The organism is Streptosporangium sp. NPDC002607 (genome assembly GCF_053592655.1).
The window spans coordinates 1-92,331 of the sequence record NZ_JBSFWD010000040.1 but is presented as its reverse complement, the minus strand read 5'-3'; the positions used below and the strand labels follow the sequence as shown (position 1 = coordinate 92,331).

76 protein-coding genes and 2 tRNA genes are annotated in these 92,331 nt (G+C 70.3%); 42 read left to right on the top strand and 36 right to left on the bottom strand.

The window, feature by feature from the left end; genetic code table 11:
* Positions 1-117: 117 nt before the first annotated feature.
* Entirely contained in the window at positions 118-600 is a 483-nt protein-coding gene (locus tag ACWD3H_RS34645; protein WP_451957984.1) for a MarR family winged helix-turn-helix transcriptional regulator, read from the bottom strand.
* Between the two features lie 267 nt (positions 601-867).
* Here ACWD3H_RS34645 and ACWD3H_RS34640 point away from each other — a divergent pair, with 267 nt between their 5' ends.
* The 3 genes from ACWD3H_RS34640 (at position 868) to ACWD3H_RS34630 (ending at position 2,933) form a co-directional block, all read left to right on the top strand.
* Complete coding sequence (locus ACWD3H_RS34640) at positions 868-1,353, top strand: STAS domain-containing protein (protein WP_451957983.1); 486 nt, start codon at positions 868-870, stop codon at positions 1,351-1,353.
* Between the two features lie 179 nt (positions 1,354-1,532).
* Complete coding sequence (locus ACWD3H_RS34635) at positions 1,533-2,228, top strand: hypothetical protein (RefSeq protein WP_355567203.1); 696 nt, start codon at positions 1,533-1,535, stop codon at positions 2,226-2,228.
* A 51-nt stretch (positions 2,229-2,279) separates the two neighbouring features.
* On the top strand, positions 2,280-2,933 hold the full coding sequence (locus tag ACWD3H_RS34630) for a hypothetical protein (RefSeq protein WP_451957982.1): 654 nt from the start codon (positions 2,280-2,282) through the stop codon (positions 2,931-2,933).
* Between the two features lie 4 nt (positions 2,934-2,937).
* On the opposite strand, the gene ACWD3H_RS34625 is transcribed toward ACWD3H_RS34630, so the two are convergent.
* Complete coding sequence (locus ACWD3H_RS34625; protein WP_451957987.1) at positions 2,938-5,163, bottom strand: heavy metal translocating P-type ATPase; 2,226 nt, start codon at positions 5,161-5,163, stop codon at positions 2,938-2,940.
* Between the two features lie 168 nt (positions 5,164-5,331).
* The gene (locus tag ACWD3H_RS34620) at positions 5,332-6,321 is read right to left on the bottom strand and encodes a hypothetical protein (RefSeq protein WP_451957981.1); all 990 of its coding nucleotides are present in this window, start codon (positions 6,319-6,321) and stop codon (positions 5,332-5,334) included.
* A 218-nt stretch (positions 6,322-6,539) separates the two neighbouring features.
* Between ACWD3H_RS34620 and ACWD3H_RS34615 the strand changes: the two genes are divergently transcribed.
* The gene (locus ACWD3H_RS34615; protein WP_350963692.1) at positions 6,540-7,058 is read left to right on the top strand and encodes a SigE family RNA polymerase sigma factor; all 519 of its coding nucleotides are present in this window, start codon (positions 6,540-6,542) and stop codon (positions 7,056-7,058) included.
* A complete protein-coding gene (locus ACWD3H_RS34610; protein ID WP_451957980.1) occupies positions 7,051-7,830 on the top strand; it encodes a hypothetical protein in 780 nt (259 codons plus the stop codon). Before ACWD3H_RS34615 ends, ACWD3H_RS34610 begins: the two co-directional genes overlap by 8 nt.
* Before the next feature lie 98 nt (positions 7,831-7,928).
* Here the strand turns inward: ACWD3H_RS34610 and ACWD3H_RS34605 are convergent, their stop codons facing one another.
* Positions 7,929-10,484, bottom strand: coding sequence for a GcvT family protein (locus tag ACWD3H_RS34605; RefSeq protein WP_451957986.1), 2,556 nt, complete (start codon positions 10,482-10,484; stop codon positions 7,929-7,931).
* Between the two features lie 105 nt (positions 10,485-10,589).
* Here ACWD3H_RS34605 and ACWD3H_RS34600 point away from each other — a divergent pair, with 105 nt between their 5' ends.
* Both ACWD3H_RS34600 and ACWD3H_RS34595 read left to right on the top strand, forming a co-directional pair.
* A complete protein-coding gene (locus tag ACWD3H_RS34600) occupies positions 10,590-11,528 on the top strand; it encodes a phosphotransferase (RefSeq protein ID WP_451957979.1) in 939 nt (312 codons plus the stop codon).
* Positions 11,529-11,537: 9 nt separating this feature from the next.
* Positions 11,538-13,097: an amino acid permease gene (locus ACWD3H_RS34595; RefSeq protein WP_451957978.1), complete on the top strand. Its 1,560-nt coding sequence runs from the start codon at positions 11,538-11,540 to the stop codon at positions 13,095-13,097.
* A 93-nt stretch (positions 13,098-13,190) separates the two neighbouring features.
* Here ACWD3H_RS34595 and lipB read toward each other — a convergent pair whose 3' ends face one another.
* Both lipB and ACWD3H_RS34585 read right to left on the bottom strand, forming a co-directional pair.
* Complete coding sequence (gene lipB / locus ACWD3H_RS34590) at positions 13,191-13,829, bottom strand: lipoyl(octanoyl) transferase LipB (RefSeq protein ID WP_451957977.1); 639 nt, start codon at positions 13,827-13,829, stop codon at positions 13,191-13,193.
* 15 nt (positions 13,830-13,844) lie between these two features.
* On the bottom strand, positions 13,845-14,030 hold the full coding sequence (locus ACWD3H_RS34585) for a PspC domain-containing protein (RefSeq protein ID WP_343964802.1): 186 nt from the start codon (positions 14,028-14,030) through the stop codon (positions 13,845-13,847).
* A gap of 243 nt (positions 14,031-14,273) precedes the next feature.
* Here ACWD3H_RS34585 and ACWD3H_RS34580 point away from each other — a divergent pair, with 243 nt between their 5' ends.
* Positions 14,274-15,806, top strand: coding sequence for a M28 family metallopeptidase (locus tag ACWD3H_RS34580; RefSeq protein WP_451957976.1), 1,533 nt, complete (start codon positions 14,274-14,276; stop codon positions 15,804-15,806).
* Between the two features lie 99 nt (positions 15,807-15,905).
* Positions 15,906-17,411: a M28 family peptidase gene (locus tag ACWD3H_RS34575; protein WP_451957975.1), complete on the top strand. Its 1,506-nt coding sequence runs from the start codon at positions 15,906-15,908 to the stop codon at positions 17,409-17,411.
* A gap of 181 nt (positions 17,412-17,592) precedes the next feature.
* On the opposite strand, the gene ACWD3H_RS34570 is transcribed toward ACWD3H_RS34575, so the two are convergent.
* From ACWD3H_RS34570 to ACWD3H_RS34560, 3 genes are read right to left on the bottom strand one after another with little or no spacing between them, the layout of a single operon-like run.
* Complete coding sequence (locus ACWD3H_RS34570) at positions 17,593-17,784, bottom strand: MbtH family protein (protein ID WP_451957974.1); 192 nt, start codon at positions 17,782-17,784, stop codon at positions 17,593-17,595.
* Positions 17,781-29,393, bottom strand: coding sequence for an amino acid adenylation domain-containing protein (locus ACWD3H_RS34565; protein ID WP_451957973.1), 11,613 nt, complete (start codon positions 29,391-29,393; stop codon positions 17,781-17,783). Before ACWD3H_RS34565 ends, ACWD3H_RS34570 begins: the two co-directional genes overlap by 4 nt.
* Positions 29,390-32,980, bottom strand: a complete 3,591-nt coding sequence (locus ACWD3H_RS34560) for an amino acid adenylation domain-containing protein (RefSeq protein ID WP_451957972.1) — start codon at positions 32,978-32,980, stop codon at positions 29,390-29,392. Before ACWD3H_RS34560 ends, ACWD3H_RS34565 begins: the two co-directional genes overlap by 4 nt.
* 279 nt (positions 32,981-33,259) lie before the next feature.
* Between ACWD3H_RS34560 and ACWD3H_RS34555 the strand changes: the two genes are divergently transcribed.
* The gene (locus ACWD3H_RS34555; RefSeq protein WP_350917956.1) at positions 33,260-34,090 is read left to right on the top strand and encodes an undecaprenyl-diphosphate phosphatase; all 831 of its coding nucleotides are present in this window, start codon (positions 33,260-33,262) and stop codon (positions 34,088-34,090) included.
* Positions 34,091-34,132: 42 nt separating this feature from the next.
* Here the strand turns inward: ACWD3H_RS34555 and ACWD3H_RS34550 are convergent, their stop codons facing one another.
* Positions 34,133-35,968, bottom strand: a complete 1,836-nt coding sequence (locus ACWD3H_RS34550; RefSeq protein WP_451957971.1) for a helix-turn-helix domain-containing protein — start codon at positions 35,966-35,968, stop codon at positions 34,133-34,135.
* A 207-nt stretch (positions 35,969-36,175) separates the two neighbouring features.
* Here ACWD3H_RS34550 and ACWD3H_RS34545 point away from each other — a divergent pair, with 207 nt between their 5' ends.
* The 7 genes from ACWD3H_RS34545 to ACWD3H_RS34515 are packed head-to-tail and all read left to right on the top strand — an operon-like array spanning position 36,176 to position 42,310.
* Positions 36,176-37,171 carry an ABC transporter substrate-binding protein gene (locus ACWD3H_RS34545; protein WP_451957970.1) on the top strand — a complete coding sequence of 332 codons (996 nt, stop codon included), beginning with the start codon at positions 36,176-36,178 and terminating at the stop codon, positions 37,169-37,171.
* Positions 37,168-38,022 (top strand): ABC transporter permease, encoded by an 855-nt coding sequence (locus ACWD3H_RS34540; RefSeq protein ID WP_355549595.1) that lies wholly within the window; start codon positions 37,168-37,170, stop codon positions 38,020-38,022. Before ACWD3H_RS34545 ends, ACWD3H_RS34540 begins: the two co-directional genes overlap by 4 nt.
* Complete coding sequence (locus ACWD3H_RS34535) at positions 38,019-38,846, top strand: ABC transporter permease (RefSeq protein WP_355549593.1); 828 nt, start codon at positions 38,019-38,021, stop codon at positions 38,844-38,846. Before ACWD3H_RS34540 ends, ACWD3H_RS34535 begins: the two co-directional genes overlap by 4 nt.
* A 29-nt stretch (positions 38,847-38,875) precedes the next feature.
* Complete coding sequence (locus ACWD3H_RS34530) at positions 38,876-39,613, top strand: ABC transporter ATP-binding protein (protein ID WP_355549591.1); 738 nt, start codon at positions 38,876-38,878, stop codon at positions 39,611-39,613.
* Positions 39,610-40,641, top strand: coding sequence for an amidohydrolase family protein (locus ACWD3H_RS34525; RefSeq protein ID WP_451957969.1), 1,032 nt, complete (start codon positions 39,610-39,612; stop codon positions 40,639-40,641). The genes ACWD3H_RS34530 and ACWD3H_RS34525 overlap by 4 nt, the downstream gene beginning before the upstream one ends.
* Positions 40,634-41,845 carry an FAD binding domain-containing protein gene (locus ACWD3H_RS34520; RefSeq protein WP_451957968.1) on the top strand — a complete coding sequence of 404 codons (1,212 nt, stop codon included), beginning with the start codon at positions 40,634-40,636 and terminating at the stop codon, positions 41,843-41,845. The genes ACWD3H_RS34525 and ACWD3H_RS34520 overlap by 8 nt, the downstream gene beginning before the upstream one ends.
* Before the next feature lie 24 nt (positions 41,846-41,869).
* Entirely contained in the window at positions 41,870-42,310 is a 441-nt protein-coding gene (locus tag ACWD3H_RS34515) for a hypothetical protein (protein WP_451957967.1), read from the top strand.
* 289 nt (positions 42,311-42,599) lie between these two features.
* Here ACWD3H_RS34515 and ACWD3H_RS34510 read toward each other — a convergent pair whose 3' ends face one another.
* Together ACWD3H_RS34510 and ACWD3H_RS34505 are read right to left on the bottom strand one after the other, a co-directional pair.
* Positions 42,600-43,562, bottom strand: a complete 963-nt coding sequence (locus tag ACWD3H_RS34510; RefSeq protein ID WP_451957966.1) for a hypothetical protein — start codon at positions 43,560-43,562, stop codon at positions 42,600-42,602.
* A 1-nt stretch (position 43,563) separates the two neighbouring features.
* Positions 43,564-44,172: a TetR family transcriptional regulator gene (locus ACWD3H_RS34505; RefSeq protein WP_451957965.1), complete on the bottom strand. Its 609-nt coding sequence runs from the start codon at positions 44,170-44,172 to the stop codon at positions 43,564-43,566.
* A gap of 166 nt (positions 44,173-44,338) precedes the next feature.
* On the opposite strand from ACWD3H_RS34505, the gene ACWD3H_RS34500 reads away from it, so the two are divergent.
* From ACWD3H_RS34500 to ACWD3H_RS34480, 5 genes are all read left to right on the top strand, one after another.
* The gene (locus ACWD3H_RS34500) at positions 44,339-44,968 is read left to right on the top strand and encodes a DsbA family protein (protein WP_451957964.1); all 630 of its coding nucleotides are present in this window, start codon (positions 44,339-44,341) and stop codon (positions 44,966-44,968) included.
* Positions 44,969-45,150: 182 nt separating this feature from the next.
* Positions 45,151-47,748 carry an ATP-dependent helicase HrpB gene (gene hrpB / locus ACWD3H_RS34495; protein ID WP_451957963.1) on the top strand — a complete coding sequence of 866 codons (2,598 nt, stop codon included), beginning with the start codon at positions 45,151-45,153 and terminating at the stop codon, positions 47,746-47,748.
* Between the two features lie 230 nt (positions 47,749-47,978).
* A complete protein-coding gene (locus ACWD3H_RS34490; RefSeq protein ID WP_355549576.1) occupies positions 47,979-48,830 on the top strand; it encodes an SPFH domain-containing protein in 852 nt (283 codons plus the stop codon).
* Complete coding sequence (locus tag ACWD3H_RS34485; RefSeq protein ID WP_326635151.1) at positions 48,823-49,020, top strand: hypothetical protein; 198 nt, start codon at positions 48,823-48,825, stop codon at positions 49,018-49,020. Before ACWD3H_RS34490 ends, ACWD3H_RS34485 begins: the two co-directional genes overlap by 8 nt.
* A gap of 47 nt (positions 49,021-49,067) precedes the next feature.
* Complete coding sequence (locus ACWD3H_RS34480) at positions 49,068-50,474, top strand: amidase (RefSeq protein WP_451957962.1); 1,407 nt, start codon at positions 49,068-49,070, stop codon at positions 50,472-50,474.
* A 104-nt stretch (positions 50,475-50,578) separates the two neighbouring features.
* On the opposite strand, the gene ACWD3H_RS34475 is transcribed toward ACWD3H_RS34480, so the two are convergent.
* The 4 genes from ACWD3H_RS34475 to deoC are packed head-to-tail and all read right to left on the bottom strand — an operon-like array spanning position 50,579 to position 54,093.
* Positions 50,579-51,535, bottom strand: a complete 957-nt coding sequence (locus tag ACWD3H_RS34475; RefSeq protein WP_355549571.1) for an aldehyde dehydrogenase family protein — start codon at positions 51,533-51,535, stop codon at positions 50,579-50,581.
* Positions 51,528-51,725: a hypothetical protein gene (locus ACWD3H_RS34470; RefSeq protein ID WP_355549569.1), complete on the bottom strand. Its 198-nt coding sequence runs from the start codon at positions 51,723-51,725 to the stop codon at positions 51,528-51,530. Before ACWD3H_RS34470 ends, ACWD3H_RS34475 begins: the two co-directional genes overlap by 8 nt.
* Positions 51,718-53,145 (bottom strand): aldehyde dehydrogenase family protein, encoded by a 1,428-nt coding sequence (locus ACWD3H_RS34465; protein WP_355549567.1) that lies wholly within the window; start codon positions 53,143-53,145, stop codon positions 51,718-51,720. Before ACWD3H_RS34465 ends, ACWD3H_RS34470 begins: the two co-directional genes overlap by 8 nt.
* A 9-nt stretch (positions 53,146-53,154) precedes the next feature.
* On the bottom strand, positions 53,155-54,093 hold the full coding sequence (deoC, locus tag ACWD3H_RS34460) for a deoxyribose-phosphate aldolase (RefSeq protein WP_451957961.1): 939 nt from the start codon (positions 54,091-54,093) through the stop codon (positions 53,155-53,157).
* A 488-nt stretch (positions 54,094-54,581) separates the two neighbouring features.
* Here deoC and ACWD3H_RS34455 point away from each other — a divergent pair, with 488 nt between their 5' ends.
* From ACWD3H_RS34455 to ACWD3H_RS34445, 3 genes are all read left to right on the top strand, one after another.
* Entirely contained in the window at positions 54,582-54,743 is a 162-nt protein-coding gene (locus tag ACWD3H_RS34455; RefSeq protein ID WP_451957960.1) for a hypothetical protein, read from the top strand.
* A 122-nt stretch (positions 54,744-54,865) separates the two neighbouring features.
* On the top strand, positions 54,866-57,724 hold the full coding sequence (locus ACWD3H_RS34450; protein ID WP_451957959.1) for a helix-turn-helix transcriptional regulator: 2,859 nt from the start codon (positions 54,866-54,868) through the stop codon (positions 57,722-57,724).
* A gap of 46 nt (positions 57,725-57,770) precedes the next feature.
* Positions 57,771-58,370 (top strand): helix-turn-helix domain-containing protein, encoded by a 600-nt coding sequence (locus ACWD3H_RS34445; RefSeq protein WP_355549559.1) that lies wholly within the window; start codon positions 57,771-57,773, stop codon positions 58,368-58,370.
* A gap of 20 nt (positions 58,371-58,390) precedes the next feature.
* On the opposite strand, the gene ACWD3H_RS34440 is transcribed toward ACWD3H_RS34445, so the two are convergent.
* The 5 genes from ACWD3H_RS34440 to ACWD3H_RS34420 are packed head-to-tail and all read right to left on the bottom strand — an operon-like array spanning position 58,391 to position 65,680.
* Entirely contained in the window at positions 58,391-60,199 is a 1,809-nt protein-coding gene (locus ACWD3H_RS34440; RefSeq protein WP_451957958.1) for an ABC transporter ATP-binding protein, read from the bottom strand.
* Position 60,200: 1 nt separating this feature from the next.
* Entirely contained in the window at positions 60,201-61,040 is an 840-nt protein-coding gene (locus tag ACWD3H_RS34435) for an ABC transporter permease (RefSeq protein ID WP_451957957.1), read from the bottom strand.
* Positions 61,041-61,095: 55 nt separating this feature from the next.
* Entirely contained in the window at positions 61,096-62,058 is a 963-nt protein-coding gene (locus tag ACWD3H_RS34430) for an ABC transporter permease (RefSeq protein ID WP_451957956.1), read from the bottom strand.
* Complete coding sequence (locus ACWD3H_RS34425; protein WP_451957955.1) at positions 62,058-64,043, bottom strand: alpha/beta hydrolase family protein; 1,986 nt, start codon at positions 64,041-64,043, stop codon at positions 62,058-62,060. The genes ACWD3H_RS34430 and ACWD3H_RS34425 overlap by 1 nt, the downstream gene beginning before the upstream one ends.
* Positions 64,040-65,680: an ABC transporter substrate-binding protein gene (locus ACWD3H_RS34420; RefSeq protein ID WP_451957954.1), complete on the bottom strand. Its 1,641-nt coding sequence runs from the start codon at positions 65,678-65,680 to the stop codon at positions 64,040-64,042. Before ACWD3H_RS34420 ends, ACWD3H_RS34425 begins: the two co-directional genes overlap by 4 nt.
* Positions 65,681-65,807: 127 nt before the next feature.
* On the opposite strand from ACWD3H_RS34420, the gene ACWD3H_RS34415 reads away from it, so the two are divergent.
* A complete protein-coding gene (locus ACWD3H_RS34415; RefSeq protein WP_355549547.1) occupies positions 65,808-66,044 on the top strand; it encodes a glutaredoxin family protein in 237 nt (78 codons plus the stop codon).
* Positions 66,045-66,075: 31 nt separating this feature from the next.
* On the opposite strand, the gene ACWD3H_RS34410 is transcribed toward ACWD3H_RS34415, so the two are convergent.
* From ACWD3H_RS34410 to ACWD3H_RS34375, 8 genes are all read right to left on the bottom strand, one after another.
* Complete coding sequence (locus ACWD3H_RS34410; protein ID WP_355549545.1) at positions 66,076-66,645, bottom strand: TMEM165/GDT1 family protein; 570 nt, start codon at positions 66,643-66,645, stop codon at positions 66,076-66,078.
* Positions 66,646-66,976: 331 nt separating this feature from the next.
* Positions 66,977-68,014 (bottom strand): UDP-N-acetylmuramate dehydrogenase, encoded by a 1,038-nt coding sequence (locus ACWD3H_RS34405; protein WP_451957953.1) that lies wholly within the window; start codon positions 68,012-68,014, stop codon positions 66,977-66,979.
* Positions 68,015-68,050: 36 nt separating this feature from the next.
* Positions 68,051-69,340 (bottom strand): hypothetical protein, encoded by a 1,290-nt coding sequence (locus ACWD3H_RS34400; RefSeq protein WP_451957952.1) that lies wholly within the window; start codon positions 69,338-69,340, stop codon positions 68,051-68,053.
* A 72-nt stretch (positions 69,341-69,412) separates the two neighbouring features.
* On the bottom strand, positions 69,413-69,841 hold the full coding sequence (locus ACWD3H_RS34395; protein ID WP_355549539.1) for a MaoC family dehydratase: 429 nt from the start codon (positions 69,839-69,841) through the stop codon (positions 69,413-69,415).
* Position 69,842: 1 nt separating this feature from the next.
* Positions 69,843-70,289 carry a MaoC family dehydratase N-terminal domain-containing protein gene (locus tag ACWD3H_RS34390; RefSeq protein WP_350918025.1) on the bottom strand — a complete coding sequence of 149 codons (447 nt, stop codon included), beginning with the start codon at positions 70,287-70,289 and terminating at the stop codon, positions 69,843-69,845.
* A 270-nt stretch (positions 70,290-70,559) separates the two neighbouring features.
* Positions 70,560-70,724 carry a 50S ribosomal protein L33 gene (gene rpmG / locus ACWD3H_RS34385; protein ID WP_030921771.1) on the bottom strand — a complete coding sequence of 55 codons (165 nt, stop codon included), beginning with the start codon at positions 70,722-70,724 and terminating at the stop codon, positions 70,560-70,562.
* 79 nt (positions 70,725-70,803) lie between these two features.
* Positions 70,804-70,877 (bottom strand) — tRNA-Met (locus ACWD3H_RS34380).
* Between the two features lie 201 nt (positions 70,878-71,078).
* Positions 71,079-71,151, bottom strand: a tRNA-Thr gene (locus ACWD3H_RS34375).
* A gap of 323 nt (positions 71,152-71,474) precedes the next feature.
* Here ACWD3H_RS34375 and ACWD3H_RS34370 point away from each other — a divergent pair.
* Positions 71,475-72,116, top strand: a complete 642-nt coding sequence (locus tag ACWD3H_RS34370; protein ID WP_451957951.1) for a hemerythrin domain-containing protein — start codon at positions 71,475-71,477, stop codon at positions 72,114-72,116.
* A 127-nt stretch (positions 72,117-72,243) separates the two neighbouring features.
* On the opposite strand, the gene ACWD3H_RS34365 is transcribed toward ACWD3H_RS34370, so the two are convergent.
* A complete protein-coding gene (locus tag ACWD3H_RS34365) occupies positions 72,244-75,564 on the bottom strand; it encodes a BTAD domain-containing putative transcriptional regulator (protein ID WP_451957950.1) in 3,321 nt (1,106 codons plus the stop codon).
* Positions 75,565-75,619: 55 nt separating this feature from the next.
* On the opposite strand from ACWD3H_RS34365, the gene ACWD3H_RS34360 reads away from it, so the two are divergent.
* The 5 genes from ACWD3H_RS34360 (at position 75,620) to ACWD3H_RS34340 (ending at position 78,937) form a co-directional block, all read left to right on the top strand.
* Positions 75,620-75,934 carry a hypothetical protein gene (locus tag ACWD3H_RS34360; RefSeq protein ID WP_343964889.1) on the top strand — a complete coding sequence of 105 codons (315 nt, stop codon included), beginning with the start codon at positions 75,620-75,622 and terminating at the stop codon, positions 75,932-75,934.
* A gap of 295 nt (positions 75,935-76,229) precedes the next feature.
* Positions 76,230-76,478: a hypothetical protein gene (locus tag ACWD3H_RS34355; protein WP_350918036.1), complete on the top strand. Its 249-nt coding sequence runs from the start codon at positions 76,230-76,232 to the stop codon at positions 76,476-76,478.
* A gap of 204 nt (positions 76,479-76,682) precedes the next feature.
* Entirely contained in the window at positions 76,683-77,105 is a 423-nt protein-coding gene (locus ACWD3H_RS34350) for a YciI family protein (RefSeq protein WP_451957949.1), read from the top strand.
* A gap of 3 nt (positions 77,106-77,108) precedes the next feature.
* Entirely contained in the window at positions 77,109-78,368 is a 1,260-nt protein-coding gene (locus ACWD3H_RS34345; protein ID WP_451957985.1) for an RNA polymerase sigma factor, read from the top strand.
* 146 nt (positions 78,369-78,514) lie between these two features.
* Positions 78,515-78,937 (top strand): YchJ family protein, encoded by a 423-nt coding sequence (locus ACWD3H_RS34340; RefSeq protein ID WP_451957948.1) that lies wholly within the window; start codon positions 78,515-78,517, stop codon positions 78,935-78,937.
* Between the two features lie 114 nt (positions 78,938-79,051).
* Here ACWD3H_RS34340 and ACWD3H_RS34335 read toward each other — a convergent pair whose 3' ends face one another.
* The gene (locus ACWD3H_RS34335; RefSeq protein WP_451957947.1) at positions 79,052-79,648 is read right to left on the bottom strand and encodes an RDD family protein; all 597 of its coding nucleotides are present in this window, start codon (positions 79,646-79,648) and stop codon (positions 79,052-79,054) included.
* A 129-nt stretch (positions 79,649-79,777) separates the two neighbouring features.
* Between ACWD3H_RS34335 and ACWD3H_RS34330 the strand changes: the two genes are divergently transcribed.
* From ACWD3H_RS34330 to ACWD3H_RS34305, 6 genes are all read left to right on the top strand, one after another.
* Complete coding sequence (locus ACWD3H_RS34330) at positions 79,778-80,146, top strand: hypothetical protein (RefSeq protein WP_451957946.1); 369 nt, start codon at positions 79,778-79,780, stop codon at positions 80,144-80,146.
* 134 nt (positions 80,147-80,280) lie between these two features.
* Positions 80,281-81,363, top strand: coding sequence for a DUF6745 domain-containing protein (locus ACWD3H_RS34325; RefSeq protein ID WP_451957945.1), 1,083 nt, complete (start codon positions 80,281-80,283; stop codon positions 81,361-81,363).
* Between the two features lie 10 nt (positions 81,364-81,373).
* Entirely contained in the window at positions 81,374-81,811 is a 438-nt protein-coding gene (locus ACWD3H_RS34320) for a hypothetical protein (protein WP_451957944.1), read from the top strand.
* Between the two features lie 109 nt (positions 81,812-81,920).
* Positions 81,921-82,769 carry a hypothetical protein gene (locus ACWD3H_RS34315; RefSeq protein ID WP_451957943.1) on the top strand — a complete coding sequence of 283 codons (849 nt, stop codon included), beginning with the start codon at positions 81,921-81,923 and terminating at the stop codon, positions 82,767-82,769.
* Positions 82,770-82,886: 117 nt separating this feature from the next.
* Positions 82,887-83,519, top strand: a complete 633-nt coding sequence (locus tag ACWD3H_RS34310; protein ID WP_451957942.1) for a hypothetical protein — start codon at positions 82,887-82,889, stop codon at positions 83,517-83,519.
* A 67-nt stretch (positions 83,520-83,586) separates the two neighbouring features.
* The gene (locus ACWD3H_RS34305) at positions 83,587-84,126 is read left to right on the top strand and encodes a hypothetical protein (protein WP_451957941.1); all 540 of its coding nucleotides are present in this window, start codon (positions 83,587-83,589) and stop codon (positions 84,124-84,126) included.
* A 52-nt stretch (positions 84,127-84,178) separates the two neighbouring features.
* Here the strand turns inward: ACWD3H_RS34305 and ACWD3H_RS34300 are convergent, their stop codons facing one another.
* From ACWD3H_RS34300 to ACWD3H_RS34290, 3 genes are all read right to left on the bottom strand, one after another.
* Entirely contained in the window at positions 84,179-84,463 is a 285-nt protein-coding gene (locus ACWD3H_RS34300; protein ID WP_451957940.1) for a MoaD/ThiS family protein, read from the bottom strand.
* Between the two features lie 8 nt (positions 84,464-84,471).
* Positions 84,472-85,431, bottom strand: a complete 960-nt coding sequence (locus ACWD3H_RS34295; RefSeq protein ID WP_451957939.1) for a WD40/YVTN/BNR-like repeat-containing protein — start codon at positions 85,429-85,431, stop codon at positions 84,472-84,474.
* Between the two features lie 396 nt (positions 85,432-85,827).
* Positions 85,828-86,790, bottom strand: coding sequence for a LysR family transcriptional regulator (locus ACWD3H_RS34290; protein ID WP_451957938.1), 963 nt, complete (start codon positions 86,788-86,790; stop codon positions 85,828-85,830).
* A 69-nt stretch (positions 86,791-86,859) separates the two neighbouring features.
* Between ACWD3H_RS34290 and ACWD3H_RS34285 the strand changes: the two genes are divergently transcribed.
* The 3 genes from ACWD3H_RS34285 (at position 86,860) to ACWD3H_RS34275 (ending at position 89,528) form a co-directional block, all read left to right on the top strand.
* Positions 86,860-88,152: an MFS transporter gene (locus ACWD3H_RS34285; RefSeq protein ID WP_451957937.1), complete on the top strand. Its 1,293-nt coding sequence runs from the start codon at positions 86,860-86,862 to the stop codon at positions 88,150-88,152.
* Entirely contained in the window at positions 88,149-88,745 is a 597-nt protein-coding gene (locus tag ACWD3H_RS34280) for a cysteine hydrolase family protein (protein WP_355549491.1), read from the top strand. The genes ACWD3H_RS34285 and ACWD3H_RS34280 overlap by 4 nt, the downstream gene beginning before the upstream one ends.
* Before the next feature lie 195 nt (positions 88,746-88,940).
* On the top strand, positions 88,941-89,528 hold the full coding sequence (locus ACWD3H_RS34275) for an SMI1/KNR4 family protein (protein ID WP_451957936.1): 588 nt from the start codon (positions 88,941-88,943) through the stop codon (positions 89,526-89,528).
* Positions 89,529-89,603: 75 nt separating this feature from the next.
* Here ACWD3H_RS34275 and ACWD3H_RS34270 read toward each other — a convergent pair whose 3' ends face one another.
* Both ACWD3H_RS34270 and ACWD3H_RS34265 read right to left on the bottom strand, forming a co-directional pair.
* Complete coding sequence (locus ACWD3H_RS34270; RefSeq protein WP_355549487.1) at positions 89,604-89,888, bottom strand: DUF6204 family protein; 285 nt, start codon at positions 89,886-89,888, stop codon at positions 89,604-89,606.
* Positions 89,888-90,541, bottom strand: a complete 654-nt coding sequence (locus ACWD3H_RS34265; protein WP_451957935.1) for a TetR/AcrR family transcriptional regulator — start codon at positions 90,539-90,541, stop codon at positions 89,888-89,890. Before ACWD3H_RS34265 ends, ACWD3H_RS34270 begins: the two co-directional genes overlap by 1 nt.
* A 275-nt stretch (positions 90,542-90,816) precedes the next feature.
* On the opposite strand from ACWD3H_RS34265, the gene ACWD3H_RS34260 reads away from it, so the two are divergent.
* Positions 90,817-92,247 carry an Ig-like domain-containing protein gene (locus tag ACWD3H_RS34260; protein ID WP_451957934.1) on the top strand — a complete coding sequence of 477 codons (1,431 nt, stop codon included), beginning with the start codon at positions 90,817-90,819 and terminating at the stop codon, positions 92,245-92,247.
* The last annotated feature ends 84 nt before the right edge of the window (positions 92,248-92,331 follow it).

Sequence of the window (92,331 nt, the reverse complement as noted above, 5' to 3'; positions counted from 1 at the left end):
TCAGGCGGCGCCTCGCCGCGTTGTCGTCGGTCACCGCAGCACGCTGCGGCTCCCTCCTCCGCCTTGCGAGACACCACCTGACCGATCCTCGCCACAGCAAGATCCGCAGGACAGGGCCTAGGGCGCCGGAGACTCGCGGATCTCGGCCAGCGAGATCCGCATGGCGTCGGCGGCGCGGGTGAACCAGTCGGAGATGGCGGCCAGCTCGTCCGGGCCGTAGCTCTCGAAGAGCTCGACGAGCCGCCGGTAGGTGGGTTCGTACGCCACCGCGATGCGGGCGGCCGGGTCCCCCTCGGGGACGATCCGGATGCGACGGCGGTCGTGGGGGTCGGGGACGCGCCGGGCGTAGCCCGCGCTCTCCAGGCGGTTGACCACCCCGGTGACGGCCCCGGTGGTGAGACCCGCCAGTTCGGCGAGGCGCCCCGCGGTGAGCGCCTCCCCTTTCGCGCCGAGGATGAAGCCGAGACACGTCAGGTCCGTGACGTTGATGCCAAGGCGCTCGGCGAGCGTGTGCTGCCCGACCATGCTCAACGCGATCAGCTGGTCCATCCGGCTCAGGACATCCAGCGGCGAGGCCCCGGGGCCGGACTTGCCTTCCATCGCGAATTCTCCTTACTCTCTAAGAGATTTAGCTCGTGAGCTAAATGATACGGGCGGATCCAACTTAGCCGCCCGCCGTCCGGTGCCACACCGCGGCCCGCGGCAGGCGGCGATACGGACGGAGGAGAGCACATGGGGATAAGAAAAGACCTCGCAGAGCCGGCGGAGACAGGTGATTCCGCCCTCCGGTGGGGCAGCCGGCTCCACATACCTGGTAAGACGGAGGGAACGCCCGCCCTGTGAACCGCGGGCTTAAGGAGTCTTTCCATGCCACCCGAAGGTGTGAACGCGCTCTCCGTCTCGACCGGCGCGCACGAGGGCGCCATCGTGGTCCGGGCGATCGGCGAACTCGACTACGACTACGCACCGGTCTTCCGGAGGGAACTCGCCCGCTTCTGGAGCACGAGCACCGCCGGCTCTCCGCTCTCTCCCCCGCCGCTCCTCCCGGAGAACCCGCCCTCCCCGTCCCCACTGGTCCCGCCCCCCTTCGAGACGGCTCCGGGTACCCGGGCCGAGGCCACCCCCCTGCTCATCCTCGATCTGGCGGGGCTCACCTTCTGCGACTCCACCGGGCTCGCGGAGCTGCTCTGGATCCTGCGCCGGAGCCAGGAGACGCGGACCCGCCTGGTGGTGACCGGGGCGAGCCGGACACTGCGCCACATGCTCGCCACCACCGGGCTGCTGAGCTACTTCACGATGGCCGCCTCCGTGGAGGAGGCACTGCTCGGTGAGACCGGGACGGCGGAAGGCTGAAGGGCACCGGCGGGCCCTGCCCGGCCGCCGTGAACGGCCGGCCGCGCCCCGTGGGTGACGTGCCCGCAGAAGTCCTGAGATATATGTCGTCAAAACACACTCATTAGCCTGACAAGTGAGTCAATATCTTCCTACGGGAAAATCCACTCTTCGTCGAAAGTGGGGTCCCGATGCGGAAGATGTCACCGCGGGCGACCGCGGAAGCACTGCCCGAGACCCTGGACGGGCTGCCAGTGGCACCCAGGGAATTCCTTGCCCTCGTGTCCGTGGACTTCACCGGGACGTACCAGGTCTACCTGGCCGCCAAGGACGAGCGCATCAAGATGACCAGGCTCTCCATGAGCCTGCTCTCCGCCCCGTTCGCCGCCGCGATCGCGCTGACCGGCGCGAAAGTGATCAGCCCGAACATGCTGACCTCATGGCAGGGCGTGCCCTGGTACCTGTTCGCGACGGTCGCCGCGTTCGGGCTGCTCAGCGTACTGCCCTTCCTGCGGCTGATCGAGGCGGTGAACGCGCACATGAGAACCGCGCGGGCGCTCAACAATTTCCGTCTGCTCTACGTCGTCCACCTCAAGGACCAGTTCTCGGCCCTCGGCTGGACTCCCAACCTGCCGGTGGACCCCCGCTATCCGGAGACGTACGCGCCGTTGGCCTGGCCGGGGATCAACGTGATGATGCTGGCCCTGGTCAACAGTTCCTACATCGCGGTCGGCGTGCTCGGGATGATCGGAGCCGTGCCCACCACAGCCCTGCTCCTGGTGATCATCGGGCTGCTCGCAATGATCCACTACTTCGTCTACTACGTCCGCGCCAACGTTTCCCGGCAACGCCGGCTCCCACACAATCCCTTCCATTTCCCCAACGTGGAGACCTGAATGCCCGACCTCCTCAGATTCGCGTCTTGTGGGGAGACGTGGATCTGGCTGATGCGACACGTGACGAACAACGGCCGGCCCGCCCTGGACGACCGCGGCCCGATCATCGAGGCACCGGCGGTACTGTTCGAGATCACCACTCTGGCCTGGGACGATCCGGTCCTGAAATGCTACGGCGACGCGGGGAAGATCCCGCTGTACGCCAGCAAGTTCAGCGAGCGGTCGATAGTGCCACCCTTCAAGTACAGTTACGGAGGGCGGCTCCGCCAGTTGCTCGGTGTCGACCAGCTCGGCTGGATCGTCGACGTGCTCCGTTCCAAGCCGTACACCAAGAGCGGTTGGATCTCGCTGACCGTTCCCGGCGAGCAGCCCGACGCGGTGCCCTGCCTGACCAGCCTCGCCTTCAGGCTCCGTGCCGGGCAGCTGGCCATGACCGCCGCCTTCCGGTCCCAGAACGCGTTCACCAGCTACCTGAACTACGTGCCGCTGCGCGGTGTCCAGAGCGAGGTGGCGGACGGCCTCACGGTGGGCTGCGGGTCGATGAGGATCTTCGTCGACGTGCCGCACATCTACGCCGCGGACTCAGTGACGGTCGGCAGGATCCTCCGGCTGTCGGAACGCGACGGGCTCGGCGCGGGAGACCCCGCACCGAGCCCTGACGTCGAACCCGCACCCTCCGCCGACCTGGCGGTGCCGGTACGGTGACCGGTCACCTGAAGCGGCGCAGCCGGAGGCTGTTGCTGACCACGAAGACCGAGGAGAGCGCCATCGCGCCTCCGGCGATCATCGGGGTGAGCAGCCCGAACGCGGCCAGCGGGAGGGCGGCCACGTTGTAGGCGAAGGCCCAGAACAGGTTGCCCTTGATGGTGCGCAGCGTGCGGCGGGACAACCGGATCGCGTCCGCGGCCACCCGCAGGTCGCCGCGGACCAGGGTGAGGTCGGAGGCCTCGATCGCGACGTCGGTGCCGGTGCCCATCGCCATGCCGAGGTCGGCCTGGGCGAGCGCGGCGGCGTCGTTGACCCCGTCGCCGATCATGGCCACGGTACGGCCCTCGGTCTGGAGACGCTTGACGACCTCCACCTTGTCCGCGGGCAGCACGTCGGCGATGACGTCGTCGACGGCGTCGATGCCGACGGCCTCGGCGACCGTACGGGCCACCGTCTCGTTGTCGCCGGTCAGCAGGATCGGGCGCAGGCCGAGCGCGCGCAGCGCGGCGATCGCCTCGGCCGAGGTGGGCTTGATCGCGTCGGCGACGGTGAGCACCGCGCGGGCCTTGCCGTCCCAGCCGACCGCGATGGCGGTCTCCCCACGCGCCCACGCCCGGTCCAGCTCCTCCGAAAGGTCGGCCGGCAGGTGCTGCGACCATTCGGCGAGCAGTTGGGGGCGCCCGACGAGAACGGCGTGCCCGTCGACGACACCCTGGACGCCCAGGCCCTCGATGTTCGCGAAGTCCTCGACCTTGGCGGTGGAGTCCGCGGCGCGGGCGACGGCGCGGGCGATGGGGTGCTCGGAGGCCGCCTCCAGCGCCCCGGCCAGCCGGAGCACCTCGTCGCGATCCTGCCCCTCCGCGGTGAAGACGTCCTTGAGGGTCATCGTGCCCGACGTCACGGTGCCGGTCTTGTCCAGGACGACGGTGTCGATGCCGTGGGTCGACTCCAGTGCCTCGGGCCCCTTGATCAGGATGCCCAGCTGGGCGCCACGGCCGGTGCCGACCATCAGCGCGGTCGGCGTGGCGAGGCCCAGGGCGCAGGGGCAGGCGATGATGAGCACCGCCACGGCGGCTGTGAAGGCCGCGGCGGCTCCGGAACCGGTGCCGAGCCAGAAGCCCAGGGTGACCACGGACAGGGCGATCACGATCGGCACGAACACCGCGGAGATCCGGTCGGCCAGCCGCTGTACGGCGGCCTTGCCGTTCTGCGCGTCCTCCACCAGCCTGGCCATCTGGGCGAGCTGGGTGTCCGACCCGACCCGGGTGGCCCTGACCACGAGCCGTCCCCCGGCGTTCACGGTGGCGCCGACCACGGTGTCACCCGGCCGCACCTCAACGGGAACCGACTCACCGGTCAGCATGGAGGTGTCCACGGCCGAGGAACCCTCCTCGACCACGCCATCGGTCGCGATCTTCTCCCCCGGCCGTACCAGGAAGAGGTCTCCCACCTTGAGACTGTCGACGGGAACGAGTTCCCCGGAGGCCAGCGTGACCTCCTTGGCGCCCATCGACAGCAGCGCGCGGAGCGCGGCACCGGCGCGGCGCTTGGAACGGGCCTCGAAGTAGCGGCCCGCGAGGATGAAGGTGATCACTCCGGCGGCGGCCTCGAAGTAGATGTTCCCCGAGCCGTCGCCCCTGGAGAGGGTGAACTCGAAGCCGTGCCGCATGCCCGGCATCCCGGCCGTACCGAAGAACAGGGCCCAGAGGGACCAGGCGAATGCGGCGATCGTCCCCATCGAGACCAGCGTGTCCATGGTCGCGGCGCCGTGCCGCAGGTTGGTCCAGGCCGCCCGGTGGAAGGGCCAGCCGCCGTAGACCACGACGGGTCCCGCCAGGGCCAGGGAGAGCCACTGCCAGTTGTCGAACTGCAGCGCCGGGATCATCGCCATCGCGACGACCGGCACCGACAGCACGATGGAGATGATCAGGCGCTGCCTGAGCGGCGTGAGCACGTTCGGCTCGACCGGCTCCGCCATCCCCTCGGGGGACGGCGCGGCGGGCAGCTCGGCGGTGTATCCGGCCTTCTCGACCTCCGCGACCAGGTCCTCGGGGGTGACGTCACCGGGGTAGGCGACCTTCGCCTTCTCGGTGGCGTAGTTGACGGTCGCGGTCACCCCGTCCAGCTTGTTGAGCTTGCGCTCGATGCGTGCCGCGCAGGAGGCACAGGTCATGCCACCGATGGCGAACTCGATCTCGCCGCCGGCGGGCGGCCTACCGGTGGTCATGGACGTCATGTCCTCTCCTTGTGTCTCGTCTGTCGTCGTACTCGGCCGTGCGCCTCGTCGGGGGCTGGGCACCGGCCCGTTCGGGCGGTCGCCCCCGCCACGGGTGGGGGCGGACATGCTCTGCCCTCTCACCCTGGGAACACATAACCCCCTCGGGGTATTTCACGGCTACCGTCCGTGCTCGTGGGAGCCGTGACCGTCCCCGGCCGGCGCCGTGGCCCCACCGGCCTCGGGATCCGGGCTGGTGGCGGCGGTGAAGGCGGCGGTGCGCACGGTGCCGGCGTGCTTGAAGTCCAGGTAGAGCCCGTAGGTCCCCGCGCTCGGCACCTCGGCGTAGAAGGTGATGTCCGGGCCGGGTGCGGTGCGCCCGTCATCGGGCGCGCCGTCGGGGTGCACGTGCAGGTAGGCCAGGTCACCGTCACGGAGCGCGACCAGGTGACCGTACGCGGCCAGGTAGGGCTCCAGGTCGGTGACCGGTTTCCCGTCCTTGGAGATCGACAGCGTGAGCATGCTGGTACGGCCGGGCACCAGGTCGCCGGCCAGGGTGACGGTGTAGTCGCCCACCTTCGCGGTCTCCGCCGGGACGGCCGGCGGCTCGGGCCGGTAGTCACCCGCCACCGACAGGTCCATGCCGAGCGTCATGGCCTCCGCCCCCTCCGGGGCGAAGTCGGCGAACGCCCGGTACTCCCCGGCGGCGGGAAGCTCCAGCGGGACCGACCAGACCCCGCCCTTCTGGGTGGGGTGCAGGTGCTGGAAGCCGGTCAGGTCGCGGCGGACCACGATGAGGTGCAGCTTCTTGTCATGCTGGGTGGTGAACCCGGTGACCGGATGGCCGCCGGGACCGATCACCGAGAAGCGGAAGTCGGTCCGCTTGCCCGCCTTGACCTCGTCGGTCTCCGGCAGGAGCGTGTATCCCCCCTGGGAGACCTGGAGCCCGCCGGGAACGGCCGGTGCCCGCACCGCCCCCGGCCCCTCGTCGTGCCCCGCGCCCGCCCCGGCGGCATGGCCGGCGCCCGGCTCGGCACCGTGGCCCGCATCGCGAGTGGCCTCGGCCACCGCGCCTCCAACGGGCCCGACCACCCGGCCGACCCCCAGCGCGCCGCCGAACACCGCCGCCAGCCCGACCACGTACGCGCCCACCTTGATCGCGCCGTTCATCACTCCTCCTCAATACCCCTATGGGGTATCTATCGACTCCACCACAGTGCCACACCACCACCCTTTCCAGCAACCCCCTGGGGGTATACCTGGAGCTGGTCTCCAGAGCCCAGGATCGCCGATGCGCAGGTCGGTGACGGGTTTTACCGAAAATCGGCGGCGGGCAACCCTTCTCTCCGCTCAGGCGTATGGAGAGGTATGAGATCGGATGAACTGAGGTGATCGGCCGAGATGATGCTGGATTCTCAGCTTTCGTCGCCGCACGCGGCACGAGCCTGCTGAGGATCGCCCATCTCGCCTGCGACGCCACCGAGGACGCCGAGGACCTGCTGCAGACGGCCCTGGAGCGGGCGTACCGCAACTGGGGCCGGGTCCGGAGCGACAGCGATCCAGAACCCTACGTCCGCCGCATCATCGTGAACACCGCCATCAGCCGTGCCCGGCGCAGGGCGGTCCTGAGGATCATCCCGACCGGCACCCCGCCGGAACGGCCGTCGCGGGAGACCGACATCCCGCTCCGCCACGCGCTCATGGACGCGCTGCGCGAGCTGCCGCCCCGGCAGCGCGCGGTGGTCGTCCTGCGCTACTGGGAGGACCTCAGCGAGGCGCAGACCGCGGAGATCCTCGGTTGCTCGACGGGAACGGTCAAGAGCCAGGCGTCCAAGGCGCTCGCCAAGCTGCGGCCGGCGATCGGCGGGGAGCCGTTGGAGGAGGCGATCAGGAGTGCCCATGCTTGAACAGGAGATCCGCCAGATCATGGCGGACGAGACCGCGCGGCTGCGCGCGGCCCCCGGCCTGGCCGAGCGGGTGATCCGGTCCTCGCGGCGCAGGAGCGCCAGGCGGATCAGGATCACCGCCGTGGTCGCCGCGGCGGCCGTCGCGGGGATCGCGGCCCCCGTCCAGCTGGCGCTGAACCCGGCTCCCGCACCGCACGACCAGGTCGCGACCTCCGGGACGCCGGAGCCTGACACCGGCGACCGGAACGCGCCGCAGCCCCTGTTCACCGAACCCCCGATGCCCACGCCGACGCCCACGGCCACTCCACGCGTCTTCCGTACGCCCGTCGGCATCGGCACCGGGAACACCCTGGGGCGCGTCCACGTGGGATACATGACCGGCGGCCTGGTACGGAACGCCTGGGCGGTGAACCGAGGCGACGAGTACTCCACGACGTGGAGCTATCCGGACGACGGCGAGGGCTCCTACCGTGTCCAGATCTTCGTCTTCGAGGGTCTGGCCGCCGCACGCGCCGACGAGCAGTGGCAGAGCTACCGCGTTGCGAACAAGGGGAGACAGGTGCCCCTCGGCGATGGCCGGACCGGTTATGTCGTCGACCAGTGGGTCGGCGAGGACGGCGGGAAGGGGACCCCGAGCATCTTCCTGCAGGTGGGCGAGGAACGGGCGGTCGAGGTGATGATCAGTCCTGATTACGCGAAGGATCTCGGCGGCAGACGGGCGGTCGAGCGCGAGCTGACCGCGGTCGCCGCCGGTCTCACATCGGACGATTGAACCGGCGAGGGGACGGGCCCCGGACGGCGCGCTCCCCGGAGCCCTGGCGGTGCGCGCCGTCCGGGCTCCGGTACGGCACCGCCCCCTCGGCCGGACGGTCAGGGCGGCAGGCGACGGACGCGTTCTGAGGACGGGTCGTAGAGGGGTTCGGCGGCGACGGCGGCGCCCACCCAGGTGCCGGTCACGCCGACCTCGACGCGGTCACCCGGGGCGGTGCCCTCGGGCAGGTAGGCGTAGGCGATCGAGCGGTCGACCCGGTGGCCGTACCCGCCGCTGGTCACCCGCGAGGCGGGCAGGCCGCCGGAGCGGACCGGCTCGCCACCGAGACAGACCTGACGCGGGTCGTCCAGGACCAGGCAGAACAGGCTCCGCGCGGGCACCGGGGCCGTTGGACTCGCGGCCGAGGAGGCCGAGGAGGCCGGTGCGGGACCGTCGCCGGCGGGGCGGTAGGCGGCGTCCAGGGCGGCGCGGCCGAGGAAGTCCTTGTCCCCGGCGACCGCGAAGCCCAGGCCCGCCTCGTACGGGGTGGTCTCCGGGGTGACGTCCAGGCCCCAGACGCGGTAGCCCTTCTCCAGGCGCATCGAGTCGATCGCGCGGTACCCGGCCGGGCGCATGCCATGCGGCGTTCCCGCCTCCATGAGCGTGTCCCAGAGCGTCAGGCCGTACTCCGAGGGGCAGTACAGCTCCCAGCCGAACTCGCCCACGAACGTCACCCGCTGGGCCAGCACCGGGACTCCTCCGACACTGATCTCCCTGGCCCTCAGGTAGCCGAAGGTCAGGTCGTCGCCGGAGACGGAGCCGAGGATGTCGAGCGCTCGCGGGCCCCACAGGCAGTAGCAGGCATGGGCCGAGGTGACGTCACGGACGTCGAGTCCCCGGCCACGGAGCCAGGCGGCGTCGTGGACGCCGAAGGCGGTGCCGGTGACCAGCCGGAAGCGGTCGTCGGCCAGGCGGGTGACGGTCAGGTCGGCCTCGACGCCGCCGCGCGCGTTGAGGAGCTGGGTGTAGACGATCGAGCCCACCGGCCTGTCGAGCTGCCCGGCGCACGCCCGCTGCAGCCCTTCCAGTGCTCCTGCTCCCGCCACCTCCAGCTTGGCGAACGAGGTCTGGTCGAACAGGCCCGCGGCGTCGCGGGTGGTCAGGCACTCCTCTCGGACGGCCGGCGACCAGATCCGGCCGGCCCATCCGTCCGGGCGGAGGCCCCGGCCGTTCTCCCGGACATCCCGGCCGCCCCTCCGGAGGCCCTGGCCTTCCGAGCGGACATCCCCGTCGCCCAGGGGAGGGTCCCGGTCGGGCTCCGCGGCCGGGCGGGCGTTGGACTCGAACCAGTTCACCCGCTCCCAGCCGGCCTTCTCGCCGAACGCCGCCCCGAGCTCCGCGTGCCGGACCCAGGCGGGAGAGCGGCGGAGCGGCCGGGCGGCGGTCCGTTCCTCACCCGGGTAGACGATGTCGTAGTACTTCGAGTAGGAGTCCAGGGCCTTGGCGCGGCTCCACGCCGCGGAACGGGCGTGCAGCCCGAAGCGTCGCAGATCCATGCCGAACACGTCGTACTCGGGCGAGCCATCCACGATCCACTCGGCCATGACCTTGCCCACGCCGCCGGCCGCGGCCAGGCCGTGGACGCAGAAGCCCGCCGCCGCCCACAACCCGCGGACCGAGGTCTCGCCGAGAAGGAACTCCCCGTCGGGGGTGAACGCCTCGGGGCCGTGGACGACCTTCGTGATCTCGGTACCTGCCAGGGCGGGTACCCGCCGCACCGCAGACTCCCACGATTCCTGGAATTTCGGCATATCAGGGGGAAAGACGGTCCGAGGCTCCTCAAGCGGGGCAGTCGTGGACCAGATCTCCGGGTTTCGGATATACCCACCGACCAGAATCCCGCCATTTTCTTCCCGGAAATAGACAATGTTGTCCGGATCCCGCACCGTGGGCGTGGAGGAAGGAACCCCGAAAGGCTCGGTGACCACATATTGGTGTTTGATCGGCACAACCGGAATGTCCACCCCGGCCAGCCGCCCGACCCGCCCGCTGGCCGCACCCGCCGCGACGACCACGGTCTCCGTCTGAACCGACCACTCCTCGAAGTCCTCGGCTCCCTCGGTGCCCGAAGCGAGCCGTACGCCGGTGATCGCCCCGCCCGCCACGTCGAGCCCCACCGCGCGAGTCCCGGTGAGGATCCGCACGCCCAGCTTCCGCGCCCCGGCCGCCAGCGCCCTGGCCAGCAGCGCCGGATCCAGCCAGCCGTCCCCGGGCAGCCAGAGCGCGGCCCGCACGTCGTCGGTGTACAGCAGCGGGGACATCTCCCCGGCCTCGGCGCCGGAGAGCACCTCAAGACCCAGCCCGTAGGTCTCCCCGGCCCCGGCCAGGCGCAGGGACTCCTCCACCCGCTCGGGCGTGGTCGCCAGGCGGAGTCCACCGACCCCGTGCCACCCCGGGTCCAGGCCGGTGAGCTCGGCCAGCTCGGGATAGAGACCGGCCGAATACATAATCATCTTGGTCTGGGTGACCGTGGAGCGGAGCTGGCCCACGAACCCGGCCGAATGCCAGGTGGTCCCCTCGGTGAGTTCGTGTCGCTCGACGAGTATCACCTCGGTCCAGCCGAGCCTTGCCAGATGATAGGCCACGCTGCACCCGGCCACCCCGCCACCGATCACGACGGCCCGTGCAGAGCCGGGAAGTTTCAAAGTCCGCAACCCCTCTGTAACACCTCGTCCGCAGAATCGGATCAATGGTCTGAAGGTAGGCCAAAGGAGAGCGGCATGCCAGATCCTCTAGGGGACGTCCGTAAATGGGCCGGACAGCCCGTGACCGAGACGCCGATCAAGGGCGGGCTCAGCCATCGGATCGCCAGGCTCGACGCCGCCGACGGACAGCGCTGGCTGCTGCGGGTGCTCGATCCCCGGGTGTCGGCCGCCGGCCTGGGCATACCGCTCGACGAGGAGATCGCCAACACCGTCCACGCGGCGGACGCGGGGGTAGGTCCCAAGGTGCTGCACCGGCTGCCCGGCGCGCTGGTGCTGGAGTACCTCGACGGCGTCACCCTGGACGCGCACACCGTGCGGACACTTCCCGGCCCCATCGCGGCGGCCTGCCGCCGGCTGCACGCCGGGCCCCGGTTCGTCAACGACTTCTCCATCTTCCGCAAGCTCGACGAGTTCCTCGCCCTATGCCGTACCCACGAACTGGGCACACCCGACGGCTACCAGGACCGTCTTGCCACGGTGACGGAGATCGAGCGGGCGCTGGCCGCCGACCCGCTGCCCAAGGTGCCGTGCCACAACGACCTGCTGCCGGAGAACTTCATCCGCTGCGGCGCCGAGGTCAGGATCGTCGACTACCAGCTCTCCGGGAACAACGACCCCGCCTTCGAGCTGGGCGACATCGCCGCCGAGGCGGACTACGACCCGGACCTGACCACCCGGCTGGCCCGCGCCTACTTCGGCACCGACGACCGGCGGCTCACCTCCAGGGTCCGGCTCAACCTGATCATGTCCAACCTGACCTGGACGCTCTGGTTCGCCGTGCACCACGGGCTGCTGAAGGAGCGGGCCGCCGACGCCGACTTCGACTACGAGGCCGAGGCGGCCGACAAGTTCTCACAGGCCGTACGAGATCTGGACGACCCGGAGTTCGGGCGGCTCGTCGATGACGTCCGGGGCGCGAGCACCGGATTCCCACCCCCCGCACCACCACGCTAGGAGGCTTGCGTGACCAAGCCAACGTCGGTCGACGAGGACGCGAGGCGACTCGCCGAACTCGGTTACAAACAGGAGCTCTCCAGAACCTGGAGCGGTTTCTCGAACTTCGCCATCTCCTTCTCGATCATCTCCATCCTGGCCGGTTGCTTCACCACGTTCGGCCAGGCCTGGAACAACGGCGGCCCCATCGCGATCTCATGGGGGTGGCCGCTGATCTCGATCTTCATCCTGATCATCGGGCTCTGCATGTCAGAGCTGGTGTCGGCCTACCCGACCGCCGGCGGCATCTACTGGTGGGCCGCGAAGATGGGCAAGCCCATCCACGGCTGGTTCACCGGCTGGTTCAACCTCATCGGCCTGATCGCCGTGACGGCCTCGGTCGACTACGGCTGCGCGACCTTCCTGAACATCACCCTCAACCGGTTCTTCCCCGGCTGGAATCCCACCCTGACCAACGCGTTCATCCTGTTCGCGATCGTCCTGGTGCTGCACGCGCTGATCAACATCTTCAGCCACCGGCTGATCTCGCTGCTGCAGAACGTCTCGGTGTGGTGGCACGTGTTCGGCGCGGCGGTGATCGTGCTGATCCTGATCTTCGGTCCCGACTCGCACCAGTCGATGTCGTTCGTCTTCACCGAGACGATCAACAACTCCGGCTTCTCCGACTCGTCCTACTGGTTCTACGTGCTGCCCCTCGGATTCCTGCTGACCCAGTACACGATCACCGGGTTCGACGCGTGCGCGCACGTGTCCGAGGAGACCCAGGGCGCCTCCACCGCCGCCGCCAGGGGACTGTGGCAGTCGATCTTCTACTCGGCGATCGGCGGCTGGATCCTGCTGCTGGCCTTCCTGTTCGCGGCCACCGACGTGAACGCGGTCAACGAGGCGGGTGGCTTCGTCGGCGCCATCTTCGACAGCGCGCTCCCCGGCAACCTGGCCACGGCGATCTTCGCGATCTCCACCATCGGCCAGTTCTTCTGCGGGATGAGCTGCGTGACCTCGATGTCCCGGATGACCTACGCGTTCTCCCGCGACGGCGCCGTCCCCGGCTGGCGCCTGTGGTCGAAGGTGGACGGCAACCGGACCCCGGTCAACGCGATCATCTTCGGCTGCGCGGCCGCGCTGGTCCTCACCCTGCCCGCGCTGTACGAGGCCCCCGACGGGTTGCCGCTGGCCTTCTACGCGGTCGTCTCGGTGGCGGTCATCGGCCTCTACATCGCCTTCGCGATCCCGATCTGGCTCCGGCTGCGGATGGGCGACCGGTTCGAGCCGGGTCCCTGGACGCTGGGATCGAAGTACCGGGTCATGTGCTGGATCGCCATCGTCGAGATCGTCATCGTCTCGATCTACTTCGTCATGCCACTGGTCCCGAAGGCCGTGCCGTTCAACGACGGCTTCACACCGGCCGCGGTGAACTACGCGCCGATCGTGGTCGGCGTGATGGTGCTGGGCGTGGGCCTGTGGTGGGCGCTGTCGGCCAGGCACTGGTTCACCGGCCCGCGCCGCACGATCGACGAGCTCGACCCGATCGGTCCGGTCGACCCGGTCGGCAAGGAGCCGATCGGCTGACCGGCCCCGGCCGGCTTCCCCAGACCCGTGCCGGTCACCGCCCGAGGATCGGCCGGCGCGAATCCGGGTCACCCCGGAAGGCCGGGAAACCGGTCAGCTCGCCTCGAACGCCTTCGCCACCGCGGCCCGGACCTGCTCCATGGCCGCGGTGGCGGGGGCCTCCCGCCGCATCGAGGTCATGTCGACCTCGGGCATGCCGCAGGCCACCGCCCAGCCCCACGGGCTCAGGTCGCCGTCGACGTTGAGGGCGAACCCGTGGCTGGTGACGCCCCGGCTCTGCCGCATGCCGATCGAGACGATCTTGCGTCCCGTCTCGACGGTCCACACGCCGGTCAGCAACTCCGAACCCGGCGGGGTATCGCGGCGCTCGGCCGCGACTCCCAGCGCGCCGAGCGCTGCGACGAGCCTCAGCTCGACCTCCCGGACGTAGTCGACGATCCCCTCGTCCTCGCCGAGCTTGACGATCAGGTACCCGACCAGCTGGCCGGGGCCGTGGTAGGTGAGCTGGCCGCCGCGACCCGTGCTCACGACCGGGATGCCGTGAGCCGGATCGGGCAGGTGCTGCTCAAGGGTTCGCCTGCCCGCGGTGTACACCTGCGGGTGGCTGAGCAGCCAGAGCGTGTCGGGGCGCTCGTCGCGTTGCCGCTGACCGACCAGGTCGGTCATCCGCTCCATCGCCTTCTCGTAGTCGACCAGGTCGTCCTGGACCAGGGTCAGGGGGCGTTGCCTCATGCCCCCAGCTTATTTTCAGTAGCGAGCCTCCGGCGCCTTGGGTATGAAGATCCACATGAGCACGTAGACGACCCAGAGCGGCCCGGGAATGAGTGAGAGCAGCAGCCACAGCACCCGGACGAGGGTGGGCGGCAGGTTGAGACTGTCCGCGATCCCGCCGCAGACTCCGGCGATTATCTTGTGGTTTCTCGAACGGTACACGGCGTCTTCTCCCCGAATCGGTGTTCTTCGCCCGGTCAAACGAACGGCCGGGACCGCCACGTTCCCGAGGCACCCCTGAGAAAACCCTGACAGGGTCGAACTTGATAACTTTTCTTGTCAGTCAGCGTCGATACATCCCTAGGCGAACGCGGTTGATACCGGTACGTTCCGCCATGTACCTATAGGGAGTCTCCCTCCGTTCCACCCCCTAGGAGCGTTATGCGCCTGAGGTTACGACGCAGCATGGTCCAGACCGCCACCCTGGTCACGGCCATCGCTCTCCCCCTCGCCTTCACCGCACCGGCGAGTGCCACCATCGCGGCCCCCAGTGTCCCGGACATCCTCGCCAACGCGTTCGCGACACAGATCAAGGGCAGCAACGTCAAGAAACACCTGGACAAGTTCCAGCAGATCGCGACCGCCAACGGCGGCAACCGGGCGGCGGGCACGTCCGGCTACGACGCCTCCCTGGCCTACGTGCAGGACAAGCTGAACAAGGCCGGATACAAGACCTCCACGACCGACGTCGAGTTCCCGATCAACTGGGAGGAGTTCAGCCCGTCGGTCCTGCAGAAGACGGCCCCCGAGGCGAAGACCTACGCCAACCCGGCCGACTTCGTGACGGTGATCTCCTCCAGCCCTGGCGACGTCACCGCCCAGATCCAGGTCGTCGACGCGGTCATCCCGCCGGGACCGACCCCGAGCACCTCGACCGCGGGTTGCGAGACCGCTGACTTCGCCGGGTTCGTCCCCGGCCGGATCGCCCTGCTCCAGCGCGGCACCTGCCCGTTCGTCGACAAGGCCACCAACGCCAAGGCGGCCGGCGCGGCCGGTGTGATCTTCTTCAACGAGGGCCAGCCCGGCCGTACCGACCCGCTCCTCTTCGACATCGTCGAGTGGCGCTTCGGCTTCCCCATCGTGATGGCGAGCACGGCCGTCGGCCTGGACCTGGCCGCCAGCCCGAACACCACGGTCCGCCTGAAGGTGGACGCCAAGACCACGGTCGGCCGTACCAAGAACCTGATCGCCGACTCCCGCTGGGGCAAGTCCGGCGAGATCGTGGCGGTCGGCGCGCACCTGGACAGCGTTCCCGAGGGCGCCGGCATCAACGACAACGGCTCCGGCAGCGCCGCCGTCCTGGAGACCGCGCTGAAGCTGGCCAAGGTGCCGACCAAGTACAAGCTCCGCTTCGCCTGGTGGGGTGCCGAGGAACTGGGCCTGCTCGGCTCCGAGCAGTACGTCGCGGACCTGTCCCAGGCCGAACGGGACAAGATCAGGCTCTACCTGAACTTCGACATGATCGCCTCGCCGAACGGCGGCACCTTCCTGTACGACGGTGACGACTCCGACGCCGAGGGCGCCCCTGCCGGTCCGGCGGGGTCGGCCGAGATCGAGAAGCGCCTGGAGAGGTTCTACGGCAAGCGCGGCCTGCCCTTCGAGGGCACCGACTTCACCGGCCGCTCCGACTACGGTGCCTTCATCGCCAACGACATCCCGGCCGGAGGCATCTTCAGCGGCGCCGAGGGCGTCAAGACCGCCGAGCAGGCCGCCAAGTTCGGCGGGACCGCCGGTGTCGCCTACGACCCCTGCTACCACGCCGCCTGCGACGGCATCGGCAACATCGACGCCGCCGCGCTCGACCGCAACTCCAAGGCCGTCGGCTACGCCACCGCGTTCTTCGCCTACGACCTGACGGGCATCCCCGACCGCAACGCCGCGACGCTCGCCAGGACCGCGGCGCAGACCGCGACGGCTCCTGAGGGCGCGGCCCGCTAACGACAAAGTCCAGCAAAGCGCACCACCACGCTATACGGCGCGCACCCACCACGGGTGCGCGCCGCTCGGGGGACCCCCACACCCTCAAACCCGAGGAGCATGATGCGCAGTCTGTGGACCATGGGCATGGCGGCGATCCTGGCCATCCCTCTGGCATTCACTGCACCATCGGCGTCGGCCGCCGTCCCACCGGACATCTCGCTGACCGCCGTGAAGGCACACCTCACCCAACTCCAGTCCATCGCCACCGCCAACGGCGGCAACCGCGCGCACGGCCGCCCCGGCTATCTGGCCTCGGCCAACTACGTCAAGGGCCTGCTGGACGGCGCGGGGTTCACCACCACCCTGCAGTCGTTCACCTACGGCGGCGCGACCGGCTACAACGTCATCGCCGACTGGCCCGGAGGCGACCCGAACGACATCCTCATGGTCGGCGCCCACCTCGACAGCGTGACCGCGGGCCCCGGTATCAATGACAACGGCTCGGGCAGTGCCGCCATCCTGGAGACCGCCCTGGAGGTCTCCCGCCAGTCGCTGGCTCCCACCAAGCATCTGCGCTTCGCCTGGTGGGGCGCGGAAGAGCTGGGTCTGCGCGGCTCGCAGGCCTACGTGAACAGCCTCTCGTCCACCGAGCGGGCCAAGATCAAGGGCTACTACAACTTCGACATGGTCGGCTCGCCCAACGCCGGCTACTTCATCTACGACGGCGACAACTCCGACGGCGTCGGCTCGGGCCCCGGCCCGGCGGGCTCGGCGCAGCTGGAGGCGACGCTCCAGGCGTACTTCACCTCGATCGGCGTGGCCACCCGGGGCACCGACTTCGACGGCCGCTCCGACTACGGGCCCTTCATCGCCGTCGGCATCCCGGCCGGAGGCACCTTCACCGGCGCCGAGGGCGTCAAGACCAGCGCCCAGGCCACCCTCTGGGGCGGTACGGCGGGCCAGGCGTTCGATCCCTGCTATCACCGGGCCTGCGACACCACGGCCAACATCAGCGACACCGCACTGAACCGCAACGCCGACGCCATCGCCTACGCGGTGTGGACCACCGCCACCGCCACGCCGCCGACGGTCGTCTGGCAGGACACCTTCGAGACCTCGACCGGCTGGACGACCAACCCCTCGGGTACCGACACCGCCACCTCGGGCCAGTGGGAGCGCGGTGTCCCGCAGGCCACCACCTCCAGCGGCGCCAAGCAGCTCGGCACCACGGTCAGCGGCACCAACGACCTGGTCACCGGCAGGCTCGCGGGCACCGCGGCGGGCGACTACGACATCGACGGAGGAGTCACCAGCGTCCAGTCACCGGCCGTCACCCTGCCGTCGACGGGAACGCTCAAGCTGGCGTTCTCCTGGTACCTGGCGCACGGTTCCAACTCCTCCACCGCCGACTTCCTGCGGGTGAAGGTCGTCGGCTCCACCACCACCCAGGTGTTCCAGCAGCTCGGCGCGGCCGCCAACCGCAACGGCGCCTGGGGCGCGGCCGACGTCGACATCTCCGCCTTCGCCGGGCAGAGCGTCCGGATCCTCGTCGAGGCCGCCGACGCCTCGACTGCCTCCCTGGTCGAGGCGGGGGTGGACGACGTCAAGATAACCCGGCAGTAGGCCGGAGCAAGGTCAGAAGGCCGGGCGGTCGCAGACCTCGACCGCCCGGCCTCACCGTCCGCCACCCGTCTCCACGGGCGGCCGGCTCAGCCTCGCTCCCGGATGCCCGCCGATGACCGGGTGCCCCGCGCGGGCACCGTGCACATGCCGGACGGGAGCGTGGCCCGAACGCGACGAACGCTCATCCGCCGAGTTCGCCGCGGAGGCTCAGCGGGCGCATGTCGGTCCACTCGGTCTGGATGTGGGCCAGGCAGTCCTTCTTGGAACCGGTCTTTCCCACCTCGCGCCAGCCGTTGGGAATCGCCCGGCCGACGGCCCAGATGGAGTACTGCTCCTCATGGTTCACCACAACGGTGTAGAGGTCGGTGGTCATCGGGTGGCCCTTTCTTCCTTGACGAGCCGGCGGTCGGCCAGCTCCTGGAGTACGTCCTTGTCGGTGATGATCTTCGCGTCGGGAATGACGTCCGGCAGGTCGTCTTCGAGAAGGCGGACCGGCCGGTAGCGGTAGGCGGCGAGACCGAGCAGCATCGTGCAGACGCCGGCGGTGATCATGAGAAGTGCGATGCCTCGCCCCGGGCTGGTCGCGAGCGGCTCGAAGACGTGCTCCGCGAGCGGCCCGGACAACAGGAATCCGGCGGGCACCATCATCCAGCTGAGCATGAGAGTGGTCGCGATCACCCGGCCCTGAAGTTCGAGCCCGACCTTGGCCTGGACGATGGAGAGCCAGTGCGTGTTGAGCACGGCGGTGGCCAGGCCTATGCCGAACAGGCCGATAGCCGGGAAGACCGGGTGCGGCCAGAGCCCCATGACGACCATCGACAGGCCGATCAGGACGAAGCTCCCGAGGATGCCCGTGGTACGACGGGGCAGGCCGCCTGTCACGGCCATGAGAGCGCTGCCCACCAGCAGCCCGACACCGCTCGCGGCGAGGATCATGCCGAGCACGGAAGGGTCGCCCAGCGACAGCGCGAGGGGGGTCGCCAGCAACTCGACCATCCCCATCATGAAGTTCAGCACGATGGTGAAGCCGATGATGGCCACCAGGCCGTGCCGCCGCGAGATGTAACGCCAGCCGCCGATGAGCTCCTTGCCGAACGGCTCCTCCTTCCTGACGAAGAGCGTGTCGGGGAAACGGACGGTGAGATTGATCGTGACCGCGAACAGGAACGAGACCAGGTCGATGAGCAGGACGCCCTGCAATCCGATGGCGGCGGCGAGCGCGCCCCCCAGCAGGGGAGCCAGGGTCGTGCCGACGGCGCTGCCGAGCTGGGTGATGCCGTTCGCCCTCCCGTAGTACCGCTTGGGCACGAGCTGGGTGACGGCGGCCAGGTAGGCCGGTTGCTGGAACGCGTTGGCGCAGGCGCTGATGGTGACGGCGGTGAAGATGTGCCAGAGCTCAAGGTGGCCGAACATGAAGAGGGCACCGAGGCCGAGGGTCCCCGTGGCGGCGAAGGTGTCGGCGAAGATCATGATCTTTCGCCGGTCCCAACGGTCCGCCAGCGTTCCGGCGACCGGTGCCAGCACGACGGCGGGCAGCAGGGCCAGGACCGTGGTGAGCGCGAACAGTGAGATCGACCCGGACCGCTGGTAGACCCACAGGCCCATGGCGAACGTGGTCAGACCTGTGCCGACGACCGAGACGAGCTGCCCCGCCGCGACGAGGGAGAACGTCCGCAGGCTCGGCTGCGAGGTCCGCGTCGGCGGGGTTCCGGCTGCCACCTCCCCGGCCCGGTCGTGCTCCGTGTGAGCATCCCGGGCCTGTTCGTTCCCGCTCCGGCCGACGGGCCGCCGCCCATGGTAGGAGGTGATGATGTCCATGAGCTCGGCTGCCTGGTGTTTCTGGAAGTAGTGACCCGCCCCCTCGATGAGCTCCAGGGACACCGAGTCCGAGAACTCCTCCCACTCCCTGAACCGTTCCTGGTACAGCTCGGTGGCCCGGTCGGCGGTTCCGATCACGGAGACGATCGGCGCCGCGAGCTTGCGGGCCCCGCCGTCCCGGTACCGGGCGGTGTAGTAGTCCTCACCGTTCTCGACGTCCCTGAAGAACACCCGCATCAGGAACGCCTGTTCCTCGTCGGTGAGGGCGTCGGTGAAGAATCCCATGGCGCGCAGGAACTCCAGCTGGGCGCGCTTGGAGGTACGGCGCTCCGTCGGGAACATCCTGTGCAGCAGGTCGGCCAGCCTTCCCGGCAGGCGTGGCACCGGGAAATGGCCGCCGATGAAGATCCGGGCGAAGTCGATCCCCTCGGCCTCCAGCCGCTCGGCCAGCGCGACGGTCATCGCGCCCCCCATGCAGTGCCCGTAGAGGACGAGCGGGCCGGTGATCCGCTCCTTGATCTCCTCGACGCAGCGGCTCAGGAGCTCGTCCATCGGGAGCATCGGTTCGTCCGGCCGGTTGACGTCGTGGCCTGGAGGTTCCAGCGCGTACAGGGAGACGCCGGCCGGGACGGCGGCGGCGGCGAGCGACTGGTAGGTGATGGCACCCGCGCCGGCGAACGGCAGGCAGACGAGCGTCAGGAGGGAGTCGTCCCCCTTGGGACGGGGTGGCGTCAGCTCGTGGAAGAGCCTCGTGCTCCGCCCTCCGCTCTCCGGCGTGCTCCGCCCTCCGGCGTGCTCGGCGAACGAGCGGACGGTCGGGTTCTTGAAAAGGTCCAGCACACCGGCGGAAAGGCCGTTCCCCCTGACGGCACGCACGGCTTTGAACGAGTCGCCGCCCAGGTCGAAGAAGTTGTCGTCGATCCCGAGACGTTCCACGCCCAGTACCTGCGCCCACTGCGTGGCCAGAGTCATCTCCAGCGGGGTCCTCGGCGCGACGTAGCCACTGTCGTCGAAGGAGCGGTTACGGTCGGGAGCGGGCAGGGCCCGCCGGTTCACCTTGCCGTTCGGAGTGAGCGGGAAGTCCTCCATCGTCACGAACGCCGTGGGCACCATGTAGTCGGGCAGGTTCCTGCGCAGGTAAGTCCGCCATTCACCGGCATCGACCGGCTCCTGTCCGGGGTGCGGCCGCAGATAGGCGACGATCTCCTTGGCGCCGTCCTCCTCGCGGATGACCACCACCGCGTCGAGCACCGCGGGATGCGCCAGCAGTTGGGTTTCGATCTCGCCCAGCTCGATCCGGAAGCCGCGTACCTTCACCTGCGCGTCATTGCGCCCGGCGAACTCGACGGTGCCGTCCGGCCGGAACCGGCCGAGGTCCCCGCTGCGGTAGAGCCGCGCCCCCGGAACGGGCCCGTAGGGATCGGGCACGAACCGGTCGGCGGTGACGTCGGGCTGTCCGAGATAGCCCCGGGCCACTCCCAGGCCGCCGATGTGAATCTCGCCGACGGCGCCGACGGGAAGGAGCCGCATCGCGCTGTCGAGCACGTAGACCTGGGTGTTCGCGATCGGGGGGCCGATCGTGATGGGACCGCCGTCCTTGTGGACCCGCGCCCCGGTCGAGTAGATCGTCGTTTCCGTCGGGCCGTACATGTTCCACAGCTCGCCGGTCCGGTCGAGCAGGTCGGCGGCCAGCGCGGCGGGCAGCGCATCCCCTCCGGTCACGGCCTTGAGCCCGGGTATCCCCTGCCACCCCGACGACACCAGCAGGTGCCAGGTGGCGGGCGTGACCTGCAGGAACGTCGCGTTCTCGGCGGCCATCAGGGCGGCCAGGCTCGTCGCGTCATATGCCTGGTCGCGGGTCGCGATCACCACCCGGGCTCCGACGCAGAGCGGGAGGAACATGTCCAGGACCGAGATGTCGAAGGCGAAGGTCGCCACGGCCACGAGCGTGTCCGACGGTTTCAGCCCCGGCGCGCGCCCCACGGAGTACAGGAGGTTGACGGCCGCCGAGTGCGGGACGGCCACGCCCTTGGGGCGGCCGGTCGATCCCGAGGTGTAGATGATGTAGGCGAGGCTTGAGGCGGGAGCCGGCACCTCGGGTCTGTCGGCGCTCTCCTGCTCGGTGTCGGCGCCCAGCAGCACCGTCTGCCCGTCGTAGTCGCCGTAGTCGTCCAGGAGCCCCTCCTGGGTGATCAGGACAGCGGCCCCGGAGTGCTCCAGCATGTACGTCCGGCGGTCGCGCGGGTACATCGGGTCGAGCGGTACGTACGCCCCGCCGGCCTTGAGCACGGCCAGCAGTGCCACCATCATCGTCTGCGAGCGTTCGACGGCCACCCCCACCAGCACGTCGGGGCCGACGCCGAGCGAGCGGAGACGGTGGGCCAGCCGGTTCGCCCGCCGGTCGAGCTGGCGATAGGTCAGCGAGAGCCCGTCGAAGGTGATCGCGATCGCCTCGGGGGTGCGGTCCGCCTGCCGCTCGACCAGTTCGTGGATACGGCAGGTGGGTACCTGGTCATCCGCCGAGACGTTCCACTCGACGAGCTGTTCGTGGCGCTCGGCGGGGGTCAGGAACTCGACGTCGGCGAGCCGGATCGAGGGATCCGCGGCGAACGCCTCCAGCAGCGTCTCGAAGTGGCCGAGCATGCGCTCGACGGTGCGCTCCTCGAAAAGGTCGGTGTTGTACTTCAGGTGGCAGTCGAGCCCGCCGTCCACCTCGTAGACGTAGAGCCCCAGGTCGACCTGGGAGGCATTCGCGTTGACATCCGGCCTGCGGACCCGCAGCCCGTCCATCAGCACCTCGTCCGAGGGCAGGTTCATCAGGTTGAACATGACCTGGAAGAGGGGGTTCCTACTGGGGTCCCTGGGCAGGTTGAGCGCGTCGACCAGCCGCTCGAACGGGACGTCCTGGCGCGCGTACGCGTTCAGGGCCGTCTCTCGGATCTGCGGCAGGAGGTCACCGAACGACATCTGGCCGTCGAGCCGGGTACGCAGTACGAGCGTGTTCAGGAAACACCCGATCAGTTCCTCATGCTCGGATCGGGTGCGCCCGGCCACCGGCGAGCCGACACAGATGTCGGACTGCCCGGTGTAGCGGTACAGGAGCGTCTGCAGCGCGCCGAGCAGCGTCATGTAGAGGGTCAGCCCGTGCTCCCTGCTGAGCCCGCGCAGCCGGTCCGCCAGATCCACCGGAAGCAACCGGGTGGAGACCGCGCCGTCGAAGGTCTGCAGCGGCGGCCGGGGTTTGTCCGTCGGCAGTTCCAGGGCCGGCGGCGCGCCCGCCAGCTGCCGCCTCCAGTAGGCCAGATCGGGTTCCAGGACCTCGCTCACCCGTTCGCGCTGCCACAGCGTGTAGTCGCCGTAGCTCAGGGGCAGGTCGCCCAGCGGCGATTCGCGGTTCGCGGCGAACGCGTTGTAGAGGACGCCCAGTTCCCTGGCCATGATCCCCATCGACCACCCGTCGGAGACGATGTGGTGCATGTTCAGGGACAGGACGTGGTGCGTCGGTCCCAGCCGCAGCAGGGTGGGCAGGAACACGGGCCCCTCCGCCAGGTCGAACCGGGTCCGCGCCAGCTCGGACGCGACCCGTTCGGCGGCCGTCATATCGGGAACCTCGATCACCGGCAGCTCGACCGGGCCGGGCGCGGCGACCATCTGGACCGGTTCCCCGCCGGACGCCGGGAAGGTCGTGCGAAGCGCCTCGTGCCGGTGGACGATCTCCTGTACGGCCGCGTGCAGGGCGCGCTCGTTCAGCTCGCCCTCCAGCTCCAGCGGCACGGCGATCGTGTACGCGCGCTGGTCGGGGTACATCTGGTCCATGAACCAGATGCGCCGCTGCGCGTAGGAGAGCGGTAGGGGGCCGTCGTCCGGTTCCCTCGCCGGTTCCTCCGGAGCCTCGCCCAGAGGTTCTCCGGAGGCACCCTCGGGACGCTCCCCGGTGACGGTCCCGGACTGCGGGAGCGTCGCGGCCAGACGGGCCACGGTGGGGTGCTCGAACACGGCCTCGATCGGGATCTCCACACCGAGGACCGAGCGGAGTCTGGCCACGAGCTGGGTGGCCAGCAGCGAGTGACCGCCCAGTTCGAAGAAGTCGTCGTGGTCCCCGATGGGAGTGATGCCGAGGATTTCCTCCCACACCGCGGCGATGCGGGCCCGCGTCGCGTCACCGGGTGCGAGTTCCGGCGAGGAGAGGGGGGAGCCGGGAGAAAGGCCGTCGACGGCCTCCTCCGCCGGCTGGGCGGGCATGCCCCGCCCCTGGACCCAGTGCCTTTTCCGCTCGAACGGGTAGGTGGGCAGGGGCACGCGCGGCCCGCCCTCGGGAAAGCGGGCCCAGTCGACCGGCACGCCGGCGAGCCAGAGCCGGCCCACCCCGTCGAGCATGTGGGCGAGGTCGTCCGTGTCGTCGGCCGGATGCCGCATCAGCGTGACGACGGCGTTCGCCGGGGTCTCCGGTCCGCCCTCCTCCCGCCGGTCCGGCCGGCCGCCGTCCTTGTTCCGCAGGAACGTGGCGAGCGTACGGCCGGGTCCCACCTCGGCGACGGCGTGGCCCTCCTCCAGCAGGATCCGGGCGCAGTCGCCGAACCGCACGGTCTCCCGCAGGTGCCGTGCCCAGAAGGCCGGGTCGGTCGCCTCCTCGGCGGTGACCCACGAGCCGGTGACGTTCGACAGGTAGGGGAGCCGGGGCGGCTGGAGGGACGCCCGGCCCACCTCGGCGGCGAAGGCGTCCAGGACGGGGTCCAGCATCGAGGAGTGGAACGCGTGGGAGGTCCGCAGTTGCCGGCAGGTGACGCCGCGCCGCAGCAGCCGCTCCTCGACCGCTGCGACGGCCGGACGCGGGCCCGCCACCACGCAGAGCGCGGGCCCGTTGACCGCGGCCAGCGACAGTTCCTCGTCCAGCAGCCAGCGCACCTCCGTCTCGGGCAGGGGCACGGCGAGCATGGCTCCCGAGGGGAGGTCCTGGACCAGGCGGCCCCTCGCGCTGACCAGTCTCAGCGCGTCCTCGACGGAGAAGACCCCGGACAGGCAGGCGGCGACATATTCGCCGATGCTGTGTCCCGCCATGGCGCCGGGCCGCACCCCCCACTCCATCAGGTGGCGGGCGAGGGCGTACTCGGTGACGAACAGGGCGGGCTGGGTCAGCCAGGTCTGCTGCAGCGTCGAGCCGTCACCGGCGTAGAGGACGTCGCGCAGGTCCAGGCCGAGGTGCGGACGCAGGAACTCCGAGCAGAGGTCGACGGTCGCACGGAACACGCCCTCCCGCCGGTACAGGCCCGCGCCCATGGCCGGGTACTGGGATCCCTGCCCCGGGAAGACGAATGCCACGCCACGCTCTCGCCGGGCCGTTCCCGAACGGAGCCGCTGCGGGTCCTTCGCGGTCAGGATCTCGGCGGCGGCCTTGCGGTCGGCGGAGACGAGCGTCCGCCGGTGGTCCAGCTCGCGCCGTCCCAGCCGCAGCGTCGTGGCCGCGCTCGCGAGGCTCACCTCGGGGTGGTCGCGCAGGTGGTCGCCGAGCCGTTCGGTCACGGCGTCGAGAGCGGAGGGCGTCCTGGCGGACAGGACGAGAAGCTCCGGGTCGCCGGCGGTGTCCCTGGGCGGGATCCGCGGCGCCTCCTCAAGGATGACGTGGGCGTTCGTGCCTCCCATTCCGAACGAGCTGACCGCGGCCCGGCGGGGGCCGTCACCGGTGGGCCAGGCACGCGATTCGGTGTTGACGTAGAAGCGCGTGCCACCGAAGTCGATTTTGGGGTTGGGCGCGCTGAAGTTGAGGCTCGCGGGCAGTGTGCCGTCCTTGAGCGCCATGACCGTCTTGATCAGTCCCGCGACGCCGGCGGCCGCGTCGGTGTGGCCGATGTTGGACTTCACCGAGCCGAGGGCGCAGGGCCGCGAGGTGTCCTTCTCCTCGCGCCCGTAGGCCTGGGCCAGTGCGGCGACCTCGATCGGGTCGCCGAGCGGCGTCGCCGTGCCGTGCGTCTCGATGTAGTCGATCGTTCCCGGGGAGACGCCGGCCACGGCCAGCGCCCGCTCGATCACCTCCGCCTGACCGTCGACGGCTGGGGCGACGTAGCCCACCTTGCGCGCGCCGTCGTTGTTCACCGCGGAGCCGCGGATGACCGCGTGGATGACGTCGCCGTCGGCGATCGCGTCCTCAAGCCGCTTGAGCGCCACCACCCCGACGCCGCTGGAGCCCAACGTGCCCTGCGCGTCCACGTCGAACGGACGGCAGTGGCCGTCCGGGGACTCGATGCCGCCCACCTGGTAGAGGTATCCGCGGCGCTGCGCCGCTTCGACCCTCGCCCCGCCGGCCAGCGCGATGTCGCACTCGCCCGACAGCAGGCTCGCTCCCGCGAGGTGGATCGCCACCAGCGAGGTCGAGCAGGCCGTGTTCACACTGATGCTCGGACCGCGCAGGTTGAACTTGTAGGAGACACGGGTGGGCAGGAAGTCCTTGTCGGTGCTGAGCGTCAGCTGATACTCACCGACCGCGCGGACGATCTCGGGAGCGTGGAGGAGGTTGTCGGTCAGGTAGGTGCTCCGCCCGGACCCGGCGAACACCCCGATCTGCCCGGAATACCGGTGCGGGTCGTAGCCCGCGTACTCCAGCGCCTCCCAGGAGCATTCCAGGAACAGGCGGTGCTGCGGGTCGAGGATCTCCGCCTCGCGGGGGGTGAAGTCGAAGAACCCCGCGTCGAACCGGTCGATGTCGGCGAGTACGGTGCCGGCCTTGACGTAGGCGGGGTCGCCGAGCAGGGCGGGATCGCCTCCGTCGGAGAGGATCTCCTCGTCGGAGAAGGACCGGACTGCCTCCACCCCCTCGTCGATGTTCCTCCAGAACTCCTCCGGCGTACGGGCGCCGGGGAAACGGCAGGCCATCCCGATGACGGCGATGGCGCCGCCGGAGGGCACGGCGGCCTTCACCGCCGCGGCGGCCTTGGCGGGTTCCCCCGCGACGAGGAAGTCGGCCAGCGAGCGGATCGTGGGATGGCGGAACAGGTCGGTGACGGTGATCCGGTCGCCGAACAGCTCCACCAGCTTCCCGTGGACGGCGAGCAGCAGCAGTGAATGGCCGCCGGCCTCGAAGAAGTTGTCGTGCGCCCCGATGTCGTCCCGGCCGAGCAGCGTTCTCCACACGCCCGCGACGACCCCCTCCACATCGTTGTCGCGCGCGGGCTCGGGGACCGGCCCGGAGGACGGGGCGGGCAGCGCGGCCCTGTCGACCTTGCCGTTCGCCGTCAGCGGCAGCGCGTCCAGGACGACGAACGCGGAGGGGACCATGTAGTCGGGCAGTTCGGCTCTGAGCGCCTCGCGCAGCGCGCCGGCACCGCCCTGGTCACCGTCACCGTCACCGTCGCCGTCACCGTCGCCGGACTTCACGACGTAGGCGACGAGGCGTCTGTCGCCGGGGGTGTCCTCCCTGAGCGTCACCGCCACGTCGGCGACGGCCGGCAGGCGCGTCATCACGGTCTCGATCTCGCCCAGCTCGACGCGGAACCCGCGCAGCTTCACCTGGGTGTCCTGCCGGCCGAGATATTCCAGGTTGCCGTCGGCGCGGTAGCGGACGATGTCCCCCGTCCGGTACATGCGCTCGCCGCCCGACGCCGAGAACGGGTCGGGCAGGAACCGCTCGGCGGTCAGCCCCGGGCGGTTCAGGTAGCCGCGGGCGACGCCCGCCCCGCCGACGTGGAGTTCACCGGCCACCCCGACGGGGACCGGGTTCAGCAGGAGGTCGAGGACGTACAGCCTGGTGTTGGCGATGGGACGGCCGATCGGGACCGCCCCGGTGGTCGGCGTCTGCTCCCAGACCTCGTAGGTGGCGCATCCGACCACGGTCTCCGTCGGACCGTACTCGTTGATCAGGCGGGTGTCCGGAGCGTGCCGGCGCCAGAACGCGATGTTCTCGGCGAGCAGGCTCTCCCCGCCGATCACGAAACTCCTGGTCCTCCCCGCGGCCTCGGGTGGCGGGAGCTGGTGTGCCACGACCTCCAGGTGAGCAGGGGTGATCTTCGTGAGGCCGTACGGCACCCGCCTGGCCAGGAGCGCCTCGCCGAGCCCCTCGGCCCCCACGCCCTCGGGCAGCAGGTGTACCGTGCCACCGGCGAGCAGCGGCACCAGCAGGCTCGTGACGGTCAGGTCGAACCCGACGGAGGAGTGGACCGGCGCGCCGCCGACGGGGACGTACTCATCACGGGCCCAGGCCGCGTAGTTGGCGATGCCACGATGCGTGACCATCACGCCCTTGGGCCGTCCGGTCGAGCCGGAGGTGTAGATGACGTAGGCCAGGTCGTCGTGGCCGGTCCCGCTCTCCCGCAGCGGGGGCGCCCCGGAGCCGTCGAGCGTCTCCACCTCGACCACCCGGGCCGACGAGCCGGCGAACCGGTCGGCGAGCCGCCCCGAGGTCAGCAGCAGAGCCGCCTGTGTGTCGTCGAGCACGAAGGCCAGCCGGTCCCTCGGCTGTGCGGGGTCGAGCGGTACGTACGCTCCGCCCGCCTTGAGCACGGCGAGGAAGGCGACGGCGAACTCTGCCGAGCGTTCCAGGCAGATTCCGACCAGGCTGCCGCGGCCGACTCCCAGCGCCTGGAGAGCCCGCGCCCACTCGTCGGAAGCGGCGTCGAGCTCCCGGTAGGTCAGCTCCCCGCCTTCGTCCACGACGGCCACGGCGTCCGGGACGGACCGGGCGCGCAGGGTGAACATCTGGTGGACGAGGTTCTCACCGATCGGCTGGTCGGTCTGGTTCCACCCGACGAGAATCCGCTCGCGTTCCACCGGCGACAGGATCGGCAGTTCCCAGACCGGCGTCGTCGCGTCGGCCACGGCGGCGGCCAGGAGTGTGCCGAAGTGACGGCTGAGACGGCGGATGGAGACCTCGTCGAACAGGTCGGTGCTGTACTCGACGAACCCCTCGATACCGTCCTCGCCGTCCCGCACGGCGAGTGTCAGATCGAACTTCGACGTCTCGCAGGGCACCTGGACCGGGGTGACGGTCAGCTCGTCCAGGTCCGGCCGGGACTCGGCTCCCTGCTGGTAGATGAACATCATCTGGAAGAGCGGGCTGCGGCTGAGGTGACGTTCCGGGCGCAGCGCCTCGACCAGCTTCTCGAAGGGCAGGCCCTGGTTGGCGTGCGCGTCCAGCATCGCCTCGCGCACGCGCGCCACGACCGCCGCGAAGGAGGGGTTCCCGGAGACGTCCGTACGGATCACGACGGTGTTGGTGAGGAACCCGATGAGACCTTCCAGTTCCGCGCGGTCGCGGTTGGCGATCGGGGTGCCGACGACGATGTCGGTGTGCCCGGTGTAGCGGGCCAGCAGGATCTGGAAGACGGCCAGCAGCACCATGGCCGGGGTGGCGCCCAGGCCGTGGCAGAAAGCGTGGAACTCCTCCACCGATCCTTCGACGCGGAACGGCAGCGACCTGCCCTCGAACGACTGGGCCGGCGGGCGTGGCCGGTCGGGGAGGAGTTCCAGCACCTGGGGGGCGCCTTCGAGGGCCCGCCGCCAGTAGGAGAGCTGGGCGTCGTACTCGGGACCCGCCGGCCACTCCCGCTGCCAGACCGCGAAGTCCGGGTACTGGATGACCGGCTCGGGCAGTTCCACCGGCCGACGGGCGCGATGAGCCGTGTACAGCTCACCCAGCTCGCGGTTGAACACCTCAAGCGACCATTCGTCGGCGACGGCGTGGTGGAAGGTCAGCAGCAGGACGTGCTCCTCGGGACCGCGCCGCAGCAGCCGCCCGCGCAGCAGGGGCCCGCGGCCGAGGTCCATCGGCTCCACGGCCAGTGCCGCCAGCCGCGACCGCAGCTCGTCCTCGCCGTCGCAGTCGACGACGGGCAGGTCCAGGCGCAGGTCCGCCGCGATGAGCTGCACCGGCTCGGCACCGTCCATGACGAAGGTCGTCCGCAGGCTCTCGTGCCGAGCGACCAGCTCGTTCAGCGCCTTGACCAGCGCCTCGTGGTCGAGCGGCCCCTGAAGCCGGTAGGCGACGGGCACCAGGTACAGGCTCGTGTCCGGCAGCATCCGGTCCAGGTACCAGAACCGTTGCTGGGAGAACGACATCGGCGCCCGGTCCGACGGCTCGCGTCGGGGGATGCCGCCGGCGCGGGCCGGTAGCCGCCGCTTCCTCCTCAGCGCCTCCAGCAGCTCACGCCGGCGAGGCGACAACTGATCCCCGTTCACCTGGTGTCCCCGATCTCTCCCAGAAGTACTTCCATGTCGTTGTCGGAGGAGGTGGCGACCATTAGGAACAGCTCGGCCGCCTCCTCCAGGGCGGGGCCGTGCTCGTCGAGCAGCGTCCTCGCCAGCGTCGCGACGGTGGGTTCCTCGAACAGGACCTTCAGCGGGATGTCGACCTCCAGCGCCTCCCGGAGGGCTGAGGCCGCGCGCATGGCGAGGAGGGAGTGACCGCCCAGTGTGAAGAAGTCGTCATGGAGCCCCACCTCCTCCGCCCCGAGGAACTCGCCCCAGGTCGTGGCGATGACCCTCTCCAGTGCCGTTGTCGGGGCGATGAACGCCTCGCCCTCCGGTACGGGCGCGGGGAGCGCGCGGCGGTCCACCTGGCTGGAGGGCGTCCTCTCCGCCTGCTCCTCGACCAGTGTGTTCAGGCAGGCGTCGACAGGCTCCGGACGGGGGCCGCTCAGCGGCTCGGTCCCCGTCGCCGGCGGCAGCTCGGAGATCCGGCGGAGCGGGTTCTCCGCGACCCCCCACAACACCTTCTCGTAGTGCGCGAGAAACAGCTCCATCGTCTCGGTGTCGAACAGGTCGGTGTTGTACTCGGCGATCAGGACGGGACCGTCCGGCAGGAAGTCGACGAACGTCAGAAGGTCGAACTTGGCGCAGCCGTTGTCGATCTCTCCGTTCATCGCGACGCGGATCCCGGCGGCGTGCGCGGCGGGCACCTCCTGCTGCATCACGAACAGGACCTGGACGAGCGGGTTGTGGGCGGCTCCCCCGCCGAGGCCAAGGCTCTCGACGATCCGCTCGAAGGGGACGTCGGCGTTGGCCGACGCGTCGAGAGCCGTCCGCCGCACCTCGCGGAGCAGGTCGGCGAACAGGGGGTCCCCCGGCAGATCGACCCTGAGGGGAAGGGTGTTCGTGAAGAAGCCGACCAGCTGTTCCGCCGCCGGGTGGTCACGTCCCGCGACGGGCACCCCCACCACGATGTCCTCCTGGCCCGTGTAGCGGCGGAGCAGCACCTGGAAGGCGGCGAACATCACCATGAACAGGCTGGCCCGCGCCTGCACGCCCACCGACTCCAGGGTGGAGACGAGCCCGGCGGGCAACGGACGGCGAAGCTTCGCGCCGCGATGACTCCTGGCCAGGGAGCGAGGGCGGTCGTAGGGAAGTGCCAGGGATTCGGGCAGTCGCTCCAGGCGCCTGCCCCAGAACACCAGCTGCTCCTCGGCGACGCTCTGAAGCCGCCCCGACGACCAGGCGGTGAGGTCGGCGTAGCGGGCGGTGAGCGTGGGCAGTGCCGGGGGACGCCCGGTGACGAAAGCCTCGTACAGCTCGCCCAGCTCGGCGAGGAAGACGTTCGTCGACCAGCCGTCGAACGCGATGTGGTGCACGGTCAGCAGGAGCTCGTGACGGTCGTCGGCGAGCCGCAGGAGCAGCCCCCGCAGCAGCGAGCCGGTACGGAGGTCGAAGGGGGCCCGGGCGTCGGCGTCGACGAGTTCGGCGCGCCTCTCCCCCGGGAGCCCGCGCAGGTCGGCGGTGACGAAGGGAACGGGCCGCCAGGTGGCCACGTGCTGGACGGGCAGGCCCGCCCGCTCGTCATAGCGGGTGCGCAGGGGTTCGTGCCGCTTGACGATCTCGTTCACCGCGCGTTCGAGCGCCGCGGCGTCCAGGTCGCCGTCGATCGTGTAGGAGATCGGCACGTTGTAGAGAGCGCTGTCGGGAACCAGGCGGTCGATGAACCACAGCCGCTGTTGTGCGGGCGAGAGTGGCGACCACTCGCTCACCGAGCCGAGGACGAGAGGCCGCGACACTTCCTTCACGTCGCCGTCGATCTCTCGGGCGACGGCCGCGACGGTGGGATGCTCGAAGAAGATCCTCGACTGGACCGGCCTGCGCAGGGCGTCCTCCAGTTGCACGGCCATCCGCATCGCGGCGAGCGAATGACCTCCCAATGCGAAGAAGTCGTCGTGGACGCCGACCCGCTCCAGGTTGAGGACGCGCCGCCACGCCTTGGCGACGGCCGCTTCGGTGGGTGTCCGAGGTGATGCCGAGCCACGGACCGCGTCGGCGCCTCGGACCGAGGGCAGCGCACGGCGGTCGACCTTCCCGTTGAGGGTGAGTGGCATCTCCGTGAGCGGGACGAAGCGCGCGGGAACCATGTACTCGGGGAGCTTGGCACCGAGAAACGCCCGCAACTCCTCGACCGCCCCACCGCTCATGACGACATAGGCGACGAGACGGTCCTGCTGGAGGAGCACCGTGGCGGACTGCACGTGGGGGTGCCGGCTGAGCACCACCTCGATCTCGCCAAGCTCGATCCGGTAACCCCGGAGTTTCACCTGGTGGTCGGCACGGCCGATGAAATCAAGCTGGCCGTCGGGCCTGGTCCTGGCGAAGTCGCCCGTTTTGTAAAGCCGCGCGCCCTCTGATCCACCGAACGGGTCCGGGACGAAAGCCTCAGCCGTCAGCTCGGGACGCCCCAGGTAGCCTCTGGCCACTCCGGCTCCGCCGATGTAGACCTCGCCGGCCTCGCCGGGCGGCACCGGTTCGAGGTGCTCGTCGAGCAGGTAGACGTCCACGTTGCCGATGGCCTTGCCGATCGAGGGCGCGCCTATCGAGGGCGCGCCGGTGTCCTCGGCGTGGCCGGGCACCTCTGCGACGGTGGTGATGACTGAGCATTCCGTGGGCCCGTAGACGTTCACCAGGCGGAAGGGAAGCCCCGGGGGCGGGTGGCGGGTGAGGCGGTCCCCGCCGGTGAACATGATCCGGAGCTTCGTCGCAGGCGGCCAGTCGAGGTCGACGAGGGCTTCGACGACGGGCGTAGGGAAGAAGCACGCGGTGATCTCCTGTGCCACGACCCAGTCGCGCAGGGCGGTGAGAGAACCCCGGGTGTCCGCGTCCGGTATCGCGATGCTCGCCCCTGCCGTCAGGTAGGTCCAGATCTCCCAGACGCTGATGTCGAAGGCCGGGCCGGCGATGAGCGCGGTCCGGTCCTCCGCCGTGGTGCCGAACTCCTCGTGGTGCCATCGCACCAGGTTGAGCAGCCCGCCGTGCGGTACCAGGACCCCTTTCGGGCGCCCGGTCGAGCCGGACGTGTAAATGGTGTAGGCAAGCCTGTCGAGGTCCCCGCCTTCAAAGTCCCCGCCTTCAAAGTCCCCGCCTTCAAAGTCCCCGCCTTCAAAGTCCCCGCCTTCAAAGTCCTCGACGACGATCAGCGGAGGAACGTCGGGGTGCGTCAGTCGCGCCGACCACTCCCTGCCGGTCACCACGGCGGTGACCCGGGCGTCCTCCAGCATGGTGTGCAGGCGCTCGGCCGGAGCCGACGGATCGAGTGGCACGAAGGCGGAGCCCGTCTTCAACGCGGCGAGCTGGGCCGCGACGAGGACCGCGGAGCGATCCGCGAGAACGCCGACGAGAGACTCCGGGGCCGCCCCGAGCCCAGCGATCCGCTTCGCCAACCGAGTCGACAGGGCGTCCAGCGCTTGGTAGGTGAGAACGCCGTCCGACGTGATCAGCGCGATCGCCTGGGGTGCGGCTCGCACGCGCTCGCGAAACAGGTGCAGGACGGTCAGAGGGGACTGCGGTGCCATATGATGCCGTTTCGTTAGGCAAACTCCTTAGGTCGGAGTATGTGAACCCCTCTTGCGTCCAACTTGGCAACGGCTTAAGTGGCACTAGGTTCTACGACTGCCCAAAATGTCCAGAGTGCCGCTCCGATATTCCGCGGTCACCATGCCGGCCCCTCCGGCGGCGGCCGGGGCCGGTTCGCGACCGATGACACATCCCAGCCCATTGACCGGGTCACAGTCGGCCCGCCGCTGCGCTAGCCTCGCGTACGCTACGCACGTGCTGGTACGAAAGGCGCTCAAGTGATCAGCTGGTTCGAAGCCGTGGTCCTCGGACTGATTCAGGGACTGACGGAGTTTCTACCGATCTCCTCCAGCGCCCACATCCGGGTCGTCTCGGCGTTCTTCGGCTGGCAGGACCCCGGAGCCGCGTTCACCGCGGTCATCCAGCTCGGCACCGAGGCCGCGGTGCTGATCTACTTCCGCAAGGAGATCTGGGAGATCATCTCCACCTGGACGCGGTCCCTGTGGACACCCGACCTGCGCGGCCACCACTCCGCCCGGATGGGCTGGTACGTCATCGTGGGCACCATTCCGATCGTGGTGCTCGGCCTGCTCTTCAAGGACTCCATCGAGAGCGTCTTCCGCGACCTGCGCCTGATCGGCACGACCCTGATCGTCTTCGGGCTGGTGCTGTGGTTCGCCGACCACACCGCCCGCAACAAGCTCACCCTGGAGCGGCACCTCAGCTTCACCCATGCCCTGATCTACGGCTTCGCCCAGTCGCTCGCCCTGGTTCCCGGCGTCTCCCGCTCCGGCGGCACGATCAGCGCCGGGCTGCTGCTGGACTACCGCAGGGAGGAGGCCGCGAAGTACTCCTTCCTGCTGGCCATCCCGGCCGTGCTCGGCTCGGGCTTCCTGGAGCTGTTCAAGATCGGCGATGGCAGCGCCCCCGACTGGGGGCCCACGATCCTGGCCACCGTGATCTCCTTCATCGTGGGCTACCTGGCCGTCTCGTGGTTCCTGAAGTACATCAGCACCCACCGCTTCACCGGCTTCGTGATCTACCGGATCGCCCTCGGCGTCCTCATCATCGCCCTGGTGAGCACCGGAGTCCTCGACCCGTCGGCCTAGAGTCCCGCTGTGAATCCGGCGCGGTCCCGCCACTGTGACACGTCACTTCCCGGACCCGCCAAGACGCGGCTCTCGCATGCCGGCGATTCGGGCGACCGCCAACGAGGTCGTGATCTCGAGAAGGTCGCGCGGACGTGAGAGCTTCAGAGCGGTCAGGTCCTCGATTCGGTGCATACGCTGGAGCACGGTGTTCGGGTGAATGTGCAATTCCCTGGCCGCCGCCTTCCTGTCCATGTCGTTCTCCAAGAGGACGTGCAGGGTGGTCACCAGGTCGGTCGAGCGCTCGCGGTCGTAGTCGAGCACCGGTCCGAGCACCCTCCGGGCGAACTGGCGTAGCCCGTCGGTGTCGCTGACCTGGAGCAGCAGGTTGTCGACGGTCAGCTCGGCGAGATGGAGGATGACCGGGTCCGACGACTCAGCGGCCAGTTCCAGTGCCCCTCGCGCCGTCCGAAAGGCGGTCCGAAGTCCCGGCAGGGTCGGCGTCGGAGCCGCCACGGCGGCGGTCACCTGTTTCACCGAGCGGGCTTTGGCGAGCGCGTCGGCCAGCCGCTCGGTCGCCTCGCGCGGCGTATCCGTCGTGCCGTCTCGCCATGCGATCTGGTCGGGCCAGAGCACGACGACCAGGCCCCGGTGCGCGGCGGCGAGCGGGAGCGGGTCCATACCCGCGAGGAGGCGGGTGGTGGTCGCGAGCGCGCGTTCAGCGGCCGGGAGTCCGGCGGCGCCGTCGATCTCGCGTACCGCGATGGCGCTGAGGGTGTGCGGGCCGGTGAGGTCGTGGCCCATGCGGCGCGCCCGTTCGATGACGGCGGCGACGTCGAGGGACTCGTCGGAGAGCAGGTCGGCGACCAGGGAGCCGCGCAGGCGTCCCTCGACGTCCGCGGCGGTGCGCTCCCGGAGCAGTTCGAGGGCCGCGACGACCGATGCGTGCTCGGTGGCGCGGATGTCGAGTCCGGTAAAGAAGGCCAGCGGCCGGCGGACCCAGATCCGTCCCACGACCTCGCCGTCGAGCAGGACCGCCGATACGACAAAGGTCTCGCCCTCCAGCACCGTTTCCACCAACGACCCGTCGATGAGGTCCAGAGCTGCCGGTGGCGGTGCGTCGGTCTCAAGCGGTCGGCCGTCGCTACGTGCCAGTACCGATCCGTGGGCGTCGTCGGCGAGAACGTCGGAGCCGAGCAGGTCCGCGAGCGCGGTGACGACACCGCCGATTCCCTCGCCGCGCAGGGCGATCGCAGTGAGCTCGACGTGGATCTCCTCCGCGCGGCGAAGCATGGCGTGCTGCTTGGAGAGGGAGCTGTTGAGCTCGCGCAGCTCGCCGATGGTCGCCCGCTCCCGGGCCTGCAGCTGGGCGGTCACCAGTGCGATGGCGACCTGGGTCGCGAGGGTGCCGACGAGCTCGCGTTCGGCGCCGTCGAAGTGGTGGGGCTGCCGGCGGTAGCAGTTCAAGGTGCCGACAACCGTGCCGGCGCGGCGCAGCGGCACGGACACCAGTGCTCGGTAGCCCTGTTCCTGGGCGACGCCGCCCCATGGGCCGAACTGCGGTTCGAGGCCGATGTCCTCCAGGGCAACGATGTCGCCGGTGCGGAACGCCCGGCTGGTGGGTGCTTCGCCCTCCCGTCCGGCGCTGAGCAGAATCGGGCGTTCGGCGTTGACCAGGTCGACGTACTCGGGGGAGAGCCCGTGGTAGCCGCGGATGACGAGCGCGGTGCCCTCGGGGTTGGGCAGGAAGACGCCGCAGAAGTCGTAGCCCATGAGTGAGCACGCGGTCCGGGCCACCCGGTTCAGGAGGTCGCCGAGTGGCTCCTGGCGGCTGACGGCGGCGCCGATGTCGGCGATCCCGGCCAGCCAGCGCCGCAGTTCATCATGATGTGGTCCCACGATCGAGGCGCCTCCCTCGTGTTCGAACTCACACTATAAAGCCCTCAGGTGTGAACGCTGGAACATTGAGGAGGTGGCTTCCGCTGGAGCATGGTTGTTCTGGCCGGTGACCGCCGTCACACGGCGCCACGACAGCAGAGTAGGAAAGCCGTGCGGTTGAACAGATACAGAACCCGAGCACTGGCAGCTCTCCTGATGGCCGGCGTCATGTTCGTTTCGACGGCCTGCGGTGCGGGTCTGGGCGGTCCCGCCTCCTCCCGGGCGGCACGCGATGGTGTCATTCGGTTCACCTTCGCCCCCGACCCGATCTGGGACTACCTGCACGACGAGGGGATCATCGAGGACTTCGAGAAGGAGACCGGCATCTCCCTCGAAACCTCGGCGACCTGGGACGAGTTCGGGCTCTTCGCCGGCGGCCACGCCGACATCATCTCCTCGGCGTCCTTCGAAGTGCCGGGACTTGAGGCGGAGACCGAGCAGGACACGGTGATCATTGGGCGCTACAACTCCGAGCGGAGCCGGCTGTTGGTACGCGCCGACGACCCGGCGAAGTCCCTCGTAGACCTCAAGGGCAAGCGGCTCGGCGTGTTCACCTCGGTCTCCGGGACCCTGGTGTGGCACGCGCTGATGGAGAAGATGCATGGGCTCACCATCGCTGGAGAGAAGTCCGACTTCAAGATCGTCGTTGCCGACATCCAGAACCTCTCCAACCTGCTCGCCCGCGGCGAGATCGATGCCTGCATCTGTTATCCCGACCTCTCCGCACGCGAGCTGCGCGAAGGCGGCGTCCGCGCGCTGTACGACGGCAAGTCGTCTGCCGAGCTGTTCGCCGACCTGGAGGCACCCGGCCACGACGGTCCCATGGGCAACGTGTTCGTCGCCCGCAAGGACTGGGTCGAGGAGCACCCCCGGGAGGTCGAAGCCTTCTTGGACCTGTGGTCGCGCGGTCTCAAGGAGTGGCGCGCGCACCGCGACGAGATCATCGAACGCTACCCGCAGCACTTCGCCGTCGAGTCCCCCCGTTACGTGGAGTTCATGAAGAGCTACGTGGCCGAACACGACTGGGTGGTCCAGGACATCCGTTTCGACAAGCAGTGGGCCGACGACGAGAGCAAGATCTTCGACCTCATGCGCGAGACCGGTGTCATCGAGGGCGACGCGCAAAACCCGAAATTCCTCCCCACGGCAGGAGACCGCCGGTGACTTCGCCGACCGCTACCACCGAACCGCCCATCATCCGGCCTGGCCAGAGCTCGCCGAACGCGCGGATCCGCGGCCGGCGTCCACGACCCGACGGAGCCGGAGGCTCCTCGCGGTGGCTCGTCTCGCTGGTCGCACTGCTGGGGGCACTCGCCACCTGGGCCGTGGTCGCGTGGATCACCGATGACAACATCCTCCCCACCCCGTTCAAGGTCTTCGGACGCGTCGCCGACTTCATCGTGTCCGGTGAGGCGTTCAGCAACTTCGCCGCGAGCATCGTGAAGATCGGGATCGGCTTCGCGCTGGCGCTGGCCGTCGGTCTGCCGATCGGGTTTGTCATGGGCCGCAGCCGGTTCATGTCGACGTACTTCTCGATGCCGCTGTTCGTGCTCGGCAACGTCCCCGGCCTCGCCTACGCCGTCTTCGGGCTGGTCATCTTCGGCGTGGGCGCCACCGGGCCGATCGTGGTGTCGGCCCTGGTGGCCGTCCCGTTCATCGCGATCAACGTCGCCGAGGGCGTCCGTTCGGTCGACGGCGGGCTGCTCCGCATGTGCCGGGCCTTCGATCGGCGGCCCGTCGACGTGGTGCGCCACGTCTACCTGCCCGCCATCACGGCCTTCGTGTTCGCGGGCGTCCGCTACGCCTTCGCCATGGCCTGGAAGGTCGAGGCCCTCACCGAGGTCTTCGGCGCCAACAACGGAGTCGGCTTCATGATCCGGCGCGCCTACCAGGAGTTCAAGGTCGCCGACATGCTCGCCTGGACCATGTTGTTCGTCATCGCGATGGTGCTGATCGAGCGCGGCCTTGCCCGGGTCGAGACCCGGGTGTTCGCCTGGAGGAAGGAACTCACATGACCACCGCAACCGCGCCGGAGGCGACACCGCGTCCCTTGCCGGCCGACCGGGCGGCATCCCTGTGGTCGCGACGCGGACGCTCAGCGTCGTCCTCCGTGATCGCGCTCGCCACCTCGCTGCTCTCCATGCTCGCCGTCTGGCAACTCGCGGCCGAGTACGGACACCGCGTCCCCTCGATCGGCGAGGCATTCGGCCGGCTGGTCGGCGAGGCGGCCGGCGGTCACCTGTCGGCCAACCTGGCCGTGAGCATGAACCGCTTCACCCTGGGCCTCGTCGCGGCGCTCATCGTCGGAACGGCCGTGGGCGTGCTGATGGGTCTGTCCCGGTTCGCCGAGTACGCCCTGGCCGACCTGACCATGGCCGCGCTCGCCGCCCCGGCGATAATCTGGGCACTCCTGACCACGATGTGGTTCGGCTTCGGCTGGCTCACTCCGGTCACGACGGTCTTCCTCTCGGCCCTGCCCTTCGTCGTCGTGAACATCGCCAAGGCGGTCCGGGCCGTGCCCCCCGACCTCGTGCTCATGGCCCGCTCGTTCGGTGTCGGCCGACCCCAGGTCCTTCGTCACATCGTGGCTCCGGCGGTCGCCGGCTCGACGGTCGCGGCGGTGCGCTTTGCGATCATGAGCGCCTGGAACGGCCTGCTCCTTGCGGAGTGGTTCGGCTCGACCTCCGGCGTCGGCTGGCGCTCCCGCTACTGGTACGACGCCAACCAGCTCGACGGCTTCCTCGCCTGGGTCGTCATCTTCATCGTCTTCCTGGTCCTCGCCGACCAGATCATCCTCGGCCCGATCGAACGCTTCGTCACCCGCTGGCGCACCGCCTGAGCAGCGTATCCCTTCTCGAAAGGAAACTCATGGCCTCCATCGAAATCGACGGCCTGGTGAAGGAATACCAGAACCGTCAGGGCAGGCAGACGCGCGTGCTCGACGGGATCGACCTGTCCATCAGCGGCGAGACCTTCGTCTCCGTCGTCGGGCCCTCCGGCAGCGGCAAGACGACGCTGCTCAACATCGTCTCCGGAATCGAGAGCCTCAGCGGCGGCTCGGTCCGCCTACGCGCCGGTGACCACGACGCCAAGGTCGGCTACGTGTTCCAGGACCCGCGGCTGCTGCCCTGGCGCACCGTCACGCAGAACCTCAGGTTCGTCCAGCGCGACCGCTCCGGCTGGGAGCAGCGCGCCCAGCACTACCTCGACCTCGTCGGCCTCGGCCACCTCGGCGACCGCTACCCGGCCCAGCTCTCCGGCGGTCAGCAGCAACGGATCGGCATCGCCCGGGCCTTCTCCGTCGAGCCGGACATCCTGCTCATGGACGAGCCGTTCAGCCACCTCGACGCGATGACCTCACGCTCCCTGCGTGAACACCTGGAGCGCATCTGGCTCGAGTCACAGCGCACGGTCATGTTCGTCACCCACGACGTCACCGAAGCGGTCCAGCTCTCCGACCGGATCGTCGTCCTGGCGCCGGGCGGCCGGATCCACGAGACCATCGAGGTGGACCTCCCCCGTCCACGCCGCGCCTCCGACCCGGCCGTCGCCATGCTCCAAGCCGAGGTGCTCGCCCGCTTCGAGGCGCTGGAGGCGGCGGCGTGACGACCCTCGACACCGGCCGATCCCGCGCTGCGGCCCCCGCGGTGCGGCGGGGCGTCATCGACGTCCACGCCCACTGGCTGCCCCAGGAGCTGTTCGACCTTCCGCCGGGCTCGCCGGTCCCGCCGCTGAACGCGCGAGGCGAAGAGCTGTACCTCGGCGACATCCCTTTGTGCATCGCGGCGTCGGCGATGAGCGACCCCGACCGGGTGCTCGCCGAGACCGACCGCGCCGGGCTGGGCGCCCGGGTGCTGTCTGCCCCGCCGTTCGCGTTTTCCGTGGTCCCGGACCCCGGAGTGGGCGAATACGTCGGCCGCTTCAACGAGGCCCTGACCCGCCTGTGCCACGACAGCCACGGCCGGTTGTTCGGCCTGGGCCTGGTCTCCCTGCACGACCCGACTGCGGCCCGGGCCGAGATGAAGGCGATCGCCGCGTCGGCAGTCGTCCGCGGCGTCGCGGTTCCCCCGCTGGTCGGCGCCACCTCCTTCGACGAAGGCCCGCTTCACGAGGTCGCCCGCATCGCCGCTGAGCTGGACCTGGCCGTTCTGGTACACCCCATGCAGCTGCCGCGGCCGGAGTGGGGGTCGTACTACCTCGCCAATCTGATCGGGAACCCCACCGAGACGGCGACGGCCGTCGCCTCCTGTGTGCTCGGCGGAGTCACGGAGACGCTTCCGTCGCTGCGCATCTGCTTCGTTCACGGCGGAGGATGCGCGCCCGCGCTCCTGGGCCGGTGGCGACACGGCTGGGAGCAACGCGCGGACGTCGGCGCCGGCACCGGCCGAACGCCGCACGAGGGCTTCCGCGACCTGTGGTTCGACACGCTCACCCACGACGGACCGGCGCTGCGACTGCTGCACTCCAAGGCGGGCCCGGACCGGCTGTTGTGCGGCAGCGACTACCCCTTCGACATGGGCGTGGACTGCCCACAGGACCTGCCGGTCTCGGAAGGTATCGGCGCCGAGGCCATGGAGGCCGCCGCCCGCCGCTTCCTCGGCCTGCCCGAGCTCGGGAGCGACAACAATGCATGAAACGAACGGCCACTCCCACTACTCCGGCCGGCGGGCACTGGTCGTCGGCGGCTCGATCGGCGGCCTCACGTCCGCGCTGCTGCTGCGTCGCCTGGGCTTCGACGTGACCGTCTTCGAGCGCACGCCAACCAGCCTGGACGGCCGGGGCGGGGGCATCGTGCTGCAGCCCGACACGCTGCGCTGGTTCGCCGAGTGCAGCGAGCAGCACCCCGAGCAGGTCAGCACCGCGACTCAGTACGTCCAGTACCTCGGCGCCGGCAACGAGGTCCTGCACCGCGACCCCACGCCGTGGCGGTACACGTCCTGGGGCACGTTCTACCGGGCCCTGCTGGCCGACTTCGGCACTGAGCGGTACCACCTCGGGGAGTACGCCGCCGGCTTCGACCAGGACGGCGACAGCGTCGAGGTCCGTTTCGCTTCCGGGCGCCGTGAGCGAGCGGAGCTCGTGGTGTTCGCGGACGGGATCGGTTCCGCGAGCCGCAGCCGGATCTCACCCGGCAGCGTCCTGGAGTACTCCGGCTACGTCGGCTGGCGCGGCACCGTGCAGGAGTCCGAGGTCTCGCCCGAGACCTTCGAGCTCCTGCACGACTCGATCAGCTTCAACGTGGTGCCGTACACCCACATCAACATCTACCCGATCCCCTCGAACGAGGGCGGGCTGACGGTGGGGAACCGACTGCTCAACTACGTCTGGTACCGCAACGTCGCCGAGGGCGCCGACCTTGAGGAGCTGATGACCGACAAACGCGGCTTCCTCGGCAAGGTGTCGGTGCATCCGGGCCAGGTGCAGGACCGGTTCGTCGAGGAGATGCGTGAGGTGGCCGACACGGTGCTGGCGCCCGCCGCGGCCGAGGTGGTGCGGCGCACCGAGCAGCCCTACCTCCAGGCGGTCTACGACGTCGGCGCCGAGCACATGGCCGTCGGCCGGGTGGCGCTGATCGGCGACGCGGCCAGCGCCGCGCGCCCGCACGCCGCGGCCGGTACGGCGAAGGCCGCCGCGAACGCCTGGGCCCTGTACGACGCCCTGAGCGAGGCCGACGGCGCCATCCCCGCCGCTCTGGCGAAATGGGAGCCGGGCCAGCTCGAGCTCGGCCAGCGCCTGCTGCGCCGGGTCAAAGAGATGGGCACCCGCTCGCAGGTCGACTGCACCTGGGTGCCCGGCGATCCTGACCTGCGATTCGGCCTCTACGCCCCGGGCCAGTGACCACGACGTACGAGAGGAACCCCAATGACCACCACGCCGGCATTCCTGACCGACGCCCCCTTGGCGGGCACCGTCGTCGCCACGGACTTCGAGGGGTGGTCCGACGCGCTTCGCGAGGAGTTCGAGACCCACGCCTACGACCCGCACGTCGGCTCGCGGCTACTCAGCGAGAACGGCCGCGTCCGCGTGTGGGAGATCCACCTCGAACCCGGGGAGCGGTGGCACGCGCACCGGCACGTCCTCGACTACTTCTGGACCGCCGTCAACGCAGGCCGCAGCCGCCAGCACACCGCTGACGGCACTACCCGCGAGGTGTCCTACGACGCCGGCGAGACTCGACACTTCACCTTCGGCGATGGAGAGTTCCTCCTGCACGACATCGAGAACGCCGGCGACGACGTTCTCGTCTTCACCACTGTCGAGCACCTCGACTCGGCCAACTCGCCGCTGCCACTAGCAGGCTGAGGACCCCCAGGGACCCCGACGGCGCCAAAGCGTCATGATCGGCCCGCTCATCGGCTACCTGTTGCATTGACCTCAGGACCGATGCCCGGCGAGGCTCGGTCCAGGCGCCCGGGTTGTCGCTCACGCGAGGGCCTGTCTCGTGCGGAGGCGGGCTCGTGGACACTGGGCGGGTGCGTTCCGACTGGTCCGGCCTGCCCGTCCGCCATGCCCTGCCCGAGTTGCTCGCGGCGCTGGGTGAGCGGGGCGCCGGCGGCTCAGACCGTCCGCCCCCTCCCTGCCCCCCGGTGACTCATGAATCTCGCCGGACGGCTCGGTCGCGGGCGTATCTGGCCGCCATCGTGTGGAACACCTCCTTCGGTGCCCAGCGCCTCTCGTCGAGCATCCTGACCACGCCGTAGGAGGCGATGTCCCCGTCCCCGATGTGGCTGAAGCCCGCGAAGGTGAACCAGAGAGCGGTGTCCACCCCCTCCTTCTCGAAGACGTCCAGCAGCTCGGTGAAGTAGCGCACCTGCTCGCCCTCGTCCCGTACGGCGCCCTCCGGCGGCTGCCAGGCCATGCCACCGCGCTCGCCCGCCCCCAGGTAGGCGCAGGTGCCGAACTCGGTCACCGCGACCGGTTTGCCGTGCTTGAACTTGTCGCGCAGCTCCTCCTGGAAGGTGGCGGCGTTGTAGGCGGCCCGGTAGGCGTCGGCGCCGATGATGTCGAACGGGGCCCAGTCGACGAACTCCCACGGGGCCGCCGCGTAGGTGACGGGCCCGCCGAAACGGGTCCTGACAACGTCCGCGCTCTCGGCCAGGAAACCGTTGAGCCGCTCCAGGACGGGGCCGAGCGAGGTCCACCACTCCATGTCGGCGGTGCTTATCGTCTGCAGGCGATCGCGGTACGTGGCGCCGGGGATGAACCCGGCGCCGAACCCGCTGATCTCGCATCCGGTCACGAACACCACCTCGGCCCCGCCGCCTCGCACGGCCTCGGCCCGCTCCGCGCAGTCGGCGAAGGTCGAGAGCATCGCCTCGGGCGGGAGGTCGACGGGGAAGGGGGCGAACCAGATCTCCAGCCCCGCGGCGGCGGCGTGCTCGGCGGCGACGCTCAGCCGCGCGGGATCGCCACCGGAGATCCGTACGGCGTCGCAGTGCAGCTCATCGGCGATGACGCCCATGTCATGCCGGACGGCGTCGGGGTCGAACACCTTGCGGCTGTTGTCGCGACCGGGAAGGAACCCGGTGTCGTAGTTGATTCCTCGCGCGCGCACGTCACTGTCTCCCTTGTCGGTTGATGCCGTACTCCAGCAGGTCGAAGGCGAGTTCGACGTCTCCGCACAGGTCGTGGCCCGCCTCTTCCGGCGAGGCGCCGGAGACCAGGAGGCGGAAGAACCTCTCCTGCAGGGTCAGCACGGAGGCGGTGATCTGGGCGGCCATCAGAGCGGCCGTCAACTCGTCGTGCTCTTCGGCCAGCGCCAGCGCCAGCGCCTGGCGCTGCCCGTGGAGCAGATCGTTCGCACCGCTGCTGAGCGCGGGACTGGCGAAGATCACCCGCATCTGGGTGATCAGGGCGTCCCTGTCCACGGCCGTCGCCGGCTCGGCGGCGAACGCGCGGTAGTGCGCCCGCAGGGCCTCCAGCGGCGACTGCCCGGCGGGCCGCGCGGTGACGATCCCCGCCAGGTCCTCCTGCCCCACGCTCCGCAGGACGAGCGACTCCTTGGTCGGGAAGTACTTGAACAGCGTCACCTTCGCCACCTCGGCGGCCTCGGCGATCTCGTTGACGGTCACCGCGTCGAAGCCGCGCTCGGCGAACAGCCGCAGCGCCACCGCGGCGATCCGCCGTTGCGTCTGCTCCTTCTTCCGCTCCCGCAGTCCCGCCATACGAGCACAATAAAACTGAACCAGGTTCAAAAGCAAACCCGGTTCGCTTTTTATGGCGGGCGGGAAAGGCCGTGCGGGTCGGTTGTGACGCGCGATCCGGTGAAGGTGGCACGCTGCCCGGGCACGACCGGGGATGATGATCGGAGAGCCGGGAAGGACGGGCAGGATGGACAAGACGATCGCGGACTTCTGGTTCGACCCCTCCTGCCCGTACACCTGGATCACCTCACGATGGCTGGTGGAGGTGGAGAAGGTACGGCCGGTCGAGGTGCGCTGGCACGTGATGAGCCTGTCGGTGCTCAACGAGGACCGTGACGAGGATCCGGAGGGCGACACCGAGGGCTACCTGTGGGTGCCCGTACGCGTCTGCGCCGCCGTACGACAGGAGTACGGGCAGCAGGCGCTCGGCAGGCTGTACACCGCGATGTGGACCGCCGGGCGCGCACGTGGGGCGGACTGGGCCGGTGCTCTCGACGCCGCCCTGGCCGCCGCGGGACTGCCGGCGGAGCTGGCCGGAGCCGGGATGTCGACGGCCTACGACGAGGCGGTGCGGGCCTCCCATGCCGAGGGCATCGGCCTGATCGGCGAACACGTCGGCACCCCGGTGGTCGCCGCCACCGGCCCCGCCACCGGTGGCGAGCGCGTGGTGTTCTTCGGCCCGGTGATCTCCCGGATTCCCACGGGAGAGCGGGCGGGCCGCCTGTGGGACGGGACGCTGCTGGTGGCGGGGACGCCGGGCTTTCACGAGCTCAAGGGCGTCTCGCACGAGGAGCCCCGGCTCGACGACCCGAGCTGACAGATCATGCCGGCCCCCGTGGTGTGCGCTTGGCCGCTCGCCCTCACGCGCCTCTTCGCCCCCGTGTTGTGGATCGCACCGGCGGCGGGACATGCCCCGCCCGGCTGACTTCGCCGGCGGAAGGCGACAGCGCGTGCCGGGGGCGCGTCTCGTGGCGGGACGGGCTCGTGGACACTGGACGGGTGCGTTCCGACTGGTCCGGCCTGCCCGTCCGCCATGCCCTGCCCGAGTTGCTCGCGGCGCTGGGTGAGCGGGGCGTCGCCGTGCTCACCGCGCCCCCGGGCACCGGCAAGACCACGCTCGTCCCGCTCGCGCTGGCCGGGCTCCTCGACGGCCCGGCGGCGAAGCGGGTGATCGTGGCCGAGCCGAGGCGGATGGCGGTACGGGCGGCGGCCAGGCGGATGGCATGGCTGCTGGAGTCGGAGGTGGGCGCGGAGGTCGGGTTCTCCGTCCGCGGCGAGCGCAGGGCCGGTGCGAGGACCGTCGTCGAGGTCGTCACCACGGGGGTCCTCCTCCAGCGACTCCAGCGCGACCCCGACCTCGAAGGCGTGGACACGGTCCTGCTGGACGAGTGCCACGAGCGCCACCTGGATGCCGACACCGCGCTGGCCTTCCTGCTCGACGTCCGCGCCACGCTCCGCCCCGACCTGCGGATCGTCGCCACCTCCGCCACCGCCGACGCCGCCCCCTGGGCCCGCCTCCTCGGCTCGGGCGACCCCGCGCCGATCGTGCACGCGGCCGGCACCGCGCATCCCGTCACGCCCGTCTGGGCCCCGCCCTCAGGGAAGGTCGCGCCGCCCCACGGCATGCGGGTGGACCCGGCGTTCCTGGCCCATGTCGCAGCCGTCGTACGGCGTGCGCTGGCCGAGCACGAGGGGGACGTGCTCTGCTTCCTGCCGGGCGTCGGCGAGATCGGCCGGGTGGCCGCGATGCTTCCCGGCGTCGACGTCCTCCAGGTGCACGGCCAGGCCCCGGCCCGGGTCCAGGACGCGGTTCTCTCCCCGGGCGAGGGGCGCAGGGTGGTTCTCGCCACCTCGGTCGCCGAGTCGAGCCTGACCGTGCCCGGCGTACGGGTGGTGGTCGACTCCGGCCTGGCCAGGGAGCCCCGTACCGACCACGCCCGCGGCCTCGGCTCGCTCACCACGGTCCGCGCGTCCCGGGCCTCGGCCACCCAGCGGGCGGGGCGGGCGGGCCGCGAGGCACCGGGCGTGGTCTACCGCTGCTGGTCGCGGGCCGAGCACGAGCGGCTGCCCGAGCACGCGCGGCCCGAGATCGCGCTCGCCGACCTGACCGGCTTCGCCCTCCAGGCCGCCTGCTGGGGCGACCCCGCCGCCACCGGCCTGGCCCTGCTCGACCCGCCCCCGGCCGCCGCGATGGATGCCGCCCGCCGCACCCTGCACGCCCTGGGCGCCCTGGACTCCCCTGGCGCGCCGGGTCTCACCATGGGCCGGGTGACCGAGCGGGGACGGCGGATGGCCGGGGCCGGGGTCCATCCGCGCCTGGCACGGGCCCTGATCGATGCCGGGACCGATCCCCTGACCGGCCCCGGGACCGGCACCGGGAACAACGCGAGGTCCCGGGTCGCCGAGGTCGTGGCGCTGCTGTCGGAGCAGTTGCCCCGGGACGCGGGTGACGACCTGGTGGCGGTCTGGCGCGCCGCGCGCCGGGGCGGGGACGGCTTCTCCGCCCGGTGGCGTCAGGAGGCCGGGCGCCTGGCTCGCGCCGTCCCCGGCCCCGACCGGCGTCAGGGACGACCACTGTCCGCCGACGTCACGCCCCGGGGCGGCAGGACGGCGAAGAAAGACGAGACGGCCTGGGACGACGATGCCGTGGCCGGGATCGTCGTGGCGCTGGCCTATCCCGAGCGGGTGGCGCGGCGGCGGGGCGGGTCGTACCTGATGGCCTCGGGAACGGCCGCCGAGTTGCCACGCGGGTCGCGGCTGGGGACGGCGGAGTGGCTGGCCGTCGCGGTCGCGGACCGGCCCGCCGGGGTGGCGTCCGCCAGGATCAGGCAGGCGGTGGTGATCGACGAGGAGATCGCCAGGCTCGCCGCGGCTCCCCTGTACGGCTCCGACGAGGAGATCATCTGGCGCGTACCGCCGGGAGAGCGGCGTGGCGATGTGTCGGCTCGCCGGGTGGAACGGCTGGGCGCGATCGAGCTGGCCGACAGCGCGCTCCGCGGCGCCGACGTACGACCCGCCGTCCTGGAGGGTCTGCGCGCCGAAGGTCTGTCGATCCTGCGCTGGACGCCCGAGGCCGTGGCCCTGCGCGAGCGCCTGGCCTTCTGCCGGCGCACGCTCGGCGACCCCTGGCCCGCGACGGACGACGACGCGCTGATCGAGGCGGCCGACCGCTGGCTGGAGCCCGAGCTGTCGCGGGCCCGCCGCCGGTCCGACCTGGAGCGCCTCGACGTGGTCTCCGCGCTGCACCGCCTGGTCCCGTGGAACGCCCGGCTGGCGGAGACGGCCCCGGAACGGGTCGAGGTGCCGAGCGGGTCGCGGATCAGGATCGACTACTCGGGCGAGCAGCCGGTGCTGGCGGCCAAGCTGCAGGAGCTGTTCGGCTGGGCCGAGACCCCGCGCGTCGCGGGAGTCCCGCTGGTGATCCACCTGCTCTCCCCCGCGGGCCGTCCGGCCGCGGTCACCGCCGACCTGGCCTCGTTCTGGCGCGAGGGCTACCGCGCGGTCCGCGCCGAGCTCCGCGGCCGCTATCCCCGGCATCCCTGGCCGGACGACCCCATGTCGGCCACCGCCACCCGCCGCACCAACCCACGGCGCTGACACGGCGCTGACACGGCGCTGACTCCGGGCTCCGCCCACCTCCCCTGCCGGCCCGGGAGCCATGCCCGGCACACCCGGCGGTAGGGCCGGAAACCTCACCTCCCATAACCGGCCAGGCGATCGCGCCCGGCACGCCCGGCGGCAAGGCCGGAAACCTCATCTCACCCGGCGCGCGGCCGGCTTTTGTGAGCTATCGTAGTGATATCACTTCGATAGCAAAGGTGGCGTACATGGAACGACGTGCTTTCCGGATCGGCGGATTCGGTGTCCTGATCGGGCTCCTGGCGCTCGGAGCCGTCCTGGCCTGGGCCGGGTGGACGGCGGGGGAAACGCAGCTGATCGCCGCGGCGATCGGGTGGGGGATCGTCGCGGCGATCATGGCCACCGGGTTCACGGTGATCAACCCGAACGAGGCGAAGGTCGTGCAGTTCTTCGGCCGCTACATCGGGACGGTGAACCAGGCCGGGTTCCAGTGGGTGCTGCCGTTCACCAGCAAGGAGCGCGTCACCCTCCGGGTGCGCAACTTCGAGACGACCAAGCTCAAGGTGAACGACGCCGACGGCAACCCCGTGGAGATCGCCGCCGTCGTCGTCTACAAGGTCGCCGACACCGCCAAGGCGACGTTCTCCGTGGACGACTACGAGCAGTATGTGGCGATCCAGTCCGAGGCCGCCGTCAGGCACCTGGCCACCAGCCACCCGTACGACGCCCACGAGGAGGGCCGCACCAGCCTGCGCGACGGCGCCGAGGTGGCCGCCGAGCTCACCACCGAGCTGAGCGACCGCACCCAGCTCGCCGGGGTGGAGGTGCTGGAGGCGCGGATCACCCACCTCGCCTACGCTCCGGAGATCGCCCAGGCGATGCTGGTCCGGCAGCAGGCCGCCCAGGTGGTCGCGGCGCGCACCCACATCGTCGCCGGCGCGGTCGGCATGGTCCAGCTCGCGCTGACCAAGTTGCGGGAGGATGAGGTGGTGGAACTCGACGAGGAGCGCAAGGCGCAGATGGTCTCCAACCTGCTGGTCGTCCTCTGCGGTGACAAGGCGACGCAGCCGGTGGTCAACGCCGGCAGCCTCTATGGCTGAGCGCAAGAAGATCCTGCTGAGACTCGACCCGGCCGTCTACGAGGTGATCGCCAAGTGGGCGGCCGACGACCTGCGAAGTGTCAACGCCCAGCTGGAGTACGCGCTCCGCCTGGCACTCAAGGCGGCGGGTCGCGAGCCCCGGCGGGGCGAGCGGAATAACACCGATGAGCCGGACAAGTCATCTGATTGAGACGTGGGACGCTTCCCCTGACGGACTCGCCGGACCACACTCGGTTCATGTCGTGGGTGGGAAGTTCCGCAGTGGAGATCGCGGAGGCCGTGCGACGGGGGAAGGTCACCGCGCCCATGGTCGTCGAGGAGCACCTCGACGCCATCGCCGAGCGTGACGGGCGCGTCGGGGCGTTCCGCACGGTCCTCGCCGAGCGGGCGCTGGCCGAGGCACGGGCACTACAGGAGCGGGCGGACCTGTCCGGGCTGCCGCTCGCCGGGGTGCCGATCGCGATCAAGGACAATGTGCCGATCAGGGGCGAGGCGTCCCGCAACGGTTCCGCGGCGACGCCGGACACGCCCGCGGACGAGGACCATCCCGTGGTGGCCAGGCTCAGGGCCGCGGGCGCGGTGGTCGTCGGCATCACCAACGTGCCGGAGCTCTGCCTGGTCGGATTCTCCGACAGCGTGTACGGCGTGACGCGCAACCCGTGGGACCTCGGGCGCACCCCCGGCGGGTCGTCGGGCGGGAGCGCCGCCGCCGTGGCGGCGGGCATGGTCCCGCTGGCCCACGGCAACGACGGGCTGGGCTCGCTGCGCATCCCGGCCGCCTGCTGCGGCCTGGTCTCGATCAAGCCGGGTCACGGGGTGGTCCCGCCGCCCGAGCACGACTGGTACGGGATGTCGGAGAACGGCCCGCTGGCCACGACCGTGGCCGATCTCGCCCTGGCCCTGGCCGTCATGGCGGATGACATGTCACTGGCGACGCCCGGCGAGAGCGAGACACTCGGCGTGGACAGCGCCATCGACGACTACCCGGGCGGGCTGACCCTGTCGGAACCGCTGAGGCTGCGGATCTCGGTCGCGCCGATGCCGCTGCCCTCCGGGCTCTCGGTGGACGCCGAGTTCCAGCGGGCGGTGACCGGGGCGGCGGAGGTCCTGGGCGCGGCGGGGCACACCGTGGTGGAGCACCCCCAGCGGATGCCCTTCGAGGTCGGTGCGGCCGCTGTCGCCACCTGGTTCGGGTGCGCCAGGGGCGACGTGGCCGGTCTCGACCCGCGCCGTCTCGAACGGCGCACCAGGGCCCTGGCGAGAGCCGGACGGCTGCTCGCCAGGTTCGGGGCGGACGGTACGACGGGCCGTGACCGCTGGCGCGCGTACGGCGCCGACCAGTGGTTCGGCAACGCCGACGTGCTCGTCACGCCGACGCTCGCCGCCCTGCCACCGGCCGCCGAGCGCTGGGGCCGGCGCGGGCTCCTGGCGAACGCCCGCGCCAACCTGACGTACGCGCCCGCCACCGCGGCCTGGAACATGGCCGGCTGGCCCGCCATGACCGTCCCGTACGGCCGGCACTCCAGCGGCATGCCGATCGGCGTCCAGCTCGTCGCCGCCCCGGGGGGTGAGGCGCAGCTCCTGGCCCTGGCCGGCCAGCTGGAGACCGCCCGCCCCTGGACCCGCCACGCTCTGCCCGCCTGATCGGCTTTCCGTCTGGCCGCCGCCTACCGGCGCGCCGGGCAACCGGCCGGCGCGGCGCCGGGGCCGCCTGCGGGAGAGACCCCGCGCGGGCGGCCCCGTACGGGTCAGACGCCGGTGGGGTGCCAGACCGTCTTGGTCTCCAGGAAGGCGGTCATCCGCCCGGTGCCCGGGTCTGCGAACCAGTCGGTCTCGGCGGGACGGAGGACCCGCTTGAGGTTCTCCGCCGCCGCCTCCTCGCACGCGACCGCCACGGCCCTGTCGGTGACCCCGGCCAGGTCGAGGGCGTTGACGTCCATGTGCGCGGCCAGATGGGGAGCGATCTCGGCGACGGAGCCGGTGAGGATGTTGACCACCCCACCGGGCAGGTCCGAGGTGGCGAGCACCTCGGCCAGGGTGATCGCGGGCAGCGGGGCGCGCTCGCTCGCGATCACCACGCAGGTGTTGCCCGTGACGATCACCGGGGCGATCACCGAGACGAGCCCGAGCAGCGGCTTGTCGGGGGCGACCACCGCGACCACGCCGGTCGGCTCCGGCGAGGAGATGTTGAAGTAGGGACCGGCGACGGGGTTGGCGGACCCGGCGACCGCGGCGATCTTGTCCGACCATCCGGCGTACCAGACCAGCCGGTCGACGCTCGCGTCCACGACCTCCCGCGCGTTCTTCGTCCCGGACTCGGCCAGCTCGGCGATGAACTGGGCCCGGCGACTCTCCAGCATCTCGGCGACGCGGTAGAGGACCTGTCCCCGGTTGTACGCGGTGGCACCCGACCAGCCGCCGAAGGCCTTGCGCGCGGCCGTCACCGCGTCGCGGGCGTCCTTGCGGGAGGCCTTGGCGGCGTTGGCGAGGAAGTCGCCGCTGGAGGAGGTCACCGCGTAGGACCTTCCGCTCTCGGAGCGCGGGAACGCCCCGCCGATGTACAGCTTGTACGTCTTGCGCACGGCGAGCCGTGCGGGCTGACGTCCGTCCCCGGGGTCCGTGGCCCGCCCCGGGGCCTGATCAGTGGTCTGCTCCGGGGCCTGCTTGGTCGCCCGCGCCCGGCCCGGCTTCTCCGCCTTACTCATTTCCCAGCCCTCTCCACGAGCTCTCCTGCTGCGCCAGCCGGGCCGGCACGAAGACCTGACCGCAGCGGCTCACGCCGCACCGGTGGGCGAACCAGCCGCGCAGCACCGGCCGCCCGGCGCGGGCGAAGCCGTACCCCCGGGCGCTCTGGGCACGGCGGCGACGGCGCCTGAGGCGCTGATGCTCACACATCGAGGTACGCCTCCAGCCCGTGCCGTCCGCCCTCTCGCCCGTATCCCGACTCCTTGTAGCCGCCGAACGGCGAGGTGGGGTCGAACCGGTTGAAGGTGTTGGCCCAGACGACGCCGGCGCGGAGCCTGCTCGCCATCCACAGGATGCGCGAACCCTTCTCCGTCCACACGCCCGCCGAGAGGCCGAACGGGGTGTTGTTGGCCTTCTCCACCGCCTCGGCCGGGGTGCGGAAGGTCAGCACGGACAGCACGGGGCCGAAGACCTCCTCGCGGGCGATCCGGTGTGACTGGGCGACACCGGTGAAGATGGTCGGCGGGAACCAGAACCCCTTGTCGGGCAGCGAGCAGGCCGGGGACCAGCGCTCGGCGCCCTCCGCCTCCCCCAGGTCCGACAGCTCGCGGATCCTGGCGAGCTGGGCCGCGGAGTTGATCGCGCCGATGTCGGTGTTCTTGTCCAGCGGGTCGCCCAGCCTGAGCGTGCCGAGCCGCCGCTTCAGCGCGTCGAGCAGTTCCGTCTCGATCGACTCCTGCACCAGCAGCCGGGAGCCCGCACAGCAGACGTGGCCCTGGTTGAAGAAGATCCCGTTGACGATGCCCTCGACCGCCTGGTCCAGCGCGGCGTCCTCGAACACGATGTTCGCGGCCTTGCCGCCGAGCTCCAGGGTGACCTTCTTACCGGAGCCCGCGACCGACCTGGCGATCTGGCGGCCGACCTCGGTGGAGCCGGTGAAGGCCACCTTGTCGACGTCGGGGTGGTTGACCAGGGCGGCGCCGGTCTGTCCGGCACCGGTCACGATGTTGACCACGCCGGGCGGCAGGTCGGCCTGCGCGCAGATCTCCGCGAACAGCAGCGCGGTCAGCGGGGTGGTCTCGGCGGGCTTGAGGACCACGGTGTTACCGCAGGCCAGGGCAGGGGCGATCTTCCATGCGAGCATGAGCAGCGGGAAGTTCCACGGGATGACCTGGCCGGCCACCCCGAGCGGGCGCGGACCGGGGCCGTACCCGGCGTATCCCAGCTTGTCCGCCCAGCCTGCGTAGTAGAAGAAGTGGGCCGCCACCAGGGGCAGGTCCACGTCGCGGGACTCGCGGATGGGCTTGCCGTTGTCCAGGGACTCCAGGACGGCCAGCTCGCGCGAGCGCTCCTGGATGATCCGCGCGATCCTGAAGAGGTACTTGGCCCTTTCCGAGCCGGGCAGCGCCGACCAGACGCCGAACGCCTTGCGGGCGGCCGAGACCGCCCGATCGACATCGGCCTCCGTCGCCCAGGCGACCTCCGCCAGGACCTCCTCGGACGCCGGGTTGACGGTCTTGTGAAGATCCCCGCCCTGGGAGTCGACCCACTCACCGTCGATGAACAGGCCGTAGGACGGCCTGATGTCGACGACGTCACGCGACTCGGGCGCCGGTGCGTACTCAAACATGTGAACGCCTTAGTCGAGGGTGAAGTAGTCGGGACCCGCGTACCTGCCGGTGGCCATCTTCTGGCGCTGCATCAGCAGGTCGTTGAGGAGTGTGGAGGCGCCGAGCCGGAACCAGTCGGGGCTGAGCCAGCCCTCGCCGACGGTCTCGTTGACCAGGACGAGCATCTTGATCGCGTCCTTGGTGGTCCGGATGCCGCCCGCGGGCTTCACCCCGACCTTCCGGCCGGTCACGGCCAGGAAGTCGCGGACCGCCTCCAGCATGATCAGCGTCACCGGAAGGGTCGCGGCGGGCTGCACCTTTCCGGTGGAGGTCTTGATGAAGTCGCCCCCGGCCAGCATGGCCAGCCAGGACGCGCGGCGCACGTTGTCGTACGTGGACAGCTCTCCGGTCTCCAGGATCACCTTCAGGTGAGCGGCGCCGCAGGCGGCCTTGATCGCGACGATCTCCTCGAAGACCTTGACGTAGTCACCCGCGAGGAACGCGCCCCTGTCGATGACCATGTCGATCTCGTCGGCTCCGGCCGCCACCGCGAAGACGGTGTCGGCGACCTTGACGTCGAGCGAGGAGCGTCCGCTGGGGAAGGCGGTCGCGACGCTGGCCACCTTGACACCGGTGCCCTTCAGCGCCGCCGCGGCTTCGGCGACCAGGTCGGGATAGACGCATACCGCGGCCACCCTGGGTACCGAGGGGTCGGCCGGGTCGGGGTGGAGGGCCTTGGCGCACATCGCGCGGACCTTACCCGGGGTGTCGGCTCCCTCCAGGGTCGTCAGGTCCACCATGCCGATGGCGAGATCGATGGCCTGGGCCTTGGCGGTCGTCTTGATGGATCGGGTGCCGAGCATCGCGGCGCGCTGGTCGGCGCCCACGCGGTCGACACCGGGCAGGCCGTGCAGGAAGGTTCGCAGCGTGGCGTTGGACGTGGCCACGTCCGCGAGCGAGGTAGTCATAGTTGACACCTCTCCAGGATGCCCACTGGTGTGATTAGTTCCAAACTGGACCTTGCACAGCCCTCCCGTCGGTTTTCGTCAACATCCGCCGGGTCCGGGCTCTCCGTGTCGTGCGGGGGCCCGGCGACACGGCACCGTTCGCGGATGAGGCGGCCGGAAATCCGGAGCCTCCCCACCGGTGGATCACTCCACCGGATTGCCGGACAGCACCTGGAACCACCTCCCCGGCGAGCACGCCCACGGCGAACGCGAGCAGGGTGAGGGAGGCCAGGCTCGGATCGGCGCCGCTCGACGGCCTTCTCCGGCCGGGACACTCAGGGCCTACCGGGCGAGGTGGCAGGCGCGATCCGCGGTGGCCGAAACAGACTCTAGGTATGGGGTGGGGCGCGGAGCGGCCCGGATATAGGACATCCTCCCGATGTGAAACCGGGGGCCTTAGGGCGAATCTTGAGTGTGTAAGGAAAGCGCCACACCAGGAAGGAACCCCCATGGGTCCCGAGCTTCAGCTCCAGATGATCACCCAGAGGACCATCGAGCTCCGCGAGCAGGCCGACAGCCACCGCCTCGCCCGCGAGGCTCAGCAGGCCAGGAAGGCCCGCTCGGGCGGCAAGCGCCGCAGGGGCCTCCTCGGCAAGATCATTCCGGCATGACCACGTCCCGAGAGCCCGGCCGCCCCCTGTCCGGCCGGGCCTCTCTGCCCCCGTAGAAGATCGATTTCACCGAGCGAAAAATAAGGAGAGTGCTACCTGTAAGGCATGACATGCTGGCAGACATGGTGGGTCGGGCGGTAAGCCCCGTCTTTGTAGGACGGGAGACGGAGCTTGCGGATCTGACCGAGGCATTCGAACAGACACGGAAGAACGCGGCGACGACGGTGCTGCTCGGCGGCGAGGCCGGCGTCGGCAAGTCACGGCTGATCGGGTGTTTCGCGGAACGGGCCTCGGCCGACAGTGCCCACGTGCTTAACGGGGGCTGCGTGGAGCTGTCGACCGAGGGCCTCGCCTACGCGCCGTTCACCGCGGCGATCCGCCAGCTCGTCCGCGAGTGCGGTGCCGAGGAGGTCGCGGCGCTGCTCCCCGAGGGAGGGGCACGCGACCTGGCCCGGCTACTGCCCGAGTTCGGCGAGCCGAGCGGCGACACGGAGAGCGACACCGCCCGGGCTCGGCTCTTCGAGCAGGTTCTCACCCTGTTGGAAAGGCTCGCCGAGAGCCGGCCGGTGATCCTCCTCATCGAGGACGTCCACTGGGCCGACAGCTCCAGCCGCGACCTGATCGCCTTCCTCAGCCGGAACCTTCGCGCCGCACCCGTGCTGATGGTCCTCACCTACCGCTCCGACGAGCTCCACCGCCAGCACCCGCTCAGGCCGGTGCTCGCCGAGCTCGGCCGGCTGGACGGGGTCCTCCGGATGGACCTGCCCCGGCTCACCCTGCCGGAGGTGGCGGCCCAGATGGCCGGCATCCTCGGCACCGCACCCGAGCTCGCCCAGGTGAACAGGGTTTTCCAGCGCAGCGAGGGCATCCCGCTCTTCGTCGAGGCGCTGATGGAGTGCGGTGGCGACTGCACCTTCCCCGACTCCCTGCACGACCTGATCATCGGCTCCGTCGAGCGTCTCCCCGAGGAGACCCAGCGGGTGCTGCGCATCGCCGCGGCCGGCGGCATCCGGGTGGGCCACGCCCTGCTCGCCGCGGTCAGCGGCCTGTCCGACGTCGACCTCGACGACGCGCTGCGCACCGCGATCGCGGCCAACGTGCTGCAGGTCACCGACGGCCACGCCTATGTCTTCCGGCACGCGCTGATCCGCGAGGCCGTGCACGACGAGCTCCTGCCGGGTGAGCACGTACGGCTGCACGCCCGCTTCGCCGAGGAGATCGGCAACGACCGCGCGCTCGTCCCGCCCGGCCGGGCCGCCATCGAGATCGCCCACCACTGGCACGCCGCCAGAAACGACCTCTGGGCCCTCATCTCCGCCTGGGAGGCTGCGGGCAAGGCCGCGAAGACCTTCGCCTACAAGGAGATGATGCAGCTGCTTGAGCGGGTGCTCACGCTGTGGAGCAAGGTCCCCGACGCCGCCGAACGCATCGGTGTCGACCACACCACGGTCCTGGAGCGCGCCTCGGAGGCCGCGAGCGCGTGCGGGGAGGTCGACAGGGGCAGCAAGTTCGTCAAGGCCGCACTGGACGAGCTCGACGAGCGGACCGAGCCCGCGCGGGTGGCGGACCTGCTGGTACGGAGGTCGCAGTTCAAGAAGGCCAAACGGAAGCCGGGGGTGCTCGACGATCTCCGCTACGCCGAGCGGCTGGTCCCCGAACCGGGGCTGGACCGCGCCGAGGTGCTGTCCAAGCTGGGTTCGTACCTGATGTTCAGCGGCGAGCTGGACGAGGGGACGGCGCTCACCGAGGAGGCGCTGCGGATCGTGCGCGAGTACGGCGAGGAGCCCCTGGAGGCCGAGCTGCTGCTCAACCTCGCGCTGGGCGACTCGATCGCGGGACGCATCGACGCCATGGCCCGGCTCAACGCGAGAGCGCAGGCGATCGGCGAGCGCGTCGGCTCCGGCGGCAGCGTGTTGCGCGCCCTCGCCAACAACGTGGACGCGCTGAACAACATGGGCCGCTCCACCGAGGCGATCGAGCTGGCGCTCGAAGGGGAGCGACTGGCCAGGAAGTACGGCCTCTACCGGGTCCAGGGCACGTTCATCGCCAACAACCGGGCCGAGGCGCTGGACGCGCTGGGCAGGTTCGAGGAGGCGGCCCAGCTGGCCGAGCAGGCCCTGGGCATGGACCCCATCCTGCGTACCCGCCACCACCTGCGGCGGATCCGCGCCGACGTGGCGCTCGCCCGGGGCGAGACGGACGTGCTCAGGTCCGTCCTGAACGAGGTGGGCGCCTTCGACGCCGCCTCGGAGGAGTTCACCCAGGAGCTGACCACCAACTCCCGGCTCCTGATCGGCCTGCACATGCTCGACGGGGAGCCGCTGGCCGCGCTGGAGGTCGCCGAGCGGGTGGCCCGGGAGGCACGGATCATGAGCAAGCCCATGCTGGGCTGGCGGATGCTCGACCTGCTCGGAGGGGTCTGCGAGACGATCGGGGCGTTCGCCCCCGAACGGGTGGCGGCGCTGCGCGCCCGCGTCGAGGAGGCGGCGGCCGCGATGACCGTGGACAGCCCCGTCTCCGAGGCCTACCGGCTCGGTGTCGCCCGCGACCACGACGCCGCGGCCACGGTCTGGGAACGACTGGGCCGTCCCCTCCCGCAGGCGAGGTCACTGCTGCACGCCGGACGGGCGGCGGCCGGTGCAGGCGATCGCGACGGTGCCGCCGACCGGCTGCGCACCGCCCATCCGATCGCCGTGGCGATCTCCGCCCGGCCACTGGCGGGCGAGATCTCCTCGCTCGCCCGCCGGGTGGGGATCTCCCTCACCGACCGGACGGGGAGCGGGGAGCAGCTGCTGACCCCGCGCGAACTGGAGGTGCTCCGGCTGGTCGCCCAGGGACGGTCCAACCGCGAGATCGCCGCCGAGTTGTTCATCTCGGCCAAGACCGTGAGCGTCCATGTCTCCAACATCCTCGGCAAGCTGGGCGTCTCCACCCGGGGCGAGGCGGCCGCTGCCGCCCACCGCCTCGCCCTGATCGGCTGACCTCCTGCATCATGGATACCGATCGGATCGGGAAGAGGAGACAGACGTGCAGCGCGAGAATGGCATCGCCGTCGGCATGACACCCGCTCCCCCTGAGTCTTCGGGGGTGCGCGGAGCGATCGCCGCCAACCTGCGCCGCACCCGCCTGGCCCGAGGGTTCAGCGTTCGCGAGCTGGCCGAGCTGACCGGCGTGAGCAAGGCGCTCATCTCCCAGGTCGAGCGCGGCGTGGCCAACCCCACGGTCGAGGTGCTGTCGCGGCTCGCGGCCTCCCTGGAACTGACCTTCGGCGAGCTGACCCGGGTCCACCTGACCGGCCCGGAGGTGATCCGCCACGACGAGGGACTCGTCCTCCCCGCCGGGGACACGACGGTCCGCGCCTTGTTCGCGGCCCCCGACCGGCGCCGCTTCGAACTGGCCGAGGGCCACATCCCGCCGGGCACCCGCAGCGCCAAGAGCTCCCACGGCCGCGGCTCGGTGGAACACGCCTACGTCGTCTCCGGCGAGGTGACCGTCGAGACCGAGGAGTGGTCGGTCACCATCGCCGCAGGCGACGCCGTGCGCTTCGCCGCCGAGTCCGACCACGTCTACGCCACCGGCTCCGCCGCCTGCCGCGTCCTGACCCTGATCTCGTTCTCCGAGGACTGACGATGGAGCGTGCGAGCCGGTCAGTCCAGCCAGTCGCCGGAGCCGTCGGGGACGCTGGCCAGCAGCGTCCGGGTGTAGGGATGCTCGGGCGCGTCGAGCACCCGGTCGGCGAGGCCGGTCTCCACACACGTGCCCGACTCCAGCACGTAGAGCCGATCGGCGATCTGGCGGACCACGGCCAGGTCGTGGGTGATGAACAGCATCGCCATGGACAGTCGTTCCCGCAGCTCGGCGAGGAGACCCAGTACCTGGGCCTGGACCGAGACGTCGAGCGCCGACACCGGCTCGTCGCAGATCAGCAGGCGAGGCTCGCCCGCCACCGCGCGGGCGATCGCCACCCGCTGCCGCTCACCGCCGGACAGCCCAGCCGGGCGCATCCCGGCCATGTCGCGGGCCAGGCCGACCGACTCCAGGAGCCGGGCGAGGTCGTCCGGCCCGGCGGGACGGCCGTCGGCCCACAGCGCCTCCCGCAGGGTCGCCCCCACGGTCCGGGCGGGGTTGAGCGTCGAATAGGGGTCCTGGAAGATCATTTGTGAGATCCGGCGGGCCTGGCGCACGGCCGCGCGCCCCATCCGCCCGTAGTCGGAGCAGTCCGCGCCGCCGAGCAGGATCGCACCCCCGTCCGGACGCTCCAGCCCGGCGACGCATCGGGCCAGCGTGGTCTTGCCCGATCCGGACTCGCCGACCACACCGACGACCTCGCCCGGAGCGACCGTCAGGCTCACGCCCGCCAGCGCCGGGCGCGGGCTCCCGGCGAACCGCCGGTGCAGGTCACGCACCTCCAGCACCGGCTCGGCCACGACCGGCGGCCTGGGGACGACCCCCGGTTCCGGCGCGGGCGGCGCGGGCAGCTCGGCCGCCCGCAGGCACGCCGACAGCCGCCCTTCGCGGACGCGCCCCGATACGCGTACGGGACGTGGCTCCGGCACTCCCGCGCGGCACTCCGGCACGGCCAGCGAGCACCGGTCGGCGAACCCGCACCGCCCTGCCGCCACGTCGTGCGCGGGGACGGCCCCCGGCACCGAGGGGATCACCGCGAGCCGCCGGTCCGCGGGCGGCTCGGCCGCCAGCAGCGCCCTGGTGTACGGGTGGAACTGCTCATGCCGCACGGCCGCCGCACGGCCGGTCTCCATGATCCGTCCCGCGTACATCACCATGACCCGGTCACAGGTGGAGAAGGCCAGGCGCAGGTCGTGGGTGATGAGGACGAACGCCATGTCCCGTTCGCGCTGGACACGCCGGATGAGGGAGAGGACCTCGCGCTGGGTGGTGGCGTCGAGCGCGGTCGTCGGCTCGTCGGCGACCAGCACCCGCGGCCCTCCGGCCAGCGCGGCGGCCAGCCCGATTCGCTGGCGCATGCCGCCGGACAGCTGGAAGGGGTAGCGCCCCGCGACATTCGCCGGCAGGCCCACCTCCGCCAGCAGTCGCGGCACCTCGACGGCCGCGTCCGCGCCCTTCGGCAACCCGTCGGCGATCTGACGCCCGGCCCTGCGCAACGGGTTGAGCAGGGTGAACGGGTCCTGCATGAGGAGGGAGACCACGCCGCCGCGCTGCCGCCGCCGGGCACGCGGGTCGTCGTCCACCCGCTCGCCCGCGATGCGTACCTGCCCGGTGGCCTCCAGCCCCTGAGGCAGCAGACCGAGCATCGCACGGACCGTGAGGGACTTGCCCGAACCCGACTCCCCCACGATGGCGACCGACTCTCCGGCCGCCACCTCGAACGACACCTCCGACAGGAGGGTCCGCCCGGTGGAGGGCTGCCGGACCTTGATTCCTTCGACCCGGATCGCGGGCTCGGCGGTCGCCCCGGTTCCGGTGGACTCCTTCATCTCAACGTGCCCTTCCCCGGCGATCGACGCGTTCGTGGAGCCAGTCACCGACGATGTTCAGCGCGGCGGCCGTGAGGATGATGGCGAGGCCGGGGGCGACCACTGCCCAGGGGTTGACGAGCAGTTGGGCCCGATTGTCCGCCAGGGTGCGCCCCCAGTCGGGCGAGCCCGCGGGCACCCCCAGGCCGAGGAAGGACAGCGAGGCCAGGGACACCAGGGCGTAGGCGAAGTTGAGAAACCCGTTGGCCAGCGTGACCGAGGCGATGTTGGGCCAGATCTGCCTCGTCATGATCCGCCACGCGGAGAGGTTCTTGAGCAGTGCCGCCTCGACGTAGGGGCGGTGCCGCTGTTCGAGCACGGCCCCGCGCACCACCCTCGTGTCGGTGGGGGCGAACAGCACGACGAGCACGGCGACCGCCAGGCCGTACCCTCCGCCCAGTACCCCGGCGACGACGATCGCCACCAGCAGGGCGGGCAGGGAGAACATCAGGTCCGCCCAGCGCATGGCCAGCGCGTCGGCCCAGCCGCCGAAGTATCCGGCGGGCAACCCGATGAGGTTGCCGATCAGCATCGACCCGGCGGCGACGCACAGCGCGCCGGGAACGGCCGTACGGGCTCCCGCGACGAGCAGTTCCAGCACGTCGCGGCCAAGGTCGTCGGTGCCGAGCGGGTGACCTGGCGCGGGGCCGGTGATGCCGAGCACGAGGTCCTGGTCGGTCGCGCCGGGCACCAGCCAGGGCGCGAGCACCGCGGCCACGGCCACGGCGAACAGGACGGCCAGCGCGCCGGCCACGGCCACCTGGGGACGGCGCCGCGCGACCGCCGGAAAACGGCCTCTCACCGTGCCTCCTCAGGTGAGATACAGCGAATCACGACGGCGTGCCCGCCCGTGGGGATCACGATGTCCTCCCACCGAACCGGACCCGGGGGTCGGCCACCGAGTAGCCGATGTCCACCAGCAGGTTGACGGCGACGATGAGCAGGGTGAACAGCAGCCCGAGCGCTTGGACGGCCGGGACGTCCTTGAAGGTGACCGAGTCGACGAGCAGCGATCCGAGACCGGGAAGCGCGAACGTCACCTCGACCAGCACGGTCCCGGCCAGCATGCCGGTCACGATGAGCCCGGCCGCGGTGAGGATGGGGACCAGCGAGTTGCGCAGCGCGTATCCGAGGACGGCCGCGCCGCCCAGGCCACGCGCGCGGGCGAAGACCACGTAGTCCTGGTCGAGCTCGCGGATGAGCGCCGCCCTGCTGAAGCGGACGAACATGCCCACGGCGCCGATGGCCAGCGCGACCGCGGGCAGGGTGAGGTGCCACACCTGGCCGACCAGGCCCTCGCCCGTCCCGTACACGGGAAACCAGCCGAGCCCCGCGGCGAACACCACGAGCAGCAGCAACCCGACCGCGAAGGGCGGGGCGCTCAACCCCACCACACCGGCGGTGACGACGAGGCGATCGGCGGCCCGGCCCCGCCGCAGCGCCCCGACCACGCCCAGCGGAACCCCCACGAGCAGGGCGAGCAGCACGCCGTACCCGACGAGCGCCAGGGTGAGCGGCAGCCGCTGGCCGATCATGTCGGCGACCGGCATCCCGGTCCTGACCGAGGTCCCGAGGTCGCCGTGGAGGACGCCGCCGAGCCAGCGCAGGTACTGCGCGGGCAGCGGCTCGTCGAGGTGGTAGCGGGCCTGGATCGCCGCGATGGTCTCCGGGGTGGCGGGGCGGGTGCCCAGCAGGGTCTGCTGGACCGAGCCGGGGGCGAGGTAGAGCAGACCGAATATGCCGGCCGACAGCAGCGCGACGACGACGACGATGCCCGCGAACCTGCGCAGCAGGAAGAGAAGCCGGTCACGCCCCGCCATCAGAGCACCCCGTTTCCTGTCAGCCACGCGACCACGCGCTCCGCCGCGTCCCCGCGGTGCGCTCCCTCCGTCAGCTCGTGGCCCTCCCGAGGGTAGACGACCAGCTGGGTCCGGACGCCGGCCGCCGACCAGGCACGATAGAGCTGCTCCGCCTGCCCGACGGGGGTGGTGCGGTCCTCGGCGCCGTGCAGGATCAGCGTCGGTGTGGTGACTCCGGCCGCGTGGCACACCGGCGAGCGGGCGGCGAGAAACTCCCTGCCCTGGGGCGTGGCGGGGTCGGCCCCTCGGTGGTAGAGGAGGTCGAAGCCGCCACCGAGGTTGCTCGCGGTGGCGAAGCTGAGCCAGTCGCTCACCCCGGACATCACCACGGCTGCCCGGAACCGGCCGGTTCGGGTCACCGCCCACGCGCTCAGGTACCCGCCGTAGCTGAGCCCCATGACCGCCATCCGCCCCGGGTCCGCGACTCCGGCCGCGACGAGGTGGTCCACACCCGCGAGGACGTCGCCCAGGTCGTCCTCACCGAATCGCCCGATGACCCGGCGCGCGTACTCCTGGCCGCGCCCGCTGCTCCCGCGCGGGTTCGGCAGCAGTACGGCCGCCCCCGCGTGCGCGAGCGCGGCGGCGAGCCCGCCGGACTCGGCCGGCGCGAAGGCAGTGGACCACAGCCAGGTCGGCCCTCCATGCACAATCACCACCAGCGGCGACGGTCCCGCCTCGGTCCCGCCGCCTCCCGTGGGGCCGGCGGGACCGGTGGAAGGCGAGAGGTCCGGGGAAACGGCGGGTGAGATCGGCGACCTCCGCAGCAGGAGACCCTGGACGGCGAGGCCGTCCTGGCCGGTCCAGGAGACCTCCTCCTGGTGCACGGCGAGCGGCGCCAGCGCGGCGTTGAGATCGGTGACCTGGCGCCAGTCGCCCTTGGCCACCTGGGCGACCGCCACCTCTGGGGGGCATTCGGCCGTCTCCCAGACGGCGACGGCGAGCGCACCGGTGCGATCCACCGAGAGTGACGGTTGCCCGTCGCGCCCGCCCAGGGTTCCCCAGGAGGTCCAGCGGGTCAGCGGGCGACCGTCGGCGGTCAGGGTGCCGCCGTGCGTGCCGGTACCCGACCACCCGGTGAACCACAGGGTGTCCTCGTCCAGCCAGCCCAGATCGGTGACGTCGTCGACGGCGGCCAGTGGCGTCGCCTCCCCGGTGACAAGGTCGACGCGGATGATCCGCCCGGAGACGATGGAGAGCCCCTCGACCACGACGGCGGTACGCCCGCCGGGCGCCAGCCGGGGGCGGCTGAGCTGCCAGGAGGTGCGCAGCAGGGTCCGGGGTTCACCGCTCTCGGGATCGACCAGGTCGAGGGCGGGCCGGTAGTACCCGGCGGGCGTCTCGTCGGCCGAGGTGACGGCCAGTACGACGCCGTCCCGCCAATCGGCGTCCCACACGGTCAGGCCGCGCAGCGGCACCGGCCGCAGCTCCCCGTCGCCCACCCGTGCCCACGCGAGCCGCCTGCGCCTGTCGCCCGGCGTGCGGACGAAGGGATCGGTCCCGTCGCGGACCCGGAGGCCGAGGTGGCTGCCGTCGCGCTCACTGCCGGGGTCGGCGAACCGCACGAGCACGGTACCGTCACCACCGGGGACGAGATCCTCGATCTCCCCTCCCACCCGGATCCGCCAGGCGGGGACCGGATCGCCGGGTGAACGGACCTCGACGTGGTCGAGGTCAGGGCCGTCACCGGCGGCGAGCAGCAGCCTCCCGTCCGGCAGCCACCGCGTCAACGCGTGCCATTCCGTCCCCGTGCCCGCCACGGGAACGGGCACCGGGACCGGTCCTCGGCTCCCGCTCTCGGCTTCGGACAGGTCGAGTACGTGTGCGACGGGACGGCCGTCCGGGCGCGGAAGAACGCAGGCGACACGGGCCCCCTCCGGATCCAGCACCACGGCCTCGGGCACACGCAGACCGGCGAGTGCGGCGTACGCCTCCAGTGCCGCGGTCATGAGCGGGTGGTGATCTCGGTGGCCCAGGGACCAACGAAGAAGTAGGGCCCGAACTCGCCGGTCCCCACGCCGGGGCCGAACGCCGTCGCCGCCTCTCCCCACCAGAGCGGCTGGTACGGGACGTCACCCGCGGCCTTGACCAGCGCCTCCCCGAGAAGCCTGCCGCGTGCTGTGTCGTCGGTTCCGGTCTTCGCCTCGTCGAGCAGCCCGGTCACCTCGGCATTGGCGTACTCGGCGATGTTCGTGCCGTTCACACCGGTGGCGGCGCCGTTCAGGAGCTGCTGGATGTACTCCGCGGGGTCGCCCGTGGTGGCGAAGTACCATCCCAGGTAGACGCCGGAGGCGTGCTTGCCGAGCTCGGCGATCCACTGCTCCAGCGGGACCTCCTTGACCTCAAGGGTGATGCCGATGCCCTTGAGGTTCTCGGCGAGGGTCAGTGCGGCCCTGCCGAGTTGCGGCCCGCTGTTCGGGTAGGTCAGCACGTCGGCGAAGCCGCCGGGCACCGAGGAGGCGGCCAGTTCGGCACGTGCCTTGGCCAGGTCGAACCCGTACTGCGGAATGCTCGCGTACAGGTTCTCCACCTCCGCCTCGCCGAGCACGCCGCCCCACTGGGCGGGGTCGGTGAGCGTGGTGGCCACCCTGCCGTGACCGCGCAGCACGCTGCGGAGGATTCCCTCCCTGTCGACGGCGTGGGCGACCGCCCTGCGGACGTGGACGTCGTCCCACGGCTTCTTGGCGGTGTTGAAGGCGAGCGTGACGAGGGAGCGGTCGCTCGCCGCCTTCACCTCGACGCCGGGCAGTCCCTTCCACTGGTCGATCTGCTCGGCGGGCACGTTCAGCGCCACGTCGACGGACCCGCCGCGCATGGCGAGGAGCCTGGTCGACTCCTCGGGAACGAAGTCGATTTCAATCCGGCGGTACGGGGCCTTGCCTCCCCACCAGGCGTCGTTGCGCTCCAGCGTCACGTGCGAGTCGGGGGCGAACTCCGTCACCCGGTACGGGCCCGTGCCCAGGATCTTCGCGGTGGGAGTGCCGATGTCGTCGCCGGAGACCTCGATGAACTTCCTGCTCGTGACCATGAGGGTGCCTGGCGACGGCGTCCAGGCGAACGAGGCGTCGGGCCGCTTCAGCGTGATCGTGACCTCGGCCGGCCCGCTTACGTCGATCTTCTTCACATTGGCGTACGCGTACGCGAAGGCCGAGGTGGAGCCCTTTCGCGCGTGCAGGTCGAGGCTGGCCACGACGTCGTCCGCGGTCAGCGGCGTCCCGTCGGAGAAGGTCACGCCCTGGCGGATGGCGTAGCCATAGGTCGTCGCGTCCTTCCTGGTCCAGGACTCGGCGAGCGATGGCTGGAGGCTGCCGTCGCGCCCTACCCCGACGAGCGCCTCCTGGCACAGGAGCGCGACGACGTAGTTCATGATGCCCGCCTCCTTGCTCGCGTCGAGCGAGCCGAGGGAGGAGGGCAGCGCGACCTTGAGGACGTCAAGGGACTTCGCCGCCCCAGCCGGGCCCCCGGCCGCCGGTTCGGGTGACCCGCAGGCCACGGCGAGGCCAGGGACGGCGGCCAGGCCGCTCACGATGGCGATGGATCTCAGCAGGGACCGCCGGGTGAGGGCGACGTCGGGGAGCTCGGTCACGGGGACCCACTTTCGTGCGACCAGCCAGCCCGCTCAGCTGCTGTGTCTACCATTAATATCCACTTGGCGAGTGAGAATATTCACTAGTCGTCGTTCACGTCAAACCCACCTTGCGAATAGGGAATACATGTCCTCCCTCACTGTCTACAGCGCTCCGTGGTGCGGTCACTGCCACCGACTGAAGGCCGCGCTCGCCCGCGCGGAGATCCCCTTCGTCGAGGTGGACGTCGACCGGACGCCCGGCGCGATCGAGCTCATCACCGACCTCGGCGGCGGCTCCTGGCTGATCCCCACCGTGCTCCTCCCCGACGGATCAGCGCTGGTCAATCCCAGCGTGCGGGAGATCGAAGCCCGGCTGGCCTGACCGGTCACCGCTCCGTCGGGGAGGAGCACGATCAGGCCAGCAGGGGTTCGAGCAGCAGGATCACGCCGAAGACGGCGAACGCGGCGGCGGCGCCGTACCTGATGATCTTCTCCGGCAGGTGCTTGCCGAGCATCCGTCCGACCAGGATGGCCAGGGCGTCGGCGGCGACCATGCCGACGGTCGAGCCGATCCAGGTGCCGAACCAGCCGTGCTGGGTGGCGAGGGTGATGGTGGCGAGCATGGTCTTGTCGCCCAGCTCGGCGAGGAAGAAGGCGACGGTCACGGCGATGATCGCCGATCGGGTGGTGCGCTGCGCCTTCTGAGCCTCCTCGTCCGTCAGCTCGTCCCCGCGCAGCGTCCACAGGGCGAAGCCGAGGAAGGCGATTCCGGCGATGATCGTGATCGCCGTGGTGGGGAGAAGGTCACCGGCCAGCCCGCCGAGACCGACACTGAGCAGGTGGACCACCGCGGTGGCCAGGGTGATTCCGGCGAGGACCGGCCACGGCTTGAACCGGGTGGCGAAGGTCATGGCCATGAGCTGGCTCTTGTCGCCCAACTCCGCGACGAAGATCACAACAAGACTGATCCAGAACGCTTCCAATGGAGGGTGCCCTTCCCGCACGTGCGGCCGGGCTGAAGGGGGCACCCGGGGAGTTTCGGGCACGACTTCGGCCCGGCGGCATCGATGATTGCCTGCCAGGCCGAAGGTCTCGTCCGCCCCGGAGCCGTGAGAGAACGGCCGAATCCGAGGCCCGCGCGACCGGGCGCCCTGGGGCGCCAGTATGTCGATCACGCGATTGGGACTACTCCCCTTCGGGTGTTTCCATCAGACCATAACAGCCGGGGCAGGATGCTCATTCCCGGGTCCTGCCCCGGCCCCGGAGACCGACGCCTTCGCAGGTCGGCCCCCGGGCAATCCGGCTCCTCGAAGCTCAGAGGCGAGTGCCGACCATCACGGGCTCGTTGACGAGGGTGACGCCGAATTTCTCGAAGACCCCGTCCCTGACCTCGCGGGCGAGATCGAGAAGCTCCTCGGTCGAGGCCGACATTTCCGGATTTGTCATTGCAAGGGTGTGCTTGGTGGAGATGCGTGCCGGGCCGCGCCGGTATCCCTTCGGGAACCCGGCGTTCTCGATCAACCATGCCGCCGGGACCTTGACCGCCCCGTCCGGCATGTCCCAGCGGGGGAACCCCGGCGCCCGCAGCTCCAGCTCGGCGGCCTGTCCGCCGGTCAGGATCGGGTTGGTGAAGAACGACCCCGCGCTGCGGGTGTCCGGGTCGGCCGCGTCCAGGACCATGCCCTTGCCCGCGCGCAGTTCCAGCACCGCCGCGCGAGCCCGCGCCAGCGGCACCCGATCGCCCAGCGCGACACCCAGCCGGACCGCCAGCTCCCGGTAGGCGATCGGACCGGACAGCGCGTCGCCGGCCAGCTCGTAGGTCACCGCGAGCACGACGTGCCGCCCGAGTTCCTCCTTGAACGCGCTGTGCCGGTAGGCGAACCCGCACTCCCGCGCGGTCAGGTCCCGTACCTCGCCGCTCCGGCGGTCGTAGACCCGGACAGCGGTGATCGTCTGGGAGACGTCCTGCCCGTAGGCGCCGACGTTCTGGATCGGTGTGGACCCGACCAGCCCGGGGATGCCGGACAGGCACTCCACTCCCGAGCGGCCCTCCGCCCCCACGCGCTCGACCAGTGAGTCCCAGTCCTCGCCCGCCTGCGCGGTGACCCGGTCCCCGTCGATCTCGACGCCCTGGGAGGCGACACGCACGACCAGGCCGTCGAACCCCTCGTCGGAGACGACCAGGTTGCTGCCGCCGCCGAGCACGAGCACCGGCTCGCCCGCCCGGTCGGCCTCGGCCACCAGCTCGACGATCTCCTCGGCCGACCCGGCCTCCACGAACGCCCTGGCCGCTCCGCCCAGCCCAAGCGTCGTGTACGGCGCCAGCCGTACCCCTGCCACCCGCTCCGTCATACGCTTCCCCACACCCGGCAGAAATCCGCGACCAGCCTACGGGGAGCGCAGCAGCCTCAGCACCCGGTCGTAGGTCCGCCGCGACTCCCTGTCGCGATATTCGGGGTCGACGTCGTCCTGACCGCGGTGCCGCTCCTGATGGACCGGGAGGTCCTTGCCCAGGCCGACCAGGATGCCGGGGAGCCCGAGCGAGAACTCCAGGTCGGCGTTGCGGTAGTAACGGGCCTCGGTGGGGAAGCCGCCCGCGGCGAGCACCGTGTCGCGCCTGACCGCGATCAGGTGGCCGAGCAGTGCCCGGACCTCGCCCGGCTCGGCCTCCAGCCACTCCTGGCCGTCCTCGCGAGGGTTAACGCCCTTCCAGCCCGCCGCGGTGACGTCGTCGTCCAGCGCCTTGACCAGCGGGGTGATGGCGTCGCCTTCCAGGATCATCGAGGTGTCCATGACGACGTGCACGTCAGAGCTGTCGAGACGGAGTAGCTTGTCACGGCTCTCCCCCCACCCGGCGGAGCCGCCCCTCCAGTGCGGGAGCTCGGCCACATGCCACGCCTCCACCCGATGGGGGAACTCCCGCACCAGCTCCTGCAGGACGGCTCCGGCTCCGTCCAGGTTCCCCAGGTCGAGGGCGAGGATCCTGGCCTCCGTACGGGCGACCAGGGCGCGTACGCACTCGCGCAGCTCTTCTGGCCGGCCGTCGACCAGCAGCGCGACGGTCACCGTCGAGTGCGCGGCCCTCGGCTCCTCGACCTCGGCGGGGGCGACGATGGTCTCGTCGAGCCGGGAGACCGACAGGCTGGCGTCCCAGAGCAACTGGGAGGAGACCATCCACTCGGGATGACCGTGGAGATCGTCCGACCGGCCGACCAGCTCGGAGCCCTCGGGCCTCGGCCGGGGTGCCGCCTCGGTCTCGGCGACCCGCTCCGCGTCCAGGGCTCCGAGCCGCCCGGGGTGACGCCCCGGATCCGCGGCCTCGGCGACCTGTCCGGCATCGGCGGATCCGTCCCGCCCGCGGGCTGCGTCTTCGGTGCCGGTGTCCGCGGAGGTACCCGGCCGCGCACCGGAACCCGTGTCGGAACCGTCCCGCCCGGCCGCTGGGGAACCCTCGCGCCTCCCGGCAGCCGAGGCGTCCTCGGGCAGAGAACGGAGCGTGGGCCACGCCTCGAAGGGGGGTACGGGGATGAGCTCGAAGCCGACCGCGGTGTCCTGGACGAGCCAGCCCTCGGCTCTGATCTCGTCGCGGAGCGCGTCGGCCATGGCATGGTCGTGCTCGGCTCGCGCCCTGGCCCACCGCTCGGCCAGGTTGGTCACCTCAGGTGGTACTTCGCTCATGCTGGGGACGCTACCCACGGACCGGGAGAAGATTCGGCCCCGGCCCGCGAGCGTGCCCTCGCCCGGCGACCACTACGACAGCTGGACCACCGCGCGGGCCTTGGACAGGACCCGGGAGTCGTTGGACCTGGCGGTCAGGGCGACCACCACGCGCTTGTCCTCGAGCTTCTCCTCGATGATCCCGCTCACCGTGATGACGGCGCCCTGGTCGTCATCCGGGACGACGACCATGGAGGAGAAGCGCACCCCGTAGTCGACGACCGCGCCCGGGTCGCCCGCCCAGTCGGTGACGAACCGTCCGCCCTGGGCCATGGTGAACATGCCGTGGGCGATGACGTCCGGCAGCCCGACGGTCTTGGCGAAGCGCTCGTTCCAGTGGATGGGGTTGAAGTCACCGGACGCCCCGGCGTACATCACCAGGTTGGCGCGGCGCACCGGGTAGTCGGCGGGCGGGATCTGCTGACCCGTCTCGACCTCGTCGTACTTGACAGTCGCGGCCATCTCAGCCCGCCCCTCCACGCTCGACGATGGTGTTGTAGGTCGTGCACACGGACTCGCCGTCGACGGTGCTGACCTCGCTCTTGACGGTGATCAGCTCATTGCGGCCGGCGCTGCGGATGTCGGTCACGGTGGAGACGCTGACCAGCTCGTCCCCGGCGTGGATCGGCCGCCGGTACTCGAAACGCTGCTCGCCGTGGACCACCATGGCGAAGTTCAGCCCGAGCTCGGGGTCGGCCAGGATCGACCCCCCGGCCAGGCTGAACACGATGGGAAAGGTCGGCGGGGCGATCACGTCGGGGTGCCCGGCCGCCTGGGCGGCCTCCCTGTCCCGGTAGATCGGGTTGTCGTCGCCGATCGCGGCGGCGAACTCTTTGATCTTCACGCGGCTGACCTCGTACGGCGAGGAGGGCGCGGACGCCCGCCCGACGAAGTCACGGTTCAAGGCCATCGTGCTCCTTTGCGGATACCGAGCCGGCGAGGCCGGACCGGTGGGTCAGGCCGACAGTAACAGAACAAGATTCCAGGGTGTGCCCTCGGGGCCACCAGGAAACCGTAGCCCGAAGCCACCACGGCCCCGCCTGTCCGCCGCGGTCAACGGCCGAGCGGAAAAGCTGTGCGGATACGACAAACCGGCGCCCGCCTGAGGACGCCGGTTTTCGTGGAGTATGTGCGTGCCCATCAGACACTCATCTCCCACCGGAGCGGGAGGCTTCGCGGACTAGCGAGTCTCGCGGTGCGCCTGGTGCGTCTTGCAGTTCGGGCAGTACTTCTTCAGCTCAAGCCGATCCGGGTCGTTGCGCCGGTTCTTCCGCGTGATGTAGTTGCGGTGCTTGCACTCCTGGCAGGCCAGCGTGATCTTCGGCCTAACGTCGGTGGCAGCCACTTGGGAGTGCCTTTCTACGTTCGGGACAGTGGACAACCCACGGCAGAGCCCCTCTGTGGGAGGGGACCCCGGTGGGTAGTAGCGGAGGCCGGACTTGAACCGGCGACACAACGATTATGAGCCGTTTGCTCTGCCTGACTGAGCTACTCCGCCTTGAGGCCGATGAAATCGACCGACCTCGCAAGGATACCCGACCCGCAGAGTGCCTACGTACTTGTGCAGGTCAGGGCGACCTCTTCTGGGTTACCCCAGTATGCCCGTTCGCGCGTCGGGAACCTTGAGTGTTTTCTGGCTGACCTAAAGGCCGACCAAGCCGAAAGCCCCAACCCGGAGGTCAGGGCTTTTAGGCTGTTGAGCCCCTTTACGGAATCGAACCGTAGACCTTCTCCTTACCATGGAGACGCTCTGCCGACTGAGCTAAAGGGGCCTGTCCGTGTCGCTCTCGCTTGCGGACAGGTGTAACCATACACGGCTCCGGAGCGGGATGCGAAATCAATCGAGGACCGTCCGGATCACCACACGTCCTCCCCCGAGGATCCCCGCAAACCGCCGCCGGCGCCCCGGATCCGGCCGCCGCCCGGGAGCCCCCGGCGGCCGCCACGACGGACACCGGGCGGCGGTGGAGGCGCGCCCTCGCCAAGTCCGCCGCGTCGGGGCCGATCGCACTACCAAGTAGCCGCCAAGTAGCTCATAAGAGGGCTGCCGCATCGTGGTCGGGTAAGCGCCCGCACCGCCTAAGGAGCCCCCGAGATGACCCCGGAACTGCTGGGATTCCAGATCACCCACCGCGCCATGCGCGCTGACACCCGCCGCCTCGCCGACCTCACGACCCAGCTGACCGAGGGACGGCAGGTGACCGATCCGGCGCGCGCCCGCGCCATCGCCGAATTCATCACGACCCTGAACCAGGGCATCCACCATCACCACACGATGGAGGACGAGGTGCTCTGGCCCGTCCTCGAACGGTCCGCCGGAGTCGAGCTGGACCTGCGCGACCTCAGTGACGACCACGCCGACCTCGACCCGCTGCTGGCCGAGATCAACAGCCAGGCCGCCGCGTTCGCCTCGACCGGCGACGCCTCCGCACTCGCCAAGTCCCTCACCCGGCTGGCCGACATGCTCGACGAGCACATCACCGAAGAGGAGCGGCTGCTCTTCCCGATCATCAAGAAGTACGTGTCCGTCGCCGACTGGGAGATGGTCGAGACGGCGGTACGCAAGGGCGGGAACGTCAAGATCGATCTGCCGAGGATCGAGCAGTACGCCAGGCCCGACGAGCTGGCCCGGCTGCGCAAGCTCGCCGGTCCCATGCTGACGCTGATGCTCTCCCTGTTCCGGCGCGGCCACCGGCGCCGTCAGCGGCTCGTCTTCGGCCCTCTCGCCGGCCTCTGATCCGGGCCGCACTCCCATGCCGTCCCGGAGCGCCTGCCCGCGCGGCATGAGCCGGATCGTGCCCACAGATCCGTGTGTGATCCGGCGGCCGGGCCCGATGTGCCCGCTCCCGCCCCGGGCGGGCCGCCTATGCCCGGTTCGGGCCTCCCGCCGGGCTCTGGCCCCCACTCCCCGCGAGTGCCTCCGCCGCCCTGCGCGCCCAGTGCGGCGAGCCGACCCGCTCGGCGACCCGCACCGCCTGCTTGTAGTGGGTACTCGCGTCGTGTCCGAGGAAGGCCGCCAGGTCGCCCAGGATCAGGGCGACCGGCCCCAGCGTGATCGACCCGGAGTGCATCCCGGCCAACTCGCCGTCCCAGGGCAGCAGCGTCCGGTAGCAGCCTTCGGCCACCGCCCGGTCGCCCAGCGCGATCGCGCTCTCCCCGCGCAGTCCCTGCCAGAGGAGCCAGTAGTAGTCCTGGTTGGGCTCCTGGTCGGGCCTCCAGTAGGCGCGTGCCTCGTCCACCCTGCCCTCGGCGACCAGCGCCCGCACGACGATGTCCGCCAGCCCCTCGGGAGCGAAGGAGTACAGCGTCAGCAGCTCCGCCATGTCCTGCGGCAGGCCGCCGGCCAGCCGGACCGCGAACCGGCCGATGGCGCCGATGATGTGGGCGACGGCCCCGCCCGCGGCCATCATCCGCTCGCCGATCGCCAGGTAGGACCGTTCCGCGCCCTCGAAGTCGCCCTTGACCAGCATGACCAGTGTGTCGATCATGGACAGCACGCTCAGCGCCAGTCCGAGCTGGCCGGTGGTGGAGTACTCCAGGGCGCGGTCCGCGTGCCGCCTGGCCGCGGCCAGGTCGCAGCGGCCCAGGCTGACCATGGACAGGGCGTGATGCCCCTGCATGGCGTACCCGGGCAGCCCGTCGCGGTCGCCCAGCCTGACCAGCTCCCGGCCCAGCACCTCCAACTCGTCACGGCGGTCCGGGATCAGCAGCACGAAGTAGCGGGCGTTCAGGGCCAGGCGGACGAGGTCGCTGCGGCCCAGCCGCCGGGCGATCACGACCGCCTCGGCGCTGTAGGCCAGACAGCGCTCGTCGTCGTGCCCTTCCAGCTCGAAGACGAGCGTGGCCAGCAGCCGGCAGCGGGTCTCGTCGTCGGCGCCGTCCAGCGCCTGCACCAGCGCGTCGACGAGCGGCTGGTCCACCTGCCTGTTGGGCTGGATCGACCAGGTCACCGGGGCGTCGTAGGCGGTCAGCGCCCGGTTCAGGCCGTCGCCCAGCCGCCGCGCGAGGGCGATGGCCCGCTCCCGGTTCTCCCTGGCGGCCAGCACGTTGCCCTCGTGCGCCTGGACCTGCACCAGCGAGCAGAGCAGGTCGAGCCGGAGCGCGTCGTCCTCGGCGAGGTCCAGCGCCCCCCGGTAGAACGTCCCGGCCTCCCGGTAGGAGTGCATGCCGCGCGCCTGCTCGGCCGCCGCCCTGGCGTAGGAGACCGCCCGCCCCGCCGAGGCCGCGGTGGCCGCGGCGAGCGCGTGGTGACCCAGCGCGGTGACCTCTCCCGGCCGGACCCGTTCCAGTGCGCCGACGACCCTGCCATGCAGGCGCATGCGGCGCAGTCTCGGCGTGTCCTCGAACAGCGTCTCCCTGACCAGCACGTGCGCGAAGCGCACCCGGCCCGGCGCGGGCTCGGTCAGCAGCCCGGTCAGCACGCCCGCCTCCAGCCCTTCGAGCACGGTGTCCTCGTCGGAGCCGTCCAGGGCGAGCAGCACGTCGACGTCGACGTCCCGCCCGATGATGGCCGCGTCCCGCAGGGTTCTCTGCGCCACCGCGGGCAGCCTGGCGATCCTGCGCCTGATCAGGTCGCGCACGCCCGGCGGCAGCGTGCGGGCGGCCGAGGTGCCGTCCGTGGTGATCAGCCGCGCGGTCTCGCAGACGAACAGCGGGTTGCCGCCGGTGCGCTCGGCCACGGTCCGCGCGGTCACCGCGTCCACCTCCCGGCCCGAGCGCTCACGCAGCAGCAGCGCCACGTCCTCGTCGCCGAGCCCGTGCAGGTCGAGCCGATGAGTGTCGCGCCCGGCCAGGGCCGCCCAGGTCGCCCCCAGGTGGTCGACGGCCTCGGTGGGCCGGTAGGTCGCGACGATCATGATGTCGGCCTCGGCGACGCCCGTGGCGAGGTGGCGCAGGAGCTGGAGCGTCTCGCTGTCGGCCCGGTGCACGTCCTCCATGACCACCAGCAGCCGGGTGCCCTGCCCGACGATCCGGGACAGGTAGTCACCCACCGCCCGGGCCAGTAGAAACGGTCCCGCCGGCGGGGCGTCGTCGTCCAGCAGCGGCGCCAGCCGGGCGGCCAGGTCGTCTCGGGGCGGCCGGTCCGCGGCCAGGGCGCGCAGCACCTCGCTCCACGCCCAGGCGGGCGGCGCCCCGCCCTCGGTCTCCGGGCACTGCCCGGTCGCGGTCAGCCAGCCACGTGCCGCCTGCCGCCTGGCGAAGGCCGCGGCCAGCGCGCTCTTGCCCGCTCCGGGGTCTCCGCCCAGCCAGACCGTGCGCAGCCTGCCCCGGTCGGCGACCGCCTGCAGCGTCGCCATCTCCTCGCTACGGCCCACGAGGTCGGGTACGGGGGCGGCGGCGAGGTCCGGCGCGTCCAGGTCTCGCTCAGGCCTGTCCTGCTCCGGCTCCCCCACGGCGGCCCCATCGGCACCGGAGGCGGGCGTGGCCGGGCGGTTCAGTGAGTCGGCGTGGGCGAGGATGTCGCCCTCCAGCGCGCGCAGCGCGGGACCGGGGTCCACCCCCAGCTCGTCGGCGAGGGTCTCGCGGGCCTTCCTGATCGTGGCCAGGGCATCGGCCTGCCGGCCGGCCCGGTAGTAGGCCAGGGCGAGCAGCCGGACGGCGTTCTCCCTGAGCGGATGGGCTCGGACGTGCTGCTCAAGCCCGATCTCGGCGTTACGGCCGAGCACCAGCAGCGCCTCCGCCCGGTGCTCCACGGCGACCAGCCGCAACTCGTCCAGCCGTACGGCCTCGGGCTCCGCCCATTCGTCGTCGGCGAACTCCGCGTAGGCGGGCCCCTGCCAGAGCGCGAGTGCCCGGTCCACCGCCTCCAGGGCCCGCGCCCCGTCTCCCGCGGCGAGCGCGGCCCCGGCGGCGTCGACCAGGCGAGGGAACAGCCAGGCGTCCACCCGTTCGGGCTCCAGCCGGAGACGGTAACCGGGTGCGGCACTGACCAGCACCGTGGCGGGCGTGCGCGGCAGCCGTCCGGGTTCGAGCACCCGTCGCAGGTTGGACACGTAGACCTGGAGGGCGGCCAGCGCCTTGGGCGGGGGTTGCCCGCGCCACAGGTCATCGATGAAACGATCGGTGGAGACCACGTGCCCACCCGCCGCGACGAGCCTGGCCACCACGGCCCGCTGCCGGGAGGTGCCGAGGTCGACCGGATGGCCGTTGATCTCCGCCTGAAGCGGACCAAGAACTCGCAACATAGCAAAGGGCAGGATAAGCGCCCTCGGACTGCTTTTGGTGAACATTAGGAGCAAAATGCTGCAAGACCGTCGCAAGGAAACGATCCGGGCGCTCGACGAGAGCGACCGGCCGCACCTGTACTGGCACGGGGTGGACGGCGACGGCCACGTATGGCTGTTCGAGACCGTCATCGACAGCGGCGGGGAGTACTGGCCCGTGCGCCACGCCGAGCTGGGCTCGGACGGCGTGGCCCGCACGTACTCATGGAACCATATCGAGGACGAGCACGGCTTCCTGGCCGAGGGCCCGATCTATCCCGGCGACTTCGGCCTGAACTCCTTGACCTCCGAGGAGTTCGAAACCCTGTGGGCCGCGCTCAGCGGGCGATGAGATCTTCCCCTGGAGGGCTCCTCCCGCCGCCCGGGCAGGGCCCTCGGGGTGGCCGGAGCTGTCGGGGTGGCCGGAGCTGTCGGGGTGGCCGGAGCTGTCGGGCGAGCTCAAATCTGGACATTTACCGACTACACGCGAAGCTAGCGGCCAAAAAGCGCATATAACATCTCTTTCTATTGATTTTCGAATGTTTTCGATCACTACTCGGTAGTAGTTCCGGCCCCGCCGTAAGTCCGGCACATTGAGATGACAAAGCGGGTTATTTCGCATATGGGCATGGGGGTAGGTTGCTCGCATGAGCGGAACGCCCGGCCTGAGAATGGCAGCCTCGGACATGACCGCGCTGAGCCTGTGGACCGCCGACGCGGTGGTGCTGTTCGACTGGCTCATCAACGTGGACCTTGACCAGATCCCCGTCCAGCACCTGGCACAGAAGCAGGCCCTGATGGACCTCCTCCAGCAGCTCGACCGGAGCGTCCCCGGCTACACCCACGCCGACATCGAGCAGGCACACCGGCTGCTGACCCGCGAGATGGGCCTGTAGTCCCGCCCGCTCCCCACCTCCGGCCGCCGCGACGAGCGGGACCGGGACCCCGCCTGCGGCGCTGGACACCCACCCCGTAGCGGCTCGCCGGGGTGTGCCGCGTGAACTCCGGCAGATTTTTCTGCACGGATGTCCGGCAGAATGTCGAGAACGGCTGGGTCTGCTTCTACCTGTGGGTGAGAGCGCCGAGGAGGGCGCTCGAACGTGAGGAGCGAAGACGTGAAGTACATGATGTTGATGCAGTTCAGCGGGCAGCTGAAGGACGAGGTCCCGCCGATGCACACCTGGCCCGTCGAGGATGTCCGGGCCCACATCGAGTTCATGCACGACACGAACAGGAAGCTCACCGAGGCCGGGGAGTTCGTGGACGCGCAGGGGCTGGCGGCCCCGGACCAGGCCAGGATCGTCCGGGCCGGTGAGGGCGGCGCCGCCGTCGTCACGGACGGCCCGTTCCCCGAGACGAAGGAGTTCCTGATCGGCTACTGGATCATCGACTGCGACAGCCCCGAGCGCGCCGTCGATCTCGCCGCGTACGTCTCGGCCGCGCCCGGCCCCGGCGGCAAGCCGCTGAACATGCCGATCGAGGTGCGCGAGGTGATGTCGGCAGCCCCGCCCGAGGAGCTGTGACCGCTGGATAGCCCGGCCATCGACGACCTGCTGCGCCAGCTGGTGCCGCAGGTCGTCGGCGTGCTCACCCGCCGCTTCGGAGACTTCGCCGCCGCCGAGGACGCGGTCCAGGAGGCGCTGCTCGACGCCATCGCCCAGTGGCCGGCGGAGGGCGTACCCGCCAACCCGCGAGGATGGCTCATCCAGGTCGCGTACCGCCGGATGACCGAGCAGGTGCGCAACGAGCAGGCCCGCCGCCGCCGGGAGGAGCTGGTGGCCACGCAGGCGCCCTCCGAGCTGCGTACCGCCCCGCCGGCGGACGACGCGCGCGCGAGGGACCGGGACGACACGCTGACCACGCTGTTCCTCTGCTGTCACCCCGCGCTGACCCCGGCCTCGGCGATCGCCCTCACCCTGCGGTCCGTGGGCGGCCTGACCACCGCCGAGATCGCCAGGGCCTTCCTGGTGCCCGAGGCGACCATGGCGCAGCGGATCAGCCGGGCCAAGCAGCGCATCAAGGTATCCGGCATCCCCTTCGGCATGCCCGCTCCCCAGGAACGGGCGCGGCGACTCGGCTCGGTGCTGCACGTGCTGTACCTCATCTTCAACGAGGGCTACGCCAGCAGCGCCGGCCCCGACCTGCAGCGCGTGGAGCTGTCCCGCGAGGCGATCAGGCTGACCAGGACGGCTCACGACCTGCTCCCCGACGACCGCGAGGTGGCCGGGCTGCTCGCGCTGATGCTGCTCACCGACGCCCGGCGCCCGGCGCGGACCGGCGCGGACGGCGCCCCGATCCCGCTGGCGGAGCAGGATCGGAGCCTGTGGGACGGCAAGGCGGTCGCCGAGGGGATCGCGCTCATCACCGACACCCTGGCCAGGGGTGCGGTCGGCCCCTACCAGCTCCAGGCGGCGATAGCCGCGGTCCACGACGAGGCACCGACGGCCGAGGAGACCGACTGGCCACAGATCCTGGCCCTGTACGGCCTGCTGGAACGCATGTCCGACAACCCGATGGTCTCGCTCAACCGCACCGTCGCCGCCGCCATGGCGCACGGCCCCGCGACCGGCCTGGAGATGCTCGGCGAACTCGAAGACCGCCTGTCGGGACACCACCGCTTCCACGCCGCCCGTGCCCACCTGCTGGAGATGGCCGGTGACCTGCGGGCGGCCGTCGACGACTACCGCGCGGCGGCGAGCCGCACGACGAGCGCCCCGGAGCGCGACTACCTCACCACCCGCGCCGCCCGGCTCAGCGCCGCGGACCACCCGGACCGGCGGGCCTGAGCCACGGTGACTCCTCCGCTCCCCGAAGGGAGCGGCTTCTCGCCTCCCTCGGCCGAGGTGGGCGACGGCCAGGCCCTGGCCGTTTCAAACAAGCGATTCACCTGCCGGGTAAACTCGGCAGTCCCCGCACTGAACATGATGGAGCCATGTCCCCGCGCACGCCACGCCCGCGACCGGTCCGCGCCACTTCGGCGACCTGCCCCTGCGGGCTGCCCTCGGCCTACGACGACTGCTGCGGCCGGCTGCACCGCGGGGAGACCAAGGCGAGCACCGCCGAGCAGCTGATGCGCTCCCGCTTCAGCGCGTTCGCCGTTCACGACGAGGCGTACCTGCTCCGCAGCTGGCACCCCACGACCAGGCCGCCCGGTATCGACTTCGACCCCGGGCTGCGCTGGGTGCGCCTGGACATCCTCGGCGGCACCGAGGGCGGCCCGTTCTCCACCGCGGGCACCGTCGAGTTCCGCGCCCACTACACCGAACGCGGCCGTCCGGGCGAACTCCGGGAGAACAGCCGTTTCGTACGCCACGACTACGCCTGGGTCTACCTCGACGGCAACGTCGGTAAATAACCAGACATCATCAAGATCCCGAGTTAGCCGCCCACCGACCGGCGACGGCAGGGGCTCCAGATAGCCCGTTCCCGCGACCTGTGCGCGGATCAGGCCCGTATTCGCCGCGGTGGGCTACATCCACACCAGCGCGGAGACGACCACGAGGGCAGCGAGAAGGATGAGGACGACGCCCAGGCCGAACAGGGATCCGGATCCTCCGGACTTTTCCCGGACGGGGCTACCGAGGTCGACCACGACGGTTTCAGCGATCACGTCATGCAGACATCGGCGTTTCGCACCGAACACACACAGCGGATCGACCAGGCTGATCAGCACGCCGAGGTAGGGCACCAAGGTCAGGACGGGGTAGACAAGAACCCGCATTCCCGCCTGACGGAAGCCGGGCGGCTCTCCGGTCACCCCGGACACCACCTTCAGACGCCAGAGTCGCTTGCCGAGCGTCTGCCCCCACAGCGCGTGCTGCAGCCAGAAGTAGACCGCGAGAAGGACCGTGACCAAGACATCGATCGGCCAATAAGAGTTTCCCGCATAGGGGTTGAGATAACCAACGAGAGTCGATTCATCGGACACCTCGTAATCAGTGCCGAGCAGCGCGCGGATCGGTAATACCACTGCGGCAAAAATCAAACCGTCTATGATCGCGGCCACCAGACGGTGACGTCTCGCGGCGAGAGTCCACGTTGTCGGAGCATGGGGGGTGGTCGTCATGCCGATCAGTGTGTCGCACGACCCACCAGTCCTCAAACGGTGACCTGAACGACCCACGAAGCACTTTGTCGGGTAGATTCAGCAGTTTCTTCGTGTTGGCATATTGTGGCGCCACCAAACCCATGGCCGGTGATCAATGACCGCGAGCAGGAACCGTCCGATCCGCCGCTCACACGGCCCCGAACAGCGCGACTGGAAAGCGAGACTCAAAAGCTCGCGGATATGGGTGGCGGGCATCGTGGCGGCCGCGTTTCGGACAGCGATGCCGAGATCTTCCACATCTTCGGCGCCACTCGTAACTGCGACTGCCGCTGGCGGATCCTCGTGGACTGGAGCAGTCAGGGCAGGAAGGGAACCGCGACCATCGACAACAATGGCCGGCCTTTCCGTACCGTGGGCATCAAAGACCTGCCTGGCTACGAGGTGGCGGACGGGCCGTCCGGCACCTACCGGTGGAAGCGCCGCCCTCCCGCTCCGGACCCTTTCCCACTGCGCTGACGACCCGGCCCGCGTACCTGGAAACGTCACGCCTGCCGCACGGCGTCCGGCCTCGTACGCGGTGGACAGGCACCGCGTCGATCTGTCACCATTCCGGACATGATCGCAAGAAAGGACGACGCCGCCCTCATCCGGTGAGCGTTCTCGTGCAGCGGGAAGCTGCCGACATTCGTGAAGAATGGCTGGGCCGGGCGTTGTCGACGCTGCCCGCCGACCGTCCGGCCGCAGAGGCCGCCATCTCCGAGCTGTACCGCCTGATCGGGCTCGCCCCACCGCGTTTTCACTGGGCCCCCTCACCGGTCACGGCCCTGACAACCGTCCCGCCGGGTGTGCGTCCACGGCCTTCGGAAACCGTCGACCGCATCTCCGCATGGCCACTGCCATCCCGGTTCTCCTCGCTGATGAGACAGCTGTGCACAGCACTCGACGCCCAGGTCGGATGGGGCCATCAGTCGATGGACCAGCTGATCCGCCAGAAGGTTCGCAGCCCGCTCACCCGATCCACCGACGGTTCACTCCGCATGCCGCTGCTGGCGGCGCACGACTCGCGACACCGCTTTCGGAACGCCTGGTACGACACACAGTGCGTCTCCTGGATCGCCCACTACGACGCTCTCCGCCGGGCGGCCGGCGTACCCTTCACTCCCGAGCAGAACCGGCGGCTCGACCTGTGGGCGGCGGTGGCCCGGTCAGGTGGCTGGTGGTGGCCTCGTGAAGGTGCGTGCGTCATCTCCGAGCGCCCCGTCACCATGCGCACGGAGGTGTGCGGCGACGACGGCGAGGTACGGCTGCACAGCGCGGACGGCCCCGCGGTGCGGTACGCCGACGGGTGGGACGTGCACGCCTGGCACGGGACACGGGTGCCCTCCTGGGTGATCACCGATCCGAGCGTCCAGCGGATCGCGCGGGAGGCCAACGTCGAGGTCAGGCGGTGCGCGATCGAGCACATCGGCTGGGCGTCCTACATCGACCGGGCCGGGCTGCGGCTGGTCGCCTCCGCACCGGACCCCGGCAATCCCGGTTCGGAACTGCGGCTCTACGACATGCGCAGGGAGACCAGGGTGCTCCTCGCGGTCAACGGGTCCGTCGAACGCGACGGACGCCGCCGCCGGTACGGGCTGACCGTACCGGGTTTCCTCGACGATCCGATCGCCGCCGCCGGCTGGACCTACGGGCTCTCCGCCGAGCAGTACTCCCTTCTTCTCCGCCGAACCTGAGGTGACTTCCATGACCGTGACTCTCGCTTCGCTCTCCCGGCAGACCGGACTCGCCGTGCTCGACCACCTTGAGCGGTCGGCGAGCATCCCCGTCGTCCACGGGCTCCAGGCCCAGGGCGACCTCATCGTCATCCCGCTCCCCGTCATCGCCTCCTCCGTGCAGGTCTGGCCCGACTCCCGCTGGACGGACGTGCCCGCCGAGGGGGTCGAACTGCTCCGCGGCGCGGCCGGGGGCAACCCGCACACCCTTGTCGCCGACCCGGGCACCTGCCGGTGGACGACCCACGTGCTGGACTCCGACCAGCTGGCGATCGGCGTCTTCGAGACCTCGGCCGTCGCCTACCTGCTCCACCCCGAGCACGGCGCCACCGGCTGCCCACCGGGCAGCTACGTCATCCGGCGGCAACGCGAGCACGAGGGACAGCGGGCCCGCCTCGTCGCGGACTGAGGCACGCAGGTCGAAGGCACGGCGCCCCAGGCCGGAAAAGGAATGGGGCCGCCGTGCCCGCCCCCTCGCTGCTACGGTGGCCCCTCTCCTCCGTGACTCAGGAGCCGCCTTGCGCAAAATGATCTGGTTCCTCTCCTTGGTGCTGTTGCTGGCCACATGCGGTTATCGCGGTATGTCGCCGGGAGAGTTCCAGGATCGCGCCCGGGGGGTGGCGGAGCGCTGGCACGACTCCGAGGACGACCGCGCATGGCGGACAGGCTTCGTCCCACTGGACGATCTCGACATCCAGCCGCGAGAACGGATTCCTGACTGGGTGCCCCTGAGCGTGCACAACGGCGCGTGGTCCCTTGACGTCGATCTGCCCGCGGATACCCCGCCCAGCAGGCGAATGAGCTGGCCGGACGGCTCCACACTGACGGTTCCGCTGGTCACGGCTGCGACGGCGTACGCGGAGCGGAGCAAGGCCGCCGACTTCATCGACGAGGAGTGCCCGCCGGACGGCTGCACCCCGCTCCGAGTCACCGGCGCCGAACTCGGCGAGGTGCCGCTGCGCACCAGCCGAGGGACGATTCAGGTGCCCGCCTGGCACTTCACGGTGCAGGGCGTCAAGGAAAGGTTCAGCCGGGTGGCGGTCCACCCATCGCGGATCAGCCCGCGCCCGGCCCTGAAAGAAGGTGAGTACGAGGAGGTGATGGCCTTCGACCTCACCCCGGCGAAGCCCCGGGACCTGCTTCTCCGGTACGGTCACGGCGCGTGCGACCAGATCCACGACGCCCGCGCCTACGAGACCGAAGACCTGGTGGTGGTCGACGTGGACGAGGAAGCCGGCGGCGGACCCTGCACCGACCAGCTCCTTCACGCCCGGATCACCGTCACGCTCGACAAACCCCTGGGCAACCGACTCCTACTCGACTCCGGAACCGGACTGCCGGTACTGCCCGAAAAGGATGCTCGCTAAAGGAGATTGTGCCCCGGCTGATAGGAAGGGTCGATGACGCCAGGGGCCACCAGACGTCTTCGATAGCGCGCGGAAAATCCCGTTTACCTGGACTCATGCGGCAGGTAACACTGCAGCGTGGACTCCTATGGGCAAACCGAGTATGAGCGAGCCGAGCGGATCGTCGACGAGTTGAGTAAGCGCATCTACACGGCGTTACGCGACGGTGGCCTCGAAGCCGAACCCCTCATCGAGCTCGCCTGCCTGCTAGAGGAATGGGGCGCCTCCCTTCCTGTCACGCGCGAGCTCCTCGAACGCCCCACCGCCGATCTGACGGCGGCTGACCTGCCCCGGCTGGGCAAGGCTCTTCTCGACGAGACCGGCTTCCGGCCGACCTTCGCTTTTGAGCCCAGTCTGCTGGTGCCCCTGGAGCAAGAGCTGAAGATCGTGGAGCGTGACGTTCGCACCACGGGAATCACCGGGACGCTTCGGATGATCGTCCCTGACTGGGACAGCATGGGTGGGGCCTGGGTGGAGTTCCAAGGCATCTGCCAGGGCAACGGCCTTGGGCCCGAAGCGGGACTCGCACGCATCGCCGACGCCACCCAAGAAGTGATCATGGAGATGATCTGGAGGGCCTGGCCCGTCTGCTCGACGCACGATCGGGGCCTGCGTGCCGAGGTGGAAGATGAGATCGCCGTTTGGCAATGCACGGCCGCCGGAACACATACCGTCGCACCGGTGGGCGAGCTGCCTCCCGAATGCCGTTAGCAGTCTGCTGGTCGATCTGTCTGGAATCTCTGAAACATCTCATCCAGTCCCCCGGAAGCTGGGCAACATGAGCAACGTCAACGTTGAGCAGATAGCGCGACTGTTGAGGGAGCGCAACTCTGTCGACGAGAAGATCGCATCGATTACCCAGCGCCCTATGACCTCCGGCCATCTGGGCGAGTGGATCGCGGCGCAGGTCTTCGGAATCGAGCTGGAGCCGTCCGCCGTGACCGCTGCGGTCGACGGCCGGTTCTCATCTGGTCCATTGCGCGGGCAGACGGTCAATGTGAAGTGGTACCTCAAGCGCGAAGGCCTTCTCGACGTAACCGAGGGGCCGGCCTTGGACTTCTATCTCGTGCTGACGGGACCCGCGTCGAGAGCGTCTTCGTCACGAGGCAGCACTCGCCCCTGGTGTATCGAGTCGGTGTACCTGTTCGATGCCAAACGGTTAATCACCGAACTGCGTGCGCGTGGAGTCAGAATCGGAACCGCGTCCAGCGTCCGAGCCGCGCAGTGGGCAGCAGCCGAGATCTACCCGCGTGCCGGCAACCCGGCACTTCCCGTACGCCCAGAACAAGCGGAGTTGCTGCGGCTCTTCGCACCCTAGAAGCCCAGGTCAGAGATTCGTCCCTGCCTGGGCTTCTCGTCGTCCGTACCGCCTACCCGCCCGCCATGGCTCCCACGACCATGAACGGCTCGGCCCCCGTTGCGACCGGCTCGGGCAACGGGGTGTCCGGCGGTTCGTGGGACAGATCCTGTTCGCAGGCGAAGAACCTCACGAATGGTCGACGCCGCTGCGTGACATGATCACGGATCGTCCCGCGCAACATCGGATAGCGGGCCTCAAGCGCGTCGAGAACCGAGCGCTGCGTGACCTGCCCCTGAACGTGGATCCTCACCTCGCTTTCGACACGTGCGAGGTTCCGCAGATGCGCCGGGAGCACGACACGGATCATGGCAGCGTTTGGACTTCGACCGACAACACGGCCGGAAGGTCTCGGGCGATGGGCGCCCAGCTGTCGCCGGCATCGGCCGATGCGTACACCTGTCCGCCGGTCGTACCGAAGTACACGCCGCACGAATCCAGCGAGTCGACGGCCATCGCGTCCCGCAGCACGTTGACGTAGCAGTGGCTCTGTGGCAACCCCTTCGTGAGCGGCTCCCATTCGTTTCCGCCCGTCCTGCTGCGGTACACACGGAGCTTTCCTTCGGGCGGGTAGTGTTCCGAGTCGCTCTTGATCGGAACGACATAGACGGTGTCCGGCTCGTGCGCGTGGACAGCGATCGGGAATCCGAAGTCGCTGGGCAGGTCGCCGCTGATCTCGTACCACGACTCACCGGCGTCGTCACTGCGCATGACGTCCCAGTGTTTCTGCATGAAGAGCACCTCTGGACGCGACCGGTGCATCGCGATGTGGTGGACGCAGTGACCGACCTCGGCATCCGGGTCAGGAATGCCTTCGGACCGCAGGCCACGATTCATCGGCTGCCAGCTCTTGCCGGCGTCGTCCGTTCTGAACACACCCGCAGCCGAGATCGCCACGACGATACGCCCGGGATCGTGCGGGTCTGAAATGATCGTGTGCAGACACATCCCACCGGCGCCCGGTTGCCAGGAGGGCCCTGAGCGATGGTCGCGCAGCCCAGGCAGCTCCTGCCAGGTCTGCCCGCCGTCCACCGAGCGGAACAGGGCGGCGTCTTCAACCCCGGCATGAACCGTGTCCGGATCGGTCAGCGAGGGTTCGAGATGCCAGACTCGCGCGAACTCCCATGGATGCGGCGTGCCGTCGTACCACTGGTGAGTGCCGGGGACACCCGCATACTGGAACTGGTTACCGACCGGTTCCCAGGTGGCACCGCCGTTGTCGGAACGCTGGATCAACTGTCCGAACCAGCCACCGGACTGCGACATGTACAGCCGGGACGGATCAGCGGGAGATCCCGTGAGGTGGTAGATCTCCCAGCCCCCGAAATGAGGGCCACTGATGTCCCACCGCTCGCGCCTGCCGTCCGACGTCAGGATGAACGCGCCTTTGCGCGTGCCAACCAGTACTCGTACACCACTCATCGGCGTTCCTTTCCGACCTTGGTGCCGAGCTGTGTCGGCACTGCGGCCACGCTCCTGATCGGCTGACCGGACTCGGAGTCGACTCCATTCACGACATACCCGCCACGGTCGTGGCCACGACGCTACGGCAGCCCCCCGACAAAATCGCCGCACGCCGCAGCGACGGACCAGCGACGTGATGGTAAAGATTCCCGGCGCCGGAAGTCGGCCTGTCATTGACGATCGCAGGCGCGGCGGCGTTCAGCGCCGAATCACCCAGCCCGGCGCCCAGGTCCCGGCGTCGTCGTGGCCGGCCGCTGCGGCGGCGAGGTGGGCGCGGAGGGTGGCCAGCGCCGGGTGGGGGTTGTCGCGGCGCCACAGGAGCGAGTGCGGGTAGACGGGCGTCGGGTCGGTCACCGGGATGCGGCGCAGGCCGTGGCCGGCGGGCCAGACCAGGCGGGTCTGCTCGCCCATGAAAGTGGCCAAGGCCGGGGTGTCGGCGATGGTGTCGAGGAGCGCGTCGGAGCCGAAGTTGGGGCCGGTCGCCTCGATGGTGAGGCCGAACTCGGCGACGAGATCGTCGTAGTAGGCGGCCCACTCGGTTCCGGGGACGATGCCGGGCATCCAGATCCGGTGCCCGGCGAGCTGAGCGACGGTCACCGACCGGGCGCCGGCCAGCGCGTGGGCGGGCCCGGTGAGGAGCTGGAGCACCTCGTCGAGCACCCAGACGGACTCGATGTCCTCGGGAAGGGGCCGGCCGGGCACGGCGACGGCACGGAAGGACGCGTCGATCGCACCGGACCGAATGGCGGCGAGGGCCGTCTCGACATCGAACAGCATCACCACGTCGAGCTCGATCTCGGGGTGCGCGCGGTGGAAGCCGCGCATCAGGCCCGACGCCGCGCTGCGCGAGGCGATCACGTCGACGCGCAGCGGACGGCTGCCGGGGCGCACGGACGCGACCGCGCGCTCGGCGACACGCAGCAGCTCGCGCGCGTGGGGCAGGAACGCCTGCCCGTCGATGGTGAGCCGGGCCCCGCGCGCGGTGCGGGTGAACAGCCGCACGGCGAGGTCCTTCTCCAGCCCGGCGATGCGCTTGGAGACGGCCTGCTGGGTGATCGACAGATCTGCGGCGGCGTCCTGGAACTGGCCGGTGTCTACGACGGCGACGAACGTGCGCACAGCATCGAGATCCACATCGACCGACCTTAGTGCACAACTCATGGTTGTGTGACTTCGGTCGGCTGGTTGTTTGACCTGCCTACCAACTGCGCGTTTTGATCTCTCAAATCAATGGGTGGTTGTTTCCTGGAGATGACGGGGTGCGCGTTGGGAAGGTCGCTGGGGCGGCGGTTCAGGTGGTTCTGGGCCGCGTATGCGGTCAGCACGTTCGGCACATGGCTCGCGTTCGACGCGTTCGCCCTGATCGCGATTCTCGCTCTGGACGCAGGGCCCACCGAGGTGTCGGTGCTGGCCGCCGCGGGGCTCGCGGTCGGGGCGGTGGTCGCGGTGCCGCTCGGGCCGTGGGTGGAGTTCCGGCGCAAACGGCCGGTGATGATCGCGATGGACCTGATCCGGTTCGCGGCGCTGATGAGCGTTCCCGCCGCCTACGTGCTCGGCTGGCTGAGCTTCGCCCAACTTCTGATCGTGGCGGTCGTTGTCGGCGCGGCCGACATCGCCTTCACCGCTGCGAGCGGAGCATGTCTGAAGGCGCTCGTCCGGTCCGAGGACCTGCTCGTCGCGAACGGGCGGTTCGAGGCCACGGCCTGGACCGCCACCGCGCTCGGGCCGCCGCTCGGTACCGCCGCGATCGGGCTGGTGGGCCCGGTGACGAGCGTGGCGGCCAACGCGGTCAGCTTCCTCCTCTCGGCCGCGGGGGTCCGCGCCATCGGCGGGCGGGAGCCACGTCCCGCGCGAACCGCCGCACCGCCCCGGCCCGGAGCCGGCGACCTGCTGGAGGGATGGCGGTACATCCTCGCCAGCCCGGCGCTGCGCCCGTTGTTCTTCAACACGGTCCTGGTCAGCGGCCTGATCATGGCAGCCTCGCCGTTGCTCGCCGTCCTCATGCTCGGTGACCTCGGGTTCGCACCCTGGCAGTACGGCCTCGCCTTCGGCGTCCCCTGCGTCGGCGGCCTCATCGGCTCGCGACTGGCCCGCCCGCTCCTCGCACGGTTCGGACAGCACAAGGTCATGCTCACCGCCGGGACGCTGCGCGCGTGCTGGTCACTCGGATTGGCCTTCATCGGCCCCGGCCCCGCCGGGCTCGTCCTCGTCATCGCCGTCGAACTCGGGCTGATCACCTGCATGGGCGTGTTCAACCCGGTATTCGCTACCTACCGGCTCGAACAGCTCCCGTCGGACCGGGTCGTCCGCACGCTGTCCGCCTGGTCGATCACCAGTAAAGCCACCATCGCGGCCATGACCGGACTGTGGGGCCTGCTGGCCGGCCTCACCAGCCCCCGCACCGCGATCGCGATCGCCGGTCTCCTCCTTCTGGCGACCTCGCTCCTCCTCCCTCGACACGACCGCACGCCCCAACACAAGAACGCCGACCGGGCGCCACTGGAAAGGCAAACACTCGCATGAGCACCACCCCCGCACTCGACCCCGCACACACCGCCCTGCTCGTCATGGACTATCAGCCCGCGATCCTCGCGCTGCTCCCCGAAAGCGACAGTGAAGCCCTGCTGGGACGCATGGAAAAGGTAATCGCCGACGTTCGCGCCAAGGGCGGCACCGTCGCCTATGTCCGGGTCGGCTTCACCGAGGCCGACTGGGCTGCGATCCCGCCCACCAACAGGTCTTTCGCACCGGTCGCCCAGCACCGTCTCATGCACCACGCAGACCTTGACACCGCTGTCCACGAACGTCTCGCTCCCCAGGACGGAGACATCATCGTGCGTAAGATCCGTCACGGAGGCCTGTCCACCACCGACCTCGATCAGCGGCTGCGCGAACACGGCATCACCACTCTGATCATCGCGGGCATCAGTACCAGCGGCGTCGTCCTGTCCACCGTCCTCGACGCGGCCGACCGCGACTACCAGCTCTACGTCCTGGCCGACGGCGTCGCCGACCCTGACCCCGAAGCGCACGACGTCCTGCTCCATCGGGTCTTTCCCTCACGGGCCCACATCCTCGAAACCGCCGAGTTGCACACCCTCCTGCGGGCTGACTGACGCCGCCCACGCCCGCGACTTCAGCCCCACTTTGGTGGCCGGCACGGCGCGCTCACGCCACTCGCCGGTCAACGCTTGGCCGGCGAGTTCCTCGCTGGTGTACGGCCACACGTCGGCGGTGTAGCCCGGCCGAGCGGCCTGTCGCTCCTCGGGATGCGTGCGAGTCCGTCGTGGGCGGCTGGCAGGATCCTCGCCATGACAGACATCGATGATCTCCTCCGGCACGTGTCCGTGAAGGCGAGTGCGACCGAGGAACGGCTGCCTCCCACCGCGACGGCGGAAGAGGTGGCACAGGCGGAGAGCGTCCTGGGGTTCGAGCTTCCTCCGCTGCTCGCACGGCTCTATCGCGAGGTGGCCAACGGCGGTTTCGGCCCCGACTACCGGCTCTTCCCGCTCCGGGGAGAAGGGCGTACCGCCGTGGGCGTCTATCACGAGGAACGCGCGACAGCAGAGCGTGGCGAGAAGGCGTACTGGCCGGTGGATGTCCTGCCGATCCTGGACTGGGGATGCGGCATGTACGCCGCCGTGGACTGCCGGAGCCCTGAGGGCACCGTGCTGCTCTTCGAGCCGAACGGGATCGAGGACGACTGGCACGACGCGTGGTACGTCGACACCGAGAGTCTGGCCGGCTGGCTGGAGGCCTGGGTCGCGGGAACAGGCTGGTACGAGGAGGACGCCGACGAGGACAGTGAGATGCGGCGATGGGAGACGGCTCGGCAGCGGCTGTCGGAGAGCGATGTCATCGGCTACGTGGACATGGCGGGGGTGCGCCTGGATCGGTAGCCCGAAGCCGAGGAGATGTTCGGTGGCGGCGGATCACACCTGCCGGGTAGGGCAGGGGCGGCGCGGTTCAGCGGCTCACTCCCGCCGGCCTTTCCGGCGGATCTTGATATGGCGCATGTCCGTCACCGCGACGTGGAGAACCTGATACGGGTGGCCATGCGCGTCCAACGCCGCCGTCGCCTTCCGGACGGCATCGTTCTCGCCGTCATCCGGGCCCGCGGGCACCTGGCAGCGGAAGGTGAAGGCCGAAAGACTCGAGTCGTGGGTGAAGGCTCCCGCCTCGGTGAAGGCGGCGCCACCCGCGGCCAGGACGGCGGCGCGACCGGCGTCGTTCAGCCCGCCGAACTTGCCGCGGATCATCACTCTGAACAAGGTTGTTCCTTTCGTACGGCATAGCTGAGAACGCGTTCGCCGAGCAGGTCCTCGAAGGTGTCCAGGAGGTCCAGCACGGCCTCGGCGATCACGTCGGGGTTCTCTCCCGCCGTGGTGCGTCTGCCGATCTCGGCGTAGACCAGCGAGTGGAGACAGCCGAGTTGCCAGGCCACCATGCGGGGCAGTGGGTCGTCCGGCGCGGTCCCGGTCTCCTCGGCGAGGGCGGCGGCGAGGGCGTCGGTCATCTGCTGGGCGAGATCGCCCAGCCGGGCGGTAAGCGTGGGGGCGGCCAGCATCATCTCGAGGACGCGGCCGAACCCGTCGGTCAGCCCCAGCTTGCGGTCGCGCCGCCGCACCTCCTCACGCAGCCCGGTCAGCACCGCCCGCACGGCGGAGTCGCCGGACGGGCGTTGCCGCACGATGTCGGCGAGCCGCTGCGGGGAGGCCTGGTCCGGCGGCAGGACGAGGTCCTCCTTGGCCGGGAAGTAGTTGTAGAGGGTGTTCACGGACACCTCCGCCGCAGCGGCGACCTCGGCGATCGTGACGCGCTCGAAGCCCCGCTGCACGAACAGGCCGATGGCCACATCGGAGATGCGCTGCCGCGTCTGCCGCTTCTTCCGTTCCCGCAGCCCTTCAGACATGGCCGAAAGTCTAACTCCACTCCAAATATGAAGTCGACTGCAATTTTGACATGGACTGTGTCCTTACCTCGACCCTTCCTCCCCGTTCATCCGCGCCGGAGGCTTCCCCCTGGACGTTCCACCTCTCCGGTGCGCGGCGAGCACCGCAGGTCCCGCCTGCGACACGAAGATCACACAGTCCGTCACCTGACGCGATGAATCGAACACAGAGAGTAGCTTCGTTGTGAAGTCGATCTACGAAGACATCCCTAGGACAGACTGGGAGTTCAACGTTGATGTCACAACGATCCGGATCCGCGCTCACCGCGCTGGCCTGCGCCCTGTTGACGCTGCTGGCCACATCGGGAACGCAGGTGGCGGCCAGTGCCGACACGCACGCCGCCACCACCGCGCGGCAGGCTGTCACGCAAGCCGCCGCGCCCTGTATCCGGCCAGGGCAGACGACCTACCCCGTGGACTACTACTGGAAGAACGCGTTCGGCATGAGGCTGGGTAGCGGGTCGGTCTCGGTCGACACCTCCCCATCCCTGTGGGGCGGGCAGATCACACCGGGCGACACCTTCACCCTCACGCTGGCGCACCGCACGGCCCAGTGGCCGCTGCTGGTCAGGAGCTACACCACCACGTGGGATCTGTCGTCACTGCTGGCAGGCGCCGATGTCGTCGGCCAGTCGGGGACCGGCACCATCAGCGGCAACACCCTGTCGATCACCTCGCCGGGCAGCAAGACCGACCCCCCTGCGAAGGTCATCACCTTCCGGGTCAGGCAGGGCACCATCGGGGGCGGCATGACCATCCGGCCGACCGGGATCAGCAGCGTCATCGCCGCTCCGGGCCAGCTCGGAGGCAACACACCCGCTCCCCCGATCCAGATCGTCGGCGGGCAGTCCATCTCGCCCACCAGGGCCGCCGACGACACCGCCACCACCACCGTCATGCGGGGCACACCCGTCAGCGTGCCCGTCCTGGCCAACGACACCGCGACCGCACCGACGATCAGCAGCGTCACCAAGCCCGGCAACGGCACCGCGACGATCTCCGGTAGCAACGTGATCTACACACCCGCCGCGGGCTTCAGCGGCACCGACACCTTCACCTACACCATCACCACCGCCTGCGGAACCAGCACCGCCACGGTCACCGTCACCGTCATCTGCGACTACACACCGGTCAACCTGGTCAACGGCAGCTTCGAGGCGCCACCCGTGGCCACGGTCGACTGGTCCATCTCCGACGCCTCCACCAACCCGAGCGTCGGCTGGCACACCACCGCCACCGACAACAAGCTGGAGTTCTGGCGCGGCGGCGCGAGCGGAGTCCCGGCAGCCGACGGCCAGCAGTTCGCCGAGCTCAACGCCACCCAGGTCTCCACGCTCTACCAGGATCTGCCCACCGTTCCGGGAACACCGATGACCTGGTCGCTGTATCACCGAGGCCGCCTCGGTACCGACGTGATGCGGGTGCTCATCGGCGCACCAGGCGCGGCCGTGGCTCAAATCCCCACCGGGGCCTCCTCCGCGGACATCTCCGACGACAACACCGCCTGGGGTCACTACACCGGGGTGTACGTCGTACCTCCGGGACAGACCACCACACGATTCGCCTTCGAGTCGGTGTCGGCTGCGGGAGGCACCCCGACGGCCGGCAACTTCCTGGACGGCGTGGTGTTCGAGGCGCCGACCTGTCCTGCGCGAAAGGCCGGCTGACCACCGACGCGCATCCGCAGTTCCCCGGTGACGGCCGGACATACCTAGAGGAGCCCCGTCGCTTCGACCGCGTGTTGCGGACGG

What these genes read in the sequence shown, in the direction of transcription:
- ACWD3H_RS34260 (WP_451957934.1), top strand. Translation starts at nt 90,817, where the DNA reads ATGTCACAACGATCCGGATCCGCGCTCACCGCGCTGGCCTGCGCCCTG.
- ACWD3H_RS34440 (WP_451957958.1), bottom strand. Translation starts at nt 60,199, where the DNA reads ATGAAGGAGTCCACCGGAACCGGGGCGACCGCCGAGCCCGCGATCCGG.
- ACWD3H_RS34285 (WP_451957937.1), top strand. Translation starts at nt 86,860, where the DNA reads ATGGGTGGTTGTTTCCTGGAGATGACGGGGTGCGCGTTGGGAAGGTCG.
- ACWD3H_RS34645 (WP_451957984.1), bottom strand. Translation starts at nt 600, where the DNA reads ATGGAAGGCAAGTCCGGCCCCGGGGCCTCGCCGCTGGATGTCCTGAGC.
- ACWD3H_RS34430 (WP_451957956.1), bottom strand. Translation starts at nt 62,058, where the DNA reads ATGGCGGGGCGTGACCGGCTTCTCTTCCTGCTGCGCAGGTTCGCGGGC.
- ACWD3H_RS34405 (WP_451957953.1), bottom strand. Translation starts at nt 68,014, where the DNA reads ATGACGGAGCGGGTGGCAGGGGTACGGCTGGCGCCGTACACGACGCTT.
- ACWD3H_RS34390 (WP_350918025.1), bottom strand. Translation starts at nt 70,289, where the DNA reads ATGGCCTTGAACCGTGACTTCGTCGGGCGGGCGTCCGCGCCCTCCTCG.
- ACWD3H_RS34400 (WP_451957952.1), bottom strand. Translation starts at nt 69,340, where the DNA reads ATGAGCGAAGTACCACCTGAGGTGACCAACCTGGCCGAGCGGTGGGCC.
- ACWD3H_RS34560 (WP_451957972.1), bottom strand. Translation starts at nt 32,980, where the DNA reads ATGGCACCGCAGTCCCCTCTGACCGTCCTGCACCTGTTTCGCGAGCGC.
- ACWD3H_RS34490 (WP_355549576.1), top strand. Translation starts at nt 47,979, where the DNA reads ATGGAACGACGTGCTTTCCGGATCGGCGGATTCGGTGTCCTGATCGGG.
- ACWD3H_RS34640 (WP_451957983.1), top strand. Translation starts at nt 868, where the DNA reads ATGCCACCCGAAGGTGTGAACGCGCTCTCCGTCTCGACCGGCGCGCAC.
- ACWD3H_RS34275 (WP_451957936.1), top strand. Translation starts at nt 88,941, where the DNA reads ATGACAGACATCGATGATCTCCTCCGGCACGTGTCCGTGAAGGCGAGT.
- ACWD3H_RS34365 (WP_451957950.1), bottom strand. Translation starts at nt 75,564, where the DNA reads ATGTTGCGAGTTCTTGGTCCGCTTCAGGCGGAGATCAACGGCCATCCG.
- ACWD3H_RS34335 (WP_451957947.1), bottom strand. Translation starts at nt 79,648, where the DNA reads ATGACGACCACCCCCCATGCTCCGACAACGTGGACTCTCGCCGCGAGA.
- ACWD3H_RS34305 (WP_451957941.1), top strand. Translation starts at nt 83,587, where the DNA reads ATGAGCAACGTCAACGTTGAGCAGATAGCGCGACTGTTGAGGGAGCGC.
- ACWD3H_RS34360 (WP_343964889.1), top strand. Translation starts at nt 75,620, where the DNA reads ATGCTGCAAGACCGTCGCAAGGAAACGATCCGGGCGCTCGACGAGAGC.
- ACWD3H_RS34625 (WP_451957987.1), bottom strand. Translation starts at nt 5,163, where the DNA reads ATGACCACCGGTAGGCCGCCCGCCGGCGGCGAGATCGAGTTCGCCATC.
- ACWD3H_RS34635 (WP_355567203.1), top strand. Translation starts at nt 1,533, where the DNA reads ATGTCACCGCGGGCGACCGCGGAAGCACTGCCCGAGACCCTGGACGGG.
- ACWD3H_RS34395 (WP_355549539.1), bottom strand. Translation starts at nt 69,841, where the DNA reads ATGGCCGCGACTGTCAAGTACGACGAGGTCGAGACGGGTCAGCAGATC.
- lipB (WP_451957977.1), bottom strand. Translation starts at nt 13,829, where the DNA reads ATGAGGCAACGCCCCCTGACCCTGGTCCAGGACGACCTGGTCGACTAC.
- deoC (WP_451957961.1), bottom strand. Translation starts at nt 54,093, where the DNA reads ATGACTACCTCGCTCGCGGACGTGGCCACGTCCAACGCCACGCTGCGA.
- ACWD3H_RS34415 (WP_355549547.1), top strand. Translation starts at nt 65,808, where the DNA reads ATGTCCTCCCTCACTGTCTACAGCGCTCCGTGGTGCGGTCACTGCCAC.
- ACWD3H_RS34480 (WP_451957962.1), top strand. Translation starts at nt 49,068, where the DNA reads ATGTCGTGGGTGGGAAGTTCCGCAGTGGAGATCGCGGAGGCCGTGCGA.
- ACWD3H_RS34610 (WP_451957980.1), top strand. Translation starts at nt 7,051, where the DNA reads ATGCTTGAACAGGAGATCCGCCAGATCATGGCGGACGAGACCGCGCGG.
- ACWD3H_RS34455 (WP_451957960.1), top strand. Translation starts at nt 54,582, where the DNA reads ATGGGTCCCGAGCTTCAGCTCCAGATGATCACCCAGAGGACCATCGAG.
- ACWD3H_RS34530 (WP_355549591.1), top strand. Translation starts at nt 38,876, where the DNA reads ATGGCCTCCATCGAAATCGACGGCCTGGTGAAGGAATACCAGAACCGT.
- ACWD3H_RS34620 (WP_451957981.1), bottom strand. Translation starts at nt 6,321, where the DNA reads ATGAACGGCGCGATCAAGGTGGGCGCGTACGTGGTCGGGCTGGCGGCG.
- ACWD3H_RS34265 (WP_451957935.1), bottom strand. Translation starts at nt 90,541, where the DNA reads ATGTCTGAAGGGCTGCGGGAACGGAAGAAGCGGCAGACGCGGCAGCGC.
- ACWD3H_RS34535 (WP_355549593.1), top strand. Translation starts at nt 38,019, where the DNA reads ATGACCACCGCAACCGCGCCGGAGGCGACACCGCGTCCCTTGCCGGCC.
- ACWD3H_RS34545 (WP_451957970.1), top strand. Translation starts at nt 36,176, where the DNA reads ATGTTCGTTTCGACGGCCTGCGGTGCGGGTCTGGGCGGTCCCGCCTCC.
- ACWD3H_RS34600 (WP_451957979.1), top strand. Translation starts at nt 10,590, where the DNA reads ATGCCAGATCCTCTAGGGGACGTCCGTAAATGGGCCGGACAGCCCGTG.
- ACWD3H_RS34485 (WP_326635151.1), top strand. Translation starts at nt 48,823, where the DNA reads ATGGCTGAGCGCAAGAAGATCCTGCTGAGACTCGACCCGGCCGTCTAC.
- ACWD3H_RS34355 (WP_350918036.1), top strand. Translation starts at nt 76,230, where the DNA reads ATGAGCGGAACGCCCGGCCTGAGAATGGCAGCCTCGGACATGACCGCG.
- ACWD3H_RS34465 (WP_355549567.1), bottom strand. Translation starts at nt 53,145, where the DNA reads ATGTTTGAGTACGCACCGGCGCCCGAGTCGCGTGACGTCGTCGACATC.
- ACWD3H_RS34470 (WP_355549569.1), bottom strand. Translation starts at nt 51,725, where the DNA reads ATGTGTGAGCATCAGCGCCTCAGGCGCCGTCGCCGCCGTGCCCAGAGC.
- ACWD3H_RS34320 (WP_451957944.1), top strand. Translation starts at nt 81,374, where the DNA reads ATGACCGTGACTCTCGCTTCGCTCTCCCGGCAGACCGGACTCGCCGTG.
- ACWD3H_RS34575 (WP_451957975.1), top strand. Translation starts at nt 15,906, where the DNA reads ATGATGCGCAGTCTGTGGACCATGGGCATGGCGGCGATCCTGGCCATC.
- ACWD3H_RS34370 (WP_451957951.1), top strand. Translation starts at nt 71,475, where the DNA reads ATGACCCCGGAACTGCTGGGATTCCAGATCACCCACCGCGCCATGCGC.
- ACWD3H_RS34630 (WP_451957982.1), top strand. Translation starts at nt 2,280, where the DNA reads ATGCGACACGTGACGAACAACGGCCGGCCCGCCCTGGACGACCGCGGC.
- ACWD3H_RS34500 (WP_451957964.1), top strand. Translation starts at nt 44,339, where the DNA reads ATGGACAAGACGATCGCGGACTTCTGGTTCGACCCCTCCTGCCCGTAC.
- ACWD3H_RS34580 (WP_451957976.1), top strand. Translation starts at nt 14,274, where the DNA reads ATGGTCCAGACCGCCACCCTGGTCACGGCCATCGCTCTCCCCCTCGCC.
- ACWD3H_RS34505 (WP_451957965.1), bottom strand. Translation starts at nt 44,172, where the DNA reads ATGGCGGGACTGCGGGAGCGGAAGAAGGAGCAGACGCAACGGCGGATC.
- ACWD3H_RS34270 (WP_355549487.1), bottom strand. Translation starts at nt 89,888, where the DNA reads ATGATCCGCGGCAAGTTCGGCGGGCTGAACGACGCCGGTCGCGCCGCC.
- ACWD3H_RS34280 (WP_355549491.1), top strand. Translation starts at nt 88,149, where the DNA reads ATGAGCACCACCCCCGCACTCGACCCCGCACACACCGCCCTGCTCGTC.
- ACWD3H_RS34520 (WP_451957968.1), top strand. Translation starts at nt 40,634, where the DNA reads ATGCATGAAACGAACGGCCACTCCCACTACTCCGGCCGGCGGGCACTG.
- ACWD3H_RS34450 (WP_451957959.1), top strand. Translation starts at nt 54,866, where the DNA reads ATGGTGGGTCGGGCGGTAAGCCCCGTCTTTGTAGGACGGGAGACGGAG.
- ACWD3H_RS34290 (WP_451957938.1), bottom strand. Translation starts at nt 86,790, where the DNA reads ATGAGTTGTGCACTAAGGTCGGTCGATGTGGATCTCGATGCTGTGCGC.
- ACWD3H_RS34475 (WP_355549571.1), bottom strand. Translation starts at nt 51,535, where the DNA reads ATGAGTAAGGCGGAGAAGCCGGGCCGGGCGCGGGCGACCAAGCAGGCC.
- ACWD3H_RS34570 (WP_451957974.1), bottom strand. Translation starts at nt 17,784, where the DNA reads ATGACCACCGACCTCTACACCGTTGTGGTGAACCATGAGGAGCAGTAC.
- ACWD3H_RS34295 (WP_451957939.1), bottom strand. Translation starts at nt 85,431, where the DNA reads ATGTCGCAGTCCGGTGGCTGGTTCGGACAGTTGATCCAGCGTTCCGAC.
- ACWD3H_RS34340 (WP_451957948.1), top strand. Translation starts at nt 78,515, where the DNA reads ATGTCCCCGCGCACGCCACGCCCGCGACCGGTCCGCGCCACTTCGGCG.
- ACWD3H_RS34515 (WP_451957967.1), top strand. Translation starts at nt 41,870, where the DNA reads ATGACCACCACGCCGGCATTCCTGACCGACGCCCCCTTGGCGGGCACC.
- ACWD3H_RS34425 (WP_451957955.1), bottom strand. Translation starts at nt 64,043, where the DNA reads ATGACCGCGGCACTGGAGGCGTACGCCGCACTCGCCGGTCTGCGTGTG.